Annotated in this window: 115 protein-coding genes (2 of these 115 only partly in view); 59 read left to right on the top strand and 56 right to left on the bottom strand. The window is 64.2% G+C overall.

Features of this window, described 5'->3' with window-relative positions; all coding sequences use genetic code 11:
* Both AC3EML_RS30240 and AC3EML_RS30235 read right to left on the bottom strand, forming a co-directional pair.
* Positions 1-439 carry the 5' portion of a TrmH family RNA methyltransferase gene (locus tag AC3EML_RS30240; protein ID WP_352510275.1) on the bottom strand. The gene continues 419 nt to the left of window position 1, outside the view, so 439 of the gene's 858 nt are visible here — the first part of the coding sequence; its start codon is at positions 437-439; its stop codon lies off the left edge, out of view.
* A 34-nt stretch (positions 440-473) separates the two neighbouring features.
* A complete protein-coding gene (locus AC3EML_RS30235; RefSeq protein ID WP_023814709.1) occupies positions 474-1556 on the bottom strand; it encodes an RsmD family RNA methyltransferase in 1083 nt (360 codons plus the stop codon).
* 127 nt (positions 1557-1683) lie between these two features.
* Here AC3EML_RS30235 and AC3EML_RS30230 point away from each other — a divergent pair, with 127 nt between their 5' ends.
* The 4 genes from AC3EML_RS30230 to AC3EML_RS30215 all read left to right on the top strand — a co-directional run bounded on the left by AC3EML_RS30230 (position 1684) and on the right by AC3EML_RS30215 (position 3855).
* Entirely contained in the window at positions 1684-2382 is a 699-nt protein-coding gene (locus AC3EML_RS30230; protein ID WP_023686574.1) for a helix-turn-helix transcriptional regulator, read from the top strand.
* Positions 2383-2472: 90 nt separating this feature from the next.
* Positions 2473-2883 carry a VOC family protein gene (locus AC3EML_RS30225; RefSeq protein ID WP_023683064.1) on the top strand — a complete coding sequence of 137 codons (411 nt, stop codon included), beginning with the start codon at positions 2473-2475 and terminating at the stop codon, positions 2881-2883.
* On the top strand, positions 2880-3299 hold the full coding sequence (locus AC3EML_RS30220) for an EVE domain-containing protein (RefSeq protein WP_023683065.1): 420 nt from the start codon (positions 2880-2882) through the stop codon (positions 3297-3299). The genes AC3EML_RS30225 and AC3EML_RS30220 overlap by 4 nt, the downstream gene beginning before the upstream one ends.
* A 133-nt stretch (positions 3300-3432) precedes the next feature.
* Positions 3433-3855, top strand: a complete 423-nt coding sequence (locus AC3EML_RS30215) for a VOC family protein (protein WP_023683066.1) — start codon at positions 3433-3435, stop codon at positions 3853-3855.
* Here the strand turns inward: AC3EML_RS30215 and lhpI are convergent.
* From lhpI to sppA, 4 genes are all read right to left on the bottom strand, one after another.
* Positions 3845-4810, bottom strand: a complete 966-nt coding sequence (lhpI, locus tag AC3EML_RS30210; RefSeq protein ID WP_352521581.1) for a bifunctional Delta(1)-pyrroline-2-carboxylate/Delta(1)-piperideine-2-carboxylate reductase — start codon at positions 4808-4810, stop codon at positions 3845-3847. The two genes, AC3EML_RS30215 and lhpI, sit on opposite strands and share 11 nt — an antisense overlap.
* 31 nt (positions 4811-4841) lie before the next feature.
* The gene (locus tag AC3EML_RS30205) at positions 4842-5186 is read right to left on the bottom strand and encodes a DUF1049 domain-containing protein (protein WP_352521580.1); all 345 of its coding nucleotides are present in this window, start codon (positions 5184-5186) and stop codon (positions 4842-4844) included.
* 52 nt (positions 5187-5238) lie between these two features.
* Positions 5239-5523, bottom strand: a complete 285-nt coding sequence (locus tag AC3EML_RS30200) for an integration host factor subunit beta (protein ID WP_006200394.1) — start codon at positions 5521-5523, stop codon at positions 5239-5241.
* 80 nt (positions 5524-5603) lie between these two features.
* Complete coding sequence (sppA, locus tag AC3EML_RS30195) at positions 5604-6560, bottom strand: signal peptide peptidase SppA (protein WP_023747044.1); 957 nt, start codon at positions 6558-6560, stop codon at positions 5604-5606.
* Between the two features lie 295 nt (positions 6561-6855).
* Here sppA and lptC point away from each other — a divergent pair, with 295 nt between their 5' ends.
* The 6 genes from lptC to ptsN all read left to right on the top strand — a co-directional run bounded on the left by lptC (position 6856) and on the right by ptsN (position 12252).
* The gene (lptC, locus tag AC3EML_RS30190; RefSeq protein ID WP_023751409.1) at positions 6856-7569 is read left to right on the top strand and encodes an LPS export ABC transporter periplasmic protein LptC; all 714 of its coding nucleotides are present in this window, start codon (positions 6856-6858) and stop codon (positions 7567-7569) included.
* Positions 7556-8140, top strand: a complete 585-nt coding sequence (locus AC3EML_RS30185; protein ID WP_023683069.1) for an LptA/OstA family protein — start codon at positions 7556-7558, stop codon at positions 8138-8140. Before lptC ends, AC3EML_RS30185 begins: the two co-directional genes overlap by 14 nt.
* Positions 8137-8955, top strand: a complete 819-nt coding sequence (gene lptB / locus AC3EML_RS30180; protein WP_023669746.1) for an LPS export ABC transporter ATP-binding protein — start codon at positions 8137-8139, stop codon at positions 8953-8955. The genes AC3EML_RS30185 and lptB overlap by 4 nt, the downstream gene beginning before the upstream one ends.
* Positions 8956-9169: 214 nt before the next feature.
* Positions 9170-10696 (top strand): RNA polymerase factor sigma-54, encoded by a 1527-nt coding sequence (gene rpoN, locus AC3EML_RS30175; RefSeq protein WP_023820574.1) that lies wholly within the window; start codon positions 9170-9172, stop codon positions 10694-10696.
* A 398-nt stretch (positions 10697-11094) separates the two neighbouring features.
* On the top strand, positions 11095-11679 hold the full coding sequence (gene hpf, locus AC3EML_RS30170; RefSeq protein ID WP_023751408.1) for a ribosome hibernation-promoting factor, HPF/YfiA family: 585 nt from the start codon (positions 11095-11097) through the stop codon (positions 11677-11679).
* Between the two features lie 108 nt (positions 11680-11787).
* Positions 11788-12252, top strand: a complete 465-nt coding sequence (gene ptsN / locus AC3EML_RS30165) for a PTS IIA-like nitrogen regulatory protein PtsN (RefSeq protein ID WP_023669743.1) — start codon at positions 11788-11790, stop codon at positions 12250-12252.
* A gap of 71 nt (positions 12253-12323) precedes the next feature.
* On the opposite strand, the gene AC3EML_RS30160 is transcribed toward ptsN, so the two are convergent.
* On the bottom strand, positions 12324-12581 hold the full coding sequence (locus AC3EML_RS30160) for a BQ00720 family protein (RefSeq protein WP_023683072.1): 258 nt from the start codon (positions 12579-12581) through the stop codon (positions 12324-12326).
* Positions 12582-12645: 64 nt separating this feature from the next.
* Complete coding sequence (locus AC3EML_RS30155; protein ID WP_023669741.1) at positions 12646-13071, bottom strand: Hsp20 family protein; 426 nt, start codon at positions 13069-13071, stop codon at positions 12646-12648.
* A gap of 144 nt (positions 13072-13215) precedes the next feature.
* Here AC3EML_RS30155 and AC3EML_RS30150 point away from each other — a divergent pair, with 144 nt between their 5' ends.
* Positions 13216-14157 carry a nucleoside hydrolase gene (locus AC3EML_RS30150; protein ID WP_023691960.1) on the top strand — a complete coding sequence of 314 codons (942 nt, stop codon included), beginning with the start codon at positions 13216-13218 and terminating at the stop codon, positions 14155-14157.
* A 59-nt stretch (positions 14158-14216) separates the two neighbouring features.
* Here AC3EML_RS30150 and AC3EML_RS30145 read toward each other — a convergent pair whose 3' ends face one another.
* From AC3EML_RS30145 to AC3EML_RS30120, 6 genes are all read right to left on the bottom strand, one after another.
* Positions 14217-14594, bottom strand: coding sequence for a hypothetical protein (locus AC3EML_RS30145; RefSeq protein WP_023691959.1), 378 nt, complete (start codon positions 14592-14594; stop codon positions 14217-14219).
* Positions 14591-14905 carry a hypothetical protein gene (locus AC3EML_RS30140; RefSeq protein WP_023714116.1) on the bottom strand — a complete coding sequence of 105 codons (315 nt, stop codon included), beginning with the start codon at positions 14903-14905 and terminating at the stop codon, positions 14591-14593. Before AC3EML_RS30140 ends, AC3EML_RS30145 begins: the two co-directional genes overlap by 4 nt.
* Positions 14906-15005: 100 nt before the next feature.
* Positions 15006-15620, bottom strand: coding sequence for a LysE family translocator (locus AC3EML_RS30135; protein ID WP_023683073.1), 615 nt, complete (start codon positions 15618-15620; stop codon positions 15006-15008).
* Positions 15621-15716: 96 nt separating this feature from the next.
* A complete protein-coding gene (locus AC3EML_RS30130; RefSeq protein ID WP_031251330.1) occupies positions 15717-17177 on the bottom strand; it encodes an amidase in 1461 nt (486 codons plus the stop codon).
* Entirely contained in the window at positions 17174-18082 is a 909-nt protein-coding gene (locus AC3EML_RS30125; protein ID WP_023726465.1) for a ribokinase, read from the bottom strand. Before AC3EML_RS30125 ends, AC3EML_RS30130 begins: the two co-directional genes overlap by 4 nt.
* 141 nt (positions 18083-18223) lie before the next feature.
* Positions 18224-19129 carry a methylated-DNA--[protein]-cysteine S-methyltransferase gene (locus tag AC3EML_RS30120; RefSeq protein ID WP_031192912.1) on the bottom strand — a complete coding sequence of 302 codons (906 nt, stop codon included), beginning with the start codon at positions 19127-19129 and terminating at the stop codon, positions 18224-18226.
* Positions 19130-19244: 115 nt separating this feature from the next.
* Between AC3EML_RS30120 and AC3EML_RS30115 the strand changes: the two genes are divergently transcribed.
* The gene (locus tag AC3EML_RS30115) at positions 19245-20060 is read left to right on the top strand and encodes a class I SAM-dependent methyltransferase (RefSeq protein WP_023737543.1); all 816 of its coding nucleotides are present in this window, start codon (positions 19245-19247) and stop codon (positions 20058-20060) included.
* A gap of 10 nt (positions 20061-20070) precedes the next feature.
* Here the strand turns inward: AC3EML_RS30115 and AC3EML_RS30110 are convergent, their stop codons facing one another.
* Positions 20071-20565 (bottom strand): DUF2244 domain-containing protein, encoded by a 495-nt coding sequence (locus AC3EML_RS30110; protein WP_023669732.1) that lies wholly within the window; start codon positions 20563-20565, stop codon positions 20071-20073.
* A gap of 22 nt (positions 20566-20587) precedes the next feature.
* Between AC3EML_RS30110 and nth the strand changes: the two genes are divergently transcribed.
* The gene (gene nth, locus AC3EML_RS30105; RefSeq protein ID WP_023683078.1) at positions 20588-21421 is read left to right on the top strand and encodes an endonuclease III; all 834 of its coding nucleotides are present in this window, start codon (positions 20588-20590) and stop codon (positions 21419-21421) included.
* On the opposite strand, the gene AC3EML_RS30100 is transcribed toward nth, so the two are convergent.
* From AC3EML_RS30100 to AC3EML_RS30085, 4 genes are all read right to left on the bottom strand, one after another.
* Complete coding sequence (locus AC3EML_RS30100; protein WP_023683079.1) at positions 21381-22889, bottom strand: tripartite tricarboxylate transporter permease; 1509 nt, start codon at positions 22887-22889, stop codon at positions 21381-21383. The two genes, nth and AC3EML_RS30100, sit on opposite strands and share 41 nt — an antisense overlap.
* Before the next feature lie 9 nt (positions 22890-22898).
* Positions 22899-23372, bottom strand: a complete 474-nt coding sequence (locus tag AC3EML_RS30095; protein ID WP_023740843.1) for a tripartite tricarboxylate transporter TctB family protein — start codon at positions 23370-23372, stop codon at positions 22899-22901.
* 98 nt (positions 23373-23470) lie between these two features.
* Positions 23471-24448: a tripartite tricarboxylate transporter substrate-binding protein gene (locus AC3EML_RS30090; protein ID WP_023744097.1), complete on the bottom strand. Its 978-nt coding sequence runs from the start codon at positions 24446-24448 to the stop codon at positions 23471-23473.
* 178 nt (positions 24449-24626) lie between these two features.
* Positions 24627-25082, bottom strand: a complete 456-nt coding sequence (locus AC3EML_RS30085) for a DUF2214 family protein (RefSeq protein ID WP_352521578.1) — start codon at positions 25080-25082, stop codon at positions 24627-24629.
* Positions 25083-25223: 141 nt separating this feature from the next.
* Between AC3EML_RS30085 and AC3EML_RS30080 the strand changes: the two genes are divergently transcribed.
* From AC3EML_RS30080 to AC3EML_RS30070, 3 genes are all read left to right on the top strand, one after another.
* Positions 25224-25454: a YdeI/OmpD-associated family protein gene (locus AC3EML_RS30080; protein WP_023669726.1), complete on the top strand. Its 231-nt coding sequence runs from the start codon at positions 25224-25226 to the stop codon at positions 25452-25454.
* Between the two features lie 142 nt (positions 25455-25596).
* Positions 25597-26136 carry a GNAT family N-acetyltransferase gene (locus AC3EML_RS30075; RefSeq protein WP_023726468.1) on the top strand — a complete coding sequence of 180 codons (540 nt, stop codon included), beginning with the start codon at positions 25597-25599 and terminating at the stop codon, positions 26134-26136.
* Positions 26137-26256: 120 nt separating this feature from the next.
* Positions 26257-27357, top strand: a complete 1101-nt coding sequence (locus tag AC3EML_RS30070; RefSeq protein ID WP_352521577.1) for an OmpA family protein — start codon at positions 26257-26259, stop codon at positions 27355-27357.
* Here the strand turns inward: AC3EML_RS30070 and AC3EML_RS30065 are convergent.
* Positions 27344-28117, bottom strand: coding sequence for an IclR family transcriptional regulator (locus AC3EML_RS30065; RefSeq protein WP_023683085.1), 774 nt, complete (start codon positions 28115-28117; stop codon positions 27344-27346). The two genes, AC3EML_RS30070 and AC3EML_RS30065, sit on opposite strands and share 14 nt — an antisense overlap.
* A 206-nt stretch (positions 28118-28323) precedes the next feature.
* Here AC3EML_RS30065 and AC3EML_RS30060 point away from each other — a divergent pair, with 206 nt between their 5' ends.
* The 5 genes from AC3EML_RS30060 (at position 28324) to AC3EML_RS30040 (ending at position 33542) form a co-directional block, all read left to right on the top strand.
* Positions 28324-29301 (top strand): Bug family tripartite tricarboxylate transporter substrate binding protein, encoded by a 978-nt coding sequence (locus tag AC3EML_RS30060; RefSeq protein WP_023726470.1) that lies wholly within the window; start codon positions 28324-28326, stop codon positions 29299-29301.
* 125 nt (positions 29302-29426) lie between these two features.
* Positions 29427-29963 (top strand): tripartite tricarboxylate transporter TctB family protein, encoded by a 537-nt coding sequence (locus AC3EML_RS30055; protein WP_023700086.1) that lies wholly within the window; start codon positions 29427-29429, stop codon positions 29961-29963.
* 4 nt (positions 29964-29967) lie between these two features.
* Positions 29968-31491 (top strand): tripartite tricarboxylate transporter permease, encoded by a 1524-nt coding sequence (locus tag AC3EML_RS30050; protein ID WP_023686551.1) that lies wholly within the window; start codon positions 29968-29970, stop codon positions 31489-31491.
* 15 nt (positions 31492-31506) lie between these two features.
* Positions 31507-32685 (top strand): CaiB/BaiF CoA transferase family protein, encoded by a 1179-nt coding sequence (locus AC3EML_RS30045; RefSeq protein ID WP_352521576.1) that lies wholly within the window; start codon positions 31507-31509, stop codon positions 32683-32685.
* The gene (locus AC3EML_RS30040; protein ID WP_032905047.1) at positions 32682-33542 is read left to right on the top strand and encodes a citryl-CoA lyase; all 861 of its coding nucleotides are present in this window, start codon (positions 32682-32684) and stop codon (positions 33540-33542) included. The genes AC3EML_RS30045 and AC3EML_RS30040 overlap by 4 nt, the downstream gene beginning before the upstream one ends.
* Before the next feature lie 6 nt (positions 33543-33548).
* On the opposite strand, the gene AC3EML_RS30035 is transcribed toward AC3EML_RS30040, so the two are convergent.
* Entirely contained in the window at positions 33549-34025 is a 477-nt protein-coding gene (locus AC3EML_RS30035; protein WP_023700082.1) for an NUDIX hydrolase, read from the bottom strand.
* Between the two features lie 120 nt (positions 34026-34145).
* On the bottom strand, positions 34146-34418 hold the full coding sequence (locus tag AC3EML_RS30030; protein ID WP_023669716.1) for a hypothetical protein: 273 nt from the start codon (positions 34416-34418) through the stop codon (positions 34146-34148).
* A 247-nt stretch (positions 34419-34665) separates the two neighbouring features.
* Here AC3EML_RS30030 and AC3EML_RS30025 point away from each other — a divergent pair, with 247 nt between their 5' ends.
* Positions 34666-35256: an invasion associated locus B family protein gene (locus tag AC3EML_RS30025; RefSeq protein ID WP_031243995.1), complete on the top strand. Its 591-nt coding sequence runs from the start codon at positions 34666-34668 to the stop codon at positions 35254-35256.
* 15 nt (positions 35257-35271) lie between these two features.
* On the opposite strand, the gene AC3EML_RS30020 is transcribed toward AC3EML_RS30025, so the two are convergent.
* The 6 genes from AC3EML_RS30020 to AC3EML_RS29995 all read right to left on the bottom strand — a co-directional run bounded on the left by AC3EML_RS30020 (position 35272) and on the right by AC3EML_RS29995 (position 43477).
* Positions 35272-35964: a response regulator transcription factor gene (locus tag AC3EML_RS30020; protein ID WP_023683092.1), complete on the bottom strand. Its 693-nt coding sequence runs from the start codon at positions 35962-35964 to the stop codon at positions 35272-35274.
* Positions 35961-38693 carry a DUF4118 domain-containing protein gene (locus tag AC3EML_RS30015; protein ID WP_352521575.1) on the bottom strand — a complete coding sequence of 911 codons (2733 nt, stop codon included), beginning with the start codon at positions 38691-38693 and terminating at the stop codon, positions 35961-35963. Before AC3EML_RS30015 ends, AC3EML_RS30020 begins: the two co-directional genes overlap by 4 nt.
* Before the next feature lie 67 nt (positions 38694-38760).
* A complete protein-coding gene (gene kdpC, locus AC3EML_RS30010; RefSeq protein WP_023686547.1) occupies positions 38761-39327 on the bottom strand; it encodes a potassium-transporting ATPase subunit KdpC in 567 nt (188 codons plus the stop codon).
* Positions 39328-39339: 12 nt separating this feature from the next.
* The gene (kdpB, locus tag AC3EML_RS30005) at positions 39340-41433 is read right to left on the bottom strand and encodes a potassium-transporting ATPase subunit KdpB (RefSeq protein ID WP_023699135.1); all 2094 of its coding nucleotides are present in this window, start codon (positions 41431-41433) and stop codon (positions 39340-39342) included.
* A 232-nt stretch (positions 41434-41665) separates the two neighbouring features.
* On the bottom strand, positions 41666-43369 hold the full coding sequence (gene kdpA, locus AC3EML_RS30000) for a potassium-transporting ATPase subunit KdpA (protein WP_352521574.1): 1704 nt from the start codon (positions 43367-43369) through the stop codon (positions 41666-41668).
* An 18-nt stretch (positions 43370-43387) separates the two neighbouring features.
* On the bottom strand, positions 43388-43477 hold the full coding sequence (locus AC3EML_RS29995; protein ID WP_023669708.1) for a K(+)-transporting ATPase subunit F: 90 nt from the start codon (positions 43475-43477) through the stop codon (positions 43388-43390).
* Positions 43478-43879: 402 nt separating this feature from the next.
* Between AC3EML_RS29995 and AC3EML_RS29990 the strand changes: the two genes are divergently transcribed.
* Positions 43880-45670 carry a flavin-containing monooxygenase gene (locus AC3EML_RS29990; protein WP_023699139.1) on the top strand — a complete coding sequence of 597 codons (1791 nt, stop codon included), beginning with the start codon at positions 43880-43882 and terminating at the stop codon, positions 45668-45670.
* Between the two features lie 154 nt (positions 45671-45824).
* Here the strand turns inward: AC3EML_RS29990 and AC3EML_RS29985 are convergent, their stop codons facing one another.
* Both AC3EML_RS29985 and AC3EML_RS29980 read right to left on the bottom strand, forming a co-directional pair.
* The gene (locus AC3EML_RS29985; RefSeq protein WP_352521573.1) at positions 45825-47051 is read right to left on the bottom strand and encodes an amidohydrolase/deacetylase family metallohydrolase; all 1227 of its coding nucleotides are present in this window, start codon (positions 47049-47051) and stop codon (positions 45825-45827) included.
* A gap of 104 nt (positions 47052-47155) precedes the next feature.
* The gene (locus tag AC3EML_RS29980) at positions 47156-47521 is read right to left on the bottom strand and encodes a RidA family protein (protein ID WP_023707576.1); all 366 of its coding nucleotides are present in this window, start codon (positions 47519-47521) and stop codon (positions 47156-47158) included.
* A 175-nt stretch (positions 47522-47696) separates the two neighbouring features.
* On the opposite strand from AC3EML_RS29980, the gene AC3EML_RS29975 reads away from it, so the two are divergent.
* On the top strand, positions 47697-48182 hold the full coding sequence (locus AC3EML_RS29975; protein ID WP_023669704.1) for a hypothetical protein: 486 nt from the start codon (positions 47697-47699) through the stop codon (positions 48180-48182).
* Between the two features lie 132 nt (positions 48183-48314).
* On the opposite strand, the gene AC3EML_RS29970 is transcribed toward AC3EML_RS29975, so the two are convergent.
* Positions 48315-48545: a hypothetical protein gene (locus tag AC3EML_RS29970; RefSeq protein WP_023669703.1), complete on the bottom strand. Its 231-nt coding sequence runs from the start codon at positions 48543-48545 to the stop codon at positions 48315-48317.
* A 146-nt stretch (positions 48546-48691) separates the two neighbouring features.
* Between AC3EML_RS29970 and AC3EML_RS29965 the strand changes: the two genes are divergently transcribed.
* The 3 genes from AC3EML_RS29965 to AC3EML_RS29955 all read left to right on the top strand — a co-directional run bounded on the left by AC3EML_RS29965 (position 48692) and on the right by AC3EML_RS29955 (position 52066).
* Positions 48692-49333: a glutathione S-transferase family protein gene (locus AC3EML_RS29965; protein ID WP_023700072.1), complete on the top strand. Its 642-nt coding sequence runs from the start codon at positions 48692-48694 to the stop codon at positions 49331-49333.
* A gap of 136 nt (positions 49334-49469) precedes the next feature.
* Positions 49470-50972, top strand: coding sequence for a helicase HerA domain-containing protein (locus tag AC3EML_RS29960; RefSeq protein ID WP_023691930.1), 1503 nt, complete (start codon positions 49470-49472; stop codon positions 50970-50972).
* 128 nt (positions 50973-51100) lie between these two features.
* Positions 51101-52066 carry a hypothetical protein gene (locus AC3EML_RS29955; protein ID WP_023726477.1) on the top strand — a complete coding sequence of 322 codons (966 nt, stop codon included), beginning with the start codon at positions 51101-51103 and terminating at the stop codon, positions 52064-52066.
* A gap of 70 nt (positions 52067-52136) precedes the next feature.
* On the opposite strand, the gene AC3EML_RS29950 is transcribed toward AC3EML_RS29955, so the two are convergent.
* Positions 52137-52580: an SRPBCC family protein gene (locus AC3EML_RS29950; protein ID WP_023683102.1), complete on the bottom strand. Its 444-nt coding sequence runs from the start codon at positions 52578-52580 to the stop codon at positions 52137-52139.
* 415 nt (positions 52581-52995) lie between these two features.
* Here AC3EML_RS29950 and eglC point away from each other — a divergent pair, with 415 nt between their 5' ends.
* From eglC to AC3EML_RS29935, 3 genes are read left to right on the top strand one after another with little or no spacing between them, the layout of a single operon-like run.
* Positions 52996-54420 carry an endo-1,3-1,4-beta-glycanase EglC gene (gene eglC, locus AC3EML_RS29945; protein ID WP_023733571.1) on the top strand — a complete coding sequence of 475 codons (1425 nt, stop codon included), beginning with the start codon at positions 52996-52998 and terminating at the stop codon, positions 54418-54420.
* Positions 54421-56181, top strand: coding sequence for a type I secretion system permease/ATPase (locus tag AC3EML_RS29940; protein WP_023733570.1), 1761 nt, complete (start codon positions 54421-54423; stop codon positions 56179-56181). It abuts the gene before it with no gap.
* A gap of 3 nt (positions 56182-56184) precedes the next feature.
* The gene (locus AC3EML_RS29935; protein WP_023707582.1) at positions 56185-57504 is read left to right on the top strand and encodes an HlyD family type I secretion periplasmic adaptor subunit; all 1320 of its coding nucleotides are present in this window, start codon (positions 56185-56187) and stop codon (positions 57502-57504) included.
* Here the strand turns inward: AC3EML_RS29935 and AC3EML_RS29930 are convergent.
* The 3 genes from AC3EML_RS29930 to AC3EML_RS29920 form a co-directional block, all read right to left on the bottom strand.
* Positions 57491-57805, bottom strand: a complete 315-nt coding sequence (locus AC3EML_RS29930) for a type II toxin-antitoxin system RelE/ParE family toxin (RefSeq protein ID WP_023707583.1) — start codon at positions 57803-57805, stop codon at positions 57491-57493. The genes AC3EML_RS29935 and AC3EML_RS29930 overlap by 14 nt on opposite strands.
* The gene (locus AC3EML_RS29925) at positions 57802-58083 is read right to left on the bottom strand and encodes a type II toxin-antitoxin system ParD family antitoxin (protein ID WP_023707584.1); all 282 of its coding nucleotides are present in this window, start codon (positions 58081-58083) and stop codon (positions 57802-57804) included. The genes AC3EML_RS29930 and AC3EML_RS29925 overlap by 4 nt, the downstream gene beginning before the upstream one ends.
* Positions 58084-58151: 68 nt before the next feature.
* Complete coding sequence (locus tag AC3EML_RS29920) at positions 58152-59147, bottom strand: GlxA family transcriptional regulator (protein WP_023707585.1); 996 nt, start codon at positions 59145-59147, stop codon at positions 58152-58154.
* 278 nt (positions 59148-59425) lie between these two features.
* On the opposite strand from AC3EML_RS29920, the gene AC3EML_RS29915 reads away from it, so the two are divergent.
* The 4 genes from AC3EML_RS29915 to AC3EML_RS29900 all read left to right on the top strand — a co-directional run bounded on the left by AC3EML_RS29915 (position 59426) and on the right by AC3EML_RS29900 (position 62914).
* Positions 59426-60574: an amidohydrolase gene (locus AC3EML_RS29915; RefSeq protein ID WP_023804632.1), complete on the top strand. Its 1149-nt coding sequence runs from the start codon at positions 59426-59428 to the stop codon at positions 60572-60574.
* Between the two features lie 88 nt (positions 60575-60662).
* On the top strand, positions 60663-61022 hold the full coding sequence (locus AC3EML_RS29910; RefSeq protein ID WP_023691921.1) for a hypothetical protein: 360 nt from the start codon (positions 60663-60665) through the stop codon (positions 61020-61022).
* Between the two features lie 105 nt (positions 61023-61127).
* Positions 61128-62003 carry an alpha-1,2-fucosyltransferase gene (locus tag AC3EML_RS29905; protein ID WP_023698639.1) on the top strand — a complete coding sequence of 292 codons (876 nt, stop codon included), beginning with the start codon at positions 61128-61130 and terminating at the stop codon, positions 62001-62003.
* Positions 62000-62914, top strand: coding sequence for a glycosyltransferase family protein (locus tag AC3EML_RS29900; protein ID WP_023691919.1), 915 nt, complete (start codon positions 62000-62002; stop codon positions 62912-62914). Before AC3EML_RS29905 ends, AC3EML_RS29900 begins: the two co-directional genes overlap by 4 nt.
* Here AC3EML_RS29900 and AC3EML_RS29895 read toward each other — a convergent pair.
* Entirely contained in the window at positions 62898-64109 is a 1212-nt protein-coding gene (locus AC3EML_RS29895) for a cytochrome P450 (RefSeq protein WP_352521572.1), read from the bottom strand. The genes AC3EML_RS29900 and AC3EML_RS29895 overlap by 17 nt on opposite strands.
* A gap of 13 nt (positions 64110-64122) precedes the next feature.
* On the bottom strand, positions 64123-64791 hold the full coding sequence (locus tag AC3EML_RS29890; protein ID WP_352521571.1) for a hypothetical protein: 669 nt from the start codon (positions 64789-64791) through the stop codon (positions 64123-64125).
* 198 nt (positions 64792-64989) lie between these two features.
* Here AC3EML_RS29890 and AC3EML_RS29885 point away from each other — a divergent pair, with 198 nt between their 5' ends.
* Together AC3EML_RS29885 and AC3EML_RS29880 are read left to right on the top strand one after the other, a co-directional pair.
* Entirely contained in the window at positions 64990-65982 is a 993-nt protein-coding gene (locus AC3EML_RS29885; RefSeq protein ID WP_352521570.1) for a hypothetical protein, read from the top strand.
* A 160-nt stretch (positions 65983-66142) separates the two neighbouring features.
* Entirely contained in the window at positions 66143-66583 is a 441-nt protein-coding gene (locus AC3EML_RS29880) for a lipid-binding SYLF domain-containing protein (protein WP_023686526.1), read from the top strand.
* Between the two features lie 293 nt (positions 66584-66876).
* On the opposite strand, the gene AC3EML_RS29875 is transcribed toward AC3EML_RS29880, so the two are convergent.
* From AC3EML_RS29875 to AC3EML_RS29840, 8 genes are all read right to left on the bottom strand, one after another.
* The gene (locus tag AC3EML_RS29875) at positions 66877-67857 is read right to left on the bottom strand and encodes an ABC transporter permease (protein WP_023669687.1); all 981 of its coding nucleotides are present in this window, start codon (positions 67855-67857) and stop codon (positions 66877-66879) included.
* A gap of 262 nt (positions 67858-68119) precedes the next feature.
* A complete protein-coding gene (locus tag AC3EML_RS29870; RefSeq protein WP_023669686.1) occupies positions 68120-69091 on the bottom strand; it encodes an ABC transporter permease in 972 nt (323 codons plus the stop codon).
* Positions 69088-70638, bottom strand: coding sequence for a sugar ABC transporter ATP-binding protein (locus tag AC3EML_RS29865; protein ID WP_352521568.1), 1551 nt, complete (start codon positions 70636-70638; stop codon positions 69088-69090). Before AC3EML_RS29865 ends, AC3EML_RS29870 begins: the two co-directional genes overlap by 4 nt.
* Positions 70639-70917: 279 nt before the next feature.
* Entirely contained in the window at positions 70918-71952 is a 1035-nt protein-coding gene (locus tag AC3EML_RS29860) for an ABC transporter substrate-binding protein (protein WP_023704174.1), read from the bottom strand.
* 78 nt (positions 71953-72030) lie between these two features.
* Positions 72031-72945, bottom strand: coding sequence for a sugar phosphate isomerase/epimerase family protein (locus AC3EML_RS29855; protein WP_352521567.1), 915 nt, complete (start codon positions 72943-72945; stop codon positions 72031-72033).
* A gap of 22 nt (positions 72946-72967) precedes the next feature.
* Positions 72968-74503 (bottom strand): mannitol dehydrogenase family protein, encoded by a 1536-nt coding sequence (locus tag AC3EML_RS29850; RefSeq protein WP_352521566.1) that lies wholly within the window; start codon positions 74501-74503, stop codon positions 72968-72970.
* Positions 74500-75282: an SDR family oxidoreductase gene (locus AC3EML_RS29845; RefSeq protein ID WP_023828348.1), complete on the bottom strand. Its 783-nt coding sequence runs from the start codon at positions 75280-75282 to the stop codon at positions 74500-74502. Before AC3EML_RS29845 ends, AC3EML_RS29850 begins: the two co-directional genes overlap by 4 nt.
* Positions 75283-75361: 79 nt before the next feature.
* On the bottom strand, positions 75362-76249 hold the full coding sequence (locus AC3EML_RS29840) for a MurR/RpiR family transcriptional regulator (RefSeq protein WP_023737574.1): 888 nt from the start codon (positions 76247-76249) through the stop codon (positions 75362-75364).
* Between the two features lie 86 nt (positions 76250-76335).
* On the opposite strand from AC3EML_RS29840, the gene AC3EML_RS29835 reads away from it, so the two are divergent.
* Positions 76336-77520, top strand: coding sequence for a Gfo/Idh/MocA family protein (locus AC3EML_RS29835; RefSeq protein ID WP_023737575.1), 1185 nt, complete (start codon positions 76336-76338; stop codon positions 77518-77520).
* A 6-nt stretch (positions 77521-77526) separates the two neighbouring features.
* On the opposite strand, the gene AC3EML_RS29830 is transcribed toward AC3EML_RS29835, so the two are convergent.
* From AC3EML_RS29830 to AC3EML_RS29820, 3 genes are read right to left on the bottom strand one after another with little or no spacing between them, the layout of a single operon-like run.
* Positions 77527-78390, bottom strand: coding sequence for a carbohydrate ABC transporter permease (locus tag AC3EML_RS29830; RefSeq protein ID WP_352521565.1), 864 nt, complete (start codon positions 78388-78390; stop codon positions 77527-77529).
* Complete coding sequence (locus AC3EML_RS29825; RefSeq protein WP_023744116.1) at positions 78387-79277, bottom strand: carbohydrate ABC transporter permease; 891 nt, start codon at positions 79275-79277, stop codon at positions 78387-78389. The genes AC3EML_RS29830 and AC3EML_RS29825 overlap by 4 nt, the downstream gene beginning before the upstream one ends.
* Positions 79277-80569, bottom strand: a complete 1293-nt coding sequence (locus tag AC3EML_RS29820) for an ABC transporter substrate-binding protein (protein ID WP_023744117.1) — start codon at positions 80567-80569, stop codon at positions 79277-79279. Before AC3EML_RS29820 ends, AC3EML_RS29825 begins: the two co-directional genes overlap by 1 nt.
* Before the next feature lie 316 nt (positions 80570-80885).
* Here AC3EML_RS29820 and AC3EML_RS29815 point away from each other — a divergent pair, with 316 nt between their 5' ends.
* From AC3EML_RS29815 to AC3EML_RS29785, 7 genes are read left to right on the top strand one after another with little or no spacing between them, the layout of a single operon-like run.
* On the top strand, positions 80886-82160 hold the full coding sequence (locus tag AC3EML_RS29815) for an extracellular solute-binding protein (RefSeq protein WP_023726493.1): 1275 nt from the start codon (positions 80886-80888) through the stop codon (positions 82158-82160).
* 48 nt (positions 82161-82208) lie between these two features.
* A complete protein-coding gene (locus tag AC3EML_RS29810; RefSeq protein WP_027049764.1) occupies positions 82209-83141 on the top strand; it encodes a carbohydrate ABC transporter permease in 933 nt (310 codons plus the stop codon).
* Positions 83138-83995 (top strand): carbohydrate ABC transporter permease, encoded by an 858-nt coding sequence (locus tag AC3EML_RS29805; RefSeq protein ID WP_352521564.1) that lies wholly within the window; start codon positions 83138-83140, stop codon positions 83993-83995. The genes AC3EML_RS29810 and AC3EML_RS29805 overlap by 4 nt, the downstream gene beginning before the upstream one ends.
* Positions 83992-84732 carry a PIG-L deacetylase family protein gene (locus tag AC3EML_RS29800; RefSeq protein ID WP_031195993.1) on the top strand — a complete coding sequence of 247 codons (741 nt, stop codon included), beginning with the start codon at positions 83992-83994 and terminating at the stop codon, positions 84730-84732. The genes AC3EML_RS29805 and AC3EML_RS29800 overlap by 4 nt, the downstream gene beginning before the upstream one ends.
* On the top strand, positions 84729-85604 hold the full coding sequence (locus tag AC3EML_RS29795; protein WP_352521563.1) for an ROK family protein: 876 nt from the start codon (positions 84729-84731) through the stop codon (positions 85602-85604). Before AC3EML_RS29800 ends, AC3EML_RS29795 begins: the two co-directional genes overlap by 4 nt.
* On the top strand, positions 85601-86371 hold the full coding sequence (locus AC3EML_RS29790; protein WP_352521562.1) for a GntR family transcriptional regulator: 771 nt from the start codon (positions 85601-85603) through the stop codon (positions 86369-86371). Before AC3EML_RS29795 ends, AC3EML_RS29790 begins: the two co-directional genes overlap by 4 nt.
* Positions 86372-86408: 37 nt before the next feature.
* Positions 86409-87200, top strand: coding sequence for a sugar isomerase domain-containing protein (locus AC3EML_RS29785; RefSeq protein WP_023700933.1), 792 nt, complete (start codon positions 86409-86411; stop codon positions 87198-87200).
* 62 nt (positions 87201-87262) lie between these two features.
* Here AC3EML_RS29785 and rsgA read toward each other — a convergent pair whose 3' ends face one another.
* Entirely contained in the window at positions 87263-88276 is a 1014-nt protein-coding gene (gene rsgA, locus AC3EML_RS29780; protein WP_352521561.1) for a ribosome small subunit-dependent GTPase A, read from the bottom strand.
* Positions 88277-88462: 186 nt separating this feature from the next.
* Between rsgA and AC3EML_RS29775 the strand changes: the two genes are divergently transcribed.
* Complete coding sequence (locus AC3EML_RS29775) at positions 88463-88600, top strand: endonuclease/exonuclease/phosphatase family protein (protein ID WP_352521560.1); 138 nt, start codon at positions 88463-88465, stop codon at positions 88598-88600.
* 458 nt (positions 88601-89058) lie between these two features.
* Here the strand turns inward: AC3EML_RS29775 and AC3EML_RS29770 are convergent, their stop codons facing one another.
* Positions 89059-90654: a GMC family oxidoreductase gene (locus tag AC3EML_RS29770; protein WP_352521559.1), complete on the bottom strand. Its 1596-nt coding sequence runs from the start codon at positions 90652-90654 to the stop codon at positions 89059-89061.
* A gap of 305 nt (positions 90655-90959) precedes the next feature.
* Here AC3EML_RS29770 and AC3EML_RS29765 point away from each other — a divergent pair, with 305 nt between their 5' ends.
* The 4 genes from AC3EML_RS29765 (at position 90960) to AC3EML_RS29750 (ending at position 95654) form a co-directional block, all read left to right on the top strand.
* On the top strand, positions 90960-92030 hold the full coding sequence (locus AC3EML_RS29765; protein WP_023744122.1) for a sugar ABC transporter substrate-binding protein: 1071 nt from the start codon (positions 90960-90962) through the stop codon (positions 92028-92030).
* A 159-nt stretch (positions 92031-92189) separates the two neighbouring features.
* Positions 92190-93173 (top strand): ABC transporter permease, encoded by a 984-nt coding sequence (locus tag AC3EML_RS29760; RefSeq protein ID WP_023733555.1) that lies wholly within the window; start codon positions 92190-92192, stop codon positions 93171-93173.
* 5 nt (positions 93174-93178) lie between these two features.
* Positions 93179-94681 (top strand): sugar ABC transporter ATP-binding protein, encoded by a 1503-nt coding sequence (locus AC3EML_RS29755; protein WP_352521628.1) that lies wholly within the window; start codon positions 93179-93181, stop codon positions 94679-94681.
* Positions 94682-94685: 4 nt separating this feature from the next.
* Positions 94686-95654, top strand: coding sequence for an ABC transporter permease (locus AC3EML_RS29750; RefSeq protein WP_352521558.1), 969 nt, complete (start codon positions 94686-94688; stop codon positions 95652-95654).
* A 74-nt stretch (positions 95655-95728) separates the two neighbouring features.
* Here AC3EML_RS29750 and gloA read toward each other — a convergent pair whose 3' ends face one another.
* Positions 95729-96139, bottom strand: coding sequence for a lactoylglutathione lyase (gloA, locus tag AC3EML_RS29745; RefSeq protein WP_023726498.1), 411 nt, complete (start codon positions 96137-96139; stop codon positions 95729-95731).
* A 160-nt stretch (positions 96140-96299) separates the two neighbouring features.
* Here gloA and AC3EML_RS29740 point away from each other — a divergent pair, with 160 nt between their 5' ends.
* Positions 96300-97736, top strand: a complete 1437-nt coding sequence (locus AC3EML_RS29740; RefSeq protein ID WP_352521557.1) for an FAD-binding oxidoreductase — start codon at positions 96300-96302, stop codon at positions 97734-97736.
* Positions 97737-97739: 3 nt separating this feature from the next.
* Entirely contained in the window at positions 97740-98534 is a 795-nt protein-coding gene (locus AC3EML_RS29735; protein ID WP_023671079.1) for a FadR/GntR family transcriptional regulator, read from the top strand.
* Between the two features lie 323 nt (positions 98535-98857).
* Here AC3EML_RS29735 and AC3EML_RS29730 read toward each other — a convergent pair whose 3' ends face one another.
* Positions 98858-99742, bottom strand: a complete 885-nt coding sequence (locus AC3EML_RS29730; protein ID WP_488505374.1) for an AraC family transcriptional regulator — start codon at positions 99740-99742, stop codon at positions 98858-98860.
* A gap of 303 nt (positions 99743-100045) precedes the next feature.
* Here AC3EML_RS29730 and AC3EML_RS29725 point away from each other — a divergent pair, with 303 nt between their 5' ends.
* Entirely contained in the window at positions 100046-100549 is a 504-nt protein-coding gene (locus tag AC3EML_RS29725; protein WP_352521556.1) for a hypothetical protein, read from the top strand.
* A 38-nt stretch (positions 100550-100587) separates the two neighbouring features.
* A complete protein-coding gene (locus tag AC3EML_RS29720; protein WP_352521555.1) occupies positions 100588-101337 on the top strand; it encodes a DUF1828 domain-containing protein in 750 nt (249 codons plus the stop codon).
* A 77-nt stretch (positions 101338-101414) separates the two neighbouring features.
* Here the strand turns inward: AC3EML_RS29720 and AC3EML_RS29715 are convergent, their stop codons facing one another.
* Positions 101415-102437 carry an NAD(P)-dependent oxidoreductase gene (locus AC3EML_RS29715; RefSeq protein ID WP_352521554.1) on the bottom strand — a complete coding sequence of 341 codons (1023 nt, stop codon included), beginning with the start codon at positions 102435-102437 and terminating at the stop codon, positions 101415-101417.
* A 2-nt stretch (positions 102438-102439) separates the two neighbouring features.
* On the opposite strand from AC3EML_RS29715, the gene AC3EML_RS29710 reads away from it, so the two are divergent.
* The 3 genes from AC3EML_RS29710 (at position 102440) to AC3EML_RS29700 (ending at position 105751) form a co-directional block, all read left to right on the top strand.
* Positions 102440-103180: a FadR/GntR family transcriptional regulator gene (locus AC3EML_RS29710; protein ID WP_352498333.1), complete on the top strand. Its 741-nt coding sequence runs from the start codon at positions 102440-102442 to the stop codon at positions 103178-103180.
* Between the two features lie 225 nt (positions 103181-103405).
* Positions 103406-104392 (top strand): aldo/keto reductase, encoded by a 987-nt coding sequence (locus tag AC3EML_RS29705; RefSeq protein WP_023814661.1) that lies wholly within the window; start codon positions 103406-103408, stop codon positions 104390-104392.
* 210 nt (positions 104393-104602) lie between these two features.
* Positions 104603-105751, top strand: coding sequence for an extracellular catalytic domain type 1 short-chain-length polyhydroxyalkanoate depolymerase (locus AC3EML_RS29700; RefSeq protein ID WP_352521553.1), 1149 nt, complete (start codon positions 104603-104605; stop codon positions 105749-105751).
* 54 nt (positions 105752-105805) lie between these two features.
* Here the strand turns inward: AC3EML_RS29700 and AC3EML_RS29695 are convergent, their stop codons facing one another.
* The 3 genes from AC3EML_RS29695 to AC3EML_RS29685 form a co-directional block, all read right to left on the bottom strand.
* Positions 105806-106426, bottom strand: a complete 621-nt coding sequence (locus tag AC3EML_RS29695; RefSeq protein WP_352521626.1) for a hypothetical protein — start codon at positions 106424-106426, stop codon at positions 105806-105808.
* Between the two features lie 181 nt (positions 106427-106607).
* Positions 106608-107213 carry a general stress protein gene (locus AC3EML_RS29690; protein WP_023704148.1) on the bottom strand — a complete coding sequence of 202 codons (606 nt, stop codon included), beginning with the start codon at positions 107211-107213 and terminating at the stop codon, positions 106608-106610.
* 31 nt (positions 107214-107244) lie between these two features.
* Positions 107245-107997, bottom strand: a complete 753-nt coding sequence (locus tag AC3EML_RS29685; protein ID WP_023671088.1) for a DUF4142 domain-containing protein — start codon at positions 107995-107997, stop codon at positions 107245-107247.
* A gap of 577 nt (positions 107998-108574) precedes the next feature.
* Here AC3EML_RS29685 and AC3EML_RS29680 point away from each other — a divergent pair.
* From AC3EML_RS29680 to AC3EML_RS29670, 3 genes are all read left to right on the top strand, one after another.
* On the top strand, positions 108575-108949 hold the full coding sequence (locus AC3EML_RS29680; protein WP_023704146.1) for a hypothetical protein: 375 nt from the start codon (positions 108575-108577) through the stop codon (positions 108947-108949).
* Positions 108950-109096: 147 nt separating this feature from the next.
* Positions 109097-109684: a TetR/AcrR family transcriptional regulator gene (locus tag AC3EML_RS29675; RefSeq protein WP_023704145.1), complete on the top strand. Its 588-nt coding sequence runs from the start codon at positions 109097-109099 to the stop codon at positions 109682-109684.
* Positions 109685-109791: 107 nt separating this feature from the next.
* Positions 109792-109855, top strand: partial view of a DUF308 domain-containing protein gene (locus AC3EML_RS29670; RefSeq protein ID WP_023704144.1) — the 5' end (the start) only. It continues 512 nt past the right edge of the window; 64 of the gene's 576 nt are visible here — the first part of the coding sequence; its start codon is at positions 109792-109794; its stop codon lies beyond the right edge, outside the window.

Here is a 109855-nt window from a genome sequence, read left to right as displayed (position 1 = left end):
GGATGACGGTGCCGAGATTGCCGGGATCGCGCACCCGGTCGAGCGCCACCCAGACGTCGCCGTCGTGAGCGCGGATGTCTCTTAGCGGCAGCAGTTTTTGCCGGAAGACGCCGACCACCATTTGCGGATTGTCACGGCGGGTGATGGCGACCAGCACTTTTTCGGACACTTCGAGCACGGTGCCGCCGGCGGCAACCGTGCGCGCCGCCACCTTTTCGACCGCCGCATTGCCGCGTCCGGCCTTGGCGAAAACCAGCGTCCTGATCGACCAGCCGAGGTCGAGGGCGTCGATGACCAGCTTCAGCCCTTCGGCCATGAAGGCGTTGTGCTGGTCGCGGAATTTCTTCTGGGCGAGCGCCTTGATGTCCTTGATCAGCGGATTGGCAAGGCTGGTGACTTCCTTGACCTGCCCGGGCGCACCTGCGTGCCGCTCATTCATTCGGGACTCCCGGGCATTCAGGTCTCCGGGGCATTCAGGCCACCCAGCGCGAAAACAGCGATGTCGACAGCGCCCGGCCGGCAGATTGCTCGCGGATGATCAGTTCGCCTGATTCAACAGTGCCGCCCATGCCGGCAAAGGTGTCGCGCATCAAGGCATGGATGGCGAAGAAGGAGGCGCGGATGGAATAGGCGGTCAGCACTATGGCGACCGGTTTCGGCGTCAGGATCGCGCGGCAAAGGTCGGTCAGGCCGGGCAGGTCCTCGAACAACTGCCAGACCTCGCCCTTGGGTCCGCGGCCATAGGCAGGCGGGTCGAACAGGATGATGTCGTAGCGGCTGCCGCGGCGCTCTTCGCGCTCGGCGAATTTCACTGCATCGTCGACGATCCAGCGGATCGGCTTGCTGCCGAGACCGGCCATTTCCTGGTTTTCGCGCGCCCAGCCGACCGCCTTCTTGGAGGCATCGACATGGGTGACCTCGGCGCCGGCGCGGGCGGCCACCAGAGACGCGAGCCCGGTATAGCCGAACAGGTTCAGCACCTTGATCGGGCGCTTGGCCGCCGCGATCAGGCTGGCCATATGGTCCCAGTGCGAAGCCTGCTCGGGGAAGACGCCGACATGGCGAAACGAGGTGAAGCGGCCGAGATAGTCGATGCCGTCATGCTTCATCGGCCAGGTCTCGCCCAGCGGTACCTTCGGGAACCGCCAGCGGCCGATGCCTTCCTCGTCGGTGTCGCCGGTGAAGATGGCGTCGGCGCGGTCCCAGTCCCTGGCCGGTAAGGCCTTTTGCCAGATCGCCTGTCCCTCGGGCCGCACGATGCGGTAGGGGCCGTATTGTTCGAGCTTCTCGCCGGCACCGCTGTCGAGCAGTGCATAATCCTGATTGGGCGCCACTTCGAGGATCACCGGCAGGCGCTCAGTGGGCAGGATGCCTTCGCGACGCGCCAGGATACGGGGGGCGGGCTTCGGATCAGACCGGTCGTTCGGTTTTGTTTCGTGGCGTTGCTGTCTGGCTTCGGGTCGGATTGGTACGGTCTCCGGCTGTGGCCGCGCATGTTCGGTCCTGCCTTTTGCGGGCGGACGGTTGTCGCGGCGTTTGTCGCGAAAAGACTTCAAGCAGGAGCGTCTCCGGAGGCGGCAGGCCGCTTTTGGCATAGGGTCACCGGCTGCGCAAACAAAATGGTCGAGCGTGCGAATGTCTGAGGTGGTGGACCTCGCTGAGGAAACAGGCAAATCTCGAATCATGTCCCGTTCCGAACGCCTGCTCGACCTGATCCAGATCCTGCGCCGGCATCGCCGGCCGGTGAGCGGTCGCACGCTTGCCGGCGAGATGGACGTTTCGATCCGAACGCTCTACCGCGACATTGCCACGCTGCAGGGGCAAGGCGCGCCGATCGAGGGCGAGGCTGGGCTGGGCTATGTGCTGAAACCCGGCTTCATGCTGCCGCCACTGATGTTCACCGACGAGGAGATCGAGGCCATCGTTCTGGGATCGCGTTGGGTTGCCAGACAACCGGACAAGCGGCTGTCGGCCGCCGCCACCGACGCGCTGGCCAAGATCGCCGCTGTGCTGCCGGATGATCTGCGCGAGGACCTCGATGCGACCGCGCTTTTGGTCGGGCCGCACGGCGATGCTGTCGAAAGCATCGACCTTGGCCTGGTGCGCCAGGCGATCCGCAACGAGAGAAAACTCGGCTTTCTTTACCGCGATGCCGGCGGCGCCGCCTCCGAGCGCTTGATCTGGCCATTCGCGCTCGGCTTTTTCGACAAGGTGCGGGTGGTGGTGGCCTGGTGCGAGACGCGGCAGGATTTCAGACATTTTCGCGCCGACCGGATGTCGGGGCTCAACACCACGGATATCCGCTATCCGCGTCGTCGGCAGGCGCTGCTGAAGGAATGGCGCGCGACGCTGGACGCACCGGAGCGCCAGCCTGGCGCTTAATGCTCCTTTCCACGCGCCCACAAGACGCTGCTGCCAGAATCTGACAGTGGGGTCACCTATGCTCCTCCAATCGAAACCTGGAGAGCAGACATGAACACCCCCAATTTCGTCATCCTTTATGTCGACAGCCCGGAGCGGAGCGGCGCCTTCTACGGTGCGCTGCTGGGACGCCAGCCGGTGGAGACGTCGCCGACCTTCGTGCTGTTCGTGCTCGACAATGGCTTCAAGCTCGGCCTGTGGTCGCGCCACACGGTGGAGCCGTCGGCCGCGGCCGCGGGCGGCGGTGCGGAGCTCGTCTTCGCGTTGGACCGGCCTGATGCGGTGGACGCCGCCTACACGGACTGGGCAGGACGCGGCTTGACCGTTCTGCAGACGCCGACCGACATGGACTTCGGCCGCACCTTCGTTGCGCTCGATCCCGACAAGCACCGGCTGCGCGTCTACTGGCTGAACGACGGAGAACAGGCCAATGGGGAACAGGCCAATGGAGAACAGAAATGAGTGCGCACTGGATCGCGGTCGCTTCCGCCGAACATGTCCGGCGCGGCCGCGAGGCCGGCTTCATGCAGGTCAACCACGGCAAGGCGGCACCTTTGCGCCGCATCAAGCCCGGCGACGGCATCATCTACTACTCGCCGACCACAATTCTGCGCGAGAAGGACGGCCTGCAGGCCTTCACGGCAATCGGCACCGTGCGAGAAGGCGAGCCCTATCAGGGCCACATGGGCGGTGGCTTCACGCCGTTCCGCAGGGATGTCGAATGGGCCAAGGCCGAGGAAGCGCCGATCAAGCCGCTGCTCGAGCAGCTCGACTTCACCGCGGGCAAATCGAACTGGGGTTACCAGCTGCGCTTTGGCCTGTTCGAAATTACCGCGCATGATTTCGCGCTGATCGCCGAGGCGATGGCGCGGCCATGAAGGCAGGCTGAAGCATCCAGCCGCCGGATGGGCAAGGCACACCGTGACAAGGCTGCTGACACCAAGTTGTCAGCAGCCTTGTGCGACAAGCGATTGTCTTCAGATAGCGTCGCGCTTGCCCCAGGAGAATAAGATGGACTTCGTCTCGATCCGCATCATTACCGACCAGATCAAGCCCTTGGTGGCATTCTACGAGACGATCACCGGGCTTACCGCAACCTGGTTCACAGACGATTTCGCCGAACTGGCAACGCCGTCCTGCACACTGGCGATCGGCAGCACCCGCACGCTGGCCCTGTTCGGAACTGATGTGGCGCAGCCGGCCGCCAATCGCTCAGCGATCATCGAGTTTCGCGTCGCCGATGTTGATGCTGAGCACAGCAGGCTGGCGAAAATCATCGGCGATTTCGTACAGACGCCGACGACGATGCCATGGGGTAACCGGTCGCTGCTGCTGCGCGATCCCGATGGCAATCTGGTGAACTTCTTCACCCCGGTCAGCGCGGAAGCGATCAGGAAGTTCGATCGCAGAACCGGCGCAGACGCTACTGCTTGAGCGCGTTGTAGACGGCAATGCCGGCGGCAAGGTCCTCAAGCGCGGCGCCGACCGACTTGAACAGCGTGACCTCAGTGGGGCTCTGCCGGCCCTGTTTTTCCCCGCGCGCCAGCTCATGCAGATCGGCGACGATCGCTTCCGGCTTCAGCACGCCGGAGGCGAGCGGCTGGACGATGTCGCCGGCTTCCTTGGTGGCGCCGGCGCGGGTGTCGACATAGACGCGGGCGCGCGCGATCGCGTCGTCGTCGCTCTCGCGCATGGTCGGCGTGAAGCCGCCGACCAGATCGACATGCGCGCCCGGCTTGAGCAGCGCACCCTTGACCAGCGGCGTCGTCGTGATCGTCGCCGATGAGACGATGTCGGCCTCGGCGAGTTCGGCGTCGAGATCGCTTGCGGCCTCGGCGTTGAAACCGTCCGCGCGCAAATCAGCCGCGACCTTTTCGGCATTGGCGGGCGTGCGGTTCCAGATGCGGATGGTCTTGATCGGCCGCACCGCGGAGTGCGCCTTGGCGAGGAACGGCGACAGCGCGCCGGCGCCGACCACCAGAAGCCGCGATGCGTCCTCGCAGGCGAGATAGGAGGCCGCCAGCGCCGAGGCGCAAGCGGTGCGCCACTGTGTCAGCCGTTGGCCGTCGATCAGCGCTTCGGGCTCGCCGGTGGAGCCGTTGAGCAGGAGGTAGAGCCCCATCACCGCCGGTTTGCCGATGGCGTTGTTGTCGGGCGATACGGTGACGATCTTGACGCCGATATGACCCCCGACCGATGTGCCGGCCGCATGGAAGTCGGTCCACGCCGGCATCAAAAGCAGCGTGGATGTGGCACCGTCGGGCCGCTCGACCCCGTGATGATGGCGGACGGGTTGCACAGCACCCTCGCGGAAGGCCGCGCGCAATGTCTCGACCAGCCCGGGAAAGGTCAGCGCCTGGTCGACAGCGTCGGCCGAAATGGTCAGCATGCAAAACTCCGCGAAGGTAAAAGCGCCGGCTTCAGGCCGTTGACTTCGGCAGCGCCGGCCCGGCGGCCGCGCCCTGCTGCACGGCGGGTATACGGCTGACCGCCTGGCGCAAATTCTCGGCCTCGACCCCGCGCTGGCGCGCCAGCTTGCGGTAGCGGCCCTGCTTGACCCAGGTCGCCAGGCTGCCGACGACCATGCCGATGGCGAGCGCCACGAACAGGAAGATGAACAGCGGCAAGGTCAGCGTCAGTTTCGGATTGCCGGGGTTGAACGGGTCGAGCGTGAAGGCGACCAGCTCGCGGTTGGCGACGGCCAGCGCAATCAGGATGACGGCGAGCGGCACGAAGACCACGATAAGTATGAAGCGGTTCAACATAGAAATTCCCTGGAGAAGGCAGGCCTTGATAAGGTCGGCGCGTGGTCCGCGCCTACTTGCCGCCATTCAGCCTTTCACGCAATTCCTTTCCGGTCTTGAAGAACGGCACCCACTTCTCCTCGACCTCGACGGATTCGCCGGTGCGCGGGTTGCGGCCGGTGCGGGCAGGGCGATTCTTCACCGAAAAAGCGCCGAAGCCGCGCAACTCGACCCGATTGCCTTCCGCTAGGGCATCGGTGATCTCGTCGAAGATCGCTCCCACGATGTTTTCGACGTCGCGCAGGAAAAGATGCGGGTTGCGCGTGGCAATGATCTGCACAAGCTCGGATTTGATCATCAGAAAGGTCCCCGTGAAAGCGCTGCGGTCAAATTATCAGGATGATTTTATTTGCTTTTTTACTCGCCCCAACCGGCAGATCAAGGGTGCCAGACGGAAACGAGACCGTCAAGAAACAAGCGATCCGCGCCAATTTCGTGAAGCACGTCGCCGCCGGCCTCCGACATGCCGAGCGCGCTGCCGACGCTGCGCGCTATTGCTTTCGAGAACAGGAAGCCGCCACGCCGCTCGGTGTCCTTCCATTCCACCACCTTGAGCTTGGCGTCGACACCCTTGGTCGCCAGCCAGTCGATCGCCACGCTCTCGCCGCCGACAGCGTCGATCAGACCGTTGGCAAGGCCCTGGCGGCCGGTGAAGATCGAGCCGTCGGCAAGGGCCAGTGCCTGATCGCGGGTCATTTTGCGGCGCTCGGCGACGATGCCGACGAACCAGTCATAGCTGTCGAGGATGAGCTTGCGGACCATGGCTCGCTCGTCTTCATTGGTCGGCTTGAAGGGCGAGGGCGATGCCTTCAGCGGCGAGGATTTCACTTCCTCGAGCTTGATGCCGACCTTGTCCATCAGACCGCTGACATCGGGATACTGGATGAGCACACCGATCGAGCCGACGATCGACGTCTTGCGGGCAACGATATGGTCGCTGGCACTGGCGATCATGTAGCCGGCCGATGCGGCCAGCGTGCCGACCTCGGCCACCACCGGCTTGTCGGCGGCAAGCTTGCGCACCTCCTCGTAGATCGATTCGCCGCCGACCGTGGTGCCGCCGGGCGAATCGATCGCCAGGATGACGCCCTTGACCTGCGAGGATGTGCGGATGGTTTCCAGCCGCTTGATCAGTTCCTCGTCCTCGGTGATGGTGCCTTCGATCCTGACCTTGGCGATGTGGTCGACGGAAGAACCGCCGAGGTCGCCCCCATAGAACCAGCTTGCAAGCGCAATCACCCCAAGGGCCACGATGGCAATGGCGGCACCGCGCCAGAAGGTCAGCTTGCGCCGCAAGCGGCGGCGGTCGATCAGGTCGTCGGCTCTCAGTGCCATGGTCTGCCTCACAGTCGGTGGGAAGCGATGCTTTTAAAGCAAGCGTCCGCGCCCGGCTACCTCTTCCTCAAGAGCCTGCGACGAAGCGACCTTCACGACGGAGGCATTTCAGGAAAAAATGACGCGGCGCGTTCGTTTCTGCTATGAAGTGACGAAATTGTGTCGCCTGAGTTCCGTCTGTAAAACAGCGGCCGTCACATTTTTGCGGTTTTCCTCCGCTTGTGCTTGCTTGCGGGGGCCGGCAACCCACCTATAGCAGGTGTTTTGGCGGACAAGGGTTTATTAGAAGTCAGTCATGCTTGCGCGATCGAACGAACCGACCAATGCCGATGCGGCCTTGGCGCCCACGGCGCCAGCGGGCACGCGCGGCGACGCCTTCGACCGCGCCCAGCGCCACTCGCGCCGCGTGCGCGTGCTTAAGTTTGCCGTGCCGGTGCTTGCCGCCGGGATCGCGGTTGCGTTTCCGGTCTATTCCTATCTGGCGGCGCCGATCAACATTTCGATACAGGCAGACGGCACCGCTTTCGCGGATGGCAAGCTGGTGATGGCCAATCCGAAGCTCAACGGCTTCACCAAGGACAAGCTGCCCTATTCGCTGACGGCCTTGCGCGCCATCCAGGATGTCGGCAAGCAGGACATCATCGAACTCGAAGGCATCCATGCCAAATTGCCGCTGACGGCCGACAATGTGGCGACCGTCGACGCCAAGCGCGGGATCTACAACAGAAACGCCAACACGATGGACATGACCAGCGACGTTACCGTCACCACCACCGACGGCGTCGCTGCCATCTTCAAATCGGTCTTCCTCGATATGGGCAAAGGCTCTATGAAGACAGGTGATGCGGTCGATGTCAGCCGTAACGGCTCGCGGATCACCGCGGGTTCAATGTCGGTCGAAGACAATGGCAAGGTCATCGTTTTCGAGAAAAAGGTAAGCGTTCACATCGATCCGGCCACTATGAAGGCGGCAGAGGCAAAGAGCGGAGAAACGAATGCGTCCCAGTAATTCGGCACGGCTTGTCGCCGCAGCTTCGGCCTTGCTGTTGCTGGGTATGGCGCCGTCCTGGGCTCAGTCCAGCGCCAGCAGCCAGTCCGGGCTCAAACTGTCGGGCGACCAGCCGATCCAGATCGAGAGCGACAAACTTGAGGTCCGCCAGGCCGACAGCATGGCGCTGTTCAGCGGCAACGTCACCGTCACGCAAGGGCCAACGCTGCTCAAGGCCGGCAGCATGGAGGTCTACTACGTCAAGGACCCCAACGCCGCCAAAGGTGCTGCCGCCGGCGCTTCGGCGATGACCGGTTCGGCCAATATCGACCATCTGGTGGTCAAGAACAAAGTCTACATCAAGTCGAATGACCAGATCGCCACCGGCGACAACGCCACGTTCGACATGAAGACGCAGGTGCTTGTTCTGTCGGGCAAGGAGGTCGTCTTGTCCCAAGGACCCAACGTCCTCAAGGGCTGCAAGCTCACCGTGCAGATGAAAAGCGGCCTTGCTCAGGTCGATGGCTGCGGCGGGCGCGTCATCATGTCGATGACGCCGCCACCGAAATCCGAGGCCCCGAAGCCCGAATGACTGGCGTGTCTTCGCTGCTGACCCGCCTTCCGGGACGGGCGGCCAGTAAACTTGCAGCACCGGCCACAGTCACCGTTGATTCCTCGAAGTTCAAGGGCACCCTGATCGCCAAGGGTCTGACCAAGAGCTACAAGGGCCGCAAGGTGGTCAGCGGTGTCACCATCGGCGTGCGCGCCGGCGAGGCTGTCGGGCTGCTCGGGCCGAACGGCGCCGGCAAGACCACCTGTTTCTACATGGTCACCGGCTTGGTACCGGTCGATGAGGGCACGATCGAGATCGACGGTTTCGACGTCACCTCGATGCCGATGTACCGCCGCGCCCGCCTCGGCATCGGCTATTTGCCGCAGGAAGCCTCGATCTTCCGCGGCCTGAATGTCGAGCAGAACATCCGCGCCGTGCTCGAAGTGGTTGAGAAGGACCGCAAGGTGCGCGAGCGCAATCTCGACGAACTGCTCGAGGAATTTCACATCAGCCATCTGCGGAAGTCGCCGTCCATGTCGCTGTCGGGTGGCGAGCGGCGGCGTCTTGAGATCGCCCGAGCTTTGGCGACGCGCCCGGCCTACATGCTGCTCGACGAGCCGTTCGCCGGCATCGACCCGATTGCCGTCGCCGACATCCAGCAGCTGGTTCGTCATCTAACGGCGCGCGGCATCGGCGTGCTGATTACCGACCACAATGTGCGCGAAACGCTCGGCCTCATCGACCGCGCCTACATCATCCATGCCGGCCAGGTGCTGACTCATGGCCGTGCCGACGAGGTGGTGGCGAACCCCGATGTGCGCCGGCTCTACCTCGGCGAAGGTTTCACGCTCTGAGCGTGAAATTTGTTTCCTGACGTGATTTTTGCCGCCCCGCCGGGCTTTTTTCTCCGATTTTGCGTGAGATAATGCTTCGGTAGGGGCCTTTTGCCATCGTTCGCCTTGACAAGCAAAAGCCGGGCCAGTTTCTATGGAAGGTCGGAAAAATTCATTTTCCGGCAGCTTCTGATGTGTAGGCTTCCGGGTGCAGAAGGGCGTTTGAAACCGAACCATGGCGTTGGCGGCGAAACTACAGCTACGACAATCCCAGTCGCTGGTGATGACGCCGCAGCTGATGCAGTCGATCAGGCTGTTGCAGCTCACCCATGTCGAGCTCGACCACTTCATCGACGACGAGATCGAGCGCAATCCGCTGCTGGAGCGCGCCGAGCCCCAGGATGACGCCGCAAGCGACCAGGTGCAGAAGGGCGATGCCGCTCCTGAGCCTGCCGCCGATGGCGACTGGTTCGAAAACGAGACGGCGTGGAGCGCCGAAGCGATCTCCGACAAGCTCGACAGCTCGCTGGAAAATCTGTTCCCCGACGATCCCGGCACCAGCGAGCGGCTCGGTCCGGACCTGACGGCGCAGTGGAAGTCGGCCACCGGCAATAGTTCGTCCGGTTCTTCCGAAGGCTTCGACGTCGGCGACATGGCCGCCGCGGCGATCACGCTGCGCCAGCATGTCGGCGAGCAGATCGCGCTTGCCTTTGCCGATCCGGCCGCAAGGCTGCTCGCAGCCGAACTGGCCGACGGCCTGGACGAGGCCGGCTATCTGCGCGCCGATCCCGCCGAGATCGCCAAACGGCTCGGCGCCGATCAGGCGACGGTGGCCAACGTGCTGGCAGCCTGCCACACATTCGAGCCGGTCGGCCTGTTTGCGCGCGACCTTGCCGAATGCCTGTCGCTGCAGCTTGCCATGCGCGATCGTCTCGATCCGGCGATGAAGATGCTGGTCGGCAACCTCGAACTGTTGGCGCGGCGCGATTTCCAGACGCTGAAGCGGCTTTGCGGGGTCGATGAGGAGGATCTCCTCGACATGCTGGCCGAAATCCGCGCGCTCGACCCGCGCCCGGGCATGGCGTTTTCGGGCGGCGCCAGCGACGCCATCGTCGCCGATGTCGAAGTCCGCGCCGCCAATGACGGCAGCTGGACGGTCGAGCTCAATGCCGAGACGCTGCCGCGCGTGCTTGTCGATCACATCTATTTCGCCCAGGTCTCGCCGCATGCGAAGAATCAGGCGGAGAAGGATTTCCTGGCCGAATGCCTGCAGAATGCCAACTGGCTGACGCGCAGTCTCGACCAGCGGGCAAAGACGATCCTGAAAGTGGCGTCGGAAATCGTGCGCCAGCAGGACGCTTTTCTCGTCCATGGCGTGCGTCAGCTCAGGCCGCTCAACCTGCGCACGGTGGCCGATGCCATCGGCATGCATGAATCGACCGTCAGCCGGGTGACGGCCAACAAATACATGCTGACGCCGCGTGGCGTGTTCGAGCTGCGTTATTTCTTCACGGCTTCGATCGCGGCGTCGGGCGGCGGTGATGCGCATTCCTCGGAAGCGGTGCGCGACCGCATCAAGCAGCTGATCGACGAGGAAAAGCCCGCCGATGTGCTGTCCGATGACGCAATCGTCGACATGTTGAAGGAAAGCGGCGTCGATATTGCCCGGCGCACGGTGGCCAAGTACCGGGAGGGTATGAATATTCCCTCGTCGGTGCAGCGGCGGCGTGAAAAGCGCGCTCTGGCGAGCGCGGGGCGCTAGGTCTGCTTGCCCGGCAAGGCTTTTGCTATGGCTGGATTCCACAACTTTCCGACCTTAAAGCGACATCGCGCTGAAACGGATTCATACGACGCGCTTTAAGTCTTTGTTTTGATGCATGTCGTTGTCCCAGAACCGCAGCGCACTTCTGGGCGACATGCATTAATTGACAAGCTGCAATGAAGTGTCTAGAAGCCCGCCCGCATGAGACGGGCTCGCGGCCCGCATGCGGATGGTCCGTCACGATGAAGGCCACGGGACGGCCAATAAGGCGGATTGTGATCAACCGGAAAGTTCGGATCTAAAATCGGCGCGAGTTGACGCCGCAAAGCTTGTGCGCACGGATCACGAGTATAAACTCTGGCCAGTTTGAAGCCTGAGCAAGGAAGGTCAGTTTTCAGATGAAATTGCGCATATCGGGTAAACACATGGATATCGGCGATGCGCTGCGTACGCGCATTACCGATCGTGTCGGCGAGGCGATTGGAAAATATTTCGATCGCGGTTTTTCAGGGCACGTCACGGTCATCAAATCGGGGTCGCGTTACTCGGCCGATTGCATGATCAGGCTGGATTCCGGCGCTTCGCTGCAGGCAACCGGCGATTCCCAGGATCCGACACTTGCCTTCGAGGCGGCCGCGGACCGCCTCGAAACCAGGTTGCGGCGCTACAAACGCCGTCTGAAATCGCACAATTCAGGCAATGGAAATGGCGAAATCACCGACATCGCCTATACGGTGATGGCGCCGCTGACCGATGACGATGAGGACATTCCGGAGGACTACGCCCCGGCCATCGTCGCCGAATCAACCATGACGCTGCAGACCATGTCGGTGGCGTCGGCGGTCATCGAACTCGACACCAAGGACAGCCCGGTTTTCGTCTTCCGCAACGCCGGAAACGACCACCTCAACATCGTCTATCGGCGGCCGGACGGAAATATCGGCTGGATCGACCCGTCGACGACCAAAGTCGCACAGGCGTGACGACAACGACAATGGTCGCACAGGTGACGACAATGGTCGCACAGGGATAATAGCCAGCCGCGCGAGGGGCGAGGACTGGCGACGGCAGGCGAATAAGGGATTTCAAATATGGATCTGAGCGATCTTCTCAACGTTCCGGCGATCTTGCCGGCGTTGAAGGCGAACTCCAAAAAGCAGCTTCTGCAGTTGCTGTCCGAGAGAGCGGCGGCGATTTCCGGCATTCCGGAGCGCGAAGTGTTCGACACCATCCTGCAGCGCGAACGGCTGGGCTCCACCGGCGTCGGCAACGGCATCGCCATTCCGCACGGCAAGCTCGCCGGGGTGAAGCGCATCGCCGGCGTCTTTGCCCGTCTGGAGACGCCGGTCGATTTCGAGGCCTTGGATGACCAGCCGGTCGATCTGGTGTTTTTGCTGCTGGCCCCGGAAGGCGCCGGCGCCGATCACCTCAAGGCACTGTCGCGCATCGCCAGGGTTTTGCGCGACGCCGACACGGTGGCCAAGATCAGAGGCACGCGCGACGCGGTCGCCATCCACGCGCTGCTTTCGGACACGCAGGCCTCGCACGCCGCCTGAAGTTCTTCGGATTTAAGTCTTCCAGGGGCCGCCGAAGGCGGCCCTCTCCATTTCAACCGCCAGCAGTCGCCTTAGTGAATGGCGACAGTGGTCAGGTCGTTTTCCATGGCGCCGGCCAAAGCCCGGTCTTTCGCATCCGAAAGCAGGATCGGCTGGCCGTTGGCGGCAAACAGGGCCCACAGGACCATACCAGGCGCTATTTCGCCGAGGTTGGGGAAGCGCCCGAGCAGCTCGTCGCTCGAGACCTTGCGGAGATAAGCGACCGAGCCTTCGCCGAGATGGGCGAATTCGCCGCTGGTCATGGTGATGGTTTCGTCAGTTCTGGTCATTTCAAGCCTCCTTGGCGCGAGGACGCCGCTCAAGGCCATCCCGCATGAGAGCCATCGGTAAAGATCAGTCTTTCACCGATATATTTATTTTCCGTACCAGCCGTTCGGTATCCGGCCGATCGAGATCGATCGACAAAAGGCCGTTCTTCAGTTCCGCTGCGATCACCCGCATGCCGTCTGCCAGCACGAAACAGCGCTGGAACTGGCGCGCGGCGATGCCGCGGTGGAGGAATTCGCGCTCGGTGTCGTCGGTTTGACGGCCGCGCACGACCAACTGGTTTTCCTCCGTGGTGACATCGAGATCGCTTTCGGCGAAACCCGCGACAGCCAGCGTAATGCGCAGCCTTTCGGCCTTGCCGTCAGCACCGCTGAGGCGCTCGATGTTGTAGGGAGGATAACTGTCACCGGATTTCGCCAGTCGTTCCAGGGTCTTTTCCATGGCATCGAAACCAAGGAGAAGCGGGCTGGAGAAGGGCGTCATTCGGCTCATGTTACACTGTCCTCTTTGGAGCGACATAAACTGGAAAAACCCGGATGGCATTTTTCCCGATGGTCTTGATATGGTCCGCGCCGCGGCCAAGTTCAAGCCGCCGAACACCCCCGCCAAAAAGACTCCCCCGCATAAGGAAATGAAATGCCCCAGACCCGCAAGATCATCATCGACACGGATCCCGGCCAGGACGATGCCGTCGCCATATTGCTGGCGCTCGGCAGCGCCGAGCTGGAGATCGTCGGCATCTCTGCTGTTGCCGGCAACGTGCCGCTGAAATTGACCGAAAAGAACGCCAGGAAAATCTGCGAACTGGCCGGCCGGCCCGACATCAAGGTCTATGCAGGCGCCATCCGCCCGTTGGCGCGCGAGCTGGTCACCGCCGAGGAAGTGCATGGCAAGACCGGCCTCAACGGCCCGCAACTGCCCGATCCGAAGATGAAGCTGCAGGGCCAGTATGCGGTCGACTTCATCGTCGAGACGCTGATGAAGGAAGAGGCCGGCACGATCACGCTGTGCGCGCTCGGCCCGCTCACCAATGTCGCGCTGGCGCTGATCCGTGAGCCGAAGATCGCGCCGCGCATCAAGGAAATCGTACTGATGGGCGGCGGTTTCTTCGAAGGCGGCAATGTCACGCCGACCGCAGAATTCAACATCTATGTCGATCCGCAAGCCGCCGACCTGGTGTTCAAATCCGGCATTCCGATCGTCATGATGCCGCTCGACGTCACCCACAAGGCGCTGACCACGGCCAAGCGCACGCAGGCCATCCGCCAGCTCGGCACCCGGGTCGGCACCGCGACGGCCGAGATGCTGGAGTTCTTCGAGCGCTTCGACGAGGAGAAATACGGCACCGATGGCGGCCCGCTGCACGACCCGTGCGTCATCGCCTATCTGTTGAAGCCGGAGCTGTTCAAGGGCCGCAACTGCAACGTCACCGTGGAAACCACCTCCGAGCTCACCATGGGCATGACCGTCATCGACTGGTGGGGCGTGACCAAGCGGCCGAAGAACGCCATGGTGATGCGCGACATCGACCATGACGCCTTTTTTGCGCTGCTGGTGGAGAGGCTGGGGCGGCTTTAAGCCTGCCTTGACGCAGATCGTTCGCCCAGGGCCTAGCGCCTCTGGGCGATATCGGCTGCTTACTCGTCGAGCAGCCGATAGGTTTCGCTGCCATCCTGCCTATGCTGTTGCTCGACCGGAACTTGCGAACCCATGGCTCGTGGTGTTTCCGCATGGCCGTATACGAAAATCAGGTCGTTTTCGCTGAGACGGATACCATACAGGTAACGAAACCCACCGTTGATCCAGCCCTTTGGGTTCGGCGAGGCATCGAGAACACTGACAACCGTGCCTGTCGCCCGTCCCAGGCTGATGATCGGGCTGCTGTGTCCGGCGGCAGGCCTCATGATTGCAAAAATGCACGCGCCAAGCAGCACGGCAGCAAAAGCGATGCCCCAGACGTTTTCTCGCAGAATTGGCAAGGCGAGAGCCAAGCGTGCTTGTGCAAGGCGGGTCATTCTGGAAACCGGTAGAAGACGAAGCCATTATCACGCGTGACGCGCTCCAACTTTGCCGGCGCACCGATCAGATGCGGACGATCGTCATCGACAAGAATGGACGAACCGGTTTCGAGAGCAACCAGATAAAGGGTGCGGTCGTGGTCCGAATGGGCGCTTTTGACTGTTGCGTCGATTGGCTCGACTGACCGGATAGCGCTCGCATCATTCGTCCATTTGTAGAGAGCCGAAGGAACCATCACCGCGAACAGGGCGGCGGTCAGAATCACGCCGGGCGCGTTCCTTTTTATGCCAGCGTAAGTCCATGACATCGACGTGAATCCCCTAACGCGGATTCATGTGGTGGCGCGAAAGCTGACTTTCAATCAGGCTTCACGTACCGGCTCCGTTGGGAACGACCGTTGGCGGTCGTCACTTCGCCTTGGAAAACGCCAGCCACAGGCCGCCGCCGACCAGAAAGCTGCCGCTGATCCTGGACATCAGCTTGATGCGGCTGGCCGAGAGCAGGCGTCCGGCGCGGCTGGCGGCGAGCGCATAGGTGGAATCCGAGACGGCGGCAAAGATCATCGCGGTGAGGCCCATGACGACGATCTGTAGCGTGTAATTGCCCTGCGGGGCGATAAATTGCGGGAAGAAGGCGCCGAAGAACACCAGGGTCTTGGGGTTGCTGAGCGCCACCAGCAGACCCTGCAGGAAGAAGCCGCCACGCGGCTTTCTCGCCGTGCCGTCGCCGTTCAGCGTGCCCTTGGCGCGGAACATCTGCACGCCCATCCAGATCAGATAGGCGGCGCCGATCAGACGCACCCATTCGAACCAGTGGCCCATGCCCGCGATCAGCGTGTTGAGGCCGATGCCGACGATGGCGATCATGATGGCAAGCCCGGCCTGCGTGCCGGCGACATTGGCAAGCCCGGCGCGGTAGCCATGGCGGATGCTGTTGGCGATGATCAGCGTCACAGTCGGACCGGGCACCAGGATGATGACGATGCAGGCAAGGACATAGGCGGCGTAGAGTTCCAGCGACATGGGGATTTCCTCGAGGATGCGCTTAGGCGGCTGGCTGCAATCAATGCATGGCGGCGGAGCTGGTGCAAGCCGGTCGCAGACCGGCCGCCCCTCGCGTCAGGACGCCCCAGCCTGCCAAGGCAAGGTCGCCTCATAGGCCGCTCCGGCCCTGAGCACGGCGAGGTCGCCGCGCGGCCGGCCGATCAGTTGCATGCCCAAGGGGCGGCCTTTGTCGTCGAAGCCGACGGGCACGTTGAGCGCCGGACAGCCGCCGAGCGTGGCGAAGGCCGAAACCTGCATCCAGCGATGGTAGCTGTCCATCGTCCGTCCGGCGACCTCACTTGGCCAATGCGTGCCGACTTCGAAAGGAAAGACCTGCGCCGTCGGCAGCGCGATGAGATCGAAGTGCTCGAACAGCGACAGCAGCGTCCGGTGCCAGGAGGTGCGGATGACCGAGGCCGCGCGGATCTGCGGCGCCGTCAGCCGCATGGCGTTCTCCACCTCCCAGACGGCTTCCGGCTTCAGCAGGGCGCGCTTGTGCGGGTCGTCATAATGGACTTTCAGCGCCGAGCCGCTGCTCGCCTGCCGCAGCGTCACGAAGGCTTGCCACAGTGCCTCGAAATCGAAATCCGGCAGCAAGGGCTCGGTCAGGAAGGATGCCTCCGCGAAGCGGCCGAGTGCGGCCTCGCACAGATCGAGGATGCCAGGCTCCACCGGCAGGTGACCGCCGAGATCACCGAGCCAGCCGACGCGGCCGCCGCTTGCCGGCGTTGCCAGCCCTTCGAGGAATGAACCAGGCTTTTCCCAGGACAAGGGCGCATGCGGATGGTAGCCCGCCTGCACGTCGAGCAGCAGCGCCATGTCGCTGATGCTGCGGCCCATCGGCCCGTCTATGCCCATCTGAGCATGAAAGACTTCCAGGTCCGGCCCTCCGGGGACAAGGCCCTGCGACGGGCGGAAGCCATAGACATTGTTCCACGCCGCCGGATTGCGCAGCGAGCCGCCGAAATCGCTGCCGTCGGCGACCGGAACCATGTCGAGTGCAAGGGCGACCGCAGCGCCGCCGCTCGACCCGCCTGCGGTGAGCGCCGGATCGAAGGCGTTCAGCGTCGGGCCGAACACGTTGTTGTAGGTGTTGGATCCCAGCCCGAATTCGGGAACATTGGTCTTGCCGATGATGATGGCGCCGGCCTTGCGGATGCGCTCGACGAAGAAATCATCCTCCTGCGGCACGAAATCGGCGAAGATCGGCGAGCCGAAACTGGTCCTCAAGCCGCTCGTCATGGCGAGGTCTTTTATCGCCATCGGCAGGCCGAACAGCGAGCCGGCCGGCCCGCCTTGCGCTAGATGCGCGTCCGCCGCGTCGGCCTCGCGCAGGATGTCGGAGCGCTCGCGCAACGAGACGATGGCGTTGACCAGCGGGTTTACCGCGTCGATGCGGTCGAGGAATGCGGCGACCAACTCGCGCACGGACAGGCGGCGCAGCCGGATCGCCTCGGCCAGGTCGACAGCGGACATCCGGCAGATGTCGCCGGCGGGGGGCACGGCGTGCTTCGTTGTAGGGCGCAGGGCAGTCATCCGGCGTTGTTGCGCAGGGCGGTGTCCACATCCGCGGCCAGCGGGATGGCCGGCTGGGCGCCGGGCTTCAGGCAGGCGAGTGAGCCGGCGGCTGCGGCGCGGGTGAGAGCCTGCTCCAGCGGCAGGTTGGACGCCAGCCCGGCAGCGAGATAACCGCAAAAAGTATCGCCGGCCCCGACCGTGTCGACCGGCGTGATTTTCAGCGCCGGCACGGTCAGGAAATCCTCCGGGGTCGCCGCCAGCACGCCGTCGCCGCCGAGCGTGACGACGATGGTGCGGCCGGTTTTGCCGGCGAAGTCGCGCATGCGCGCCGGGCGGTCGCGGCCTTTCAGCGACAGCGCCTCGCCGTAAAGGTCGAATTCGGTTTCGTTGGCGACGGCGTAATCGGCCTTGCCGAGCAACGCTGCCGCCTCGCTACGGAACGGCGCGGTGTTGAGCACGGTTACGGCGCCGGCGGCGCGTGCGGCGTCAAGCGCTGCATCGACGGTCTGCAGCGGGATCTCGTGCTGCAGCAGGACGACGTCGCCCTTCGCAAGGAAAGCCTTGGCGAGATCGCCGGGCAGCACCGAATCATTGGCGCCCGGCACGACGGCGATGACATTCTCGCCATCGGCGCCGACGAGGATCAGCGCCGTGCCGGTGGAGGCGAAGCTCTGGCCGACGCCGGAGAGATCGACCTTGCCGGCCACGAGCAAAGCCAGGGCTTCGGTTGCGAAATTGTCCTTGCCGACGGCGCCGACCATGCGCACCTTGGCGCCGGCGCGCGCCGCAGCCAGCGCTTGGTTGGCGCCCTTGCCGCCGGGCGCGGTGGCGAAGCCGGAGCCGCGGACCGTCTCGCCCGGCGAAGGCAGGCGGTCGACATTGGCGATAAGGTCGAGGTTGATCGAGCCGACAACGATGATCAAGAAAGCCTCCTGCGGAATGCGCGGGAAGCTAACCTGTAAGCCGGCGGCTTGCCAGAGCGTGCGGATGTTTTGCGCCGGGAGCTCGCAAAAAGAACAACACCGGCGAGGGGATTTCGCCGGTGTTGTTTGATGCGGGCAGCTTCAGGACGCGGTCTGGCCCGCTTCCCAACCGAGGATGGCGCGTTTGCGGGTCAGGCCCCAGTGGTAGCCGGTGAGTGCGCCGGACTTGCCCAGCGCCCGATGGCAAGGGACGACGAATGACAATGGGTTGGCACCGACCGCCGCCCCCACCGCCCGGCTGGCGTTTGGCGCGCCGATCCTGGAGGCGATCGAGGAATAAGTGCAGGCCTTGCCCATCGGGATCCTGAGCAGCGCGTCCCAGACGCGCAGCTGGAAGTCGGAGCCGATCATCACCACGCGCAGCGGCTGGTCGGCGCGCCACAATGTCGGATCGAAGATGCGCGCCGCATAGGGCTGGGTGGCGCTCATGTCCTCGACATAGGTGGCGTTCGGCCAGCGGCCCGACATGTCGGCGAAAGCCGCCCGCTCGCCGCCCGGATCGTTGAAGGCGAGCCCCGCAAGGCCACGGTCGGTGACCATGATCAGGGCGATGCCGAAGGGCGAGATGTGGTAGCCGTAGCGGATGGTCAGGCCAGCGCCGCGCGTCTTGTAGTCGCCCGGCGACATCGCCTCGTGGGTGACGAACAAATCGTGCAGCCGGCCGGGGCCGGACATGCCGAGTTCGAACGATGTTTCGAGGAGCGGCATGCCGGAATCGAGCAGTTTGCGGGCATGGTCGAGGGTGACCGCCTGCAGGAAGGCTTTTGGCGACAGGCCGGCCCAGCGGGTGAACAGCTTTTGCAGGCCCGTGGGTGTCTCGCCGACATCGGCTGCCAAGGCTTCCAGCGAGGGCTGGTCGCGATAGTCGAGGCTGATCTTCTCGATGGCGCGGCGCACGACCTCGTAGTCGCTGCCGTTGGGGGTGATGTCGTGCTGCAGGATCGCTGTCGGTTTCATCTGCGTATTCATGGTCATCTGGGCGTTCATGGCAATATCTCCTTGACCGCGAATATCGGTCTTTCCGCCCCTTGCAACCACCCGAAACTTGCCTTGTTGCCGCCTGTTCCCAGATAAATACTGGATTGCGCCCCGGGAGATGCCAATGGCCGGCGAAAGGGTGAATCTGAGCGGAGCAAGGGAGACCTTGCTGATGACGCTTTATGGCAAGGCACTGGAAAGCCGGCTGCCGCATTCGCTGCTCGGGGATCGCTTCGCCGACGAGGCCGTGCGCAAGATCGACTATGATTTCTCGCGCCTCAAGGTCGACACCAATCTCGGCATCGGCCTGGCGATCCGGGCCAAGACGTATGATGTCCGCGTTCAGGACTTCATCGCCAGAAATCCCGGCGCCATCGTGCTGCATCTCGGCTGCGGGCTCGATACGCGCATTTTCCGTGTCGATCCACCCGAAGGCGTGGAGTGGTTCGATGTCGATTTTCCGGATGTCATCGCGCTCCGGCGCAAGCTTTACCCGTCCCGGGACCACTACCACCTCGTCGGCTCTTCGGTAACCGACCCAGACTGGCTGGCAGAAGTGCCGAGCAATCGTCCGGCCGTCGTGGTGATGGAGGGGTTGACGCCTTATCTCCCGGTAGAGGAGGGGCCACGGCTGCTGTCACGCCTTGTCGCGCATCTTGCCGGCGGCGAGCTGATGTTCGACGCCTACAGCCACTTCGGCCTGAAGATGCTGCGCCTCAATCCGACCATCAGGGCGACGGGCGCCGAGGTTCACTGGGCGATCGACGACCCGCAGGTACTGGAGCGTGCCGTTCCGAAGCTGCGCTTTGTCGACGATATCTCGGCCTACAGCGCGGAACGCACAGCGCATATGAGCTGGTCCGCAAAACTGTTCATCGGGCTCTGGAGACACATTCCCGCATTGCGCAAGGTCGGCAGGATTTTACGCTACCGGTTCTGACGCGCCGACTCTAACGCGTCCTGGCTTTTGTCAGAGCACGTGAAAATGCAGTGGCAAAACTCTCGCGGGAGTCAGGGTCCAGGAATGACCCGATCGGCACATTCTGTCCTTGTGCTTCCACCGTCATCCTGGTGATGCCGATCTCGGCATGGCGAGCGACGGAAAAGCGCGCCCAGAACGGGTTGAAGCGATGCGCTTCCGACTTTCCCGAGGGCGCCGTCTTGCGGATGTCGAGGCTGGTGCGCGACACCGACACTTCCTCGCGGGCACGGGCGGCACGATAGTTGGCGCGGAAGGCGATGTAGACGGCGATGACGTCGAGGCCGAAGAAGCCGAACACCGGCCAAGCGCCGCGCGACAGGAAAAACGCCCCGGTCACCACCCAGCCGAACAGCAGCGCGCCCATCAGCACGGCAAAGCCGGTGCGGCCCAGCGAGCGGTGCGGTGTCAGCAGCGCCTGGAAGAATGGCTCGTCGGCCTGAAACGAGGCGTTTGTGTCGCTCATCCCAGGATATTATAGGAGGGAAATGGCCAGCCCCAAGTCCAAAAATCTTTCCCTATCCAAAAGTGAACTGCCGCCCGGGCGGCGCGACGGCTCGAATGCCAAGCCGCGACCGCGGCCGGCGCGGCTCCGTTCGCTCTACAGCGCCGCCGAGGTGCATGAGATCTTCCGGCGGTTTTCGGTGCAGCGGCCCGAGCCGAAGGGCGAGCTCGAGCACGTCAACGCCTTCACGCTGCTGGTGGCCGTGGTGCTGTCGGCGCAGGCGACCGATGCCGGCGTCAACAAGGCGACGCGGGCGTTGTTCAAGGTCGCCGACACACCTGAAAAGATGCTGGCGCTGGGCGGAGCCAGGGTCGGCGAGTACATCCGCACCATCGGACTCTGGCGCAACAAGGCCAAGAATGTCGTGGCGCTCTCGGAGGCGCTGATACGCGATTACGGCGGCGAGGTGCCCAGCGAGCGCGATGAGTTGGTCAAGCTGCCGGGGGTCGGGCGCAAGACCGCCAATGTCGTGCTCAACATGGCGTTCGGCCAGCACACGATGGCGGTCGACACCCATATTTTCCGCATCGGCAACCGCCTCGGCCTGGCGCCAGGCAAGACGCCCGAACAGGTCGAGCAAGGGCTGCTGCGGATCATCCCGGACGAGTATATGCGCCATGCGCATCACTGGCTGATCCTGCATGGCCGCTATGTCTGCAAGGCGCGCAAGCCCGATTGCCCGGCCTGCGTCATTGCCGATCTCTGCAAGGCCGAGGTGAAGACAACCGACGTGCCGGCGCCGCTGGTGGAAATCGCGGCGCCCGGCGTCCCGACAACTAGCTTTCCTCCACGAACACCTCTTCGCGCTTCTTCTTGACCGACGGCAGGAAGACGACGACGAGCACGGCCAGTGCGACGAGCAGCAGGCCGGCGCTGATCGGCCGCGTCACGAAGGTCGAGGGGTCGCCGCGCGACAGGATCATGGCGCGGCGCAGGTTTTCCTCGAGCAGCGGGCCGAGCACGAAGCCGAGCAGCAGGGGTGCGGGTTCGCAGCGCAGCTTGGTCAGGATGTAGCCGAGCAGGCCGAAGAATGCGACCGCGTAGAGATCGAAGGCGTTGGTGTTGACGCTGTAAACGCCGATCGAGCAGAACGCCATGATGATCGGGAAGAGCACATAATAGGGGATCGTCAGCAGCTTCACCCACAGCCCGATCAGCGGCAGGTTCAGCACGATCAGCATCAGATTGCCGATCCACATCGAGGCGATGATGCCCCAGAACAGCGCCGGCTGCTCGATCGCGACATTGGGGCCGGGCACGATGCCCTGGATGATCATGGCGCCGATCATCAGCGCCATGACCGGATTGGCCGGAATGCCCAGCGTCAGCATCGGAATGAAGGAGGTCTGGGCGCCGGCATTGTTGGCCGATTCCGGTCCGGCGACGCCGGCGATGGCGCCCTTGCCGAACTCCTCCGGGTGTTTCGACACGCGCTTTTCGACCGTGTAGGAGGCAAAGGCCGCAAGCACCGCGCCGCCGCCGGGCAGGATGCCGAGCGCCGAACCAATGATCGTGCCGCGCACGATGGGCGCGGCCATCGCCTTGAAGTCGTCGCGGGTCGGCATCAGGCCGGAGACCTTTTTGATCATCACCGAGCGCTCGTGCTCGTTTTCGAGATTGCGCAGGATCTCGGCAACGCCGAAGACGCCGACCGCCACCGCGACGAAGTTCAGCCCGTCGGCATATTCGCGGATGCCGAGCGTGAAGCGCGGCGTGCCGGTGTAGATGTCGGTGCCGACAATGCCGAGCAGCAGGCCGAGCACGACCATCGCCAGCGCCTTGACGATCGAGCCGTGGGCGAGCGCGATGGACGAGACGAGGCCGACGATCATCAGCGAAAAATATTCGGCCGCGCCGAATTGCAGGGCTATTGCCGTCAGCGGCGGGGCAAAGACGGCGACGAGGAAGGTCGACACCGTGCCGGCGAAGAACGAGCCGATCGCGGCGATCGCCAGAGCCGCCCCGGCGCGACCGTTCCTGGCCATCTGGTAGCCGTCGATGGCGGTCACGGCCGAGGAGGATTCGCCGGGCATGTTGATGAGAATGGCGGTGGTCGAACCGCCATACTGGGCGCCGTAGTAGATGCCGGCCAGCATGATGAGGGACGAGACCGGGTCGCCGATCTGGAAGGTGATCGGCAACAGCATGGCGATGGTTGCGGTGGCGCCGATGCCGGGCAGGACGCCGATCAGCGTGCCGAGCAGGACGCCGATCAGGCAGAAACCGAGATTTGCCGGCGTGGTGGCCGTCGAAAAGCCGAGTTCGAGGTTCCTGAGGAGGTCCATCTCAGCGCCTCACAATGCCAGCCATTGGGGCAACCAGGGGCCGAAGCGCTGGAATGGCAGCCCGAGCGCGTAGCTGAAGACCAGCACCGAAAACAGCGTCAGGCCGGCCGACAGCAGAAGTGCCGTCAGCGGCTTCATGCGGGCGCTGGCAAAAGAGGCGATCAACGCCGTCAGGAAGATCGACGGGACGAAGCCGAGGCCGCGCACGGTCATGCCGAAAAAGATCGGCGCCGGCAGGATCAACAGCATGCCGCGCCACGCAATGGGGCCGATCGGCTCGCCCTCGACGCGCACCGCCTGGACGAGGATGATGGCGCCGAGCACGATCAGCACGATCGCCAGCACCAGCGGGAAATAGCCCGGTCCCATGCGAAAGGCGGTGCCGATTTCGAGGCCGAGCGATTGTATCGCGAAAAAGGCGCCGAAAAAGATGAACAGCGCGGCGCACAGGCCGTTTGTCCTGTCGATGGCGAAAGGTTTCATGGCGGTCCTCCCCTGACCCTTGCAACGGGCTTGCCGTTGCAAATGTGAAAACGGACGTCGAAGCGAAAACGGGGCGCCGGCAGCGCCCCGTTCAAGCCTCAGTCGGCGTATTGGCCGGCGGCTTCGATGATCGGCTTCCAGCGCGTGATCTCGCCTTCCAGCTTGGCCTTCAGCGCTGCCGGCGTCGCGTCGGCCTCGGACGACGGCTTGGTGCCGAGTTCGGCGAAGCGGGCGATGACGTTGGGGTCCTTCAGTGCGACCTGGAGCGATTTCGACAGTCGGCCGGTGATCTCGGCCGGCGTGCCCTTCGGCGCATAGAGGCCGTGCCAGATGCCGACCTGCACCGCGGGCAGGCCGGCTTCGATGGTCGTCGGCACGTCCTTCAGCACGTCGAGGCGTTCCGGCGTGGTGACGGCATAGGCCTTGATCGTGCCGCCCTGGATCTGCTTGGTGGTGTTGGTGGTCTGGTCGCACATAATGTCGACCTGGCCGCCGAGAAGGTCGGTCATGGCCGGGCCGGTGCCCTTGTAGGGCACGGTGACCAGCGGCGTGCCGATGGCGCTCATGAACAGCATGCCGCACAGATGCGAGGCAGCGCCGATGCCGGCGTTGGCGACGGTGATGGTGTCCTTGTTGGTCTTGGCGTATTCGACCAGCCCTTTCAGGTCGACCGGCTCAAGGTCCTTGCGGGCGACGATCGCCATCGGCACCTCGGTGACGAGGCCGACATACTCGAAGGCGTTCAGCGTGTCGTAGGCGAGTTTCCTGTAGAGGGTCGCGCTGGTCGCCATGCCGATGTGATGGAGGAGCAGCGTGTAGCCATCCGGGTCGGCGTTGGCGACGCGGCCGGCGCCCAGCGTGCCGCCGGCGCCGCCGACATTTTCGACGATGATCTGCTGGCCGAGATCCTTCGACATGGCTTCGGCGACGAGCCGCGTGACCGTGTCGGTCGGACCGCCGGCCGCAAACGGCACGACGACGGTGATGGTGCGCTCGGGATAGGTCTGTGCGCTGGCGGTGAACGAATAAAGCGTGACGGCCGCGGCGGCGGCCAGGGCGGCTACAATTTTCCTCATCGTAATTCTCCTCCCAGGATATCAATCTCCGATCGCTGTGCAGGTCAGGCAGCGAGGGTGCAACAAAGGCAAGCTAACAGATTGTCGCCTGACGCAAACTGCAAAATACAGTCGTGCGCAACCATGGCGATCAGTGGGGAGTATGCCCGGAGGAGATGGGTTTGGTGTTGGCGTTGCTTCAATAATCGTAGCCGCGCGCCATCGCCGCCGCGAAGATCGGGATCAGCAGGAAGATGAAGGCTTCGGCGCGCACATAGGTCTTCACCGAGGCGAGTTCCGCAACCGGCACCTGAAAGCCGGGATTTGCACTGGCTTGCCGGTTCCAGGAGATGAAGCGGATGGTCGGGATGATCGACAGCAGGCCAACGATGCCGAATGCCGCCATCTTGGTCCAAAACACCCAGTTGTAGACATAGAACTTCCAGCCCTTCAGGCCGTAGACGACGCGGCCGATGCCGACGATGATGATCGACATCGCGAGGATGCCGTAGTGGCGGTCGATGCCGGCAAGCCGCTTCAGCGTGGCGGCGGAGAGGTCGCCGCGGATCAGGACAAATTCGGCGCCAATGATGCCGGCCAGCGAGAACACCAGCAGATGATGGAAAATGGCAAGCACGAGATCGGTGGTGTCCATGGCGTTCTCCTCCCATTGGCGGTATCGAGACCGGCCCTTGCCGGACCGGTTGGGAAAGGTAGCATCGTTCGGCAGAATTCCCAGAGGGGGATCTGGGTTGGACCATCGGCGTCGCCATCCTGACAGCTGGGGTTTTCTGAAATGACCGGACTGAAGCGCGCCCTGTACCCGATGCCGGACGACATCCGCATCGCCCTGACCGAAAAAGGACTGACAGCGGCCTACGAGGCGCGGCCGGACTACCAGAAGAACGATTATCTCGGCTGGGTCGCCCGCGCCAAACGCAGCGACACCAGGCAGAAGCGGCTCGACCAGATGCTGGACGAATTGCGGCGCGGTGGGCTCTACATGAAGATGGTCTGGCACGGCTGAAAGTAAGCCGACGCTGTTCGCTTCGACCGCCTGGTCGCGCCAGGCCGTTCGGAAGCTTCCCTGGCTGAATGATGATCCGGCTTGGCCCTTGTCCGGGCGCGCTGGTTTGCTAAGCGCTGACCGTCAACGGAGGCAGAGTTTCATGGGCAGTCCAAAAACAGCCGGCGTCCCGGTTCTCGAAACGGAACGGACCATCATGCGGGCGCACCGGATCGAAGACTTCGACAACTATGCTGTCATGTGGGCCGACCCCGTCACCACCCGTTTCATCGGCGGCAAGCCGCGGACGCGGGAGGAAAGCTGGATGCGGTTCCTGCGGCATGCCGGCCTGTGGTCGCTGCTTGGCTACGGCTTCTGGGCGGTCGAGGACAAGGCCAGCGGTCGCTTCATCGGCGAGGCCGGATTCCACGATCTGAAGCGCGACATCGAGCCGTCGCTCGAGGGCATTCCGGAAGCCGGCTGGGCGCTGGCGCCGCAAGCGCATGGCAAGGGTCTTGCCAGCGAAGTCGTCAGAAGGGCCCTGGCCTGGGGCGACGAAACCTTTGCCGGCGCGAGAACCGTCTGCATCATCGATCCGGAAAACACCGGCTCGTTGAACGTCGCGGCAAAGTGCGGCTACACCAAGGTCCTGGAAACCACTTATCACGATGGGCCGACGATCCTGCTCGAACGGCGGGTGTGAAGCGCTTCATCGACGCAATTTCCACGTTCTGCTAGGGTTGGCTATTCTAATCTAGCTACGCAATTCCTGTGGGAAAACCGCTCACACTTTTCCTGGAATTGCTCTTTGGGGGAGCCGACCATGCGTGCGATCAATGCGATATTTCTGAAGCTTTTCTGGGCGGGGCTGCTGCTCCTGGCGGCCGTGCAACTGGCGGGCGCCGATGCGACGGTGCCGACCGCCGACATCGAGGGCGGTGCCGACAATCATCTGGCCAAGCGCTATGAGGGGTCGTTCATCGTCTCCTACGAAAAATTCGCCTATACCGATTTTACAGTGCCGCTGTCGCCGCTGAAGCCGAGCGCCGATCCGAATGCCCGTGACACGATGAACAACCGTGTGTTCGCGCCGGACAAGAAGGCCGAGGTCGAAGGCGCGCTGACCCGCATCGTCTATGTGCTGCCGGCCGAGCGCTCCCCGCTCGAAGTGCTGCGCAACTACCAGGATGTGATCGCGGCCGCCGGCGGCGAAGTCCTGTTCGAATGCAAGAAGGAAGAGTGCGGCGGCGCCGCCGACCGGTCGTCGAGCGGTGGCGGCGGCGACATGAGCCTGATGATGTATTTCTTCCATGAAAGCGACGTCAAGGACGCGGCCTTTTCCAATGGCGCCTGTGCGGTAACCACCGGTATCAACGACCAGCGCTTCTTCGCTGCCAAGGTGCCGCAGGATGGCGGCGACGCCTATGTCACGGTTCAGGCCTATTCGCTGATCGACGACCTCTACTGCAAGGAACTCAACGGCCGCACCATCGCCGTCGTTCAGGTGCTGGAGCCCAAGGCGCGCGACAAGAAGATGGTGGTGGTCGAAGCGGCCAAGATGGCGGAATCGCTGTCGGCCACCGGCTCCATCTCGCTCTACGGCATCTTCTTCGACACCGACAAGGCCGACATCAAGCCGGAATCGGAACCGACGCTGAAGGAGATCTCGACGCTTCTGACCAACGAGCCCGGCATGGCGGTGATCGTCGTCGGTCATACCGACAACCAGGGCGCCTTCGACTACAATATCGATCTGTCGTCGCGGCGGGCGCAGTCGGTAAAGGCGGCGCTGGTCTCGAAATACGGCATCGATGGCGGCCGGCTGACCGCCGCCGGCGCCGGCATGATGGCGCCTGTCGCCAGCAATGATGACGAAACCGGCCGCGCCAAGAACCGCCGCGTGGTGCTGGTCAAGGCGAACTGAGGCCGATCACGGTTTCAGCGCCGGCTAGGCGCGCTGCCTGCTCCAGCATCGAGGCATCCTCGCCGAAGGCGCGGGTGGCGCGAGCGGCGGCCTCCAGCAGGTCCGGTGTCATGCGGCGCAGGAACGCCGTATCGACGCGTGTCGACGGGCCGGCGAGCGTCAAGGCGCCGAGCAGAACGCGGCCCGGTCCGAACACCGGCACCGAGACGCCCGCCGTCTCAGGGTCGCGGTCGCCGATCGACAGATAGTGGCAGGCCTTGCGGATGGTCTCGTATGGTTCGCCCGGCTGGCCTGAAAACGCTGCCAGCACGCGGCCGCCCGAGCCGGTGAGCAACGGCAGCAGGTCGCCTTCCCGGATCGTGTAGCGGATAGGATGCTTGGATTCGACGCGGTAGAGACAGGTGCGGGCGTCGCCCGAGCGGACATAGAACGCCACGCTTTCCCAACTGCGTTCGGCAAGATCACGCATGATCGGCAGCAGGATGTCGACCGCCACGACCGAGCGCTGGTAAAGCGCGCCAAGCCGAAAGGTGGCGGGTCCGATGCGGTAGCGGCCATCGTCGAGCCGCTCCAGCAACTGCCCGCGCAGCAATGAGTTCGCCAGCCTCAAAATGGTGCTTTTGTAGAGCCCGGTGCGCGCCGCGATCTCGGCCAGGCTGAGCGAGCGGTCGGCGGTCGCGAACGCGTCGAGAATGGCGATCGCGCGGTCGAGCGCGGCAACACCATCGGCCGGCAACGGCTGGGATCGCGCTTCGGTCATCTCACGAACAGTTTCATTCCAGTTTACCTGCTCGGACAAAGGCCGGCCGAAGCGATTGTGCCGCACATCCATGGTTCTGTCTAGTAGAACAGCGTTCCTGTTGACAGAACGTACCGAAATCGGCATGAATTTTTGCCGAGCGGGTCTGTTTTCAGGCTACGTTTCTGGCAGGCACCGGAGGAGGTGTCGTGATTTGGAGGAATCCCATGCTGAACAGACGCAGATTTTTGATGAGCACCGCGGCCGCAGGCGCTGCCGGATTCGTTGCAACGCATTTGACGCCCGCCCTCGGTCAGGATGCACCGCAGATCCAGATCTTCGTGCCGGCCGCGCCCGGCGGCGGCTGGGACCAGACGGGGCGCACCATCGACCAGGTGCTGCGCAGTGAAAAACTGATCTCCGGCTCGCAGATCACCAATGTCGGCGGCGCCGGCGGTACTGTCGGCCTGCCGCAGTTCATCAGCCAGTGGAAGGGCAAGGGCAATTCGCTGATGGTGGCCGGCATGGTCATGGTCGGCGCCATCATCGCCAACAAATCGGCCAACAACCTCTCCGAAGTGACGCCCATCGCTCGCCTCACCGGCGAGTTCGAGGCGCTGGTGGTGCCGGCGGATTCGCCGTTCAAGACGGCCGGCGATTTCGTCGCCGCGCTCAAAGCGGATCCGACCAAGGTTCCGGTGGCCGGCGGCTCGGCCGGTGGCTCCGACCACATCCTGTTCGGGCTGATCGCCAAGACGGTCGGCGTTCCGGCAACCAACCTCTCCTATGTGCCTTTCGCCGGCGGCGGCGAGGCGCTGTCGGCGCTGCTCGGCAACCAGGTGGCGGCCGGCATTTCCGGCTTCGGCGAGTTCTCCGAGCAGGTCAAGGCGGGCGCGCTTCGGCTGTTGGCGATCTCCGCCGACAAGCGCCAGGACGGCATCGACGCACCGACGATGAAGGAAGCCGGCATCGACGTCGAACTGTTCAACTGGCGCGGCGTATTCGCACCGCCAGGCGTCTCCGACGCCGACAAGGCGGCGATGGTCACGATGATCGAGACCATGGCCAAGAGCGATGCCTGGGCAGCCGAATGCAAGAACCGCAACTGGACCCCCATCCTTCTGACCGGCGACGATTATGCGAAATTCCTCGTCGACGACACCGCCCGCATCACCGCGATCCTCAAGGATCTCGGCCTCGCCTGATGTCTTCAGGGGCGGCCACGGCCGCCCCTTCCGACATTAGCCTGCGGCATGGACATATCATGCGCTGGGAGTGAAACTGCGGATGCGGCCGGCGGGAGGATGCCGGCCATCTCGGGAGGACATCGATGAGCACCAGCGACCAGCAGCCGGCGCCCCCGCGCCTTGCCATGCCCGAATTGTTGATCGGCATCGGGCTTCTCGCCTGTGCCGCGGCCGTGGCGTGGCAGACCCTGGCGATCCCGGTTTCGCCGCTCTATTCCAAGGTCGGGCCGACCGTCTTCCCCTACATCACCATGACAGGCATGATCGTGCTTTCGCTGCTGCTCATCGTCGCCGCGTTGCGCGGCGGCTGGCAGCCGCAGGAGGAAAAGGAAACGCCGACCGACTGGAAGGCCATGGGCATCGTCGTTGCCGGCCTGGTCGCCAATCTGGTGCTGATCCAGCCGCTCGGCTTCACCGCCGCCTCGGTCATCATGTTCGTGCTCGTCTGTTATGGCTTCGGCAGCAAGCACACGCTGCGCGATGCGCTGACCGGCCTGATCCTGGCGCTTGCCGCCTATTTCGGCTTTGCCAGGGCGCTCGGCGTCAACATTGGCGCCGGCTTCATCGAAAACCAGCTGAACACGGTGATCGACGCGATCATCGCCACTGTGAGGGGCTGACGCCATGGAGACGCTCGGCCATCTCGCCCACGGATTTTCCGTCGCTTTCTCGCCGATGAACCTGCTGTGGTGCCTGGTCGGCACCACGCTCGGCACCGCCATCGGCGTGCTGCCCGGTCTCGGGCCGGCGCTGACCATCGCGCTGCTGCTGCCGATCACCTACCAGGTGGCGCCGGAGGCTTCCTTCATCCTGTTCGCCGGCATCTATTACGGCGCCATGTATGGCGGCTCGACGACCTCGATCCTGCTCAACACGCCGGGCGAAAGCGCCACCATCGTCACCGCGCTGGAAGGCAACAGGATGGCCCGCTCGGGTCGCGGCGGCGCGGCACTGGCGACCTCGGCGATCGGCTCCTTCGTCGCCGGCACCATCGGCACGATGGGCGTCGCCTTCCTGGCGCCGGTGGTGGTGAAGTTCGCGCTGGCCTTCGGGCCGGCCGAATATTTCTCGCTGATGGTGCTCGCCTTCATCACGGTTTCGGCGGTGCTCGGCTCGTCCTCCGTGCGCGGCCTCACCAGCCTGTTCATCGGTTTCGTCATCGGCATGATTGGCGTCGACCTGCAGACGGGACAGCCGCGCTTCACCTTCGGCATGAACGAACTGCTCGATGGCGTCGATGTCATCATTGCCGCGGTCGGCCTGTTTGCCGTCGGCGAGACGCTCTACATGGCCTCGCGCCGCTATGCCGGCAAGGACGAGATCGTGCCGCTCAAGGGCTCGCTCTACATGACCGCGGCCGAATGGGGGCGCTCGTGGAAGCCATGGCTGCGCGGCGCTTTCATCGGCTTCCCGATCGGCGCGATGCCTGCCGGAGGCGCCGAGATCCCGACCTTCCTGTCCTACGCCATCGAAAAGAAGCTGTCGAAGCACAAGGAGGAGTTCGGCACGGTCGGCGCCATCGAGGGCGTTGCCGGACCGGAAGCCGCCAACAATGCGTCTGCCGCCGGCGTGCTGGTGCCGATGCTCACCCTTGGCCTGCCGACCTCGGCGACCGCCGCAATCATGCTGTCGGCCTTCCAGAGCTACGGCATCAATCCGGGACCGCTGCTGTTGACGACGCAGGCCGATCTGGTCTGGGGCCTGATCGCCAGCCTGTTCATCGCCAACGTCATCCTGGTCGTTCTCAACCTGCCGCTGATCGGGCTGTGGGTACGGCTGTTGAAAATCCCGGCGCCGCAGCTCTATGCCGGCATCCTGGTGTTCGCCACCGTCGGCACCTACGGCATCTCGCAATCGCCGATCGACCTCGTCATCCTCTATCTCCTGGGGGCCGCCGGCTTCCTGATGCGGCGCTTCGATTTCCCGACCGCGCCGGTCATCATCGGCATGATCCTGGGGCCGCTTGCCGAAACGCAGTTCCGCCGGGCGATGACGATCTCGAACGGCGACTGGTCGGTGTTCTACACCCACAAGCTGTCGCTGGTGCTGCTGATCCTTGCCTTCATCGGGCTCGCCGGTCCGCATATCTGGGCCTTCATCGAGCATCGGCGCCGGCGCGGACCCGAGCATGTGCCGGGCGATGCCTGAGCGACCTGGAGCATCATGACCGATCTGCTTGCCGGCATCCGCATTCTCGACCTGACCAATGTGCTGGCGGGCCCTTATTGTGCCTACCAGCTGGCGCTGCTCGGCGCCGATGTCATCAAGGTCGAGACGCCGCAAGGCGGCGATCTGGCGCGCCAGCTCGGCGCCTCGCCGGCGCTCAACGAGGCGGGGATGGGCGCGTCGTTCCTGGCGCAGAATGCCGGCAAGCGATCGGTGGTGCTGGATCTCAAAAGCGAAGCCGACCGCGAACGCTTCCTCGATCTCGTCGCCTCGGCCGACGCGCTGGTCGAGAATTTTCGACCGGGCGTGATGGGGCGGCTGGGTCTCGGCTATGAGGTGCTGAAAGCGGTCCGCCCCGGTCTCGTCCATTGCGCCATATCCGGTTTCGGCCAGAGCGGGCCGATGCGCGACAATCCGGCCTACGACCAGATCATCCAGGGGCTGTCCGGTATCATGAGCATCACCGGCACGCCGGAGACAGCACCCTTGCGGGTCGGCTATCCCGTCGCCGACACGCTGGGCGGGCTGGTCGGGGCCTTCGCCATCGCCGCGGCGCTGGTCAAGCAGAAGACCTCGGGCGAGGGCGCGTTTCTCGATGTCTCGATGCTGGAATGCACGCTGTCGGCGCTGGGCTGGCCGGTGTCCAACTATCTGACCGCCGGTGTCGAGCCGCAGCCGATGGGCAATGAGAACATGACGGCTGCGCCCTCCGGCGCGTTTCGCACCGGCGACGGCCTGCTCAACATCGCCGCCAACAAGCAGGAGCAGTTCGTCACGCTTTGCCGGCTGATCGGCCAGCCGGAACTGGCCGACGATCCGCGCTTTGCCGAGCGCGAGACGCGCAAGCAGAACCGCGCCTCCTTGAAAGGGCTAATCGAGACAGCGCTTGCGAGCGCCTCGGCGGCTGCCTGGGAAGAAAAGTTCAACCGCGCCGGCGTTCCGGCGGGCCGGGTGCTGACGATCCCGCAGGTGCTTGGCGAGCGCCAGGTGGTCGAGCGCGACATGACCACGCGTTTCCAGGGTCTGCCCGGCATGGCGCAGCCGCTGACCGTGGTGCGCGGCGGCTTCATGGTCGATGGCGCGGCACCCTTGCCGGTCCTGCCGCCGCCTGTGCTGGGCGAGCATATGGACGAGGTTTTTTCCACCCTGCCGCCGCGCGCCAGGAGAAGCGCGTGAGCGAGAGAAAAACCGGCCGCGAACGCGGCGAGGAATGGTGGCAGACCGGCATCATCGAGATGAGCCCCGGCATCATCCGGCTGCGCGGCTATGAAATCCAGGAGCTGATCGGCCGCGTCAGCTTTCCGGCCACGATCTGGCTGATGCTGCGCGGCGAATTGCCGAGCGAGGAGCAGGCGGCGCTGCTCGGCATTGCGCTGGGGGCGGCCGTCGACCACGGGCCGCAGGCGCCGTCGATCGCCATTGCCCGCATGGCCATCACCTGCGGCGTCGGCATCAACAGCGCCATGGCGTCCGCCGTCAACGTGCTGGGTGACGTGCATGGCGGCGCCGGCGAACAGGCGCTGTCCTTCTATGGCGACATTGCCGTGGCACTTGACCAGGGTGTTGCGCTGGACCAAGCCGTAGCCGCACGGCTCGACCGTTTCTTCGCCGAGGAAAAAGGCTATGTGCCGGGCTTCGGCCATCGCTTCCACCCGGTCGATCCGCGCGCGCCGCGCCTGATCGCAGTTACGCGCGAATTTGCCGCGCGCGGCGTCGTCAGCGGACGCTTTGCCGACATCGCCGAGGCCGTCGAGGCGGAGGTCGCGCGCCGCAAGGGGAAGAAAATACCGCTCAACATCGACGGCGCCACCGCCGTCATCTATGGCGAGCTCGGCTTTCCGCCGCCGTTGACGCGCGGCCTGTTCGTGCTCTCGCGCTCGGTCGGCATCCTGGCGCATGCATGGGAACAGTCGCAGCAAAGCGAGCGCAACAAAGGGCCGCTGCCGCGCGAATGGCTGTGGGCCTATACGGGCACGCCGCTGCGGCCATTTCCAGGGGACCAGGGTCCCGCTGAAGGGGACGAGGGCAAGTGAGGTTGGTCAGGTCGGGTCTGGCACCGCAGGCTGAGGCGGCGCCAGGTTGGCCATCAGCGTCGAGAGATCCGGCTCATCGATGAGCAACGCCGCGTCCTGCGGCTTGAGCCAGGCCCGCTGGCGGCTCTTGGCCTCCTGCCAGTTGGCCAGTTCCTCGGAAACCTCCAACAGATACACGACGACGTCGACACGCACGAAATTGTGCTCCAGCCGTTTCCAGTAGGAATAGCTGCCGGCCGGCGCCTTGCGGGTCTTGCCGAGCACGCCGGCTTCTTCGCGCGCCTCGATGGTGGCGGCCTTGCGCCCGCTCTTTCCTTTCATCGGCCAGCCCTTGGGCACGATAAAGCGCTTCGTCGCTCGCGACGTCACCAGCATCACTTCGAAATTGCCTGAAACGTCCAGGCGAAAGGGAATGGCGGCGACCTGGCGAATGTGTTCGCCTCGCCTTGCCTTGCGTACCGCCTTTTTCTTAGTCGTCGCCATGTGCTGAAATCCGGTGGGCGGGCGCACAGCCGCACGCCGCCTGCAAACCCCTGATATGCCCGCGAGGCAATGAGCATCTTTAGTAAATAAGTCGACTAAGTAAATCGCAGGCGACCGATATCAACGGCAAACACGCACAATCTGGTTGTTGACGATCTGAATCGGACAAGCTTGCCGGACGACGGGCACTTCGGGGCGCGGCTGCGGCACGATCCGACGGTCCTGCTCGCGATATTGCTGCTGCTGTTGCTGGAACTGCTGCCGCTGCAGGCTGTTGCGCAATTGCTGCAGCTGGTTCTGCTGGATCAGCCGGTTGGCGCTGGGATTGACGGACTGAGCCGCAGCAGATTGCATGATGCCGGCGAGCGTTGCCGCCGCCAGCATTGCCGACATGAGAACTGTCGATAGGCGAAGCGTCGACATCAGTTCATTCCCGTACAGATATAACCTCCTCTCTATATAGGGCGTTCGTCTCGATCTGCCATGGGCAGGTCTGCCATTGGCCGATCTGCCACGGGTAGGCGAAATCCCTGAGGATGCGGCCTGCCGCACTTGACAGAAAAGATCGATTGACCGCTCTATCGGGCGCGGATCTCGGGCTCAATCGCGGCTGACTCGAGGCACAATCGGGAGCATATCGATGAAAAGCAGGCAAGTATATTTCGCGGCGCTACTGGGCAGCATCTGTATTCTTGGCCCGGTGGCAGTCGCGGCGCAAACCAAGACCGACAAGGCGGCGCCTGCCGCCGCAGCGCCCGCCCCTGCTGCCGGCCCGACATTGCCTGGCGGCGCCTCGGCGCTGTCCGAGACACATGGCGACTGGACGGTCAATTGCCAGGTAACCGGCACGGCCAAGGTTTGCAGCCTGTCGCATCAGCAGTTCAACAAGCAGTCCAACCAGCGCCTGCTGGCGATCGAGCTGTCGAGCAAGAGCGGCGAGGATGCCGCCGGAACGCTGGCGCTGCCGTTCGGCCTGGCGCTCGCCAAAGGAGTCAGCCTGACCATCGACGACCAGAAGCTGGAAGGCAGCTTGCCGTTCAACACCTGCCAGGCCGTCGGCTGCCTGGTGCCGGTGGCGTTCGATGCCAGCGTGACGCCGCTGCTCAAGGCAGCCACCACGCTGAAGATCGACGCCTTCGCGGCCGACACCGGTCAAGCGGTGAGTTTCACCATCCCGCTCAACGGCTTCGGCGGCGCACTGGCACGGACGGCGGAATTGTCGGTCGACTGAGCAGCGAGCGCGCGGTCACTCAACCTCGCGTAGCCGGTACCCCACCCCGGTTTCGGTGGTGATGTAGCGCGGCTGGTCGGGCGACTTTTCGATCTTCTGCCGGAGCTGGCGGACATAGACCCTGAGATACTGCACGTCGGTCGAATCGCCCCACACCTGCTTCAGAAGGAAATGGTGGGTCAGCACCTTGCCGGCATGCTGCACCATAATACGCAATATGTCGTATTCCTTGGGGGAGAGCTTTATCTCCTTGCCTTCGACCTTGACGATGCGCTTGACCAGGTCGACGCTGAGATCGCCGGTGTGGAACACCGGCTTTTCGCCATGCTGCTGGAATTTGTGGCGCAGCGCGACGCGGATGCGGGCGACCAGCTCGTTCATGCCGAACGGCTTGGTGATGTAGTCGTCAGCGCCGAGTTCGAGCGCCGCGACGATGCCGGCTTCATCGGTGCGGCTGGACAGGATGACCACGGGCACGTCGAGGCCGTCGTCGCGCCATTTGCGCAGGAGATCGAGGCCACCCATGCCGGGCAGGCCGAGGTCGAGCAGGATCAGATCCGGCTTTTGTGCATCGACGAGTTCGATCGCAGCGTTGGCGTTGGGCGCTTCGCTGACCGCATAACCCTGGCTGCCGAGGCCGACGCGCAGCAGTTTGCGGATCGGCGGCTCGTCGTCGACGACCAGTATGCTGACGTTGGAATTTGTCATGCCGGATCACCAGAGTTTTGCCCGTCCGCGTTCCGTTCGTCCAGGCCGGGCGATCGTGCCGGCTTCGGCATGCGGATGGTGAAGACCGCGCCTTGGCGATCGCTGCGGTTCGCCGCCATGATCGTGCCGCCCATCGCCTCGATGAAGCCCCGGCAGATCGACAGGCCGAGCCCGGTGCCGGCCTGGACCTGATCGCGCTTGCGCACCCGGTAAAAGCTGTCGAAGACGCGCTCCAGGTCGGCGGGCGGAATGCCCGGTCCCTCATCCATGATCTGCAGCACGACGGAGCCATTGTCGGCCCAGCCCTGCAGCCGGATTGTCGATCCCGGTGGCGCGTATTTCGCGGCATTGTCGAACAGATTGAACAGCACCTGCTCGAACAGCACCGGATCGAGCTTCAGCATCGGCAGGTCGGCCGGAATATCAACCTCGGTCTTGTGCCCGGCAGTGATCTTGCGTGCCCGCTGCAAGGCCGAGCCCACGACATCGCCGACATAGTGCAGGGCGAAATTCGGTTCCATGGCGCCCGATTCAATCTTGGTCATGTCGAGCAGATTGGCGATGAAGCGGTTCAGCCGTTCGGACTCGTCGAGCACGGTGGTCAGCAGCTCGGCCCGATCGTTCTCGGGCAGTGCCGGCGCAAATTCCCTGAGCGTGCCGGCCGCGCCCATGATGGCCGCGAGCGGCGTCTTCAGATCATGCGAGATCGACGTCAGCAGTGCCGAGCGCAAGCGGTCGGCCTCGGCCGCCAGCCTCGCGCGATCGACATCGGCGACCAACTGGATGCGCTCGATGGCAACCGCCGCCTGATCGGCCAGCGCGTCGAGCAGGCGCTGTTGCTCGGGCGTCAACAGCGGCCCCTGCTTGTCATTGTCGAGGCCGACGACGCCGACGGCCGCGCGTGCGGTGCGCAAGGGGAGGTAGAGGCGTTTTGCCCCGGGCAGGGTATCGGCGCCACGGCCGGCAGCCCGGTTGTGTTCCCAAGCCCAGCGTGCAGCCGCTATGTCGGCCTCGGCCAGCGTGTCATCGGGGGGATAACCGGCCTTGACGGTGATCGTGCCTTCTTCCGGCAAAAGCAGCACCACGCGCAGCTTCAGCATCGAGGCGATCTGGAAGGCTGTGGCCCACAAAACGTCGTCGAGCGTGCCGGCGCCGGCGAGCTTCTTTGAAAAGAGGTAGATGTCCTCGGTGGCCCGGGCGCGTGAACGGGCGGCGGCTGCCTGACGCTGCACACGCGCCGTCAGATTGCTGGCGATGACGGCAACGACGAGGAAGACGGCGAAGGCAACGATGCTCTCCGGATCGCGGATCGTCATCGTGTAGCGCGGCTCGAGAAAGAAGAAGTTGAAGGCAATGGCGCTGAGGAAACAGGCGTACAGCGCCGGCCACAGGCCAAAGGTCACTGCCGATGTCAGCACCGCCAGCAGCAGCACGCTGGCAAGGTTGCGAACGTCGAGGAACTGATCGAGGACGGCGCTGACGGCAAGCGCGCCGGCGACATAGACGGTCGAGAAAAGATAAGGCCAGATTTGAAATGGCGTCTGCTCGGCCGCCGCCTTGACCCTCGACGTGGCCTCGTTGTCGCGCTCCGTTCCTGAAATGACATGGACGCTGATATCGCCGGCATTGCGGATCAGATCGTAGGTGAGCGAACCCTCGATCAGTTCGCGCCAGCGCGAGCGGGTCGGCCTGCCGACGACGATATGGGTGAAGTTGTTGGCCATGGCGTGGCGGACGATGTCCTGGGCGACGTTCTGGCCCGGAATGGTCGTCACCTCGGCGCCGAGCTGCTCGGCCAGGCGCAACAGTGTGGCCAGCCGGTCCTTGTCTTCCTCCGACATGGCGGCCGAACGCGGCGTGTCGACATGCAGCGCCGTCCACGGTGCGCGCAGCCGGTCGGCCAGCCGGCGCGCATAGCGGACACGAGACGCTCCGCCCGGACGCGCATCGACGCAGACGAGCACCCTTTCGCCCGCCGCCCAAGGGCCGGGAATCGCGTGCGACTGCATGTGGTTGAGCAACTGCTCGTCGACGCGCTGGGCGGTGCGGCGCAGCGCCAATTCCCGAAGCGCGGTCAGATTGCCCGGCGAGAAATAGTTTTCGACTGCGCGCTGGGCAGTGTTGGGGAAATAGACCTTGCCCTCTTTCAGCCGCTTGATCAGGTCGTCGGGCGTGAGGTCGATGATCTCGATGTCATCGGCCTGGTCGATGATGGAGTCCGGGACCGTTTCGCGCACCCTGACCCGGGTGATCTGCGCCACCACGTCATTCAGGCTCTCGACATGCTGGATGTTGAGCGTGGTGTAGACATCGATGCCGCGCGTCAGGATTTCCTGGACGTCGAGATAGCGCTTGGGGTGGCGGCTGCCTGGCGCATTGGTGTGGGCGAGTTCGTCGACGAGCACCAGCGCCGGCCGGCGGGCGAGAATGGCATCGATGTCCATCTCGTCCAGCACGCGGCCTCTGTAGTCGACCTTCTGGCGCGGGATGACCTCGTAGCCTTGGACCAGCGCCAGGGTTTCCTTGCGGCCGTGGGTTTCGACGATGCCGATGACCACGTCGATGCCGTCGGCAAGCATGGCGCGGCCGGCCATCAGCATTTCGTAGGTCTTGCCGACACCGGGTGCAGCACCCAGAAATATCCGCAGGCGGCCGCGCTCTTCCCGTTCCGCATGCTCGAGCAGCGCGTCCGGAGAGGGTCTGGTATAGTTGCTTCTGGCGTCCGGCATCAGGCTCGATCATGAACGGCGCCGAGGATCGTGTCGATCCCTGGCCCCTGGCTTCAGAGATTGTCTCTCACTGCTTGGTATCGTCCAGTGCCAGGTTGAGCGCCAGCACATTGACGACCGGCTCGCCGAGGAAGCCGAGTTCGCGGCCTTCGACATGGCTGTCGACAAGCGCCTTGACCTTGGCTTCGTCGAAGCCCCTGGCCTTGGCCACCCGAGCGACCTGGAAATAGGCGGCGTCCGGGCTGATGGCGGGGTCGAGGCCGCTGCCGGACGTCGTCACCAGATCCATCGGCACCGGCTGGTTCGGGTTCTCCGCCTTCAGCTTTTCGGCGTCGGCCTTGATGCGGTCGATCAGCTTGGGGTTGGTTGGACCGAGATTGGAGCCGCTGGACGCTGCGGCGTTGTATCCGTCGCCGGCAGCCGAGGGGCGGCCATGGAAATACTTGTCGTCGGCAAAGCCCTGGCCGATCAGTTCGGAGCCGATGACCGTGCCGTTTTTCTCGATCAAGCTGCCATTGGCCTGGTGCGGAAACAGCGCCTGGGCGATGCCGGTCATGCCCAGGGGATAGATCAGGCCGGTCAAAACGGTGAAAAAGACGATCATGATAACAGCGGGTCTTATCTGAGTGAGCATGGACGTATTTCCTTAAGCGAGGCCGAGGCCGGTGACGATCATGTCGATCGCCTTGATGCCGACGAAGGGAACGATGATGCCGCCGAGGCCGTAGACCAGCAGGTTGCGGCTGAGCAGCGCGCCGGCGCCGATGGCGCGGTATTTGACGCCTTTAAGCGACAGCGGGATCAGAGCGATGATGATCAGCGCGTTGAAGATGATGGCCGACAGGATGGCGCTCTGCGGCGTCGCCAGATGCATGATGTTGAGCGCTTGCAGGGGGCCGATTGTATGTCCCGGCGCAACGTAGAAGACGGCAAACATGGCCGGGATGATGGCGAAGTATTTGGCGACGTCGTTGGCGATCGAGAAGGTCGTCAGCGAGCCGCGCGTCATCAGCAGCGCCTTGCCGATCTCGACGATCTCGATCAGCTTGGTCGGGTCACTATCGAGGTCGATCATGTTGCCGGCCTCGCGGGCGGCAACCGTGCCGGTGTTCATGGCGACGCCGACATCGGCCTGCGCCAAGGCCGGCGCGTCGTTGGTGCCGTCACCGCACATGGCGACCAGCTTGCCCTTGGCCTGTTCGTCGCGGATCAGCTTCAGCTTGTCCTCGGGCGTGGCCTGGGCGAGGAAATCGTCGACGCCGGCTTCGGCTGCGATCGCCGCCGCAGTCATCGGATTGTCGCCGGTGATCATCACGGTGCGGATGCCCATTTTGCGCAGTTCGGCAAAGCGCTCGCGGATACCACCCTTGACGATGTCCTTGAGGTGGACGACGCCGAGCAGGCGGCCGTCACGCTCGACGGCCAGCGGCGTGCCGCCCGACTTGGCGATCTCGTCGGCGATCGCCTGGAGATCCTTGACGGTGTCGCTGCCGGGGCGCGTGCCGTGAGTGGCCGATGACGACTGGCTGACATAGGCGAGAACCGAATCGACGGCGCCCTTGCGCACCGACGAGCCATCGATGTCGACGCCGCTCATCCGGGTCTGCGCGGTGAAGGGCACGAAGCTGGCATGCAAGGTTGCCATGTCACGGGCGCGGATGGCGTATTTCTCCTTGGCCAGCACGACGATCGAGCGTCCCTCAGGCGTCTCGTCGGCGAGCGAGGCGAGCTGCGCGGCATCGGCCAGTTCCTGTTCGGTGACGCCCTTGACCGGGCGGAATTCGGTGGCCTGGCGGTTGCCGAGCGTGATGGTGCCGGTCTTGTCGAGCAAAAGCGTATCGACGTCGCCCGCCGCTTCGACGGCACGGCCGGACATGGCCAGCACGTTGAAGCGCACCAGGCGGTCCATGCCGGCAATGCCGATGGCCGACAGCAGGGCGCCGATGGTGGTCGGGATCAAGGTGACGAACAGCGCGACCAGCACCGTCACCGGGATATAGCCGCCGGAATAGGAGGCAAAGCTCGGGATCGTGGCGGTGGCCAGCACGAAGATCAGCGTCATGCCGACGAGCAGGATGTTGAGCGCGATCTCGTTGGGCGTCTTCTGGCGCGAGGCACCCTCGACCAGCGAGATCATGCGGTCGAGGAAGGTGTGGCCGGAGGCGGCTGATATGCGCACGCGAATCCAGTCGGACAGAACCTGCGTGCCGCCGGTGACCGCCGAACGGTCGCCGCCGGATTCGCGAATGACGGGTGCGGACTCGCCGGTGATTGCCGCCTCGTTGACCGAGGCCACGCCTTCGATCACTTCACCGTCGGACGGGATGATGTCGCCGGCTTCGACCAGCACGATGTCGCCAACCTTCAGGCTGGTGCCGGGCACCAGCTTGAACCTGGAGCGGTCTTCGCCGGCAAGCAGCTTGGCCTGGGTTTCGGTGCGCGCCTTGCGCAGCGAATCGGCCTGCGCCTTGCCGCGGCCTTCGGCGACGGCCTCGGCGAAGTTGGCGAACAGCACGGTGAACCACAGCCAGATGATGATCTGCAGCGTAAAGCCGAAATCGCCGCCGCCGGTGGCGAGATCCTTGACGAACAGGACCGTGGTAAGAAGCGAGACGATGGCGACGACGAACATCACCGGGTTCCTGACCAGCGTGCGGGGGTCGAGTTTCCTGAAGGCGCCGCCGATGGCCGGCCACAGGATGCGGGCATCCATGATGCTCGCGGATTTGGACTGGCTCATTTGGTGGCTCCAGTATCTGAACTGTTGGCCGGCACCGACCGATCGGATGCCGAAAAGAGGGGCGGCGGACCATAGGCCAGCAGCCAGATCACGATCATGACTGCCGCGAGGCCGAGGAAGGTAGATACGCTGGGGAAGGGAGGGGGCGTTTCCTCCCCCTCATTGCCGGCTCGTGGGCCGGCTCGCGGCCGGGCCTTCATGCGTTTTGGGTAGAACCAGGACATGACAAGCCTCAGAATGTCTGGCCGTTGATGGCAGCCAGGTGCTCGACGATCGGTCCGATCGCCAGTGCCGGGAAGAAGGTCAGGCCGACGACGATCAGGATGACGCCGACGAGCAGGCCGACGAACAGCGGGCCGTCGGTCGGGAAGGTGCCGGCGGAAGCCGGAACCGTCTTCTTCGTCGCTAGCGAGCCGGCAATGGCAAGCGCTGGAATGATGACGAAGAAGCGACCCACCCACATGGAGATGCCGAGCGTGATGTTGTACCAGGGCGTGTTGCCGGAAAGGCCGCCAAAGGCCGAGCCGTTGTTGGCCGCCGCCGAAGTGTAGGCATAAAGAACCTCGGAGAAGCCATGCGGACCGCCATTGGCCATCGAGGCGACGGCGCTTGGCAGCACGACCGCTATTGCCGTGAAGACCAGCATGACCAACGGCAGAGCGAGGATGGCGAGCATTGCCATCTTGACCTCCTTGGCCTCGATCTTCTTGCCGAGATATTCGGGCGTGCGGCCAACCATCAGGCCGGCGACGAACACGGTGATGACGATGAACATGACGATGCCGTAGAAGCCGGCGCCGACGCCGCCGACGATGACTTCGCCGAGCTGCATGTTGAGCATCGGGATCAGGCCGCCAAGTGCTGTGAACGAGTCATGCATGGCGTTCACCGCACCGCAGCTCGCAGCCGTGGTGATGACGGCGAATAGTGCCGAAGCGGCAATGCCGAAGCGGCTCTCCTTGCCTTCCATGTTGGCGCCGTCGACGCCCAACGCATGGACCAGCGGATTGCCCGCGGCTTCCGCCCAGTAGCAGATAACGACGCCAGCGATGAACAGCACACCCATCGTGGCCAGGATCGCCCAGCCCTGGCGCTGGTTGCCGACCATGCGGCCGAAGACGTTGGTGAGTGCAGCACCCAGCGCGAAGATCGTCACCATCTGGATCATGTTGGAGATGGCGTCGGGGTTTTCGAAAGGATGCGCGGCATTGGCGTTGAAGAAGCCGCCGCCATTGGTGCCGAGCATCTTGATGGCGACCTGCGAGGCGACCGGCCCAAGGGCGAGCGTCTGCTTGGCGCCCTCCAGCGTGGTGGCGTCGACATAAGGCCCGAGCGTCTGCGGCATGCCGAGCCAGACATAGACAAGGGTGAGCACGATGCTGAGCGGCAGCAGGATGTAGAGCGTGCAGCGGGTCATATCGACCCAGAAATTGCCGATCGATTTGGCCGAGGCGCGGGCGAAGCCGCGGATCAGCGCCACCGCAATGGCAATGCCGACGGCGGCGGACATGAAGTTCTGAACAGTCAGGCCGGCCATCTGCACGAGGTAGGACAACGTGCTTTCGCCGCCGTAATTCTGCCAGTTGGTGTTGGTGACGAAGCTGACGGCAGTGTTGAAGGCGAGATTGGGTTCGACCGATGCCATCCCGGCCGGATTGTAAGGCAGGACGCCCTGCAGGCGTTGCAGAAAGTACAGCACCAGGAAGCTGGCAAGGCTGAAGAAGATGATTCCTGCCGCGTAGGTCGTCCAGTGCTGCTCCTCGCGCTCGCTGGTTCCCGAAATGCGGTAGAGGCCGCGCTCAACGGGCCCGAGTATGGGCGAGAGAAAGGTGCGATCGCCATTGAAGACGCGGTACATGTAGCCGCCGAGCGGCTTCACCAGCAAAACGACGATCCCGCAATAAACCAGGATCTGTATCCATCCGTTGAGTGTCATGGGTTTCCGTGCCTTGCTTCAGAAGCGTTCTGGGCGAACGAGGGCGTATGTCAGGTAGACGAGCAGGAACAAGGTCACGCCGCCACCGAGGATGTAATCGACAAGCATGGTGCGATCCTTCCGCTTAAAGAGCGTCGCAAGCTTTGATGTAGGCGAGGGAAAGACCGAAGAACAAAACCTCGATCCCGATGACGACGATGTCCATTTGTGTTGGTCCTTGCTTCTGCTTGTATTTGGCGCCAGCGACTGGCGAGCCAGAAATTCCATGAGAACGGCCCGCCGTAACTCTGGGGTCACGGCGTCCGCAGCGTTTTGCTCGAGATGGAATATGGACCCGATCGCCATAAAGGTTCGAGACGGGGCCGGGAGGAAAGATATAAAATTCCTATAAAGATTTCCGGGAGATGGCTCCGTTCCGGGCCGCTAGAAACCGACGCCATGATATCGCGACCCCTCTTGCGGCGGCTCCGTCTTTCGAAACAATGGGAACGCAAAGTGAGGGAAAAACAGATGCTCGACATGGCACCATCGAAACAGGCGGCGACATGGCTTTGCGCGCTTGCACGGGCGCTGGAAGCTGATGACGCCGAGGCGGCCGCCAACCTGTTCGTCGAGGATTGCTACTGGCGCGATCTGCTGGCTTTCACCTGGAACATCACCACGATGGAAGGCCGCGATGAGATCCGCGACATGCTGCAAGCGACGCTGGCGGAAACGAAGCCCTCACACTGGACGCTGTCCGGCGAGGCGACCTCGGATGAGGGCACCGTCGAGGCCTGGTTCACGTTCGAAACGGCGGTCGCGCGGGGCGAAGGGATTGTGCGCCTTACGGACGGCCGCTGCCGGACCTTGTTCACGGCGGTGCGTGAGCTCAAGGGGTTCGAGGAACAAAAGGGACCGGCGCGGCCGCTTGGTATCCGTCACAAGGCCGATCCGAAGCGCGAAACCTGGGCGGAGGCGCGGGCGCGCGAGACGCGCGACCTCGGCGCCACCGAGCAGCCCTATTGCCTGGTGATCGGCGGCGGGCAGGGCGGCATCATGCTCGGCGCGCGGCTGAGGCAGCTCGGTGTGCCCACCATCATCATCGAGAAAAATGCGCGCCCCGGCGATTCCTGGCGCAACCGTTATCGCTCGCTCGTGCTCCACGATCCGGTCTGGTACGACCATCTGCCCTACATTCCGTTCCCGGAGAACTGGCCGGTGTTCACGCCCAAGGACAAGATGGGCGACTGGCTGGAGATGTATGTCAGGGTGATGGAGCTCAACTACTGGGTCGCCACCAAATGCCTCAGCGCCAGCTATGACGAGGCCGAGAAGGTGTGGACTGTGGTGGTCGACCGCGTCGGCCGGCAGATCACGCTGAAGCCGAAGCACATTGTCTTTGCCACCGGCGCCTATGGCCCGCCACGCCAGATCGCGCTGCCCGGCGCCGAGACCTTCAAGGGCGAACTCCTGCATTCCAGCCAGTATGCAAGCGGCGAGAAATTCCGCGGCAGACGTGTCGCTGTCATCGGCGCGGCAAGCTCGGGGCACGATGTCAGCGTCGACCTCTGGGAGAGCGGCGCAGACGTCACCATGATCCAGCGGTCGCCGACGACAGTGGTGAAATCCGACACTCTGATGGAAGTCGGCTTCGAGATCTTCTCGGAAAAGGCTTTGGCGCGCGGCATCAGCACCGACAAGGCCGACCTGATCGTCGCGTCCACGCCGTTCGCGCTTGTACCCAAGGGCCAGCGGGATCTTTACGAGGTGATCAAGGCACGCGACGCAGACTTCTACGACCAGCTACGCGCCGCCGGCTTCGCCATCGATTTCGGGGAGGACGAGACCGGGCTGTTGATGAAGGCCTACCGCACCGGCTCCGGCTACTACATCGATGTCGGCGCCTGCGAACTGATCATCAATGGCGAGATCAAAGTGAAGAGCGGCGTCGGCATCAGTTCATTGACGCCGACCGGCATCCTGTTCGACGACCGCAGCGAGCTGGCCGTCGATGCGATCGTCGCCTGTACCGGCTACCAGTCGATGAACGAGACCGTGGCGGCCATCGTCTCGCGCGAGGTCGCCGACAAGGTCGGGCCATGCTGGGGCCTCGGCTCCGGCGTCAAGGGCGATCCCGGTCCTTGGCAAGGCGAGCTGCGCAACATGTGGAAGCCGACGGCGCAGGACGCGCTGTGGTTCCACGGCGGCAATCTGGCGCTGTCGCGGTTTTACTCGAAATATGTGGCGCTGCAGATCAAGGCGCGGATGGAAGGGATTGCGACGCCGGTGTTTGGGGCGGTGAGTAACGCAGGGCGCTAGCGATCTCCTCCCCCCTCGAGGGGGAGATGTCGCCGAAGGCGACAGAGGGGGTCGCCGCGCGTGGAGCGCTGACCTCCAGCTGCCGCGCGGAGCTTGCGTCCGGTCGAACCGACCCCCTCTGGCCTGCCGGCCATCTCCCCCTCAAGGAGGGAGATTATCCACGCCCGAAATGCCGTGCCGCGACCTCGACATGCGTATGTGCCGCATGCGGCTCGAAGCGCTCGGTCTCGTTGTGGTCGGGCGCCTCGTTCGGCCACCAGACACCGCCGATAACAATGCCTTCTGAGACCAGCCGCTGATCCGCGATCAGCGCCGCACCGACCGCATCGACGAAGGTAAAGCGCCCGGGGCGCAGTCTCAGCACCGCGACATCGCCGACACCGCCAACTTTCAGCGTCCCAAGCTCCGGCCTGGCGATCGCCTCGGCTGGCCTTTGCGTGGCGGCGCGCAGCACCTCGACCAGCGGCATGCCCAGCGCCATCAGCTTCGACATGCAGACCAGTATGTCGAAGGCCGGACCGTCGACGCAGTAGAGATGCACGTCGCTGGAGATGACGTCGGGCGCGAGGCCCTCGGCCAGCATCGCTTTCGCCACGGCGAAGTCGAACGATCCCATGCCGTGGCCGATGTCGAAGATGACACCGCGTTCGCGGGCCAGCCGCATGTCCGGCCGCACCGCGCCGGAAGCGAACACCGGCGCGTTGGGGAATGGCCGAAAACAATGGGTGAGGATGTCGCCGCGGCGCAGCCGTGGCAGCACCTCGGAACGGCCGGGCGGCGGCTCGTCTATATGCGCCATCAGCGGCAGACCGACCTGGTCGGCGGCTTCCAGCGCAAGATCGACCGGGGCGATGCCGCTGGCGCCGCCGGCATGCTTGCCGGAGCGCACTTTTACCCCAACGACGACATCGGCGTGCTCGCGCACCGCGGCCACCGTCTCGCGTGGCTCGCAGAGCCTGAGATCGCTGCATTCGCCGACCGAGACGCTTTGCGAGAAGCCGAATATGCCGGCAAAGGAGATGTTGACATAGGCCAGGATGCGCACCTTCGAGCGCTCGATGACATGGCGGCGAAAGCCCAGAAAATTGCCGGCGCCGGCGCTGCCGGCATCGATGAAGGTCGTGGTGCCGCTCTTGGCCGCCAGCCGGTCGGCGTCTACGCCCAGCGAGGTGCCGCCCCAATAGACATGGCTATGCAAATCGATGAGGCCGGGCGTGACGATGCAATCACGAGCGTCGACTATCTTGGTGGCGTGCTTGGCATCGATCGCCGCCTCGATGGCCACGATGCGTCCGCCCGCAACGGCGACATCGCGCGGCGCGTCCAGGCCCGAGGCCGGATCGATCAGGCGGCCGCCCTTGATCAGGAGATCGAACTGCATCGGCGCCTGCCTCTCTTCGTTTTGGGGCATGATCTCTGGACAAAACGGTTTCCGTTTGTCCGAGAAAACCCCGTCTCCACTTTTCGGGATCATGCCCCGGCTGGTCAAACCGGCCGGTAGGCGACGGCTTCGACCTCGATCTTGATGTCGATCATCAGCCGCGATTCGACCGTGGTGCGGGCCGGCGGATTCTTCGGGAAGTGCTTGGCGTAGACGGCATTGAAGGCGCCGAAGTCGCGCGCGTCCTCGAGCCAGACCGTGGTCTTGACGACATCGTCCATGGTGCAACCGGCCAGCGCGAGTGCCGCCTTCACATTCTGCAGCACCTGCTCGGTCTGCTCGGTGATGCCGCCCTTGACCACGATGCGGTCGCTGTCGACCGGCACCTGGCCTGAGATGTAGACGAAATCCCCGGCGCGCACGGCCGGCGACAGCGGCACGTGGGATGTTCCAAAACACTCTTTAGGCAAAGGAAACTCCTGTTCAGAATGGCGGGCCGCGCCCCGTTTTCGGCGACCGCTCTACGCCTGTCCCGGTGATCCTCATAGGGGGCTTTTTGGAAAGCAGCATTTTTCCAAACGCGTGTTGCTTTATCGCAGGCTCGCCAGCATCTTGCGCGTCGCATTTTCCCGACAGGAGATTTCAATGACCTTCGACAAGAACCCGTTTCCAGAGGGCGATGCCGATCGCCACGCGCTCTGGGAAATGTTGGTGCGGCGCGACATCGACGCCTTTATCGGTCAGGACTGGTCGATGGTCGAGGATGATTTCCTCGCCGACAGCTTCTTCGGCATGCATGCGCATTTCCTCAGCGATGCCGACGCCTGGCGTCTGCAATTCCCGAGCCTTGCCGTCTATCGCGACGAATGGCTGCGCCAGGCCAAGGAGACGGCGGCGGCCAGATTCGCCGAGCCGCTGCGCGAGGCGCTGTTTCGCGTCACCAACATGCGCGACATCGATGTCGATGGCGACCGCGCCGTGCTGCACAAGAAGTTCAACGGCTCGGTGGCCAAGGCCGATGGCAGCGTCGACAAGCTGAAATGGCAGACGCTGTATTTTTGCAGGAAGGTGGCGGGCCACTGGAAGATCGGCGGCTTCGTCGGCTACATGCCACATCCCTTGGGGATCTGAGGTTTACCCGCTTATGCTATTGCCGGCCTTCGCGCACGAAGACGTCCGCTTCCGGGCTGCAGCTGTAAAAGCTCGCCAACCGAACCCACTCGAGCTCAAGCGAGTTGAACGGGACAGGTTCGTCCAACAGGGCTAGCGGGAGCGGTGGTCGAACACAACCGCCATGGTCTTACCAATTGCCGCCATGACGACGAGTTCGACGAGATCGTCGTCGCTGTCGACACAGGTTGGATCCATGCGGCGGATGGCGTCGAGCGCCGCCCTGGTCGAGACGGTATCGCCGGCGCGGAATCTGGAAAGCGCAGAGGAAACAAGGTTCTGGGTTGTCACGTCGATGACAGGTACGCTCGGCACTACGTTCATGGCTTCCTCCTGCCAAGAACCCTCTCCCGAAGGAAATAATACGCCGAACGACGGCGTGTGCCAGCGGAATCGTGGTCCGACCAGATTGCCTGGAGGGCACGTTTGCGTGTTTGATAGGATCGAGCCCACAGCGTCCAGGACGGGACATGAAACTGTACTTCAGCCGCAATCCCAATCCGCGCCTCGCGGTTGCAACTGCACGTCATCTGCAGGCCAAGGTCGAGTGTGAGTTTGCGGCACCCATGGCGCCCGGGCAGGCTGAGCGGTTTCGTCAGCTCAATCCCAATCTTACCCTGCCGATATTGGCATGGCCGGGCGGCAGCCTGTGGGAAGCAGACGCCATAGCCTGCCTTCTGTCGCGCGAAGCGGGTTCGGATTTCTGGCGCGGCGGCGATGACCAACCCGACATGATCCGCTGGCTGAGCTGGGGCAAGGAGAATTTCGTCCGGGCCTGCGACATCGTGCATTTCGAGCGCGGAACCAAGCAGCGCTACGGGATTGGGCCTGTCGACCAGGGCAAGGTCGAGGAGGGGCTGGCGGAGTTCCGCATCGCGGCAGCGATTCTCGAGGCGGAGCTCGCCAAGCGGCCATGGCTTGTGGGCAAGTCGCTTTCCTATGCCGATTTCCGCATGGCGACGTTTTTGCCGTTCAACGATGCAGCCGGCCTGCCGCTGGCGGACTATCCCTCTGTTCTGGGTTGGTATCGCCGGCTCGAAGCCATCGATGCCTGGCGCGATCCCTTCGACGGGCTGGACGCGCCGCTTCTGCCGCCGGTCAACTCCGCTTGATGTGCTTCCCTTTGGGCAGATGGGCTGATGTGTGGCGCTTTGGCAGCATAGGTGTGGAACAGCGGGCGAGTTGCCATGGCGCGCTCGACGGCTCGCGGCCGGGTTGATAAGCCCTGTCCGCAAGGAGAGTCGTGACATGACCGTAGCCATCGAGATGGGACAGACGACGGCGGGTGCGCCGGCGGCGCTCGACCTTGAGGAGCTGCTGGCGACCCGGCTTCTGGTGCAAGGCAATTCCGGCTCCGGCAAATCGCACCTTTTGCGCCGGCTCCTGGAGCAGAGCGCGCCCTGGGTGCAGCAGACCATCATCGACCCGGAAGGCGATTTCGTCTCGCTGGGCGACCATTACGGCCATCTGGTCATCGATGCCGAGGAGCATACGGAGCGTGGCCTGCAAGCAGCCGGCGAGCGGGCGCGCATCCACCGCGTCTCCACGGTGCTCAATCTCGAAGGGCTCGATGCCGAGAACCAGATGCGGCGCGCCGCTGCCTTTCTCGGCGGGTTGTTCGAGGTTGCCCGCGAGCATTGGTATCCGATGCTGGTGGTGGTCGACGAAGCGCAGCTGTTCGCGCCCGCCGTGGCCGGCGAAGTGTCCGACGAGGCGCGAAAGCTCTCGCTCGGCGCCATGACCAATTTGATGTGCCGCGGCCGCAAGCGCGGCCTTGCCGGCATCATCGCCACGCAGCGGCTGGCAAAGCTCGCCAAGAATGTCGCGGCGGAGGCGTCCAATTTCCTCATGGGCCGTACCTTCCTCGATATCGACATGGCGCGCGCCGCCGACCTTCTGGGCATGGAACGGCGTCAGGCCGAGGCGTTTCGAGACCTGGAGCGCGGGCACTTCATGGCGTTGGGCCCAGCGCTGTCGCGCCGTCCGCTGGGCGTGCGCATCGGCCAGACCGAGACCAGCCCGCGCAACGGTACGCCGCGGCTGATGGCAATGCCGGAAACAGCGCTTGAAGACGCGCGCGCCATCATCCTGGCGGCGCCGCCGCCCGAGACGATGCGCGCGCCGCGCCGGATGGCGTCGCCGGAGCTGCTCGACCAGCTGATGGCGGCCAAATCGGCGGCGATGGAGATCCGCCCGGAACCTGCGGAACCGGCGGTAAGCGCCGAGGATATGGCCGAGCGGCGAGAGCGGGTGGACCGTGTCCTGCGCGCCATCCTGGCGCAGCCCGATGCGGGTTTCCGCGTCATCGGCGTGCTTTATCAGGAGTTCGTCGTCCGCTGCCGCATCGAAGGCCTCGCTTCGGTGGTGCCGGACCTCTCAGAATTCCGTCGCATGCTGACGCGTGCCCGCGCCGGGCTCGGCGCCGACATGGCAGGCGATGACGCCTGGCAGGACGTTTCCGTGCGCGCCTCGCTGCTGCCCGAGGACATGCAGGGCGTGTTCATGATGATCGCCCGCGCCGCCAAGGAGGGCTGGCCGTGCCCGAGCGACGCGGCGATCGCGCGCGCCTACGGCTCGCATTCGCTGCGCCGCGCCCGGCGGCTGCTCACCTATATCGAGGAGCAGGGCCTCATCGTCTGCCAGCTCGACGGCACCGGCCGCCGCACGGTGACGCTGGTCGAGCTCGCCTGGGCGACGGCGCCGGGCGACCCCAATGCCGCGGAGGCGGAACAGGGCAGCCTGGCGCTCTGAAAGGCGAACAGGCAGCTACCTGACTTGCTTGCGCGGTTCTGAACAAGATGTGTTTCGCCGATCGGCGCGCGACGATTTATGATGGGTTTCCGAGAATCGCAGAACGGTTCGGGCGGGAGGGTTGTCCGGTGCGGTTGAAATCTCTGGCTGTCTTTGTCTTTGGCCTCCTCGCCGTCGCCGGCATCGCCTTGACGATGTCTGCCCGGTCTTTTGCCGCGTCCTCCGATATACCGGCCTGGCTGCAGGCCCACGTCGGCAATGACGACGGCGAGATTTCGCAAGTGGTGCTGGAGCGGGCGCGCGCGCTTTACCTGAAAAAGGTCGCGCAAGGCGCGGTCCACAATGGCTGCTATTTCGCCATGGATGCGACGCGCCCCGGCGATCTCGGCAATGGCGTGCTAGGGCGGCGCTACTACGTCATTTGCGAGGCCAAGCAGTCGTTCAGGGCGATCTCGTCGGGCCATGGCGGCGGCCGCAATTTGAAAGGCGTGGTCGATTTCTCCAACGGCAAACGCTGCGCGAAAAACTTCGGCAATGCCCTGGACTCGTCCTTGACGACCGGTGGCGCCTATATGACCGGCGAGGCAAAGACCTCATTCAAGGGTTTTTACCGCATCGGCGCAAAAAAGGACCAGGCGCTGCTGCGCACCTTCATCCAGTTCGACGGTGAGGGGGAGACGGCGAATGCCAGGCAGCGGGTGATCGGTGGCCACGCGGCGCGGCTGTTGCGCGGCATGTGCCTGCGCAAGAACCCGAACAGCTCCTATGCCGACCATGACGGCTTCGTGCCATACGGCAAGCTGGTGGATTATGCCGGCGGCCGCAGCAATGGCTGCACCAGCTGGTCGCCGTCCGACGCCGACCAGATCATTTCGATGGTGAAGGGCAATCCGACGACGCTCTATATCTACCCGGAATCGCGCGACATCACCGCCGTTGGTAAATCGGGCGCCTATTGGAATGCGTCCTGCCTGAAGGAGATCGGCAAGCCGAAATTCTGGCCGCGAAAGAGCCTTGAGCCGATCATCGCGCAATACGCCAAGGACAACCCGCCACCGCCGCCACAACCGTTGCCGATCTGCACCGGGCCGTGAGGGATGAGTCCTCGGCTCGGCATTGTCGGCGGCGCGGACTGGCTGGGCGGCGCCGCCGATCCGATGGGCTCTACTGATTGATCTCGGGTTCGACGAGCTTTGCCAGATTGCGCAGCGACTCCTGCCAGCCGAGATAGCAGGCTTCGGCCGGAATAACGTCCGGAATGCCGGCCTGCGTGATGTCGAGTTCCGTGCCGACCGACACTTTCTTCAGGAGCACGGTCACTTCGATCTGGCCGGGCAAATTGGGGTCGTCGAACCTGTCGGTGTAGCGCAGGCGCTCGCCGGGAACGAGTTCGAGATATTCGCCGCCGAAGGAATGGCTGCCGCCCGTCGTGAAGTTTCGGAACGACATCTTGAAGGCGCCACCGACTTTCGCGTCGAAGCTGTGTACCGTGCAAGTGAAGCCGTTCGGCGGAAGCCATTTCGCCAGCGCGTCGGCTTCTGTGAATGCGCGGTAGACCTTCTCCGGGCTGGTCGTCAGAACGCGGTGCAAACGTACGGTGCTTGGCATCTCTTCGGTATCCTTTGTGGTTTCGTTGTCCGATGCCCCAAGGACGGGTGAACCTCACCCGGTCCGACATAGCCTGTCAAATTTTCTTGAGCCCTTTGCCCGCGGCCATCCGCCCGCGACTTCGACCGCCGCCTCAGGCAGGCGGTCGTGTCGCGTCAAATTGCATGCATCATTGACAGGTTGCCTAACTTTTCGGCGCGGATCTCACAATTTATTAAAATTTTAAGTCTCTCCTACAAAGTTGTATTAGGATCAGCTTAACACCTTCGGCATTATCTATTAAATGATGGGCGACGATCTCCTTGGTGTACTATAGAATGATTCCCTGGAACGACGGATCAATTTAAGAGTTGATCCGAAATGGTCGCTCGAAGGTTGTCGAACGACCAAGGCAGCACGCGCAAGGAGTGTCGGAATGACCACAGTCCTCAACGCCAAAGGCATTCCACTTCCGTATACCGGCGCTTCCACCCATTGGTTCTCGGCGACTGGAGGCGCGCCTTACCGCTACGGCACCTCGGGCAACGATTCCTTCTGGGGCGACACCAACGTCAAGGTCACCATGTATGGCGGCGCGGGCGACGACTATTACCATCTCTATTCGACGATCAACAAAGCGGTCGAGAACTACGGCGCGGGCGTCGACACGATCGATACCTGGATGAGCTACAAGCTGCCCGCGAATTTCGAGAACCTCGTCGTCACCGGCGACGGCCACTATGCCTTCGGCAATGGTCAGGACAACATCATAACGGGCGGCGCTGGCAGCCAGACGCTGGACGGCGGCAAGGGCAATGACGTGCTGATCGGCGGCGCCGGCGCCGACACCTTCATCATCACCAAGGGCAATGGCAGCGACCTTATCTCCGATTTCGGCGCGACCGACACGGTGCGCCTCAACGGCTATGCCTTCACCTCGTTCGAGGCCGTCCACGCCAATATGGTCCAGGTGGGATCGAACGTGCAGCTGAACCTCGGCTCGAGCGAGGTGCTGGTGTTCCACAACACCACGATCGACAAGTTTCAGCCCGGCCAGTTCGAGCTGCCGATCGACAAGACCGGCATGACGCTGTCTTTCAACGACGATTTCAACACGCTGAGCCTGTGGAACGGCCAGAGCGGCATCTGGGATTCCAATTTCTGGTGGGGGGCGCAGAACGGCAGCTCGCAGCCCCAGAACGGCGAGCTGCAATGGTATATCGACGCCAATTATGCGCCGACCAGCTCGGTCCATCCGTTCAGCGTCGCAAGCGGCGTGCTCACCATAACCGCGGCGCATACGCCCGACGACATCAAGCCGCTGATCAACAATTACGAATACACTTCCGGCATACTGACGACGCACGACACCTTCTCGCAGACCTATGGCTATTTCGAAATGCGGGCCGATCTCCCGGAAAACGCCGGCGCGTGGCCGGCCTTCTGGCTTCTGCCCGAAGACGGTTCATGGCCACCGGAACTCGACGTGATCGAAATGTATGGGCAGAACCCGAATGCGCTTCTCATGACCGCGCACACAAATGAGACGGGAACCCACACCACGGTCGGGTCGACGGTGAATGTCTCCAACACCGACGGCTATCACACCTATGGCCTGTTGTGGACGCCGGACAAGCTGGTCTGGACCTATGATGGCGTCCAGGTCGCGGAAGCGGCGACGCCGTCCGATATGAACAAGCCCATGTATATGCTGGTCGACCTTGCGGTCGGCGGTCAAGCCGGCGCGCCGCCCGACCATCTGGCGACGCCCGCGCAAATGAAGATCGACTATATCCACGCCTATACGCTGAACGATTTGCAGCAGAGCCATCTGAGCACGACAGCCGAGCACGCCGTCTAGATGTCACGGGACCGCGCGCCACTCAGGGATGCGGCCATCGGCCTGCGCCCGGTTTTCCTGCGCGGCATCGCCGATATCGGCATCTTTTCGTTGCTGATCAACATCCTTCTCCTGGTGATCCCGCTCTATTTGCTGCAGGTCTATGACCGGGTGTTGCCGTCCTCCAGCGTCGAGACTCTGCTTTATCTCTCCGTCATGGCGGTGGTCGCGCTCGCCTTCCTCGGCCTGCTGGACGCGGTCCGCGCCATCTACGCGCAGCGTGTTGCGGCCACCGTCGACCAGAAACTGGGCGCGCGGACGTTCGCCGCCTCGCTTGGCGCCAGACATGCCGGCAGCGGGCTGTCGCCGCTGAACGACCTTGCCACTGCTTGCGCCTTCATCAGGTCGCGCGGCGTGGCGGTGTTGTTCGACCTGCCGTTTGCGCCCGTCTTCCTGGCCTTGCTCTATTTCATCCATCCCGTCCTGTTCTGGCTGACGCTCGCCGGCGCCGTGCTGCTGTTTCTCTTGGTCGTGGCCAACCAGCTTGCCATCGGCAGGAACGATGCCATGTCGGCGGAACGCTCGGCGGTGGCCAGCCAGGCGGAACAGGCCTTCGCCCGCAACACCGACACGCTGCGCGCCATGGGCATGGTGCAAAATGCCGCCGCGGTCTGGGGACAACACGTTGCTGAGGCGCTGACCCTGCATGACCGTTCCGGAAGCGCCAATGCGATCTTCAGCGCGACGTCGCGGGCGCTGCGCATGATGCTGCAACTGGCGATCCTCGGCGCCGGCGCGTGGCTGGTGCTACAAGGGCAGATGACCGCCGGCATGATCTTCGCTTCGTCGCTGGTGTCGTCGCGCGCGCTGCAGCCGCTCGACCAGCTGATCGGATCCTGGCGGCAGATCGTCGACGCCAAGCGATGCTGGAAGCGGCTGGACACCGCCCTTGCGGCGCAACCAGCGCAGGGGCGCAAGCTCGCACTGCCCGATCCATTGGGCGCGATTTCGGTGCAGGATCTGTTCTTCATCGCGCCGACTGCGGCTTTCGGCACGGAGCCCATCCTCAAGCGGTTGAATTTTGCCATCGGCGCCGGCGAAGCGGTGGCGATCGTCGGCCCGAGCGGGGCCGGCAAATCGACGCTGGCGAAATTGCTTGTGGGCGCGCTGCAGCCGACCGGCGGCGCGGTCAGGGTCGACGGCGCCGACCTGAGGAGCTGGGACGAAACCCAGCTTGGCAGGCATATCGGCTATCTCGCGCAGGAGGTGGAGCTTTTCCCGGGATCGATCGCGCAAAATGTCGCCCGCTTCGAACCCGACGCCGATGACGCCGCGATCGTCGAAGCGGCCAGGCGCGCCGAGGCGCATGAGCTGATTCTCACGCTGCGCGACGGCTATCAGACCATGATAGGCCCGTCGCATACCGTGCTGTCGGGCGGCGAGCGCCAGCGGATAGGGCTGGCGCGCGCCTTCTACGGCAAGCCACGCATGCTGGTGCTGGACGAGCCCAACGCCCATCTCGACGGCAGTGGGGAGGCGGCGCTCGAAGGGATGCTTTCGGCCGCGCGAAGTGTAAGCGTCACGACAGTCGTCATCACGCATCGCCCTTCGATCGCCGCGGCCTGCGACCGCGTCATGGTCCTGCGCAACGGCATGGTCGAAGCTTTCGGCCCTGCGAGCGAGGTGCTGAGGCAACCGGCGGCCGGCAAGGCCGGGAGCGCGGTGGTGACAGGCTCGTTCGTGCCGACCGTGCGCCCGCACAGCGTCCGCTTCGGGTCATAGACGATGATGCAGCAGAGCCTCGCCTTCGAAGGTCGACCGCGCACCGACTTCCGCCGCATGGCCGTCGTCGGCTACGTGGCCATAGCGCTCTTCGTCGGCTGCTTCGGCTATTGGGCGGCGAACGCGCCGCTCTCCGGCGCGGTGATCACCTCCGGCACGATCTCGGCGACGGGCGGCAACATCCTCATCCAGCACCCCGAGGGCGGCATCATCGAGCAGTTGCTGGTGCATGAAGGCGACCGCGTGCAACAAGGCGAACCGCTGGTCCTGCTCGACCGCAGGGCGGCTCAGACCGACCTCAACCGGCTGACCAGACAGACGATCGCGCTCAGGGCAAGTGCCGCGCGACTTGAGGCCGAGCGCGACGGATCGGACAGGCTGGCGCCGATCGCCGAAGCAGCACCCGCGCCGTTCCAGCGCGATTTCGACAATCTGGTGCACGAACAGCAGAAGGAGTTCGAGGCCAGGCTCGCCCGGTTCCGCTCCGAGCAGTCGATCCTGGCGCAGCGCGTCGCCATGCATCGTGAGTCGGCGCTGGGACTGGAGGCGCAGAAACTCGCCATCCAGCAACAGGCCGAGATCGTGAAGAAGGAACTCGGCATCAAGACCGGCCTGCTCGACAAGGGTCTCACCAACCGCAGCGAATATTCGCAGCTTCTGCGCAGCGAGGCCGATCTGGTCGGCCAGGCCGGCGCGCTGGAGGCGGATATCGCAGCGACCAAGACGCAGATCGTCGAAGCCCAGGCGCAGGTCGAGCGCGCGACCACGCAGCGCGTCGAGGACGCGCTGACCAAGCTCGACGAGGTTCGCACCAGCCTGGCCGACATCGGCGAACAGATCACCGCAGCCGAGGCGGTGCTGGGGCGCACGACGATCAAGGCGCCGGCAGCCGGCATCGTGGTATCCTCGATCTACAACTCCAAAGGCAGCGTGATTGCGCCGGGGCAGAAGATCATGGAGATCCTGCCGACCGCGTCGGGCCTCATCGTCGACGCGAAGCTGCGGCCGAAAGACGTGGACCTGGTTCGCGTCGGCCAGCCGGCGAAGCTCAGGCTGTCCGCCCTGAACGCGCGCCTCACCCCTGAGGTCCCGGCTACGGTGACGCAAATTTCCGCCGACCGGCTGATCGATGAAACCACGCATGAGGCGTATTTCCGCGCCAGGCTGAAGATCACCGACACGCTGCCGCAGGGCGTGAAAGCCGAGCAGCTTTACCCGGGAACGCCGGTCGAGGCGTTTATCAGCACCGGCGACCGAACCTTCCTCGAATATCTGGCGCGGCCGATGCTGGACTCGTTCGCGCGGGCGTTCACGGAGCGATAGGCGCCAACTCGTCCTCCCAGTTGACGCCGCCGTAGAACACCCTGAGAATCACCACCTGGTCGCCTTCTACGGTGAAGGCCACAGTCAGGCGGCGCTCGAAGCCAACGATGCAAAGCCCCGGCCGCACATCATCCCTTAGGGTTCCGCGTTCCGAGGCATAGTCGAGACCCAGGCAAAATCGCTCGATCCGCTCGATGTAGCGAAGGGCGGTGAGGTTGCCGGATGCGTGAGCGACCGTATCGTATATCCATAACAGGTCCGTCTGGGCTTCCGGCAAAAGGACAACATGCCGGCGCTTCACACGTTCCCCTTGAGGCGAGCTGCGTGATGTGCGCGAATGCTTTCAAAAGACTTGTCGGCCGGGATGGCCTGGGAGGGGTCTGCCTTCCACCTATCATAGGTCGGCGCGACCTCCTCACGCAGCCAGCGCTCCACAGCGGCGTCGCGTTCCTGCAATGCGCGAAGACCGGCGCGGATCACTTCACTGCTGGTCGCGTATGTGCCGGACCGAACGAGCTGGTCGATGAAAGCAGCCTGCTCGGCCGGCAGGCTGAAGGTGCGTTTTTCGGTGGCGGACATGGATCCCTCCTATCAGGTTGGTATGATATTATCATACCAACGGCGAGATCGCACGCCCCAATATAGGCTTAGGGACCGCTCCCCTTGCCGTCGGCAAAGACACCGGACATTCGGTTCGGATGCCTGAGATGGGTCGGCGTGATACCGGTCTGATGGCGGAAGACACGGCTGAAATGGCCGGCATTGGGAAAACCGCAGCGGTAGGCGATGTCGCCGATTGCCAAGTCGCTCCCCTCCAGCAGCGACTTGGCCTGATGTACGCGCAGCGCAAGATAGGCGGCCATCGGGCCGATGCCGAGCTCGGCGCAGAACAGCCGCTCAAGCTGGCGCCGGGATAAATGCAACCGGCCCGCGATCTCGGCGACCGACAGCGTCTCCTGGAGATTGCTTTCCATCAGAAGCAGCGCCCGTTTCACCGCTCGGCTCGACGCGGCCGGAAAGAGATCGCCGACGGGCTGCACATCCAGGCTCGAGCGGATGCGGTCGAGCACGAGGATCTTGGCGGCTTTTTCCGCAGCCTTGCGGCCGATGAACTGCGACACGAAATGGCCGGCAAGGTCGGCCGCACCCGTGCCGCCGGCGCAGGTCGAGCGGCCCCTATCGACGGAAAACAGGCTGTCGGCATGGGCGTTCACGTCAGGGAATTGGCTGCGGAAATCCTTGATATGGAACCAGCTGACGGCGGCACTGTAGCCATCGAGCAGGCCGTAGCGCGCGAGCACGAAGCTGCCGGTGCAGAGTGCCGTCAGCGGCACGCACTTTTCGGCCGCCCGCAACAGGAAGGCCTCCTTTTCGGAGCTGAGGCTGCGGTTGGTGTCGAGCAGACCGCCGACCACGACGACATTGTCGAACTCCTGCGGATTGCCGATCGCCTTGGTCGGCAGCAACTCGACACCGCAACTCGCGCGGATCGGCAGGCCACGCTCGCCGACGATCTCCCAGTCGAACTCGATCCGGCGGCTGCGGTCGCCTTCATCGCCGGCCAGCCGCAGCGTGTCGATGAACAGCGACAGCGGCGACAGCGTGAAGTCGCGAACCAAGAGAAACGCAAACCGCCTGGCCATTGTTGCTCCGAAACGTTCCTTCGGGTGGATGGAAGCAAAGATGTCGCACAGGCGAGCACGCGGCGCTTTTCAGGAGAAGCCACCGGATGTCGGAGATGAGATCGACGGCCTCAGTGCGGAGCTGGAAATTCTCTGGGTTGTGTGGTGGTCATGGGATGTCGTCATCTACGCTCACACAAGACAGGCAGATGGACCAGTGGAATTGATCAGCATGGCACGGCGTGAGAAAAACCCTATCGTGTTTGTGTAACCTGCAGCACCAAAGCGGAGCCCAAGCCATGACCCTCACCAATCGCGATATCATCGAGCTGACGGCATGGCGCCGCAAGCTGCACCAAAACCCGGAAATCTCCAACGAGGAAGAACAGACCGCCAAGGAAGTCGTCAGCTTCCTCGCCGATACAGGGCCGGACAAGGTACTGACCGGCCTCGGCGGTCATGGCGTGGCGGCGGTCTATGACAGCGGCCAGGCGGGACCGACGGTGCTGTTCCGCTCGGAGATCGATGCGCTGCCGATCGAGGAGCTTTCGGGCGTCGAGCATGCCTCGCAGGTGCCGGGAAAATCGCATATGTGCGGCCATGACGGCCACACCGCGATCCTGGCCGCACTTGGCCGTCAGCTCGGACGAGAACGGCCGGCGCGCGGCCGCGTCGTCTTGATGTTCCAGCCGGCGGAGGAGACCGGCAATGGTGCCGCCGGCGTCGTCGCCGATCCACGCTTTGGCGAGATCGCGCCGGACTTCGCCTTCTCGCTGCACAATCTGCCGGGCGTGCCGTTCGGCGAGGTGCGGCTCAAGCCCGGCGTGGTCAACTGCGCCTCGCGCGGCATCCGCATCGTGCTGGAGGGCAAGACCGCGCATTCCTCCATGCCCGAAACCGGCGTGTCGCCGATGCCGGCGATCAGCCAGCTGATGCCGACGCTTCCGGCACTGGGGCGCGGTACCTTTGCCGACGATGATTTCAGCATGGTCACCGTCACCCATGCGACGATGGGCGAGGCCGTGTTCGGCATCGCGCCCGGCTACGCCGAGGTGTGGGCGACGCTGCGTACAAGGCGCGACGAGCGCATGGCGGAACTGGTCGCGGCGGCGGAAGCGTTGGCCACCAGGATCGCGGCCGAGCACCACCTTTCCGTGCGCTGCGACTATCACGAGATCTTCGTCGCCAGCGTCAACGCTCCAGACGCGGTGGAACATCTCAACCGCGCGCTGGACGAAGAGGGCGTCGCGCGCAGCGAGGAAGCCTTGCCGATGCGCGCTTCGGAAGATTTTGGCATCTTCGGCCACAAGGCGAGGTCGGCGATGTTCTTCCTCGGCGCGGGCGAGCGCACCCCGTCATTGCACAATCCCGATTATGATTTTCCCGACGATCTGATCCCGATCGGTTCGAAGATCTTCATGCGCACGGCGCGCAACCTGCTGGGGTGAGCGGCCCTGCAAAATCCGCATCCTGGAGCTGCCTTTTTCCCGCTGGAATCGTCTTGTAGTCGCCTCCTACATTAGGAGGGGCTTGCGGATGAGAATTGCAATGGTCGTCGCGTTGACTGCGACAGTGGCAGGGTGCGTATCGTCTCCGGTCCAGTATGGAGCCTCGCTCTCGACCCAAGACCCGAAATGGGCGACGCCGGAATGCCAGCAGGCCCGCACCGATGCCATGAATTACGACGCGCGCGAGAAGGAGCATCCGGGATGGGCCGCCGGCGTCGTGCTGGGGCCCTACAGCATGGGCCTCGTGGCGGCCATCAAGGAGAACGAGCAGAAGCAGCGAAGGCTGCTCGCACGCGAGGTGCATTTGCAGTGCTCAAGCCTGCCCTTGCCGAGGGATCTGGACTTCGATCCAAAGATCTACGCGCCAAAGCCGACGCATTACCCCTGAGGGTGGCTTGCCGGCGGCGATCATGATGCGCCCTTGGCGTCAGAGGCCAGTCGACCGGCCCGCGCAGCTCGGGTAACAATGACCGTCTTTGGCGAAAGGGGTCCAATGCGGCAAGTGCCCATCGTGATGCAGCCGTTTGGCGGCATGGCGAACAAGATGTTCCAGTACATGTTTTGCCATGTGCTGGCGAAGCGTATCCCCGGTGGCTATGTCTGCGACGCCGACCTGCCGGAATGGTCCATTGCCAGGGTGCGGCCGCCTTTGTTGTGGAAATACCGGCTGCTTCGGGTCGACGGCTATCACCGCTACGACCTCGACGGGATCATAGCCGCGTTCCGCGACAGGCGGGCGCGGAGCATCCGCTTCAAGGGCTTCGCGCAGCGGCTGGGTTATTATGACCGGGACGAGGTCTCCGGGCTGTTCGACGGGCGTGCCGTCGCCGCGCCGACCCATGGCGACGATTTTCTCGTCATCCATGTGCGGGCCGGCGACATCCTCGACGGCTTCCACCGCAACTATTGCCCGATGCCATTCGGCTTCTTCGAGACGCTCATCAAGGATAGCGGCCGCAAGCCGGTCTTCGTCGGCCAGACCCATGAGGACAACGATTATTGCCGGCGCCTGCGTCAGCGTTTTCCCGATGCTGTCTTCGCGCCGAAGGCGTCGCCATTGACCGATTTCGAGACGCTGCGCCGGGCGAGCCATCTCGTCACGGGGGTGAGCAGCTTCTCCTGGCTGGCCGGTTGGTTGTCTTCGGCGCGGACGATCCATCTGCCGGTGGCCGGCATATTCGACCGGTGCATCAGGCCGGATATCGACCTGCTGCCCCTTGACGACCCACGCTATCGGTTCCACCAGTTCGACATGGGCGACTGGACGGGCTCTTCGGAGCAGCTTGCGGCATTTTATGGCGATGCGATCCCGTTCCGGCAGGTCGAGCCTCAAGCAGCAGCGGGTGGCGCGGGGAAAGCGTTGCGATGAGAATTCCGTTTTCCGTCAACAGGCCGGTGATCTGCGCGATCATGAAGCTGGAGCAGCCCTATGTGATCGAGTGGGTCGCCTGGCACAAGCTGCATGGCTTCGACCTGATGATCGCCGACAACTGCAGCGCCGGACCGCAGACGGCGGTGCTCCAGGCGTTGCGCGATGCCGGCTGGATCCGGCTGGTCGACTGGCGACACGACACGGTGCTGCCGCAGCGGCGGGCCTATTCCTATCTTTACTGGCAGGCATTGCTCCACGGCTATCGCTATCTGGGCTTCATGGACGCCGACGAGTTCCTCGAGCCGCTCGACGCGCCGCCCTGGAGCGGAGCCGAACTGGTCCGCTCGCTTTTGAGCCGCCCGGGCGTGCGCAGCGTCGCCTTTCGCTGGGTGAATTTCGGCAGCGACGGCAAAGAGGCCTATGACGACGAACTGGTGACGGTGCGGTTTCAAAGGCGCGGCACGCATGACGCCCCGACCGCGCGCTGGAAGAAGTCGTTTGCCCGCGTGTCCTCGGTGCTGCGCAAGGCGCTGCGGGATCCCGGGCAGTTCATGCCGCACCCGCACGGTTTCCGCATCTCGCTGCGCAGGACGCTGGTCGACGGCATGACGCTCGACAAGCACCCGGCGGCCATGCCGATGGAATGGAAGATCGGCTGGATCCGCCACTATGCCGTGAAATCGAGGCAGGAACTGGCCGACAAGCATGCCCGCGGCGGCGGCTTCACGCCGTCGAGCGAGGCGCCGTCGCTGGACGAGTACCGGGTATCGAGAGATCAGAACGATATTCTCGATCCGCTCGACGATGCGACGGTGGGCGCCTTGCGGGCAAAGGTTTCGGAAATCGTCAGGTCGCTCGACCCGGCGGTCATCCCCCAGACGCGGCCGCTTTTCACGCAGCGGGGTTGAGGATCAGCGGCGCGGTAGCCATGCCGTGAAACGACATCGAGGCGCGGCGCTCGGCATTTGCGGCATCGAGCCGCCATCCGGGCGCACGGGTGAACAGGGCTTCTATCATCGCCGCGATCTCGATACGGGCGACATGCTGCCCGAGGCAGACATGCAGGCCGGTGCCGAAGGTCATCGACATGGTTGGCGGGCGCGTGAGGTCCAGCCGGTCGCCATCGACGAAGACGGCATCGTCGCGATTGCCGCTGCCGAGCACCGGCACGACCGCTTCGCCAGCCGCAATCCTGACGTCGCCGAGGTCGATGTCCTGCGCCGCGATGCGGGCGACGGCGTATTGCACCGAGGCGCCATAGCGCAGCAGTTCGGCCGCCGCGCTGCTCCAGTCGACAGCGCCGCGCTCGAGCAGCGCGCGCTGTTCGGGAAAGCGATCCAGCGCAACAATTGCGTTGCCGAGAGCGTCGACGACAGTCTCCTGTCCGGCAAACAGCATGAAGACGATGTTGGCCACCATGTCCTCGCGCGACCAGCGGCCTTGCGCAACCTCCCGCACCATGCCGGCAACCATTCCGTCCGGCCGGTAGGCCTGTCGAGCCAGCCGCTCCTCGACAAAAGCCTGGCATTCGCGATAGGCCTCGGCGCTTGCTGCCGGCGGCTGCGCTCTTCGCAGGTCGAATGCGCTGGCCATGCGGCGGGTCACCGATTTCAACGCCCAAGGGTCCTCGATCTCGATGCCGAGGATTTCCTGCAGCAGCCAGAAGGACACTGGCACGGCGAGCCCGGCGACGGCGTCGACGCGGCCATCCGCCAGCGCACGCTCGACCAGCTCGTGGCTCAGCGCGCGAAGACCTTGCGTCAGCGCTTCGATGGCCGGCCGTGAGAAAAAGCCAGCGACCGGCCGGCGCAAGGCGCCATGCTGAGGCGGATCGGCGAGCAGCACCGAGCGGCTGAGCAGAGCCATGGGCGCATGGTCGACGAGCTTGCGGCGGACCTCTTCATATGTACCCGGCGGCGCCTGAAGAAGAGCGGGATGCTTCAGCGCGCCCGACACCAGCTCATGGCTGAACACATAATGCGCGTCGGCCAGCTCGGGATAGGGCGCGACGCCGCGCGCAATGCCGCCGGCGGCGCGCATGCGGGCGAAATGCGGAAACGGGTCGTCGCCGAGCGCGAACGGATCGAAATGCGGAGCTGTCATGACGGCTCGAATCTCATGCCTTGAGATTCTTGGCTGAAATGACCCTGAAGCCGCCTGACGTGGCGTCCTGCGGGAAGAAGTCCGGCATGACGTAGAGGAACTCGCATCCGTAGACGCGGTAGTGCATGCGCAGCAGCGGATCGCGGATGATCTCTTCCAGCGGCGGTCTTGTGCCGGTCTGGTTCCAGCGGTCGATGGTGGCGCGGAACCGCGCATCGGCCTTGACATGATCATACTCTTCGCCCGAGGAGCCGGCATAGGACGAGCAGCGGCCATCGCCGATCAGCCAGCTGGCGCCCAGGCGGCGGCCGTGGCTCTCCATCTCCTTCAAGAGCCGCACCGCCGTATTGGAGCCGCGATGGCTCGGCCGGACGCAGAGATTGTAGGCGTAAAGTGCGTAAACCGGCTCGCTGCGCGGCAGCGATGCATAGGCATCGAAATTCCTGGGGAAATCGGCGCGCACCAGCGGATCCTGGCTGGTCTCGGTAAAGCAGATGGTGCCAGCAAGCAGATCGCCATCGATCGCGCCGAACATGGTGTGTCCGAGTGCCAGCCGGTGGCGGATGGTCGTTTCGCTCGCCTGCAGCGGTGCGGCCCAGGCGGCAGCCTCAAGCTCCATCAGCAAAGGGAGGTCTTCCAGGTCTAACCGGCGGATGGGTATCGCAACATCGTCTAAATTCATGTGTCGGCTGCCTCGACTTCCAACGCGTTGATGGCGCATGGCAGTTTCTTGCCAATGCGGTTTGCAGCTTCACGGAAACGTCAACCTGTTCTATCTCCTGTTTGACGCATGCCGGATCGAGAACCATTTCACGGCTTTCACAAGCCTGTCTAATTATCATGGTTCCCCTTTGCAATTACATACGGACAACGGAAACGCATGATATTTTACGTCGCGCACCGGGAGCACGCCTACACGCAGGCGGTGGTGCTTCTGTATCACCGGACTGACCTGGAGGCGTGGTTCCGGCTGGTGCGCTACGAGGATGCCGGGCTGCTGCGCGGCGTTCGCGCCGGGGTGGTCATCTGGTCCGACATGGACCGGCTGACATCGGACGAATTGAGCCGCGCGGCCGGCATCAGCGCCGAACTGGCTGACAACACCGGCCTGACGCAGCTCAATCACCCGACCGCCAGCCTGCAGCGCTTCGACCTGCTGCGCCTGCTTCATGCCGACGGCAGCAACGCTTTTCGTGTGTTCAGGCCGGACGAGCTGGAAGAGGCGATACGCTATCCCGTTTTCATCCGCGACGAGACGGGCGCACTCTACAGGGAGCCGCCGCTGCTGCAAGACCGGCCGGCGCTGGACGCCGCGATCGCCCGGCTGGACGGTAGCGATCTGGTGCGGCCGATGGTGGTGGAGATGATCGGCACCCCCGGAATGGACGGTTATTTCAGGAAGTACGCGGCGTTTCGGGTCGGCGATACGATCTACGGCCAGCATTGCGCCATGTCGAAATCGTGGTTCGTCAAGAATTCGCCCGAGCAATTGCTGCCGGCGCATATCGAAGAAATCAGGACCTATGTCGATACGAATCCTGACGCCAATGCGGTCATGCAGGTCTTCGAAAAAGCCCGCATGCAGTATGGCCGCATCGACTACACTTTCGTGGACGGCAGGCTTGTAGTGTTCGAGATCAACAGCAACCCCACCGTGCTCAGCGACCCGCCGACGCCGTTCGCCATCTATGACCCCAAGCCCTTTGCCGATCTTCAGGCCGACGCGCTGCTCGCGCTGCCGCAGGCTACCGAGGCGGACTCGCTGGCTGCAATCGACACCGCCCACCAGTCGGCGCTGGCCAAGTTGCGGCGCCATTACCAGATGAGGCGGTTGAAGTTAACGCTGCGAAAAGTGCTCAGGAAGAGGAAATAGCCGCCGCCTCCTCCGCAACCCGAAAGTACACCACGTCACGTTTCGTCGGATCTTGTCACAGCCTGCCTGGAACCAAATCACGGGCTAGATTGTTCAAGTTGGTTACGACGCCGACGAGCCCTGCCGGTTGGGTGAGCGGCGCACTTGAGGAGCTCCCACCATGACCATCTCGTCCAGCTTTCGTTCGCTCGCGGTTGCGGCCATCACAACTGTGTCCGTCAGCGCTGCCAGCGCCGCGCATGCCGATAGCGGCACGATCCGCTTTGCCGTCTACAAGGCGGCCTTCTTCGTCGGCGGTTCCGGCGGCGAGGGGACGCTGACCTTCCACGGCCGCTCCTATCCCATCACGATCGGCGGCGTTTCGGGCGGCTTCGCCTTCGGGGTTTCCAAGACCTATTTCCGGGGCACCGTGCGCCATATCCGCAGGGTGCGGGATGCGACCGGGGTTTATGGCGCGGCCGGCGGTGGCGGCGCGCTCGGCAAGGGGGCGCAGGTGATCGTCATGACCAACGACAAGGGCGCCCAGCTCGAGCTTACGGGCCGGCAGGTGGGCCTGCAGGTGAATGCGGATTTGAGCGGGATGGCGATTTCGTTGAAGTAGGGGGGCGCTCCCTCGCGTTCTCGGTGGGGTAAGCTCGTCTGGGGCGATGATAATCGCCTATGGCTGCGCCAGCCCCCTCATCCGGCCGCTTCGCGGCCACCTTCTCCCCGCTGGGGAGAAGAGGCTGGCGTTGACGCTGGCGCCCTCCTCTCCCCTCGGGGAGAGGTCGGATTGCCCCGAATTGCCCTTCGCAATTCGGTTGGCAATCCGGGTGAGGGGGAACTTGCTCCCGTGCGCTTGGCCTGAACCTTGGATGGGGAAGCTTCGCCCAATGCAGCGTCGGGCGCCAGCCCCTACCGCTCCTCCACAATCCGCAAATACGCCGCCGTCACGAACAGCACGATCAGCCCGAACAAGATCCGCCGTGCCCCCTCCGGCATCTGCAGGATGGTCAGCAGTGTTGTCAGCACGGTCAGGATCAGCGCGCCGATGATGGTGCCGGTGTAGCCGCCGCGGCCGCCGAAGATGGAGGTGCCGCCGATGACGGCGGCGGCGACCGAGGGCAGCACCAGCGGTTCGGCGAGCGACAGCGACGGCGCCTTGATCAGGCCGATATAGAGCAGGCCGGTGATGCCGGCGAGCGCGCTGGAGGTGACGTAGAGCGCGGTGATGACCTGCCAGTATTGCACGCCCGACAGGCGGGTCGCGCGCTCATTGTCGCCGACGGCGTAGAGCAGGCGGCCGAAGCCGGTCCGGGCGAGCGTGAAGACGATGAGGGCGGCGAGCGGCACGAACAAAAGCAGCGCGTTGGGGAAGCCCCATGTCACGCCGGTGCCGAGCCAAGCCAAGAAGTCGGGGATTTTTGCGCCCGACGCGATCACCGTGCGCTGGTAGACCTGCAGGCAGCCGGTGCCGATCAGGCTGGTGCCCAGCGTCATGATCAGCGGGTGGACGCGGAAGACACCGACGCCGATGCCGTTGACGAGGCCGATCAGCACCGCCGGCATCATCGCCAGCAGGAACGCCACCGCCGGGTCCTGGTTGACCACTTGCGTCGCCATGATGAAGGCGCTCATCGTTGCCACCGTGCCGACCGACAGGTCGATGCCGCCGGTCAGCATGGTCATGGTCTGGCATCCCGCGAGGATCGCCAGCGGGATGGCGAATTTGATGGTGTTGGCGATCCAGCGCTCGTTGACGATGCCGGGGCGCAGGACCTGCAGGATTATAACCAGGATGGCGAGCAGGACGATCAGCGGGATGAGCGGGCGATCGGCCATGAAGCGCTTTATGCGGCGGCCGAAGGGGACCGGGGTGATGGCGGTGGTGCTCATGGGGCGGCTCTTGCTCGCGATGAGGTTTGCAAGGTGCGGCAAGTTGGCGAGGACAGTGCTCTACGGCGCCCCCCTCTGGCCTGCCGGCCATCTCCCCCACTTGTGGGGAGATTGGCAGCTTCAGCGCCTCGCTCATTCTTGCAAGGTTGGAGATTGGCGAAGGTCGTCGCGACATCCAATCTCCCCCCTTGTGGGGGAGATGTCCGGCAGGACAGAGGGGGGCGCGAAGGAACGCCGACGTCTCTCTGCGACAGCACACCCATCATTGCCGCCCCCGCATCGTGATAAACGCCCCGAACATCACCACCGCCACCATGATCAGCCCCTCGATGATGGCGGTGACATTCGGGTCGATGGCAAGCAGCGTCAAATCCGTGCGCACCAGGCGCAACACGAAGACGGCGACGATCGGGCCGAGCAGGCCGCCCTTGCCGCCGCCGAGCGCGACGCCGCCCAGCACCACGGCGGCGACGCTGGCGAGCAGATAGGGGCCGGGGATGGGGGCGCCGATGCCGGTGCTCATGGTCAGCGCCAGGCCGCCAAAGGCGGCGAACAGGCCGGACAGCGCATAGGCGATGATGCGAGTGCGCTTGACCGGCACGCCGGAGCGGAACGCCGCCAGTTCGCTAGAGCCGATGGCGTAGATGGAGAGGCCGAGGCGCGAGCGCCGCAGCGGTATCCAGATGACGCAGAGGCACACGATCAGCACCAGCAGCGCCTTGGGCAGCCAGGCGTCTATGGCGTCGGGCAGGCCGGGGATCGGTACGGTGCCAGAGATCAGCGCCTTCAGCCATTCGGCGATGCCGCCGCCCGGCGCGTCGAGTACCAGCAGGGCTGCACCCTGCAGCACGAACAGCATGGCCAGCGTCACGACAATGTCGGGCACGCGGGTGACGACGATGAGCAGGCCGTTGAGTGCGCCGAGCACGAAACCCATGGCCAGCACGAAGGGCACCACGAACAGCGCGTATTCCTCGCTCGCGCCATTCATCATCGACGCCGCGGTGACGCTGGTCAGCGCCATCATGGCGGCGACCGACAGGTCAATGCCGCCGGCGATGACGACGACGGTCTGCGCGGCGACTGCGAAGGCATAGGGCAGAACGGCTCGGGCGAGCGAGCCGAAATCATTGCTGCCATAGGCCGGCTGGATGATCCTGGTGGCGATGAACAGGACGATGAGCAGGGCGAACAGGCCGACGACCCAGCCTTGGCGGCGCAGGAAATGGCTCATGGCGCGGCCTCCGGCGAAGCCGAAGTGTTCGCGGTCGGATCAGCCAATATGCCGATATCGGCCTTGGCGCCGCGCGGCAGGCCGTAGGCGGCGCGCATCAGCGCCGGCTCGTCGGCCTCCTCGACCGGAAAAATGTCGACGAGGCGGCCGCCGAAGATGACAATGACGCGGTCGCAGACGCGCTGCACCTCTTCGAGTTCCGAGGTGTAGAACAGCACCGACTTGCCGTTGCCGGCGAGCTCGCGCAGCAGTTTGTAGATCTCCTGCTTGGTGCCGACATCGATGCCGCGCGTCGGGTCGAAGCACAGGATGGTGCGGGCATCCGCCGCGATCCAGCGGGCGATGGTCACCTTCTGCTGGTTGCCGCCCGACAGGCGCTGCACTTCGCCTTGCGCCCGGGTGTCGATCTGCAGCCGCTCGATGGCGCTGAGCACGGTCGCGCGCTCGCGGCGCATGTTGATCGGCCCCCAGTTGCGCAAGGCAGCGCTGAAAGGCAGCGCGATGTTTTCGCGCACCGAGCGCTGCATGGCGAGCGCCTCGGAGCGGTCGCCCGGCACATAGGCTAGGCCGGCGCGGATGGCGTCGATCGGGTGGGCGAATTTCACTGGCTGGCCATCGACTTCGATCGTGCCGCCGGAGGGCCGGATCGAGCCGGCAAGGGCGGCGAACAACTCGTCCTGGCCCTGGCCTTCGAGCGCGACGACGCCGGCGACTTCGCCGTCGGCAAGATCGAAGGAGACGTCACTGAGCTTGGCACCGACGCGGAGATTGCGCACGGAGATGCGCGGCCGGGCAGCTGCGGGCGCGGCCTTCTCGGCGGCACTGCGGGCCGCGACATGGGTTTTGACGATACGGGTGCCGAGCATCAGCTCGACGATCTTTTCTTCCACGCCCGGCACGACGTCGACGACGCCGACGGTCTCGCCATCGCGCAGCACGGTAGCGCGGTCGCACAGTGCCGAGATTTCGACGAAGCGGTGCGAGATGAAGATCACGGCGCGGCCGGCATCGCCCTGGCGGCGCACCACTTCCAGCACTTTTTCGGCGAGGTTGGCGGGCAGGGCCGCCGTCATCTCGTCAAGCAGCAGCACGTAGGGCTCGACGGCGAGCGCCCGCGCGAGGTCGAGCACGCGCAGCACGGCCAGCGGAATGTCGCGCGCGGTGTCGCGCAGATCGAGGTCGGTAATGCCGAGCTCGCGCACCCAGGCGCGGAACGGCTCGACCGGCGTGCCGGTGAGCCTGAGATTGGAGAGAACGTCGAGATCGGGGATTAGCGACGGCTCCTGGTAGACCGGCAGCAGCCCGGCGCGGCGCGCGGCGGCGGGCGAGCGAATGTCGCGCGCTTCGCCGCGGATCAGGATGCGGCCGGCATTGGCGGGAATGGCGCCGGTGAGGATCTTCACCAGCGTCGACTTGCCGGCGCCGTTGGCGCCCATCAGCGCGTGGACCTCGCCCGGCAGCACGGAGAGCGACGCGTTGCGAAGTGCTGCAACCGCACCGTAGTTCTTGGCGACGCCGGTGGCGTCGAGGAGGGGGCTGGTGGTCAAATGGTTTGTTGTCAAAATTGATGGTTCCAGAAACTAATGTCGGCGCTCTACGGCGCCCCCCTCTGTCCTGCCGGACATCTCCCCCACAAGGGGAGAGATTGGCAGTTCCGGCGCCGCCCCTCGTCTTGCGACGTAGAAAATTAGCGAAAGCCGAGACGACAGCCAATCTCCCCACCTGTGGGGGAGATGTCCGGCAGGACAGAGGGGGGCGCCGTAGAGCGCTAGTCTGTGTGGCGAGGACGGCCGTTCGCCGTCCTCGCCAGTTCATTCAAACCAGGCTTACTCCCCCGGCCCCTTGCAGGCCACGATCTGCTCCTTCGTGTAGGTCGTCCACTCCGGGATCGAGATCGAGACCGGCCATTCCGGGCTGAGCGACGGGTCGGCGGCTGCCTTCAGCTTGGCCTTGCCTTCGTCGGTGGCGTTGTCCCAAAGCTGCGGGTCGACCAGCACGGTCTGCTGCGCCGGCTTCTTGCCGTCGAGGATCTGCAGCGCCAGCGTCACGCCCGCGCCGCCGATCGAGCCGGGGTTGGTGACGGCTGCACCGACGAGACCTTTCACCGAGCTCAGCTGGCCGACGAAGCCGGCATTGTCGGCGCCGACCACCGGCACCAGCGGCGCCTGCGATTCGACCAGCGCGTCGACGATGACGTTGTCGATGCCCGACGTCCACACGCCGTTGAACGGCGTGCCGGTGGCCAGGAACGACAGCATCTGCTGCTTGGCCTGATCCTGCTGCCAGCCGGTGAAGACTTCCTGCGCCACCTTCACGCCGGGGTTTTCGGCCAGCGCCTTCTTGAAGCCTTTGTCGCGATCGCTATCGGCCGAGGCGCCGGCGGCGCCGCGCATGTAGAACACTTCGCCCTTGCCGCCCATCTGCTGGAACAGCCATTTGGCGCCGAGATAGGCATACTGTTCCTGGTTGTTGGAGATGATGTAGGCCGACGGTTCGGTCACCGCCTGGTCGACGGCAACGACGACGATGCCGGCCTTGGTGGCTTCTTCCAGGCCCGCCTTGATGCCGGCGGGATCAGCGGGGTTGACGACGATGGCGTCGACCTTGGCGCTTATCAGATTGCGGATGTCTTCGAGCTGGCCGGCGGCATCGGTGTTGCGGTGGGCGATGTTGAGCTTCGTCACTTCGCCCGAAGCCAGCGCCTGCGCCTTCATGGCGCAGACCATTTCCTCGCGCCAGCCATTGCCCTGCACGGTGTTGGAAATGCCGATCGTATATTTGGCTTCGGCCGACGACACGCCCATCGATGCCAGCAAGGCAGCGCCCGCAAGCAACGGGACCATGGTCAGTATTTTCTTCATGTCAGTACTCCTCCACATTGTTGTTTTTCGTCTCAGGGCCAGACCCTTCGGCAGGATCGGACCAAGTCATTCACCTCGTCATTTGACGAAGGGGCGCAGCACGTCGCGGGCGAGCAGGAAGCCCCGCTTCACCGCATCGTCGCTGCCTTCAAACCGCCTGTCCTCATGTTCGATGATGACCGAGCCGTCATAGCCGGCGCGGTAGAGGCCGGAGAAGAAGCCGCTCCAGTCGACATCGCCCAATCCCGGCATGCGCGGCACCTGCCAGCCTATCCCGGCGGAAAGGATTCCGCGCTCATACAAACCATCATGATCGATCATCAAATCCTTGGCGTGGACATGCAGCATGTAGGGGCCGAACTCCTTGATGAAGCGGCCCTGGTCGATCATTTGCCAGACCAGGTGCGAGGGGTCGAAATTCATGCCGACCTCGCCGCCCCAGGTTTCGAGGATGCGCCGCCAGACCAGCGGCGAATAGGCGATGTTGTGCCCGCCCGGCCATTCGTCATAGCTGAAGATCATCGGGCAGTTCTCGAAGGCGAGTTTTACCCCGTGGCCGCGCGCATAGGCGACGGTCTCGGGCCAGACTTTCAGCGCGTCCTGCCAGTTGACGTCGACGGTCTTCGAGGCATCGCCACCGCAGAAGGTGTTGACGACCGGCACGCCCATATTGGCGGCCAGCACGATGACCTTCTTCAGATGGCCGATGACGGCCTCGCGATGGGCAGGGTCCGGATGCAGTGGGTTGGGATAGTAGCCGAGGCCGGAGACCGTCAGCTTCTTCTCCGTCAGCGAAGCGACGATCTCCTTGGCCTGCGCGGGCGAGGTGGAAGCGGCATCGATATGGCTGGTGCCGGCATAGCGCCGCGTCGCGCCGGAGGTCTTCGGCCAGCAGGCGATTTCCAGCGCCTCGAAGCCGGCCGAGTGCGCCCAGTCGGCAACCTCGCCAAGCGGCGTCTCCGCAAAAGGTGCTGTAAGCACTCCTAGTTTCATTCTGCCTCCCTAGACCCGACGACTATAATGCCGATTGTTTGGATCGCTTCAACCTCGCGACCTCATCTTGTTCGAGACTGTGCCGGACAGCCGCCATCGGATCGTCCGACAGCAGGTCGCCCAGCGCCGATGTGACGGCCGCGCGGAACGTCCCGTCAACGGCAAGGCCGGGGTCGAATATCCCGTCGATGGCAAGGATGGCGGACACCAGCGCGCTGGCATCGGGACCCGTCGCGTCGGCGATTGCGGCGACCTTGCCGGCATAGGGATCCGACACCGGCCAGCGTCTGCCGAAACGTTCCGAGGCCTGGATCAGATAGGCCATCCAGCCGGCGACCGGCACCGACAGCAGGCCGATGCTCTGGCCCATCGCGAGCCGGTCGCGGATCGGGTTGAGCAGGCGCTGGACGATCTTCTGCGAACCGTCGGTGGCGACCTGGTGGTTGCGGTGGCGGATCGCGGTGTTCTTCAGCCGGGCAAGGCTCTGCTCGACATAGGCAAGCGGCAGGACGCCGGATACCGGCATCAGCGTCGGCACAGTCTCCTCGACCAGCATGCGCCTGATGAAGTCCGACAGCAGCGGGTCGGCCATGGCATCCGATGTGTGCTCGAGACCAGCCAGAACGCCGAGCGTGGCGAGTGCCGTCTGGGCGCCATTCAGCACCCGCATCTTGAGATGCTCAAACGGCGTGACGTCGTCGACGAAGGTGGCGCCGACCAGATCCCAGCGCGGCATGCGGCCGGCGAATTTTTCCTCGATCACCCACTGCCGGAACGGCTCACCGACAGCGACGGCGGCATCGTGGTAGCCGAACCATTGCTCGACACTGTCGAGGTCATCTTGCGTTACCGCCGGCGCGATGCGGTCGACCATTGACGAAGGGAAGGCGGAATTGGCTGCGATCCATGCGGCCAAGCCATTGCCGCGCTGCCTGGCGAAGGTCTGCACGACATTGGCTAGGATAACGCCATTGGCCGGAATGTTGTCGCAGGACAGCAGTGTCAGCGGCCGCCCATTTGTGGCCCTGCGCTGCTCCAGCGCCCGCACCAACAGGCCGGGAACGCTGCGTGGCGTCTCGGGGTTGGCGAGGTCATGGACGATGTCGGGATGGCCAAGGTCGAGTTCGCCGCTGGACGGGACGTGGCAATAGCCTTTTTCGGTCACCGTCATCGTCACCAACTCGATATCGGGTGAGATCAGCACACCCAGCGCCGGTGCCGCACTCTCCTGGCTGTCGACCACCCGGACGATGCTGCCGATGACGCGCGCCTCGATGTGGCTGTTCTCGCGGATCAGCCTTGTGTAGAGCCCGCCCTGCCGTCCCAGCGTGTCGGCAAGGCGGGGCGGACGGATGTTGATGCCGACGAGGCCCCAACGGTCGAAGCGCAGCGAGATGAGATCGTCGGTGTATTCGGCCTGATGGCAGCGATGGAAAGCGCCGACGCCGAGATGCGCCATGCCGGGCGCCAGGAGCGTACGGTCATAGGACGGTGTCTGCACCGATGCCGGCAAGCGGTCGAGCAGCGCCGGCCCAAGCGTTTCGGCGGAAGCGCTCACCGGTTCGCCCCGATCACCGCCTGCTCCTGGTCGATGACCGCGCCGGTCATCGGGCCGGCGGCGTCGGACAGCAGGAAGACGGCGAGGCTGGCGATGTCGTCCGGCGTCAGCAACCGGCCGAAAGGCTGCGCGGCGTTGGCCTTCTCGAGCCAGCCAGGGCCGTTGCCCAAAGTCTCCGCCTGCATGATGCGTTCGGCCGGCGTGTCCGTCCAACCGACATTGATGCCGTTGACGCGGATGCGGTCGAAACGGTGGGCGTTGGCGGCGTTCTTGGTCAGCGTCGCCAGCGCGCCCTTGGTGGCGGAATAGACGGCAAGCTCCGGCGAGCCGCAATGGGCGTTGATCGACAGAATGTTGAGAATGGCGCCACCTTGGCCGCGCTGCTTCATGTCGGCAATCGCCGCCTGCATCAGGAAGAACGGCGCGCGCGCATTGACGGCAAACAGTGACGCCCAGTCGTCGAGGCTGGCGTCGAGGAAAGAGGCGCGATCGGTCAGGCCGGCGGCGTTGACCAGCGCATCGATGCGGCCGAAGCGCTCGATGCAGGCCTGCGCCAGAAGGGTGGGGGCGTCAGGATCGGCAAGGTCGGCGGCGACGAAGATGGTCGGCGTGCCCAATTGCGAAAGCTCGGCCGCCACGGCCTCGCCACGCGCCCTCTCGCGCCCGGTGACCAGCAGCCCGGCGGCACCGGAACGCGCCAGCGTCTCGGCAATGGCGCGGCCAATGCCTTGCGTCGACCCGGTGACCAGAGCCACCTTGCCGTCAAGCCGGATCTCCATTCCTCCTCCCGGGAATAAAGTTTCTATTTTGAGAAATATGGAACGGCAATTCCCGATAGTCAATTGGACCAGTGACGCCTCATTCGCCGCGCCGCGCCGCCACGCCATGGACCAGCGCCATCCCAACGGCGAGCGAGGCCGCCAGTGAGCGGAAGCCGGCAAAGTCGGATTCCACCACTTCCAACCAGCTGTCCGAGAGCGGGATCAGCGGGCTGAAGGTGCTGTCGGTGACGGTGACGATACGCGCCTTGCGCTCATGCGCCACCGCAACGAGATCGGGCGTGATCGAATTGTAGGGGCTGAAGGAGACAGCGAGCACGGCATCCCGGCCGCCGATGCAGCCGATCTGGTCGAGTGCGGAGGACCCGACATTGTCGACCAGCACGTTGCGCACGCCTTGCTGCGAGAGCGTCAGCGAGAGATAGGCGGTGACGGGAAAGGCGCGCTTGGAGCCGATGACATAGATCAACTCGGCCGCCGCCAGCAGCGCCACCATCTTGTCGAAACTCTCGACGTCGAAGCCGGCCTCGATGCGGCCAAGCGAGGCCTGCGATGCGCCGACCATGCCGTGCAGGAAATGCAGATTCGGCTCGGTCTCGGTGCGCGGTTCGCCGCGCCCTTCCGGCCATGAGCCCTTGATGTGCTCCTTGAACAGGCCCTGGAAGTCGGAAAAGCCGGAATAGCCGAAGATCTGGGCAAAGCGCACCAGCGTCGAGGGCTGCACGCCGGCCTGTGCCGCAACCTGCGCGATGGTGCCGAGCGCGACGTCGCTCGGATGCTGCCACAGGAAGATTGCCACCTGGCGCAGCCGCTTGGGGAAATGCACCGTGCCCGACGACAGCACCGCGCGTAGCTCCTCATAGGTCTGCGGCTGGATGTAGCCAAGCGCGGCCAGCGAGCGTCCGCGTTTGCGCGTCGCCGCCTCGTCGGTGCTGGACCGTCCGGATGCCTTGCTTGCCCCACTCATGATTTCAGGCTAGCGCGATACGATCGTTTTACAATATGAAAATTGGAAATCGTATTCGAAAGCGGTGTGCCGGGAGGAGCTTGAAAATGGTCTACGCAACATCGGACGGATCGGCGGGCAAGCGGCTGCGGGTCGGCATGGTCGGCGGCGGCCGCAACGCTTTCATCGGCGCGGTGCATCGGCTCGCCATGCGCCTCGACGACCAGATCGTGCTGGTCGCCGGCGCGCTGTCGTCGGACCCGGAAAACGCCGCCGCATCGGCCGCCGTGATCGGCATCGCGCCCGAGCGCAGCTATGCCGATTATCGCGCCATGGCACGAGCCGAAGCGGCGCGGCCGGACGGCATCGAGGCGGTGGTCATCGTCACGCCCAACCATCTGCACGCGCCGATCGCCACGGCCTTTCTCGAGGCCGGCATCGACGTGATCTGCGACAAGCCGCTGTCGACGACGCTGGCCGACGCAGAAGCATTGGTGGCGCTGGCGCGGGAGAAAAAGCGACGCTTCGTCGTCACGCTCAACAACACCGGCTACGCCATGGTCCGCCAGGCGCGCGAGATGGTGGCGGCGGGCGCGCTTGGCCGCATCGTGTCCGTGCATGGCGCCTACATCCAGGACTGGCTGACCAAGCCGATCGACGCCGAGGGCCAGAAGCAGGCGGAGTGGCGCACCGATCCGGCGCGCGCCGGGCAGTCGGCGGTGCTGGCCGATATCGGCGTGCATGCCTTCAACCTGGCAAGCTATATCTCCGGCTGTGAGGCCGAGGCGGTGTCGGCCGATCTGTTCACCGCCGTCCCCAGACGCCGGCTCGACGACAATGCGCATGTGCTGGTGCACTGGACGGGCGGGGCGCGCGGCACGATCCTCGCCAGCCAGACCTCGCCCGGCCACTACAATGATCTCTCGGTGCGCATCTATGGCGACAAAGCCGGGCTCGAATGGTCGGGCGGCCGGCCGGAAGAACTGCGCTTCTCCATCTACGGCGAGGAGACCCGCACGCTGGTGCGCGGCGGCCATGGCTCGACCACTGAGAGCCAGCGCGTGTCGCGCATGCCGGCGGCGCATCCGGAGGGATATATCGAGGCCTTCGCCAATTTCTACCGCGACGCCGCCGACATCATTCGCGCGCACCGTTCGGGCGGGTCGGTTGATCCGGCGCGCGCGGCACAGGTGCCCGATGTCGTCGATGGCGCGCGCGGGGTGAAGTTTGTGGCGGCGGCGGTGGAGTCGAATGCTGCGGGTGGGGCTTGGACGGCGGCACGGTTCGGGTGAGGCGAGCTATCCCTTGATGGCCGAGCCGACGATGGAATCGACGAAGAAGCGCTGCAGGAAGACGAACAGGATGAGCGGCGGCAGCACGGCCAGCGTGGCGCCGGCCATCACCAGGCCGGTGTTGACCGCGCCCCTGTTGTAGCTCAGCAACCGGCTCAGGCTGACGACGATCGGATAGGCGTCGGCATTGCCCTGCAGCACGGTCAGCGGCCACAGATAGCTGTTCCAGTGATAGACGAAGGCGAAGAGGGCCAGAGCCGCGATTGCGGGGGCGACGCTCGGCGCGACGATCTTGTAGAGGATCAAGAACTCCGAGGCGCCGTCCATGCGCGCGGCGTCGATGAGCTCGTCGGGCACGCCGGAGATGAACTGGCGCATCAGGAAGATGCCGAAAGCATTGGCGAGATTGGGCACGATGATGCCGGCGAGGCTGGCGTTGAGGCCGATCGAGCCGACCAGGCGATAGAGCGGGATCAACGTCACGATCGGCGGCAGGAACATGGTGGCGATCAGCAGAGAAAACAGCAGCGACTTCCCGGGGAAGTGGTATTTGGCGAAGGCGTAGCCGGCCATCATGCTGGTCAGCAGGATGCCGGCGGTGGTGATCGAGGCGATGACCAGAGAATTCCACATCGAGCGGCCGACATTGATCACGCCCGACACCTTCTCATAGGCGTCGAGGCTCGGCGTAAGGGGGATCCACACCGGCGGCACCTGCATGCTCTCGGCCGGCGTCTTGAGGCTCGACAGCGCCATCCAGACCAGCGGGAAGGCCGAGGCGACGGCGACCAGCAGCATCAGCGTCGCCAGCAGCGCCTTGCGGCCGGACGGGCGCCGGCGCGACAGCCGGCTCGACGATCCCGCGCTCATTCGTCGTTCTTCCGGTTGGCGAAGGCAAACAGCGCGCAGACGACGACAATCAGCGAAAGCATCAGCATCACCGCCATGGCCGAACCCAGTCCACCCTGCGCACGCTCGATGCCGACGCGGCGGATGTGGTAGGTCAGCACATTGGTCGAGCCGACCGGCCCGCCCTGCGTGATCAGGGCAACCGGCTCGAACACCTGCACGGCGTTGATGATGGCGATGACGGCGCTGAACAACAGCGTGCGCCGCATCAGCGGCAGCGTGATGAAGCGGAACTGCTCGAAACGGTTGGCGCCGTCGAGCTTTGCTGCTTCATACAGGCTGCCGGGGATTTGCGTCAGTCCGGCGATCGCCAGCACGGTGAAATAGCCGACCTGCTGCCAGACATTGAGGAAGACGATCGAGATCAGCGCCGAGCGCGGCGACGACAGGAAAGGCTGCGGGCCGATGCCGATAAGGCCGAGCATCTGGTTGAGAGGGCCTTCGCTCGGCGAATAGAGTTTCGACCACACCAGCGCCACGGCGATCATCGGCACCATGTAGGTGGCAAACAGCACCGTGCGCAGCGCCGTGCCGCCGGCGACATCGCGCTGGTAGACCATCAGCCCAAAGGCCACCGACAGCGGCAGGATGAGGATGACGGAGAGCGCGGTGTAGACGGCTGTGTTGACGAGCGCGGCCTTGAAATCGCGGCCGACCGAGGTGGCCCCGAAAATCTCGCGGAAATTGTCGAGGCCGATGAAGCTGGCGCTGGAAAACGGTGTCTGCGTCGACCAGTCCTGGAACGACAGCCAGACGGTGAGCAGCATCGGCAACAGGACGAAGATGCCGATCAGCGTCACGGCGGGCGCCAGCATGATGCCCGCCGAGGCACGGTACCTCTGAATCATTATTTGGCGGCGCGCTCCAGGATCGAAATGGCGTCGGCCTGCGCCGTCGCCTGCGCATCCTTGGCCGAGACCTGGCCATACTGCAACGCCTCGAGCGTCTGCTGCAGCGATTCCGAGAATTCCTGGCCGCCGGGCACGACAGGGAACGGCTTGGCGTCGGTGAGCACGCTGACATAGCCGGAGAGGAATTCCGAGCCGAGCTTGTCCTTGTGCGCCTCGATGTCGGAGAGGCGTGAGGGCAGGATGCCCATCGACATCAGGATATCCGACATCGCGGAAGCGCCGTTCTTGCCGGACTTTGGATTGTTCAGCCAGGCGAGGAAGTCCCACGCCGCCTTCTGCTCGGCGGCACCTGCATTGGCGTTGACCACGGTCATCCAGGAGTAGGAGATCGAATGCGGCTTGTCGCCGCTCGGGCCGACGGGAATCGGCGCCGTTGCAATGTCGGCGAACTTGTCGCCCATGCCGGCCTTCAGTGCGCTCTCCCACCAATTGGCCATGATGATCATGCCGGTCTTGCCGGAGACGAAATTGTCGAGGAAGGGGCCGGTGGTGTTGGCGTCTGCGGTCGCCATCGCCGGCACGCTGGCGCCCGACTTGATCAGGTCCTCATAGAACTGGAAGGTCTCGGTCGCCTGCGGGCTGTCCAGCACCGGCTTGCCGTCCTTGACCAGGTCGCCGCCATTGGACACCAGCAGCGAGGCGAAGGGGTGGACGACGCCGGCGGCCCATGAATTGATCATGCCGAAGCCTTGCTGTCCCGCATCCTTGTTGGTCAGCTTCTTGGCCGCATCCTTGAATTCGTCCCAGGTCTTGGGTGGCGCCGCGATGCCGGCCTGCTTGAACAGCGCCTTGTTATAGTTCAGCGCATAGACATCGATCTCGTTGGGGATGCCGTAGAGCGTGCCGCCGACCGAGGCGGCGCTGGTGACGCCCGCCGGCCAGGCGGCCATGACCTCGCTGGCCACCGCATCGGGAGCGGGCGCGACCAGCTTGTCGCGCGCCAGTTCCGGCAACCAGAGATCGTAGATGCCGCCGATCGTCGGGCCGTCCGCGCCGCCGCCTTGCGAGCGCAGCGTGGTCAGGAGGTCGCCAAAGGGGACGGCACGCACGGTGACGCTGACATCCGGATTGGTCTTGGCATAATCCTTGGCCGCCGCTTCCAGCAGCGCCACCGTCTCCGGCGACCAGTGGGTGAGATAGGAGATGTCGACCGACTGCGCCCAGGCCGTGGCGGGCAGGATGGCGAGGCCTGCGGCCAGTGCCAGTTTCGACGTCCAGGCAAACGACATTCCTCATCCTCCCTATTGGTTCGCATGAGGTTATGACAAGTCAGCGCGGCGACGCAAGGGCTTGCTGGCGAAAAAGTCTCACATGGTACGGTCACAGATTTCTTTGCGGCGCTGGAATGTGGTATTTGTCGTTACGTAACAAACAGTTGCGGGTACTGCAATGTCGCGAGGGGGCCAAACGCCGCCATTCCTGAGGCGCAGCAGACCTCTTGCGAATACCGCTATGTCGTTATAATGACTTTTGCCTAACCAATGACTTCTCACGGCACGGAAACGCCGCGGGACGCCAAGGACAGAGAACAATGGGAGACTGGCAATGAGCATGCTTTCACTTGACCGGCGCGCAGCACTTGGGCTGATCGGCGGCCTTGCCGCCGCCTGCGCCGGCGTCTTCGCCTCATTGCCGGCGCGAGCCGCCGACAGCACGGTGACGCTGTGGAGCTGGCGCACCGAGGACGAGGCCGCGATGCGCCGCATCTTCGATGCCTTCGAGGCGAAGAATCCCGGCATCAAGGTCGCCATCCAGTTCACGCCCGATGCCGACTACCAGAACCGGCTGAGCACGGCGCTGCGCGGCGGGCGCGGGCCCGACATCGCGCAGCTCAAGGCCTATGGCGAATTGCAGCCCTTCGTCGAGGCCGGCTATCTCGACGCGCTGGACGACAGCGTGCCGGAGCTGAAGAATATGGAGGACGCGGCGCTTGGCGGCGCGCGCGGCCGCAGCGACGGCAAGCTCTATGGCGTGCCCTATTCGGTGCCGATGATGGGCGTCTTCTACAACCAGGATATTTTCGCCGCCCAGGGCATCGAGATCCCCAAGACCTACAAGGATTTCACCGCTGTCTGCGAGAAGCTGAAGGCGGCCGGCATCACGCCGATCGCCACCGGCGGCGCCAACGGCTCGGCCTGGGAACTGGAGATCGCCGTCGGCGTCGTCGGCCCGACCGTCTATGGTCCTGAATTCTACGACGAGATGATGAGCGGCAAGGCGACCTTCGAGGATCCGCGCTATGTGGCGGCGCTGAAGCGCTTCGCCGAGCTGAAGCCGTATTTCCCCGACGGCTTCGCCGGCATCGACTACACCACCGCCACGCAGCAGTTCATCGGCGGCAAGGCGGCGATGTTCCTCGGCGGTTCGTTCGAGAACGGCAGCTTCAAGGCGCAGAACCCGAAGCTGAAATTCTCGATCTTCCCGTTCCCCGCCGACGATGCCGGTGCAAAACTCTACACCTCGGCCTTCTCCGACGGCTCCTATGGCCTGGTCTCTGAGAGCCAAAACAAGGAGGCCGCGACCAAGGTGCTGGGCTTCATCGCTTCGGCAGAGTTCGCGCAGATGTTCGCCGACGAGCTCGGCTGGCCGCCGGCCCGCACGGATGTGACGGTGAAGGATCCAGTGCTGGCCTCGATGATGGAGATGGCGAAGAATTCGACGCCCTATCTGACGCTGGTCGGCTTCCGCTGGCAGTCGCCGACGGCGTCTTCGGTGCTGCAGTCGGAGATCATCGACATGGTCGAAGGCAACATCGCGCCGGAGAAGCTGGCGGCCGACATGCAGGCCGCAGTCGCCACCTGGTTCAAGCCGAAGCAGTAGGCGCGGACGGTCGCAAAGCGGCCGGCCTCTCACGGACCAGAAAAGCGCATGAGCACCCTTCGCCGCACCAGCAGCCTTCGCCGCACGCAGCAGCGCATGGCCGTGCTGTTCACCCTGCCGGCGCTGGCGGTCTATGCGCTGTTCGTCCTCTATCCCCTGGGGATGTCGCTCTGGGGCAGCTTCTTCGTCTGGAAGGGGCTGCGCATGGTCGAGTTCGCCGGCCTGTCGAATTTCTCAAGGCTGTTCGTTTTCCCCAGCGGCGCGCGGCTCTACGGCGCGCTGTGGCACAACACCGCCTGGTTCTTCGGCATCATGCTGTTCCAGAACGGAATCGGGCTTTTGTTCGCCTGGCTGCTGTTCCTGCGCGACAGGGGTGCTGCGTTCTTCCAGTCGGTGTTCTTCTTTCCGGCGGTGCTGAGCCCGGTCATCGTCGGCGCGCTGTGGCGGTTGCTTTTGGCACCGGGCGGCGTCGTCGAATGGGCGCTGAACGGGCTTGGCCTGCACCAGGGCAGCCTGACCGTGCTCGGCAACAGCCACACCGCGCTCGCCATGCTGATCGCCGTCGATGCGTGGAACTGGATGGGCCTGCCGGTGCTGATCTACACGGCAGGTCTGCGGCAGATTTCCGGCCAGATTTTCGAGGCGGCAAAACTTGACGGCGCCGGCAATGCGCGCATGCTGTTCTCGATCGCGCTGCCGCTGCTGATGCCGGCGCTGGGCACGCTGACGACGCTGTCGTTCATCAACACCTTCAACCAGTTCGACATCGTCTATGTCATGCAGGGCGTGCAGGGCAATCCGAGCTATTCGACCGACACGCTGGTGACCTACTTCTACCGGCTGGCCTTCGGCGCGGAAGGCGCTGTCGGCATCACCGATATCGGTCTGGCTTTGGCGCTCGGCACCGTGCTGTTCTTGATCCTCAGCATCGGCACGCTCATGATGCTGCGCTTCTTCGACCGCCGCACGGTGCAGCTATGAGCGCGCTGGCGATTTCGCAAAGACCGGCCATCTCTCGGCAGCTGGCGCGGCTGCCCGGCTGGACGGTGCTGATCGTATGGACGGCGGCTGTGCTGTTGCCGCTCTACATCCTCATCGTCTCCTGTTTCAAGACCACGGCCGAGATCTACGACAACAGGCTCGGCCTGCCGCAAAGCTTTGCCTTCGATAATTTCGTCAACGCCTGGACGCGCGCCGATCTCGGCCAGAATTTCATCAACAGCCTGATCGTCACCGGCGGCGCGGTCATCCTCACCATCGTCGTCTCGGCGATGGCCGCCTATCCGCTCAGCCGATACAGACTCGGCTGGAATGCCATCATGCTCGGCCTGTTCCTGTCAGGCATCATGCTGCCGATCCGGCTCGCCTCGGTCGAACTGTTCACGCTGATGCGCAATCTCGGCCTGATGGATTCGCTGACCGGGCTGATCCTGGTCTATTCGGCGGTCCGCATTCCCTTCGCCGTCTTCATCTTCGCCAATTTCATGCGCGTCTTACCCTCCGAGTTGGACGAGGCCGCGCGCATGGACGGCGCCGGCGAGGTGCGCATCCTGTTCCAGATCATCCTGCCGATGGTCAAGCCGGCGGTGTCGATCGTGGCCATCTTCACAGCGATCGCGGTGTGGAACGATTTCTTCTTCCCGCTGATCTTCATCTTCGACGACCGCTACAAGACGGTGCCGCTGGCGATTAGCGTCTTCGTCGGCCAGTTCCGCACCGACTGGGGCTTGGTGTTCGCCTCGCTGGCGATATCCATGGCGCCCATCCTGATCATGTATTGTCTGCTGGCGCGCCAGATTCGCGAAGGCGTGGGCACCGGAGGGGGCATGAAATGATCGAAGACAGAATTTATGCGGCGAAATCGATCCTGGTGGTCGGCGCGCACGCCTTCGATGCCGAGGTGATGGCCGGGCCGCTGGCGGCCGCTGCCGTCAAGCGCGGCGCCACGGTGACTTTCCTGCATCTGACCATGGGTGAGCAGGGCCATCCGTACCTGGTTCCCGCGCATTATTGCGTGCAGAAGGAAGAGGAAGCGGGCAGCGCGGCGGAGCGGCTCGGCGTCACCATGCGTGGCTTTGGCCTGCGCGACGGCTTCCTGCCCACAGACGATCAGACGGCGCTCGAAGTGGGCGACATCATTCGCGAGCTGAAACCCGAGATCGTCATCACCCATTGGCATGGCAGCTGGCACAAGGACCATCGCGCCGCCGCGCATTTGACGAAGACCGGTATCTTCTTCGCCGGACTGCCGACCGTTGCCAGCGACCATCCGGCGCACACGCCGCAACTGCTGCTGTTCGGCGAGAACTGGGAGGACGATGACGGCTTCCGGCCCGAGCATCTCGTCGATGTCAGCGACGGGTTCGAGGCCTGGCGCGACGCGGTCATGGAGTATGAGCTGGCGCGCGGCCTGAGCAGCTTCCCCTATGTCGACTATTACAGTTCGCTCTACCGGTTGCGCGGCTGCCTGCGCGGCACGCGCCATGCGCAGGCCTTCGCGGCGGCATCGCATTCGTGGAATGCCGGCAGCGGCCTGTTCTCGCTCCCCTTCGGCAAAGGGTCCGGTCGATGACGCGGGTACTCGCCATCGATCTCGGCGCCACCAATCTGCGCGCCGGCGTATCTACGGGCGATGTCGGTGCGTTGGAGACGCGGGGCAGCGAGCCGGCGCCGGCAACCCTTGGTGCCTTCATTGCGCGCATCGACGCGCTGTGCGCTGAGGCCGGGTCGGTCTCAGCGCTTGGTATCGCGGTGCCGGGTCTGGTCGAGGGCTCAATCTGCCGCTGGATCCCCAACTTGCCGTTCCTCGACGGCGTCGATATCCAGCCGCTGTTTCCCAAACTGCGCGTAGCGCTCGGCAATGACGCGCAGATTGCGCTGCTGGCGGAGGCTGTCGAAGGCAGTGCGAAAAACATGTCGGATGCGATCCTGCTCGCCATCGGCACCGGCATCGGTTCGGCGGTGCTGGCCAATGGCCGCATCGTTGCCGGCGCGCATGGCGGCGCCTGCTCGTTCGGCTGGGCCTGCGCCGACGTCAAAGATCATGGCGAGGAGCGCAGCGGCTGGCTGGAGCGCGTCGCGTCGGGCCGGGCGCTTGATGCCCTTGCCGGACAGATCGGCCTTGCCGACGGCCGCCAGCTGATCGCCGCTGCCCAGGCCGGCGAACTGGCCGCACTCACCTTGCTTGAACTGCCGGCGCGACAGCTCGGCACCGCGCTTGCAGGCGCTGTCGCGCTGCTCGATCCGCAAGCGGTTCTGATTTCGGGTGGTTTGGCGGAGGCGCTGGATGTGATCCGGCCGCCGCTGCTTGCAGCGCTGCGACGCCAACTGCCGCCGCATCTGCGCGGCATCGACGTCAAGCCGGGAAAATTCGGTCCCCGCGCCGGCCTCGTCGGCGCGGCGCTGGCCGGCGCCGTTGGGCAAGGGTGGAGGCAGGTGCGATGAGCGAAGCAAGCTTTCAGCAGCCGGACCGCAGACGGCCGGAGCCGCTCTGGTATCAGGTCGAAGAGGCGATCCGCGCCATCGTCAAGAGCGGCGAATGGGCAACGGGCGACCAGATCCCGGCGGAGGACAGGCTGTGCGCCCTGTTCGGCGTCAGCCGCATCACGCTGCGCCACGCCTTGCGCAATCTCGAGGAGGCAGGACTGCTCAGGCGCGAACATGGCCGCGGCACGTTCGTGCGCTCGACCACGCTGGTCGCCGGCACGCGCGAGCTGACCAGCTTTACCCAGGAGATGGGCAATATGGGCGTGGTCGCGGGCTCGCGCCTGCTCGACTGCAGCCTGACCACCGCCAATGCGGCGGCTGCCGGCGCGCTGGAGATCGAGGAGGGCGATCCGGTGGTGCGCATTCGCAGGCTGCGGCTCGGCAACAACGAGCCGATCGGCATCCAGACGGCGCAGCTGTCGGCGGTGCGCGTGCCGGGCTTCCTCGATGCCGGCCTGCTGCAGGGCTCGCTCTACGAGGCGCTGGAGCGCCATTACGGCATCGTGCCGGTAGCGGCGCGGGAGAACTACCGGGTCGGCGCGGTCGGCGCGGCGGAGGCCGAACTGCTCGACCTCGCTGCCGGCAGCCCGGCCTTCGTCGTCGAACGCATCACCACCGACGAGCGCGGCCCGTTCGAATTCACGGTCTCGATCATGCGCGGCGACCGCTACGAAATCCGCTCGACGCTGCGCGCCGGACGCGTGCCGCTGAACCCGAGAAGCTGATCCATTCCAGACCGACACAGCAAACAGGAGTACCCACGTGTCCGATCTCTACATCCACCGTCTCGCCGCCCTCATCGACCAGGCTGCGAAAGCCAATGAAGAGGCCTTTGGCCAGGCCGCCAGCCGCTTTGCCGACTCCCTCGAGGGCGGCGGGCTGGTGCATCTCTATGGCTCCGGCCATTCGGTGCTGCCGGTGCAGGAAGTGTTTCCGCGCTATGGCAGCTATGTCGGTTTCAACCCGCTGACCGACCCGCGCGTGATGTGGCACAATGTGCTCGGCGCCGGCGGCGTGCGCGAGCTTTTGTGGCTGGAGCGAACTGAAAAATACGCCGAAAAATTCCTCGACCACCAGCCGCTCAACAAGGGCGATTCGATCATCATCTTCGGCCATAGCGGCCGCAACTCGTCGGGCATCGACACCGCGCTCTACGCCAGGAAGCGCGGCATCTTCGTCGTCGCTGTCACCAGCAAGAACAATCTGGACAAACCGGCGACGCACTCGTCCGGCAAGCGGCTGGCGGATGCCGCCGACCTCGTCATCGACACCTGCTCGCCGATCGAGGACGCCATCGTGCCGGTCGAGGGCTGGAGCCGGCCGGTGTCGGGCTCATCGACGGTGCTTGCCATGATCCTGGCGCATGAGCTGATCGCGCGCACGGCCGAGCAGCTCGCCAAGCGCGGCATCGAACTGCCGGTCTTCGCCTCGCCGACCATTGCCGGCGTGACGCTGCACGACACCGACGTCATCTACGGCGTCTACCGCGAGCGCATGCTGGAGGCGCAGCAGAAGCACCTGCCGACCTTCCAGGCGACGATGCGGGGAGAGTGAAAGCACGGAGGCCCGGCACATGGCCAGGCCTCCAATTTCTCTCGCTGGAATTTTCCGGATGTTCAACGCCGCTTCGGGCGGCTCGCGGGAGATTTGTTGCCGCGCGGGCCGCTCTGAACCGGCGTGTTGCCCTGGTTTTCCTCCGACAGCTTGCGCCAGCGGGCAAGGCGCTCAGGGTCGAGCGTACCCGCCTTCAACGCAGCCTGCACCGCGCAGCCCGGTTCGTGGACATGGGTGCAGTCGCGGAATTTGCACAGCGGTGCGAGCTCGGTGATTTCGGCAAACAGCGTGTCGATGCCGGAGGCGACGTCGCTGACATGCAGCGTGCGCATGCCCGGCGTGTCGATTACCCAGCCGCCACCGGCAATGGGGTGCAGCGACCGCGCCGTGGTGGTGTGGCGACCCTTGGCATCGTGTTCGCGGATGCCCGCCGTCTGTTGCGGCGATTGCTGCGCCGCTCCGGCCAGCGTGTTGACCAGCGTCGATTTGCCGACCCCGGAGGAGCCGACCAGCGCCACCGTCTGCCCTGCGCCACACCAGGGAGCAAGCGCCGCTGCGGCATCGGCGACGCGCGGGTTCAGCATCACCACGGCCAGTCCACGCTGCAGGGCGGCGGCCTGGCTTTGGTAAGCCTCGGCATCGTCAGCGGTGTCGGCCTTGGTCAGCAGGATCACCGGCGTCGTTCCGGCCTCGTTGGCCAGCGCCAGATAGCGCTCGAGCCGGGCGATGTTGAAATCGGCATTGCAGGACGTCACGATAAACAGCGTGTCGACATTGGCCGCGGCCAGCTGCGGCACCCTGCCGCCCTGTGTGCGGCGCTCCAGCACCGTCTTGCGGGTCAGGCGGCGGCGCAGCAGATGCGTATGCGGCTCGACCAGCACCCAGTCGCCGACGGCATAGTCGCCGGTGTTGGCATTGGCCGGCAGCGTCAGATCCACTGGCCCTGCCCGGGACAGGCCGGCCAGGCGGTCGCGGTGCACCGAGGCGATGCGCGTCGGCACGAGGTCTGCCTCATCGGCTTCAAGCTGGTCGCCGAAGAAATCCGTCCAGCCCAGGCTTGCGAGGGAGGCCGTCACGGCTTTGACCAGGGGGACGGCGTCACAGACATCGGAGAGTATCCTTTGGCAAAATGGGCGCGGACCCTCGGGGCGGTTGTTCAAGCCGTGTATGGGCGGCATGGCGGAATTTGGCAAGCCGAACCGCGCCGATGGCCGAGCCGTTTCGCGCACCACGTTGGAACGCATGGCGGCGGTGGTTCGTTGATGCGCTTACGCGTCGTTACTCTCAATGTCTGCAACACGGAAGGCGAACCGGAGCGCCTGGCGGCCATCAACCGGGAGCTGAGGCGGCTCGACCCCGATCTGTCGCTCTCCAGGATGTCGTCCAGACAGCCGATGTGAAATTCCTCGATACGCTGCCCGATGGTTTGGATTTGCATGCAACGCATCAAGCCTCTTCGTCGACCTCGAAGTTGGCAGGGACGGCTGAGGATGGCAGGTCGAGAAGCCCGCCAAAAGGGGGAGGGGATGGCCGGTACCGCAGGGGGCGGGGGGTTGGGATGGGGTTGCCTGAAGCACCGGCCAAAGCGGGACAAGTCCCACGCCCACAAGCTAGCAGAGGTTGGATCGGTTCATATGGTGTGATCGCGGACTGGCGCAAAAGCGCTTTCACATCCCCGCGCAGGCGTCGGCAACGAGCCCGCAACCGGGGGTTTCCGGTCGGTTGGTGGGTTGCGCAAGCGTCGGTTGAAGGCGCTGCGGGAGGCTGTCGTTTTTAGTGCGGTTCGAGTGCTATGCGCTCAGCGACAGGTGCTCAAGGCAGGGCAATCGCATGGCGCCACCACATGCGATTGTCCTGCTTACGCCACCGGCAGCGTTCGCCCCGCAATCAGATCCGCCGCCTTCTCCGCAATCATGACCACGGCGGCGTTGGTGTTCGACGACACGATGCTCGGCATGACCGAGCTGTCGCAGACGCGCAGGCCTTGCAGCCCGCGCACGCGAAGCTCGAGGTCGACGACGCTGTCGGCATCGCCGCCCATCCGGCAGGTGCCGACTGGGTGATAGGCGCTGCGGCCATGTTCTCGGGCGAAGGCTTCGAGTGCTGAGCGCCCCTGCATCGCCTTGCCGGGCAGATGCTCGCGGCTGATGTATCTGGCGAAGGCTGGCTGCGACAGGATTTCGCGGCTGATCTCGATGCCGTCGATGGCGCGTTCGAGATCATAGCGCTCGGCGAACGGGTTGGGGTCGATGATGGGCGCATCGCGCAGGTCCGCGGACTTGAGCGTGACGCTGCCGCGCGAACGCGGGCGCACATGGTAGGAGTTCAGCGTGCAGCCATTGCCGCCGGGAACCGAGCCGATGCCTTCCTCAACGCCGGCGCCGGGCAGGAAATGGAACTGGATGTCCGGCGTCTTCTCCGCGCGGTCGCCCCACCAGAAGCCGCCGGCCTCGACGATGTTGGAGGCCACCGGCCCCTTGCCGAACAGCGCATATTCAAGACCGGCGACCGCTTGCCAGCGCTTCTTCTTGTAACGGTCGATGCCGTGCGGTCCGTTGAGCTCGGCGACGACATCGACGTCCATGTGATCGTGCAGATTCTGGCCGACGTTTTTGGAATCGTGGACCACCTCGATGCCGTGCTGGCCGAGATGCACGGCCGGGCCGATGCCGGACAGCATCAGCAATTTCGGCGAGCCGATGGCGCCGGCGGCGACGATGACTTCGCGCTCGGCGCGGAGCAGTTCGGTGCGGCCATTGACGATGATCTCTACACCGATGGCGCGGCCGTTCTCGACCACGATGCGGCTGACCGAGGCGTCGGTGCGTAGCGTCAGATTCTTGCGGCCGAGCGCCGGCTTCAGATAGGTGACCGCCGTGCTCGAGCGTTTCCCCCGACGCGTCGTCGTCTGGTAGAAGCCGGCGCCCGCCTGCTTACCGGCGTTGAAGTCGGCGCGGAAAGGAAGGCCCGCCTGCTGCGCCGCCTTGACGAAGATGCGGGTCAGCGGATGCGGCGCGCCGCTGGAGACGCCGAGCGGGCCGTCAGTGCCGTGCTGCGCATCGGCAAAAGTGTCGTTGCCCTCGGAGCGGACGAAGTAGGGCAGCACGTCGGCATAGCTCCAGCCGGCACAGCCATTCTCAGTCGCCCAGCCGTCATAATCCTCAGGGCAACCGCGGGTGAACACCTGGGCGTTGATCGAGGAGCCGCCGCCCAGCACGCGGGCCTGCGGATAGACCATGGTGCGGCCGTCGATCTCCTTGCCGGGCGCGGTGTCATAACCCCAGATCAGCGGCCCCGACGTCATCTTGAAGAAGCCGACCGGCAAATGGATGTAGCGGTCGGTGTCGGGCGGACCGGCCTCGAGCAGCACGACGGACACGTCCGGGTCCTCGCTCAGCCGGGCGGCCAGAATGCAGCCAGCCGAACCGCCGCCGACAATGATGTAATCCGTCATTTCCACTCCCGGGTTCTCTTTGTTGGAGCATGATCTCCGGACAAAACGGTTTCCCGATTTGTCCGAGAAAACCGGTTCCCACTTCTAGGGATCATGCTCCGGCGGGCGATGAAAATCACCGCCCCTTCCTCTTGCGCGCGACGATCTCAAGTCGCTTGTGCCACGTCAAGAGAAAGGGTATGGTTATCGTGTTGAAGGGTTGTCGTACAAGTGGAGGAGCTTGACGATCCTCACCAGGAGGTCCCGGCCGCGCTCCCTGCGCAAGATGCCGGGCGGAACAGAATTCAATCGGGAGGTTTCGAGGTATGAACGACACGAAGAATTTTGCGGTCAACCGGCGCACGCTGATGATGGGCGCCACCGCCGGCGTGGCGGCACTCGCGATGCCGAGCGTGCTGCGCGCGCAGGAAAAGCCGACGCTGGTGACGTCGATCCGCTCGCTGTCCAACCCCTATCACGCGGTGTGGAAGACCGGCGCGGAAGCGTATGCCAAATGGGCCGGGCTGGAACACGTCACGCTGGTTTCGGAAGGCAACAGCGAGAAGGGCATTGCCGACATCAAGGCGATGCTGGCCAAGACCGGCGGCAACATGGTGCTGAATTCCGATCCCAACGACACGCCCGATGCGCGCCCGATCGTCGAGGCCTGCGCCAAGGCCGGCGCCTATGTGGTGACGCAGTGGAACAAGCCTGGGGATCTGCACCCGAAGGATTTCAACCCGAACTATGTCTCGCATATCGAGTTCGACGGCATCGACAGCGGCAAGACCATCGCCGAGATCCTGTTCAAGACCATTGGCGGCAAGGGCGGCATCGTAGCGCTCGGCGGCCTGATCTCGACCACGGCGGCGATCGAGCGCAAGAAGGGCCTCGACGCAGCCCTTGCTGCCAACCCAGACATCAAGCTGCTCGACTTCCAGGTCGCCAACTGGAAGTCGACCGAAGCCTTCGACCTGATGGGCAATCTGCTCACCCGCTTCGGCGACGACATCAAGGGCATCTGGGCGGCCAATGACGATATGGGCTCGGGCGCTCTGGAAGCGTTGCGTGCCGAAAATCTCGCCGGCAAGGTGCCGATCGTCGGCGTCGACGGCATCAAGACGGCGGTCGATGCGGTGCGCACCGGCGAATTCGCCTGCACGGTCACTTCGGATCCGTTCTGGCAGGGCGGCATGGGTCTAGCCATCGGCTACAACGCCAAGATCGGCAAGTTCGACCCGACCAAGGAGCCCCCGGAGCACCGCGAGTTCTACGGCAAGGCGGTGCTGATCTCGCACGACAATGTCGAGGAATATTACAAGACCAATGTCGATGCGAAGCCCGAGATCGACTGGAACGATCTGTGGGGCCGGGTCACCGGAGCAATCCGCACCTGATCCATCGGAGTGGGCTGCAACTCCCTGGCGGCCCGCTTCCTCCCGCAGCCGTCGCGATCCCCTTGTCGCGACGGCTGTCACCAGCAGACGGGAAGCGGTTTCTTGACAATCCATACAGAACCCCTGAAGTCCGTTTCGGACATCGAGCGGACGACGCCCATGACACCGTTCCCCGGCCGCATCGCGACATTCCTGGGCGGCAGGCGCTGGCGCAGCCTGGCGCCGCTGGCGGTGCTGATTGTACTCTGCGTACTCATCGCCATTGCCAACCCCAATTTCATCGAGCTGCGCAATCTGGTGCGGCTTGCGAATTCCGCCGCCGTGCCGCTGACGCTGGCGATGGGGCTGACCTTCATCATCCTGATGGGCAGCATCGACCTCGCAGTCGAAGGCACGCTTTCGGTGGCGGCGATGGTGCTTGTGCTGCTCGCCGCCAATGACGGCAACGGCAACGACTATGGCTGGTGGGCGGTGCTCGCTGCCATCGCCGCCGGCACCGCCATGGGCTTCGTCAGCGGTCTCGTCCAGGCCATGCTGCGCATCCCGTCCTTCATGGGCACGCTCGGCATGTGGTTCATCGGCCTCGGCCTGTCGGTCTATATGCTGGGCGGCACGGCGATCAAGCTGAACGACGCCTCGATCCGCGACCTGGCCTTGCACCGTTTCCTCGGCCTGCCGGTGGCGGTCTGGGTTGCGTTCGGCGCGTTCCTGCTCGCCACCGTCATCCAGTATCACACCAAGCTCGGCCGCCACATATTGGCGATCGGCGGCGACGAGGATGTCGCCAAGCTCTCGGGCGTCAATGTCGTGCGCGTGCGCATCACCGCTTTTGCGCTGGCCGGTTTCTTCTTCGGCATTGCCGGTGTGCTTGCCGCCGCACAGCTCGGCCAGTCGCACGCCGTCATCGGCGACGGCAGGCTGTTTGCAGCGGTCACCGCAGTGGTCGTCGGCGGCACCGCTTTGACCGGCGGCGAGGGCGGCGTCGTCAACACGCTGATCGGTGTGCTGATCGTCACCGTGCTTGCCAATGGCATGATCCTGCTCGGCATCTCGCCCTACATCCAGCAGACGGTGCAGGGTCTGATGATCATCGCCGCGGTGGCGCTGTCGCTCGACCGTGTCCGCCTGAAAATCGTCAAGTGAACGCCATGCTGCAGGCGTCCAACATCATCAAGAATTTCCCCGGCGTCCAGGCGCTGCGCGACGTCTCCATCGAGGTGCGGCCCAATGAAGTTGTCGGGCTGATCGGCGAGAACGGCGCCGGCAAGTCGACGCTGATGCGGGTGCTGGCCGGCGGCTACCGGCCGGATGGCGGCTCGCTCACGCTGGATGGCGAACAGCTGCGCATGCGCAACGCCCGTGATGCGGCCAGGCATGGCATCGGCATGGTGTTCCAGGAGCAGTCGCTGGTGCTGAACCTGACGGTTGCCGAAAACATCTATCTCGGCGGAGAGGACCGCTTCACCCGCTTCGGCCTCGTCAATTGGCGCGCCATGAACGCGGCGGCGCGGCGGCAACTGGCCAAGATCGGCATCGACATCGACGTCACCGCGCGCACCTCCGAACTCACCTTCGCGGCGCGCCAGATGGTCGAGCTCGCCAAGGCGCTGACCCTGGAGGAAGTGGTCGAGCGGCAGTTGCTGATCCTGCTCGACGAGCCGACCTCGGTGCTCAACGCCGCCGACATCGAGGTGCTGTTCGCGCGGGTGCGCTCGCTCAAATCCCGCGCCAGCTTCGTCTTCGTCTCGCACCGCCTCGACGAGGTGCTCAATATCTCCGACCGCGTCTACACGATGAAGGATGGCGCCGTCGTTGCCGAACATCGTGCAGCCGAAGTCACCGCGCCTGAGCTGCACGAGATCATGGTCGGGCGCGGCCTGCAGGCGGAGTATTATCGCGAGGCCCGCCAGCTGGCGCCGCGCGGTACCGTGATGGTCGAGGCCAAGGGCCTTAGCGCCAACGGTTTCTATCACGGCGTCGATCTCTCGATCCGGGCCGGCGAGATCGTCGGCATTGCCGGCGTTGTCGGCTCCGGCCGCGAGGAGGTGACGCGCACCGTTGGCGGCTTCGTCCAGCATGATGCCGGCGAGATGAAAATCGCCGGCGATGCCGTGCGCTTCTCCTCGCCGGAGCCGGCGGTGCGCAAGGGCGTCGGCTATGTCCCGCGCGAGCGCCGGCTCGAAGGGCTGGTGATGTTCCTGTCGATCGCGGAGAACATTTCGCTGGCCGATCTCTCCAGCGTCATGCGCCATGGCGCCATCGATTATGGCAAGGAGCGCCGGCTTGCCGCCGACTGGATCAAGCGGCTGCGCATCAAGGCGCCCGGCCCCGATGCCGCCTGCCGCAAGCTCAGCGGCGGCAACCAGCAGAAGGTGGTGCTGGCGCGCTGGATGACGGCGGGCTCGCGCATCCTGGTGCTCGACCATCCCACACGCGGGCTCGATGTCGGCGCCAAGGAAGAGGTCTACGAATTGGTGCGCGACCTCTCCGCGCAAGGCGTGGCGATCCTTTTGATTTCCGACACGCTGGAGGAAACGATCGGCCTGTCGCACCAGGTGCTGGTAATGCGCGATGGTGCAATCACCGCGCGCTTCGATGCCAGCCCGGGCAACAAGCCGAACCAGGTCGATCTTCTCAGGGCAATGGTGTGAGCCGATGAATGAAGCGTTCTCCATCAGGCGGGTTTTCGAGGGCAAGTGGACGCAAGGCGCCATTCCGCTGGTGCTGCTGGTCGGCCTGCTGCTGATCATCGAGATCGCCGCGCCCGGCTTCCTCACCGGCGAAACCGTGGCGCTTTTGTTTGCCAACACCGCCGTGCTGTTCATCCTGGCGACCGGCGTCACCTTCGCCATTCTGCTCGGCGGCATCGATTTGTCGATCCAGGCGGTGGCATCGCTGGCCAGCGTCATCCTGGCGCAACTGCTGCCTTCGCTCGGCCTTGCCGCCTTTCCGGTGGCGATCCTGTCGGGGCTCGCCTTCGGCGTGTTGAGCGGCGTCGTTCACGTCAAGCTACGCGTGCCGTCCTTCGTCGCGACGCTCGCCACCGGCGGCGTGGTCACCGGCCTGGCGCTCTGGGTCTCCAATGGCCGCGCCATCACCATCGAGGAGGCTGGTCGCGAAAACACCGCCTGGATCAACGCCACTGTCGCTGGCATTCCCGTGGTGGTGCTGATTTCGGCGGTGATCGGCATCGCCGCCTTTCTGGCGCTGCGCTACACGCGCTTCGGCCGCCAGGCGATCGCGGTCGGCGCCGGCGAGCCGGCGGCGTGGGCGGCGGGCATCAATGTCGACCGCACCAAGATCATCGCCTTTGCCGCGTCGGGTATGCTCGCGGCCATCGCCGGCGTCGTGCTGGCGGCCAGGCTGTCGAGCGGCTCGCCAGTGCTGGCCAACCAGCTGCTGCTGCCGGCCATCGCCGCCGTCATCGTCGGCGGCACGGCGATCACCGGCGGGCTCGGCGGCGTTGCGCGCACGGCGGTCGGCGCGCTGATCATCTCGATCGTGCGCATCGGCATGACCTTTGTCGGCGTCAACATTTTCCTGGAAAATATGGTGTTCGGCGCGGTGCTGATCGCTGCCGTCGCCATTACCATCGACCGCAGCAAGATCGCGGTCATCAAGTGATCCCGCCTCCCAGGCAAGCGCGGACAGGACGGGACCGCATCGGCGCGAGGCCGATGCGGTCCGGCCCGATCGGATCACATCGTGTCGAGGCCGATCAGCTCGATCTTGTAGCCGTCGGGGTCTTCGACGAAAGCGATGTGGGTGGTGCCGTGCTGCATCGGGCCGGGCTTGCGCTGGATCTTGGCGCCGCGCTTTTCCAGTTCGGCGCAGACGGCGTAGATGTCGTTGACGCCGAGCGCCAGATGGCCGAAGCCGGTGCCGATCTCGTAGGGCTCCTCGCGGCCCCAGTTCAGCGTCAGCTCGACGACGGCTTCCTTTTCCTCGGGGCCGTAGCCGACAAAGGCGTTGGTGAACTTGCCGCCGGGGTAGTCGTCGCGGCGCAGCAGGGTCATGCCAAGCACCTCGGTGTAGAAGGCGATCGACTTGTCGAGGTCGAGCACCCTGATCATGGTGTGCATATAGCGAAAGCCCGGGGCGTCGCTCATTGGGGGAGTCCTCCGAATTCTGTGATTTGCGGGTCTGATCATCCACATCGAACGCTTGACGGCAAATGGCCTCGCTTGATGTTCTAAATCAGGGTTGTATGATAACACGACAACGCAGGTATTTGTCCAGTCGTTTTGCCAAGGGGCCCAGAGCCAATCCATGAATGCCGCGCCCTCCGCATCGCAGATCGCAGCCCTCGCCGGCCTGCTGCCGAACGGTGGGCTGCTGACCGATGAAGCGGATCTGGCGCGCTTCAGCCGCGATTGGTCGGGCGATCATTTCGGCCGGCCGCTGGCCGTGGCGCGGCCCTCTTCGGTGGAGGAGATGTCGGCGCTGATGCGGTTCTGCCATGCCGAGCGCATTCCGGTGGTGCCGCAAGGCGGCCTGACCGGGCTCGTGGGCGCCGCAGTGGCGGCGGATGGCGGCGAGATCGTCATCTCGCTGGAGCGCATGAACCGTATCCGTTCGATCAGCCCGATCGACTTTGCCATGGTGGTCGAGGCCGGCTGCATCCTCGAGGACGCCAAGCGCGCGGCCGAAGCGAGCGACTGCCTGCTGCCGATCACCTTCGGCGCGCAGGGCAGCTGCCGCATCGGCGGCAATGTCGCCACCAATGCCGGCGGCTTCAACGTGCTGCGCTACGGCATGACGCGCGACCTGGTGCTTGGCCTGGAAGTGGTGCTGGCCGACGGCCGCATCTGGAACGGGCTGAAAGTGCTGCGCAAGGACAATCGCGGCTATGATCTGAAGCAGATCTTCATCGGCTCGGAGGGCACGCTCGGCATCGTCACCGCGGCGGCGCTGAAGCTGTTCCCCAAGCCGACGCAGATCGAAACCGCGCTGGTCGGCTTGCGCTCCGTCGAGGACGCGATGGCACTCTATGCAAGGGCGCGGCGCGATTGCAGCGATTTGCTCACCGCCTTCGAGCTGATCCTGCGCGGCGGCATCGAGATCACCATGCGCGAGGGCAAGGATTTTCTCGATCCGCTCAGCCAGCCCTATCCCGTCTACGTGCTGATCGAGGTGTCGTCGGGCGGGCTGATCGACCTCTCCAATATGCTTCTGGATTTTCTCGGCAGCGTCGAGGACATCGTCGAGGACGGCGTCATCGCTTCGACCAGGGCGCAGGGCGAGCGGCTGTGGCTTTATCGCGAGATCATGGTCGAGCGGCAGGGCAGGGGAGGCCGCTACCTGCGCACCGATGTGTCGGTGCCGATCTCCAGGCTTGCCGATTTCGTCACCGATGCGCTGGCCGCCTTGGAGAAAGCCCGGCCCGACGCCCTGGCTGTCACCTACGGCCATGTCGGCGACGGCAACATCCACCTCAACGTCGTGCCGCCGGAAGGCATGGGCACCGAGGCGATGGAACATCTGTTCGAGCAGGCGGAAGCCGAGATCTTCACTGTCGTCGACCGCTATGGCGGCTCGATCAGCGCCGAGCACGGCATTGGCCGGGTCAAGCAGAAGGCATTCCTCGACCGCATCGATCCGGTGACGCTCGACCTCGCCGCCGGCATCAAGGACGCATTCGACCCGCGCCACATTCTCAGCAACGGCCGCATTCTGGCGCCGGCACCCGCCGTCGACTATAGGTGAGCGATGACGCTGAAACTCGACAAGGTCAATCGCGGCCCACACCTCTCCACTCTGGTGGCCAGTTCCATCTCGCGCGAGATCGCGCAAGGGCGGCTGAAGCCGGGTGACCAGCTGCCGACCGAGGCGGCGCTGGCAACCACTTTCGGGGTCAGCCGCAACGTGGTGCGCGAGGCGATCGCGCGGCTGCGCTCGGAAGGCCGAATCTGGTCGCAGCAGGGGCGCGGCGCCTTCGTGGTCGAGAGCAACAACCCGACGGTGCTGACCATCGACCATGAGACGCTGCAGCGCGCCGACTCGTTTCGCAATCTGTTCGAACTGCGTGGCATCCTCGAAGTGCAGGCGGCGGCCCTTGCCGCAAAACGGCGCAGCGACGCCGATCTCAAAGCCATGGGCGATGCGCTGTCCGGCATGCGCGCCGCCCCCTATGGCAGCGTCGCCTGGCTGCGCAGCGACCTCGAATTCCACCGCACCGTCGCCGAGGCGACGCGCAATTCCTACATGGGCCAATTCCTGGTCTTCGTGTCCGAGCGGGTGCGCGAAAGCATTCTCGCCGCCGGCAACCAGCAAAAGTCGGACGACATGGCCCGCATCACGCTCGGCGAACATGAGCGCATCCTGAGAGCGATCCGTGCCGGCGACGCCGAAGGGGCGCAAGCCGCGATGCGCGACCATCTGGCGGGCGCGGCGCTGCGGGTGGGGTTGCATGAGGGGGAAGCTGCGGAGATAGCGCCGGGGCCTGAGGCAGCGTCTCCGGTACGGCATTCGCGGTTGCGGAAGGCTGTGCGCGGGCAGGCTTAGGGATAGCCTTGCCTTGTCCGCGCGCTGGGCCAATCGCCTATGGCGGCGCTGACCCCCACTCCGTCTCGGCTTCGCCGAGCCACCTTGCCGGGGCGAGCCACGGGTCTCGCCCGTCCTTCGGACCCCCCATTTCATGGGGGATGAGGAAATGCCAATCTCCGAGATCGCAGCCCTTCAAAAGCTTTGGTTTCCTCTCCCCTACGAATGTGGGGGTAGAGGTGGCTCGGCGAAGCCGAGACGGAGTGGGGGAGCGCCATATCAGATTTCACACGGTCGTCGGCTCAACCAGCTCAGGGCCGGAGATAGGCCGCCACCCCACCGCGCTATTTCAGCGGCAGAAACAGCTCAAGCACCACTTCGCGCACCGGTCCGTTCGACGAAAAGTGCCGTTGGCAATAGATCGGAAAGTTGCGCGCCTCCTCGCCGCTGGCCGGAAGCCATTCGCGGTACAGGTAAAGCGCTGCCGGCTCGAGATTGTTGGTGTTGCCGGGATATCGCAGCACCGCGCAGCGTCCGCCGGGGATCACGCCGGCCTTCATCTGCGCGGCCTCGATCGGCCCGCCTTCTACCGGCAGGTCGGTTCCGGCACAAATATCCATGCTGTAATCGGCCGGGTTCGCCGGCTCCCTTTCGGAACGGAAGATGTTGAAGGTCGGGCTGGTCTCGGGCGACAGGCCGACTGCCTTGCGCCAGGCGATGAACCGCTGGATGGTGTCCTGGAGCGTCGCCCGGTCGCCGCGATGCTCCATAACAGCTACCGGCGTCGGCGGCACATCGCGGATCGTTACGTCGGCGGGTTCGAAGATTATCTGCATGAGCGTGGTCCTTGCTTTTTCGAGCGGCCCGAAGGCCATGAGCCACGCCCCCCAGTCGGGAGACTTCCGGAACGACGAAGGCGATTGTCCGAACCGTTGCCGAAAGGCGCGGGCGAAGGCATCCGGTGCGTCGTAACCGGCATCCATCGCTATGTCGGTGACGCTTTGGGCGACGCTCTCGGCAAGCCGGTACGAAGCGCGCTTCAGGCGGGCGAGCTGGACATAGCGATGCACGGACAAGCCGAAGGTTGACGTGAACTGCCGGTGGAAATGGTATTTCGAGAACGCCGCGACGCCGCTCAACGCTTCCAGGCCCAGATCGTCGTCCAGATGCTGGTCTATGTGGTCCAGCACCCGCTGCATCCGGGCTTGGTAGTTTTCAAGTGGCGTCATCAAACGTCTCGTCCTGCGTGGCGACACCAGATAGGCGCTCCGGGGCATGTCGCGCTCGACCGATCTTGCGGTTTGACATGGCCAAAGAGGAGGTATGCGCAGCTAGGACGCGGGATAGTGGTTACCTAAGTCGATTTTAACGTGCCGGCTGCCTCTACTAGGCGCTGACAGATCGAAGTACTGGCCGGTCGCCATCTGGTTATGCGAATTTATCAATTTGTATGGCCGACGCCACAGGCGCACCATTGCGTGACCGGCTGAGAATCCGCATAGAATACAAAGTTATGAGGGTAGCAGGGGTAATTGGACCGGAAAAAAGCAAACGTCGTATTCTCTCTATGGAGCGACGAGAAGCTGAAAACAAAGGACTTCCCTCTCAGCAAGAAGAGAGGGAAAGCCTATCCTCTTACGCGCCGCTATCGATGGCAAACCATAAGCTTTGCCACAAAGGGGCGTAACTACAGAGTGCTGGTTGCTTATCACACACTTGTTCCAGAGTTTATCGCCACCTTGGGCGAAGAAGTCGGCGGGGATTTCCGAATTTTGGCGAGGTGGGAGTTTCACGCGACCCATGGTGGCTGGCATGTGCACACAGCTTGCGGGGACACTGATAACTTGTCAGTAGGCATCATAAAACCGTCAGGAACCAAGCGCATTCCTGATCCGAAGTCCTACCATCGCCACATGAAAATGCTTAACGATGGACATGCTATGAGTGATGGGGTCGCTACGGCGATCGCGTGCAGCCTTGTCGGCATAGACCACCAACACGATATGTTTGTGATAGACGCGATGCCATGGGCTTGAAGGAACAAATATGTAGGGCGTTCTGCGAGAACGTCCAAATGACTGCCTTCAGCGGTGGTGTGGCTATTTGCACGCCCTATAAAAACTTCATTTCTGGAGACCTAATAGGCATATACGCGCTTGGTCCTAAGAGTGGCCTGTACCGTCTTGTCGACAACGCCCTCACGATTGCGTTCCTGGAAGCGGAGGGTGCCACTATGGATGCTGCCAGTCGCAGAGAGGCATTGTCCCAAATCTTGGTGCAACACGGTGCGGCCTATGACGAGGAAATGGGAGAAATATTCATAGACGGCATAACAGAAGCCGATCTACCCAAGGCTGTTCTCGAATTTTCAGCTTTGCTCCTACGTCTGAACGATTTGATTCTTTTGACTGTCGAACGTGTAAAGAATGCATTCGAGGACGATGTGAGGGCCGCGATTAGAGACGAGATGGATAAGCGCCATGTCCGCTATGTCGAGGGCCAACCAGTTTCTCCGGACTTGACAGATGTCACACCAGATATGGTTTTTTATCCGGAAGATCGCGATCCTGTGGCTTTGTTTATAGCGACGAATGATTCAAAGCTATGGCAAGCAATGTTATTGCGAGTGATCGCGGATAGCGAGCGACACCTACCATTGTCGGTAGTTGCAGTCTTGGAAACCGAAACGTCCGTGAGTCAGAAAGTACGTCTACAGGCGGACAACCGCCTTGACGCGGCACCGCGATATAAGAGCGGCCCTATTGACACGATCCAACGAATAGCCCGTGTCGTTGTTGGCAACGAAGCTGCAACTGTCCACTGACGCTGAGCGCTTCGGCCAAACGCTGAGGGCGAATGACTTGTGATGTGCAGAAGGCGAGGCCTGCCCATGCTTCGCTATCACTCCGCCGCCTCCACTAGCGACACCCCGTTCAACCCCGCAACGATATCCGACAGCGCCGGCACGAATTTCTCGCCATGGCCTGTTGTGACGGCCGTAGCGAACCCGTTGCGCACGGCGGCGCCGATCGGGTTGGCGATGCCGGCGGCCTGGGCGAAGGAGGCGAGGTAGGTCATGTCCTTCAGCGCATTGGCGATGGCGAAGCGCTGGGCGTTTTCGTTGCGGTTGAGGACGAAATCGAAGAAGGCCTGGTAGAAGCCGCAATCCATGCGGCTGCCGGAGATGACACTGTTGAAGACCTGCGGCGTCAGGCCGGCCTTGGCGCCGAGGCTCAGCGCTTCCGAATAGATCGCGGAATAGCCCATCGAGATGAAATTGTTGAGCAGCTTCATGGTGTGGCCGCTGCCGGTCGGGCCGGTGTGGACGATTCGCGCGGCGAAGGCCTCGAGCACCGGCCGGGCGCGGGCGACGATTTCGGCCGCACCGCCGACCATGACGTCGAGCTTGCCCTCGGTGGCTTCCTTGGGCGTGCGCGCCAGCGGCGCGTCAATCAGCGTCATGCCCTGCTCCGCGAGGTCGGCGGCAAGCGCTGTCGTCGATGACGGGTTGGAGGTCGAGCAGTCGATGATCAGCAACGGCTTAGCTGCCGCAGCAAGGCCATCCTGGCCTTTGACCAGCGCTTCGACCTCGTGCGAGCCGGTGACGCACAGGATGACGATGTCGCTCGCGGTGGCGAGCGCGCGCGGGCTTGGCGCTTCGGTGGCGCCGGCGGCGATCAGCCGGTCGGCGGCCGTGCGGCTGCGGTGGACATGCACCGTCAGCGGCCAGCCCTTGCGCAGCAGATTGTCGGCCATGCCGGCGCCCATGCTGCCCAGGCCGATGAAGCCGATGCGTTCTTTCATGCAATCCTCCCATGGCTCGTGCCAGCGGGCCGAACTTTCGTCACCTTGCGGCGGGCACCCGTCGATGCAATTCTTTGAATAAGATTCGGCCTTCGAACAAGAATCGAACCGGAGTGCCACCGATGGCGGACCCCATGACTTTCGACGCCATTCCGCAGGCGCCCAACCTGCGGACGGGTCTGGTCAACACGCTGATTGCGCAGATCGAATCCGGTGACCTTGCACCGGGGCAGCGGCTGCCGACCGAGCAGGAGATTGTTGCTGCCACAGGCGTCAGCCGCACCGTGGTGCGCGAGGCGCTGGCGGCGCTGCGTGCGCGCGGGCTGATTACCACGCGCCAGGGGCTCGGCGCCTTCGTCGCCAAGGATCCGCCGCCGAAGATTTTTTCCGTGCTGCCCGACGATCTCGAATCGATCGACGAGGTGCTGCGCGTGCTCGAACTGCGCATGGGCATCGAGGTGGAGGCGACCGGTCTCGCCGCCGAACGCCGCAGCGAGGCGGCGCTTCAACAGATGAGCGCTCGGCTCGACGCGCTGGAGGCGGCGGTGCGTGCCGGCGGCTCCGGCTCGGAAGAGGATTTCGGCTTCCACCGCGCCATTCTCGCCGCGACGCAGAACCCGAATTTCACCCGGCTGTTCGACACGTTCGGCAGCGCCATGGTCCCGCGCCATTGGACGCGGCTCGACCGGATGACGGAGGCCGAGCGGGAAAAATATCTCGACCGCATGCAGCGCGAGCACCGCGCCATTCTCGGGGCCATCGAAGCCAGGGACGTCAACGCCGCGCGCCGCGCCATGCGCAGCCATCTGACCAAAAGCTATGCCCGCTTCGAGGATCTGCGCGACAAGGCTGTTCACGATTAGGAGCCGACCACGGTTGACGGACTGCTCATCCGGCGACCCCGCCGAGATAAAGTTCGCGCATCGACGACATGTTCCTCCCGGCTCCAAATTGTTGCAATCTTGCCGGGTTGTCATACAACCCTGTAGTCTGGTAAATCCCAGGAAGAGGGATGTCAATCGCGTTGCCATGCGGTATGAGGCTCCCGAAATCAGAACCGTCATCAAAGCCGCAAGTCAGGAAGCAAAATGCAGTCACGGAAGTTTGGCCGTACCGGCAGATCAGTCAGCGAGATCGGCTTCGGCGCCTGGGCGATCGGCGCCGCCTGGGGCGAGGTCAATGACGACGATGCGGTCGCCGCCCTGCATACCGCGCTTGATGCCGGCGTCAGCTTCCTCGACACCGCCGACGTCTATGGCGACGGCCGTTCGGAAAAGCTGATCGCACGGGTGATGAAGGAACGCGGTGGCGCGCGCCCGTTCATCGCCACCAAGGCCGGACGGCGGCTGCCGAAGCAGACGGTCGAGGGCTACAGCGTCGAGAACCTCATCGGCTGGATCGACCGCAGCCTGAAATACCTCGAGACCGACACGCTCGACCTGGTGCAGCTGCATTGCCCGCCGACCGATCTCTATTACCACCCGGAAGTGTTCGAGCGTCTCGACAAGCTCACCGAGCAGGGCAAGATCCGCAATTACGGCGTCAGCGTCGAGCGTGTCGAAGAGGCGCTGAAGGCGATGCAATATCCCGGCGTCGTCAGCGTGCAGATCATCTTCAACGCCTTCCGCCAGCGCCCGGCCGAGCTGTTCTTCGCTGAGGCGAAAAAGAACGATGTCGCCGTGATCGCCCGCGTGCCGCTGGCCAGCGGCCTGCTGTCCGGCAAGTTCAGGACGGACACCAAGTTCGAGAGCACCGATCATCGCCTGTTCAACAGGAATGGCGAAGCCTTCGATGTCGGCGAGACGTTTTCGGGCGTGCCCTATGAGGTCGGCCTGGCGGCGGTCGAGAAGGTGCGGCCGCTGGTGTCAGGCGACACCACCATGGCGAAATTCGCTCTGCGCTGGATCCTGATGTTCGACGCTGTGACGGTCGTCATCCCCGGCGCCCGCAATCCGGCGCAGGCGGTTTCCAATGCGGAAGCGGCGGAGCTTGCGCCGTTGTCCTCCGAGTTGATGGCCAAGGTGAAGGCGGTCTATGATGAGAACATCAAGCCCTACGTGCATCAGCGCTGGTAACCCGGCGCCTGCCGGCCTCGACCGGCTAACTGACAAGAGGTCAGCCGGGCCAAATTGCGCTGGTCCGTCACAAGCCGTGCAGCGGATCCTGTGATCCACCGGGGTCATTTAATCGGCCGCGCCGCTTGTTATTGTGCAGTGCAGCAACGATATTCCTGCGTGTGCGTTGTGTGCACGAGTCTGCCCATTCCGGCGCGCAAGGATACCGATTTGCGAGACATATCCGATACGATCGCCCGGCTGAGCGCGATGCGCGGCCGGCCAGCCGGTGCAGGACAGAGCAAGGACGATCACCTGTCCGAGATGACAGGGTTCGGGTCCAATCCCGGCGCCTTGCGCGCGCGGTTTTATCTCCCTGAAAACCTGCCGAAGCAGGCAGCGCTGGTCGTGGTGCTGCATGGCTGTACCCAGAATGCAGCCGCTTACGATCATGGTTCCGGCTGGACCGAACTTGCTGCCGAGCAGGGTTTTGCCGTGCTTCTCCCCGAGCAGCAGCGCGCCAACAACGCCAATCTTTGCTTCAACTGGTTCGTGCCGGGCGATGTAAGCCGCGACAGCGGCGAGGCACTGTCCATCCGCCAGATGATCGAGGCGGCGGTGGTCACCCACGGTCTCGACCGCAAGCGGATATTCGTCACCGGTCTTTCCGCCGGCGGCGCCATGGCGGCGGTGATGCTGGCGACCTACCCGGACGTGTTTGCCGGTGGCGCGATCATTGCCGGGCTTGCCTATGGCAGCGCCTCGACCATCCCCGAAGCCTTCGACCGCATGCGTGGCCATGGCGGACCGTCCAGAAGCGACCTGCAGCGTCTGTTGCGGGAAGCTTCGCCGCACAAGGGGCCGTGGCCGAGGATTTCGGTCTGGCAGGGCTCGGCCGATACGACCGTGGTGCCTTCCAATGCCGACGCGGTGCTGGCGCAATGGCAGGGCGTGCACGGCCTCGCTCAAGCGCCGACACGCACGGAAAAGGTCGACGGTCAGAGCCGAAAAGTCTGGTGCGATGGCAAAGGCCGCGACGTGGTCGAGGCATACAGCATTGCCGGCATGGGCCATGGCACGCCATTGCAGGCGAGCGGCGACAATGCTCTCGGCAAAGAAGGGCCGTTCATGCTGGATGTCGGGATTTCCTCGACGCGCCACATCGCCCGTTTCTGGGGGCTGACGAAGCCAGACGTACGACGCGCGGCGAAAGCCGAGGCCGCTTCAGGCACTGCATTGCAGCCTTTCTCGCCGAAGGAAAAACCGCGAGCCGTCCGTGTCGATCCGCCCCCGGAGCCTGTCAATCCGCCAGGCGGTCCGGCGGGCGGGATTACCAAGGTCATCGAGGACGCGCTCAGGGCAGCGGGATTGATGCGCTGAGGCGGAGGCTCGCCCCCGCACACGCCCAAAAGACAAGGGCAAGCACCAGCATCATTATCGCAGCAGGCCTTCGTCCTCGAACGCATCCCAGCCCTTCAATCCGGGCGGCGGGCCGTCCGTGTTCCGGGCCTTCCTCGCAGTGCGTGCCTGCCCGGTGCCTTTTACCGCGCGCGTCAACGCGGCCTTGCCCGCGCCGCGCCGCCTGTTCTCGGCGACCTCCTGGACATCCTGCTCTCTCCACACGGTTGCCAGATCGCGGTCCAGGACGTCTTCGATGTGGCGCGGGTCGAAAACGTGGAAGGTGACAGACTTTGATCGCCCACGCATCTTGACGGTGCGTGTGCCGGTGCTTTGCAGCCGACCGTCCTTGAGCCATTTGTGGCGCTCGCGCGAAGAGATCGTAAGGATATCCTCGACCTCGCGTGGAAGCACAGGCAGCGCTTCCACTCCCTCCAGTGTTTTGGAGATATTGGCAGAGGCGGCCTTGAACGCTTCCGCTTCGGATCTCGACATTCGCAATGCGATGCGGCCCGTCTCGGCCTTGACGTGCTTCCTGACTGCCCATGGCAGTCGGGCTCTGACTTCACGTTCGATCCCCTTGGAGCGCACGGCGGACCCGAGTGTCGCTGACGGCGACAACGGCCATTCGGCAATCAGTTGCGGGGACGGGCACATGCTTTCCTGGGCTGGTTTCGTTGGTTCGATGCTAACACGGCAAGAGCCGGTCAAGCCAAGGCAACAGCGAAAAGGGGCAGGTCCGAATAGAACCCGCCCCTTATGGCCGAATCTGAACGTCGCTTGCAGTGCGCCGACAGCACCTTCGGCCCCGCCGCCGTACGGCGACGGGGCTCGATGATCAGAGTGGGCTGGCGTTGCGCGTTCTGTCGCGCTCGGCCTCGATGTCGGTGTAGGGGTCGGCATTGGCATCGAAGCCGGTCCAGCCACCGGCTTCATAGGCGCGTCGGCGGTCTTGCAGATCGACCGAGTTGGATTCGCCAAGAATACGCTCGGCCTCATCGGCGAGTTCGTCGCTGACCCTGGCGGTCACCATCGTGCCACCGCGGCGAACGCCCTCCGCATAGACATGCGCATCCCTTTCGGGGACGCCTGACTCGGTCAGCGCCCCGACGATGCCGCCGGCAGCGCCACCGACGACCGCGCCGCCAACGGCGCCGACCGCGGTGGCAGCCAGCCATCCTGCGGCCACGACCGGACCGACGCCCGGAATGGCCATGATGCCGAGCCCTGTCAGAAGCCCGCCGGCGCCGCCAATGACGGCTCCGAGACCGGCGCCGCCGGCTGCATCCTCGGCGGCGTTGGAGGTGTCGCCATCGTCGTACCAGTCGTCCGAATTGTTGGCGACGATGCTGATGTCGGCCTGCGGCACGCCGATTGCCTCCAGTTCGCCGACGGCATCGGAGGCATCATCGTAGTTGTCGAAAAGTCCTGTTACGGTTTTCATGGTCTTGATCTCCTCGATCTGGTTCAGAGGTTCAGTTGGCGCCGGCAACGACGTTGCCCTGATAATCGAGCGCCACGGTCGTGGTCTTGCCATCCTTGGTGGCCTGACCGCGCCAGATGCCCTGGTCGTCTTTGGTCAGCTTGGACACGCCGGAGAAGCCGGCATCCTGAATGCGGCTCTTCGCCTGATCCTCGGTGAAGCTGTTGGCACCCGGGACCGGGGCGGCCGGATTGGTGGTGTCGGTCGTGCTCACGGCCGGGGTGGTGGAGCTGGTGGTCGACGATGCATTGTCGGCGGAAGCGATCTTCTCGACCATTTCCTGATGCATTTTGAGCGTCGGCAAGGTCTCGGAGGCGAAGGTCTTCAGTTGCGCGTTGTCGCCGTCCTTGGCATAGCTCTCGAACAGCGTGACCGCCTCCGAATGCGCATCGCGCTGCATCTGGACATAGGGCTTGTCGACGGCATCGTTGGCATTCTGCAGAGCCTCCAGATCGGCCTTGTGCTTGGCGTCCAGCTCCGTCGGCACTTTCAGCTTCTGTTCGCCGGCGATGGTCGCAAGCTTGGCGTTGGCGGCGCCGTGATCGTCGATCATCTTCTTGGCGAAATCCTTAACGCCTTGATCCTGGGCCTTGCCTTCTGCGATCTTGCTGGAATCCACTTCGAACAGGCCGCCGATGGCAGCCTTGTCGACAAAGTCCTGAGCACTGTCGGCGGCGAAGGCGGGCAGGGCGAAGACCATGGCTGTGGCGGTGGCCAGCGAAGCTAGAAGAACACGTGTTTTCATGGACAGAAATCCTCGTTGGGGCACACATCGTGCTGTGAGCCTAACCAGTGCGGCCAAGCTTTGTTCCGCCGCCAAAGCGTTATAGCCGGGAGGGTCGATGCCGCGATGATGGCCCCTCGTCAGCGGCTTTTTGCGCCTTTGCCATGCCGACGCTGAGGACGGCGACCCGCTCGATGGGCGCCTTGCAAGTCGATCAAAAAGGGAAACGAGGCCCTTCGCCGCCGGCAAGTGAACACCGCCCGCGGTGACCTATCGAGGTTCAGCGATCGTTGCGTTCGAGGCGGCGCGCAACCTCTGTTTGTGCGACCTGCAGCAGCGTGTCTATTTCGAACATCGCCGCCGCATGGCCGCCGTCGCGAATGACACGGCGGGCGCGGTGGAGCAGGTCGGAGACCGTCCGCAGCGTTTCAGCATGGCTCGATCAATTCGACAAATGCGTGCCCTCCATCAGCCACAACCGTTGGATCGGGAGAGTGTTCCCAAAGTTAGCGGCCGGCCGGGCGAATGACTGTGACGCAGGCAGCGGAACCATCCTTGTCCGTTGGCCGTTCCCCCTGCCTCAACGAAAGGAACAGCCATGGCCGACAACGACACCCCGAAGGACACCGCGAAGGACACCCCCAAGGACACCCCGAAGATTTCCGCCCGAGAGGCCCAGGAGGCCCTGGAGAAGCAGGTCGCATCGCTGAGGCGCGAGATCAGCAAGATCAACCGGACGCTTGCCGACCGCGCAGAAGATGCCGTCGGCGAAGCCGGCGGCTGGTACGGCAGCGCGACCGAGCGCGCGGCACGGGCAACGCAGCAGCTGAGATCGCAGGCGCAGACGGTGTCCGAAGCCGTCCAGCAAAATCCCGGCACCATCAGCAGCGCTTTCGTGCTTGGTGGCATTGCCGGGTTGTTGATCGGCATGCTGCTCGGGCAAAGCCAGGAACGCGACCGAGGCTGGTTCTAGCGAGGTATCTTACGACCTATTGCGCCCGCCGGCTTTGCCGGCGGGCCTTGTATTTATGGACGCCAGATCAGTATCGCTTGAGTGAAAAGCTCCCCGCTCCGAAATTCGGCGTTGACGGCTAGTCCTACTAGTAGGTAGGTAAACGCCATGAGCAACCTTGTGGCGACCTCCGATCAGATTCTGGCGTCCGCGCGAAACTTCATCGTGGCCGGCGGCTACAACGGATTCAGCTATGCCGATATCGCCGGCGAGGTGGGGATCCGCAAGGCGAGCATCCACCATCATTTCCCCAGCAAGGTCGATCTTGTCCGCACGCTTGTGGCGCGCCATCGCGAGCGTACCGAGGCCGGCATGGCAGATCTGGAAAGTAAACTCCCAGACCCGCTTGCACTGCTTCAGACCTATGCCGACTACTGGGCAAAATGCATCGAGGATGCGAGCGTTCCGTTTTGCGTCTGCGCGCTGCTTGCCAGCGAACTCCCGGCGCTCCCGGCTGAAATTGCCGTCGAAGTGCGGGCTTACTTCAGGTTTCTGTCGTCCTGGTTGACCAGGGTCATGGAGCGCGGCGCCGAGCAGGGGGTTCTCGGATTTGCAGGCTCGGCGGAGCTGGAGGCAGAGACCTTCATGGCGACCGTTCATGGCGCCATGCTGTCCGCGCGCGCCTATGGCAACCCCGCCATCTTCGGCGCCATTCTGACGCCGACCGTTCAGCGTCTGTCTCGGAAGGTTCACTAACAGGGAATTTGCGCGACAGGGGCGGCGAGCCCCTCCGCCGAATTCTCTTCGACGCATCCATCGTACCTACCTTCTAGTAGGTAAACACAAAAAAGGAAAATCCGAAAATGCTTGTCAAGACGAATGAAGCCAACCAATCCTCGTGGCTCAAGAGCTACTATTTCATACGCT

The organism is Mesorhizobium sp. P170090, from assembly GCF_057786115.1.
Note: the sequence above shows the minus strand (reverse complement) of the source record. Positions and strands in the feature narration are given on the sequence as shown.

Excerpts from the sequence above, each read along its gene's own strand:
- AC3EML_RS29695 (WP_352521626.1), bottom strand. The coding sequence starts at position 106,426 with ATGTGCCCGTCCCCGCAACTGATTGCCGAATGGCCGTTGTCGCCGTCA.
- AC3EML_RS29740 (WP_352521557.1), top strand. The coding sequence starts at position 96,300 with ATGAATGCCGCGCCCTCCGCATCGCAGATCGCAGCCCTCGCCGGCCTG.
- ptsN (WP_023669743.1), top strand. The coding sequence starts at position 11,788 with ATGGATCTGAGCGATCTTCTCAACGTTCCGGCGATCTTGCCGGCGTTG.
- AC3EML_RS30060 (WP_023726470.1), top strand. The coding sequence starts at position 28,324 with ATGCTGAACAGACGCAGATTTTTGATGAGCACCGCGGCCGCAGGCGCT.
- AC3EML_RS30075 (WP_023726468.1), top strand. The coding sequence starts at position 25,597 with ATGGGCAGTCCAAAAACAGCCGGCGTCCCGGTTCTCGAAACGGAACGG.
- AC3EML_RS29680 (WP_023704146.1), top strand. The coding sequence starts at position 108,575 with ATGGCCGACAACGACACCCCGAAGGACACCGCGAAGGACACCCCCAAG.
- AC3EML_RS29755 (WP_352521628.1), top strand. The coding sequence starts at position 93,179 with ATGCTGCAGGCGTCCAACATCATCAAGAATTTCCCCGGCGTCCAGGCG.
- AC3EML_RS29675 (WP_023704145.1), top strand. The coding sequence starts at position 109,097 with ATGAGCAACCTTGTGGCGACCTCCGATCAGATTCTGGCGTCCGCGCGA.
- AC3EML_RS29950 (WP_023683102.1), bottom strand. The coding sequence starts at position 52,580 with ATGCCAAGCACCGTACGTTTGCACCGCGTTCTGACGACCAGCCCGGAG.
- AC3EML_RS30030 (WP_023669716.1), bottom strand. The coding sequence starts at position 34,418 with ATGTCGGCAATGCTGGCGGCGGCAACGCTCGCCGGCATCATGCAATCT.
- AC3EML_RS30080 (WP_023669726.1), top strand. The coding sequence starts at position 25,224 with ATGACCGGACTGAAGCGCGCCCTGTACCCGATGCCGGACGACATCCGC.
- AC3EML_RS30100 (WP_023683079.1), bottom strand. The coding sequence starts at position 22,889 with ATGGACCTCCTCAGGAACCTCGAACTCGGCTTTTCGACGGCCACCACG.
- AC3EML_RS29720 (WP_352521555.1), top strand. The coding sequence starts at position 100,588 with ATGACTGCCTTCAGCGGTGGTGTGGCTATTTGCACGCCCTATAAAAAC.
- AC3EML_RS30110 (WP_023669732.1), bottom strand. The coding sequence starts at position 20,565 with ATGAGCGACACAAACGCCTCGTTTCAGGCCGACGAGCCATTCTTCCAG.
- AC3EML_RS30155 (WP_023669741.1), bottom strand. The coding sequence starts at position 13,071 with ATGAGCCGAATGACGCCCTTCTCCAGCCCGCTTCTCCTTGGTTTCGAT.
- AC3EML_RS29935 (WP_023707582.1), top strand. The coding sequence starts at position 56,185 with ATGATGCAGCAGAGCCTCGCCTTCGAAGGTCGACCGCGCACCGACTTC.
- AC3EML_RS29765 (WP_023744122.1), top strand. The coding sequence starts at position 90,960 with ATGAACGACACGAAGAATTTTGCGGTCAACCGGCGCACGCTGATGATG.
- AC3EML_RS30130 (WP_031251330.1), bottom strand. The coding sequence starts at position 17,177 with ATGACTGCCCTGCGCCCTACAACGAAGCACGCCGTGCCCCCCGCCGGC.
- AC3EML_RS29870 (WP_023669686.1), bottom strand. The coding sequence starts at position 69,091 with ATGAGCCATTTCCTGCGCCGCCAAGGCTGGGTCGTCGGCCTGTTCGCC.
- AC3EML_RS29855 (WP_352521567.1), bottom strand. The coding sequence starts at position 72,945 with ATGAAACTAGGAGTGCTTACAGCACCTTTTGCGGAGACGCCGCTTGGC.
- AC3EML_RS29885 (WP_352521570.1), top strand. The coding sequence starts at position 64,990 with ATGATATTTTACGTCGCGCACCGGGAGCACGCCTACACGCAGGCGGTG.
- AC3EML_RS29825 (WP_023744116.1), bottom strand. The coding sequence starts at position 79,277 with ATGATTCAGAGGTACCGTGCCTCGGCGGGCATCATGCTGGCGCCCGCC.
- AC3EML_RS29710 (WP_352498333.1), top strand. The coding sequence starts at position 102,440 with ATGGCGGACCCCATGACTTTCGACGCCATTCCGCAGGCGCCCAACCTG.
- AC3EML_RS30220 (WP_023683065.1), top strand. The coding sequence starts at position 2,880 with ATGAGTGCGCACTGGATCGCGGTCGCTTCCGCCGAACATGTCCGGCGC.
- AC3EML_RS30055 (WP_023700086.1), top strand. The coding sequence starts at position 29,427 with ATGAGCACCAGCGACCAGCAGCCGGCGCCCCCGCGCCTTGCCATGCCC.
- AC3EML_RS29800 (WP_031195993.1), top strand. The coding sequence starts at position 83,992 with ATGATCGAAGACAGAATTTATGCGGCGAAATCGATCCTGGTGGTCGGC.
- AC3EML_RS29995 (WP_023669708.1), bottom strand. The coding sequence starts at position 43,477 with ATGCTTGTCGATTACATCCTCGGTGGCGGCGTGACCTTGTTCCTGCTC.
- AC3EML_RS30120 (WP_031192912.1), bottom strand. The coding sequence starts at position 19,129 with ATGAACGCCCAGATGACCATGAATACGCAGATGAAACCGACAGCGATC.
- kdpB (WP_023699135.1), bottom strand. The coding sequence starts at position 41,433 with ATGAGCCAGTCCAAATCCGCGAGCATCATGGATGCCCGCATCCTGTGG.
- AC3EML_RS30145 (WP_023691959.1), bottom strand. The coding sequence starts at position 14,594 with ATGACCCGCCTTGCACAAGCACGCTTGGCTCTCGCCTTGCCAATTCTG.
- AC3EML_RS29960 (WP_023691930.1), top strand. The coding sequence starts at position 49,470 with ATGACCGTAGCCATCGAGATGGGACAGACGACGGCGGGTGCGCCGGCG.
- AC3EML_RS29985 (WP_352521573.1), bottom strand. The coding sequence starts at position 47,051 with ATGCAGTTCGATCTCCTGATCAAGGGCGGCCGCCTGATCGATCCGGCC.
- AC3EML_RS30230 (WP_023686574.1), top strand. The coding sequence starts at position 1,684 with ATGTCCCGTTCCGAACGCCTGCTCGACCTGATCCAGATCCTGCGCCGG.
- kdpC (WP_023686547.1), bottom strand. The coding sequence starts at position 39,327 with ATGCTCACTCAGATAAGACCCGCTGTTATCATGATCGTCTTTTTCACC.
- AC3EML_RS29925 (WP_023707584.1), bottom strand. The coding sequence starts at position 58,083 with ATGTCCGCCACCGAAAAACGCACCTTCAGCCTGCCGGCCGAGCAGGCT.
- AC3EML_RS29905 (WP_023698639.1), top strand. The coding sequence starts at position 61,128 with ATGCGGCAAGTGCCCATCGTGATGCAGCCGTTTGGCGGCATGGCGAAC.
- AC3EML_RS29840 (WP_023737574.1), bottom strand. The coding sequence starts at position 76,249 with ATGAGTGGGGCAAGCAAGGCATCCGGACGGTCCAGCACCGACGAGGCG.
- lhpI (WP_352521581.1), bottom strand. The coding sequence starts at position 4,810 with ATGCTGACCATTTCGGCCGACGCTGTCGACCAGGCGCTGACCTTTCCC.
- AC3EML_RS29735 (WP_023671079.1), top strand. The coding sequence starts at position 97,740 with ATGACGCTGAAACTCGACAAGGTCAATCGCGGCCCACACCTCTCCACT.
- lptB (WP_023669746.1), top strand. The coding sequence starts at position 8,137 with ATGACTGGCGTGTCTTCGCTGCTGACCCGCCTTCCGGGACGGGCGGCC.
- AC3EML_RS30095 (WP_023740843.1), bottom strand. The coding sequence starts at position 23,372 with ATGAAACCTTTCGCCATCGACAGGACAAACGGCCTGTGCGCCGCGCTG.
- AC3EML_RS29790 (WP_352521562.1), top strand. The coding sequence starts at position 85,601 with ATGAGCGAAGCAAGCTTTCAGCAGCCGGACCGCAGACGGCCGGAGCCG.
- kdpA (WP_352521574.1), bottom strand. The coding sequence starts at position 43,369 with ATGACACTCAACGGATGGATACAGATCCTGGTTTATTGCGGGATCGTC.
- AC3EML_RS30185 (WP_023683069.1), top strand. The coding sequence starts at position 7,556 with ATGCGTCCCAGTAATTCGGCACGGCTTGTCGCCGCAGCTTCGGCCTTG.
- AC3EML_RS29705 (WP_023814661.1), top strand. The coding sequence starts at position 103,406 with ATGCAGTCACGGAAGTTTGGCCGTACCGGCAGATCAGTCAGCGAGATC.
- AC3EML_RS29760 (WP_023733555.1), top strand. The coding sequence starts at position 92,190 with ATGACACCGTTCCCCGGCCGCATCGCGACATTCCTGGGCGGCAGGCGC.
- AC3EML_RS30160 (WP_023683072.1), bottom strand. The coding sequence starts at position 12,581 with ATGACCAGAACTGACGAAACCATCACCATGACCAGCGGCGAATTCGCC.
- AC3EML_RS29730 (WP_488505374.1), bottom strand. The coding sequence starts at position 99,742 with ATGACGCCACTTGAAAACTACCAAGCCCGGATGCAGCGGGTGCTGGAC.
- AC3EML_RS29795 (WP_352521563.1), top strand. The coding sequence starts at position 84,729 with ATGACGCGGGTACTCGCCATCGATCTCGGCGCCACCAATCTGCGCGCC.
- AC3EML_RS29900 (WP_023691919.1), top strand. The coding sequence starts at position 62,000 with ATGAGAATTCCGTTTTCCGTCAACAGGCCGGTGATCTGCGCGATCATG.
- AC3EML_RS30135 (WP_023683073.1), bottom strand. The coding sequence starts at position 15,620 with ATGTCGCTGGAACTCTACGCCGCCTATGTCCTTGCCTGCATCGTCATC.
- sppA (WP_023747044.1), bottom strand. The coding sequence starts at position 6,560 with ATGGCACTGAGAGCCGACGACCTGATCGACCGCCGCCGCTTGCGGCGC.
- AC3EML_RS29860 (WP_023704174.1), bottom strand. The coding sequence starts at position 71,952 with ATGAAGAAAATACTGACCATGGTCCCGTTGCTTGCGGGCGCTGCCTTG.
- AC3EML_RS29830 (WP_352521565.1), bottom strand. The coding sequence starts at position 78,390 with ATGAGCGCGGGATCGTCGAGCCGGCTGTCGCGCCGGCGCCCGTCCGGC.
- AC3EML_RS29685 (WP_023671088.1), bottom strand. The coding sequence starts at position 107,997 with ATGAAAACACGTGTTCTTCTAGCTTCGCTGGCCACCGCCACAGCCATG.
- eglC (WP_023733571.1), top strand. The coding sequence starts at position 52,996 with ATGACCACAGTCCTCAACGCCAAAGGCATTCCACTTCCGTATACCGGC.
- AC3EML_RS29890 (WP_352521571.1), bottom strand. The coding sequence starts at position 64,791 with ATGAATTTAGACGATGTTGCGATACCCATCCGCCGGTTAGACCTGGAA.
- AC3EML_RS29920 (WP_023707585.1), bottom strand. The coding sequence starts at position 59,147 with ATGGCCAGGCGGTTTGCGTTTCTCTTGGTTCGCGACTTCACGCTGTCG.
- AC3EML_RS30015 (WP_352521575.1), bottom strand. The coding sequence starts at position 38,693 with ATGCCGGACGCCAGAAGCAACTATACCAGACCCTCTCCGGACGCGCTG.
- AC3EML_RS30035 (WP_023700082.1), bottom strand. The coding sequence starts at position 34,025 with ATGGCGACGACTAAGAAAAAGGCGGTACGCAAGGCAAGGCGAGGCGAA.
- AC3EML_RS29845 (WP_023828348.1), bottom strand. The coding sequence starts at position 75,282 with ATGGAGATCCGGCTTGACGGCAAGGTGGCTCTGGTCACCGGGTCGACG.
- AC3EML_RS29915 (WP_023804632.1), top strand. The coding sequence starts at position 59,426 with ATGACCCTCACCAATCGCGATATCATCGAGCTGACGGCATGGCGCCGC.
- AC3EML_RS30140 (WP_023714116.1), bottom strand. The coding sequence starts at position 14,905 with ATGTCATGGACTTACGCTGGCATAAAAAGGAACGCGCCCGGCGTGATT.
- rpoN (WP_023820574.1), top strand. The coding sequence starts at position 9,170 with ATGGCGTTGGCGGCGAAACTACAGCTACGACAATCCCAGTCGCTGGTG.
- AC3EML_RS30070 (WP_352521577.1), top strand. The coding sequence starts at position 26,257 with ATGCGTGCGATCAATGCGATATTTCTGAAGCTTTTCTGGGCGGGGCTG.
- AC3EML_RS29770 (WP_352521559.1), bottom strand. The coding sequence starts at position 90,654 with ATGACGGATTACATCATTGTCGGCGGCGGTTCGGCTGGCTGCATTCTG.
- AC3EML_RS29820 (WP_023744117.1), bottom strand. The coding sequence starts at position 80,569 with ATGTCGTTTGCCTGGACGTCGAAACTGGCACTGGCCGCAGGCCTCGCC.
- AC3EML_RS30205 (WP_352521580.1), bottom strand. The coding sequence starts at position 5,186 with ATGTTGAACCGCTTCATACTTATCGTGGTCTTCGTGCCGCTCGCCGTC.
- hpf (WP_023751408.1), top strand. The coding sequence starts at position 11,095 with ATGAAATTGCGCATATCGGGTAAACACATGGATATCGGCGATGCGCTG.
- AC3EML_RS29880 (WP_023686526.1), top strand. The coding sequence starts at position 66,143 with ATGACCATCTCGTCCAGCTTTCGTTCGCTCGCGGTTGCGGCCATCACA.
- AC3EML_RS30150 (WP_023691960.1), top strand. The coding sequence starts at position 13,216 with ATGCCCCAGACCCGCAAGATCATCATCGACACGGATCCCGGCCAGGAC.
- AC3EML_RS30025 (WP_031243995.1), top strand. The coding sequence starts at position 34,666 with ATGAAAAGCAGGCAAGTATATTTCGCGGCGCTACTGGGCAGCATCTGT.
- AC3EML_RS29875 (WP_023669687.1), bottom strand. The coding sequence starts at position 67,857 with ATGAGCACCACCGCCATCACCCCGGTCCCCTTCGGCCGCCGCATAAAG.
- AC3EML_RS30215 (WP_023683066.1), top strand. The coding sequence starts at position 3,433 with ATGGACTTCGTCTCGATCCGCATCATTACCGACCAGATCAAGCCCTTG.
- AC3EML_RS30200 (WP_006200394.1), bottom strand. The coding sequence starts at position 5,523 with ATGATCAAATCCGAGCTTGTGCAGATCATTGCCACGCGCAACCCGCAT.
- AC3EML_RS30065 (WP_023683085.1), bottom strand. The coding sequence starts at position 28,117 with ATGACCGAAGCGCGATCCCAGCCGTTGCCGGCCGATGGTGTTGCCGCG.
- AC3EML_RS30085 (WP_352521578.1), bottom strand. The coding sequence starts at position 25,082 with ATGGACACCACCGATCTCGTGCTTGCCATTTTCCATCATCTGCTGGTG.
- nth (WP_023683078.1), top strand. The coding sequence starts at position 20,588 with ATGGCCAGCCCCAAGTCCAAAAATCTTTCCCTATCCAAAAGTGAACTG.
- AC3EML_RS29775 (WP_352521560.1), top strand. The coding sequence starts at position 88,463 with ATGCGCTTACGCGTCGTTACTCTCAATGTCTGCAACACGGAAGGCGAA.
- AC3EML_RS29815 (WP_023726493.1), top strand. The coding sequence starts at position 80,886 with ATGAGCATGCTTTCACTTGACCGGCGCGCAGCACTTGGGCTGATCGGC.
- AC3EML_RS29910 (WP_023691921.1), top strand. The coding sequence starts at position 60,663 with ATGAGAATTGCAATGGTCGTCGCGTTGACTGCGACAGTGGCAGGGTGC.
- AC3EML_RS30045 (WP_352521576.1), top strand. The coding sequence starts at position 31,507 with ATGACCGATCTGCTTGCCGGCATCCGCATTCTCGACCTGACCAATGTG.
- AC3EML_RS29750 (WP_352521558.1), top strand. The coding sequence starts at position 94,686 with ATGAATGAAGCGTTCTCCATCAGGCGGGTTTTCGAGGGCAAGTGGACG.
- AC3EML_RS30115 (WP_023737543.1), top strand. The coding sequence starts at position 19,245 with ATGGCCGGCGAAAGGGTGAATCTGAGCGGAGCAAGGGAGACCTTGCTG.
- AC3EML_RS29810 (WP_027049764.1), top strand. The coding sequence starts at position 82,209 with ATGAGCACCCTTCGCCGCACCAGCAGCCTTCGCCGCACGCAGCAGCGC.
- lptC (WP_023751409.1), top strand. The coding sequence starts at position 6,856 with ATGCTTGCGCGATCGAACGAACCGACCAATGCCGATGCGGCCTTGGCG.
- AC3EML_RS30050 (WP_023686551.1), top strand. The coding sequence starts at position 29,968 with ATGGAGACGCTCGGCCATCTCGCCCACGGATTTTCCGTCGCTTTCTCG.
- AC3EML_RS29940 (WP_023733570.1), top strand. The coding sequence starts at position 54,421 with ATGTCACGGGACCGCGCGCCACTCAGGGATGCGGCCATCGGCCTGCGC.
- AC3EML_RS30090 (WP_023744097.1), bottom strand. The coding sequence starts at position 24,448 with ATGAGGAAAATTGTAGCCGCCCTGGCCGCCGCCGCGGCCGTCACGCTT.
- AC3EML_RS30020 (WP_023683092.1), bottom strand. The coding sequence starts at position 35,964 with ATGACAAATTCCAACGTCAGCATACTGGTCGTCGACGACGAGCCGCCG.
- AC3EML_RS29975 (WP_023669704.1), top strand. The coding sequence starts at position 47,697 with ATGACCTTCGACAAGAACCCGTTTCCAGAGGGCGATGCCGATCGCCAC.
- AC3EML_RS29990 (WP_023699139.1), top strand. The coding sequence starts at position 43,880 with ATGCTCGACATGGCACCATCGAAACAGGCGGCGACATGGCTTTGCGCG.
- AC3EML_RS29805 (WP_352521564.1), top strand. The coding sequence starts at position 83,138 with ATGAGCGCGCTGGCGATTTCGCAAAGACCGGCCATCTCTCGGCAGCTG.
- AC3EML_RS29970 (WP_023669703.1), bottom strand. The coding sequence starts at position 48,545 with ATGAACGTAGTGCCGAGCGTACCTGTCATCGACGTGACAACCCAGAAC.
- AC3EML_RS29690 (WP_023704148.1), bottom strand. The coding sequence starts at position 107,213 with ATGAAAACCGTAACAGGACTTTTCGACAACTACGATGATGCCTCCGAT.
- gloA (WP_023726498.1), bottom strand. The coding sequence starts at position 96,139 with ATGAGCGACGCCCCGGGCTTTCGCTATATGCACACCATGATCAGGGTG.
- AC3EML_RS30225 (WP_023683064.1), top strand. The coding sequence starts at position 2,473 with ATGAACACCCCCAATTTCGTCATCCTTTATGTCGACAGCCCGGAGCGG.
- AC3EML_RS29835 (WP_023737575.1), top strand. The coding sequence starts at position 76,336 with ATGGTCTACGCAACATCGGACGGATCGGCGGGCAAGCGGCTGCGGGTC.
- AC3EML_RS29895 (WP_352521572.1), bottom strand. The coding sequence starts at position 64,109 with ATGACAGCTCCGCATTTCGATCCGTTCGCGCTCGGCGACGACCCGTTT.
- AC3EML_RS29965 (WP_023700072.1), top strand. The coding sequence starts at position 48,692 with ATGAAACTGTACTTCAGCCGCAATCCCAATCCGCGCCTCGCGGTTGCA.